General features: G+C 60.7%; 116 protein-coding genes (1 of these 116 running past the window's edge). 48 read left to right on the plus strand and 68 right to left on the minus strand.

Annotated elements, in window-relative coordinates:
• Positions 1-53: 53 nt before the first annotated feature.
• Complete coding sequence (gene ltrA, locus AS026_RS18840) at positions 54-1,094, minus strand: group II intron reverse transcriptase/maturase (RefSeq protein WP_100248181.1); 1,041 nt, start codon at positions 1,092-1,094, stop codon at positions 54-56.
• Between the two features lie 233 nt (positions 1,095-1,327).
• Here ltrA and AS026_RS18845 point away from each other — a divergent pair.
• A protein-coding gene (locus tag AS026_RS18845) for an IS1182 family transposase (RefSeq protein WP_100248183.1) occupies positions 1,328-2,699 on the plus strand; the annotation gives its coding sequence in 2 pieces (ribosomal slippage) (positions 1,328-1,906 and positions 1,908-2,699; 1,371 coding nt in all).
• 138 nt (positions 2,700-2,837) lie between these two features.
• On the opposite strand, the gene AS026_RS18850 is transcribed toward AS026_RS18845, so the two are convergent.
• The 4 genes from AS026_RS18850 to rpiA all read right to left on the minus strand — a co-directional run bounded on the left by AS026_RS18850 (position 2,838) and on the right by rpiA (position 7,336).
• Positions 2,838-4,211: a class II 3-deoxy-7-phosphoheptulonate synthase gene (locus tag AS026_RS18850; protein ID WP_018854824.1), complete on the minus strand. Its 1,374-nt coding sequence runs from the start codon at positions 4,209-4,211 to the stop codon at positions 2,838-2,840.
• A 322-nt stretch (positions 4,212-4,533) separates the two neighbouring features.
• Positions 4,534-5,919, minus strand: coding sequence for a glutathione-disulfide reductase (gor, locus tag AS026_RS18855; protein ID WP_062371037.1), 1,386 nt, complete (start codon positions 5,917-5,919; stop codon positions 4,534-4,536).
• Positions 5,920-6,029: 110 nt separating this feature from the next.
• Positions 6,030-6,620, minus strand: coding sequence for a DUF2059 domain-containing protein (locus AS026_RS18860; protein WP_018854822.1), 591 nt, complete (start codon positions 6,618-6,620; stop codon positions 6,030-6,032).
• Positions 6,621-6,637: 17 nt separating this feature from the next.
• Positions 6,638-7,336, minus strand: a complete 699-nt coding sequence (gene rpiA / locus AS026_RS18865; protein ID WP_062371039.1) for a ribose-5-phosphate isomerase RpiA — start codon at positions 7,334-7,336, stop codon at positions 6,638-6,640.
• Between the two features lie 191 nt (positions 7,337-7,527).
• Here rpiA and AS026_RS18870 point away from each other — a divergent pair, with 191 nt between their 5' ends.
• A complete protein-coding gene (locus tag AS026_RS18870; RefSeq protein ID WP_025662768.1) occupies positions 7,528-8,235 on the plus strand; it encodes an HAD family hydrolase in 708 nt (235 codons plus the stop codon).
• A gap of 300 nt (positions 8,236-8,535) precedes the next feature.
• Positions 8,536-9,699, plus strand: coding sequence for an ABC transporter substrate-binding protein (locus AS026_RS18875; protein WP_063805936.1), 1,164 nt, complete (start codon positions 8,536-8,538; stop codon positions 9,697-9,699).
• 178 nt (positions 9,700-9,877) lie between these two features.
• Here AS026_RS18875 and AS026_RS18885 read toward each other — a convergent pair whose 3' ends face one another.
• Positions 9,878-11,752 (minus strand): L,D-transpeptidase family protein, encoded by a 1,875-nt coding sequence (locus tag AS026_RS18885; protein ID WP_062371211.1) that lies wholly within the window; start codon positions 11,750-11,752, stop codon positions 9,878-9,880.
• Between the two features lie 399 nt (positions 11,753-12,151).
• On the opposite strand from AS026_RS18885, the gene fumC reads away from it, so the two are divergent.
• Positions 12,152-13,543, plus strand: coding sequence for a class II fumarate hydratase (gene fumC / locus AS026_RS18890; RefSeq protein ID WP_025662765.1), 1,392 nt, complete (start codon positions 12,152-12,154; stop codon positions 13,541-13,543).
• Between the two features lie 159 nt (positions 13,544-13,702).
• A complete protein-coding gene (locus AS026_RS18895; protein WP_025662764.1) occupies positions 13,703-15,310 on the plus strand; it encodes a fumarate hydratase in 1,608 nt (535 codons plus the stop codon).
• 6 nt (positions 15,311-15,316) lie between these two features.
• On the opposite strand, the gene AS026_RS18900 is transcribed toward AS026_RS18895, so the two are convergent.
• Positions 15,317-15,529 (minus strand): hypothetical protein, encoded by a 213-nt coding sequence (locus AS026_RS18900; protein WP_025662763.1) that lies wholly within the window; start codon positions 15,527-15,529, stop codon positions 15,317-15,319.
• 350 nt (positions 15,530-15,879) lie between these two features.
• On the opposite strand from AS026_RS18900, the gene AS026_RS18905 reads away from it, so the two are divergent.
• Complete coding sequence (locus tag AS026_RS18905; RefSeq protein WP_025662762.1) at positions 15,880-16,950, plus strand: GGDEF domain-containing protein; 1,071 nt, start codon at positions 15,880-15,882, stop codon at positions 16,948-16,950.
• A 134-nt stretch (positions 16,951-17,084) separates the two neighbouring features.
• Here AS026_RS18905 and AS026_RS18910 read toward each other — a convergent pair whose 3' ends face one another.
• Entirely contained in the window at positions 17,085-17,696 is a 612-nt protein-coding gene (locus AS026_RS18910) for a pyridoxamine 5'-phosphate oxidase family protein (protein WP_062371043.1), read from the minus strand.
• Positions 17,697-17,747: 51 nt separating this feature from the next.
• A complete protein-coding gene (locus AS026_RS18915) occupies positions 17,748-18,701 on the minus strand; it encodes an alpha/beta hydrolase (RefSeq protein WP_025662014.1) in 954 nt (317 codons plus the stop codon).
• A gap of 45 nt (positions 18,702-18,746) precedes the next feature.
• Here AS026_RS18915 and AS026_RS18920 point away from each other — a divergent pair, with 45 nt between their 5' ends.
• Positions 18,747-19,214: a MarR family winged helix-turn-helix transcriptional regulator gene (locus AS026_RS18920; protein WP_025662013.1), complete on the plus strand. Its 468-nt coding sequence runs from the start codon at positions 18,747-18,749 to the stop codon at positions 19,212-19,214.
• 2 nt (positions 19,215-19,216) lie between these two features.
• On the opposite strand, the gene AS026_RS18925 is transcribed toward AS026_RS18920, so the two are convergent.
• Entirely contained in the window at positions 19,217-20,404 is a 1,188-nt protein-coding gene (locus AS026_RS18925) for a low temperature requirement protein A (RefSeq protein ID WP_025662012.1), read from the minus strand.
• A gap of 27 nt (positions 20,405-20,431) precedes the next feature.
• Positions 20,432-20,806 carry a gamma-butyrobetaine hydroxylase family protein gene (locus AS026_RS18930; protein WP_025662011.1) on the minus strand — a complete coding sequence of 125 codons (375 nt, stop codon included), beginning with the start codon at positions 20,804-20,806 and terminating at the stop codon, positions 20,432-20,434.
• A 134-nt stretch (positions 20,807-20,940) separates the two neighbouring features.
• On the opposite strand from AS026_RS18930, the gene moaA reads away from it, so the two are divergent.
• The gene (gene moaA / locus AS026_RS18935; RefSeq protein ID WP_062371045.1) at positions 20,941-21,987 is read left to right on the plus strand and encodes a GTP 3',8-cyclase MoaA; all 1,047 of its coding nucleotides are present in this window, start codon (positions 20,941-20,943) and stop codon (positions 21,985-21,987) included.
• A 21-nt stretch (positions 21,988-22,008) separates the two neighbouring features.
• Here the strand turns inward: moaA and AS026_RS18940 are convergent, their stop codons facing one another.
• Positions 22,009-22,779 (minus strand): SDR family oxidoreductase, encoded by a 771-nt coding sequence (locus tag AS026_RS18940; protein ID WP_062371048.1) that lies wholly within the window; start codon positions 22,777-22,779, stop codon positions 22,009-22,011.
• 194 nt (positions 22,780-22,973) lie between these two features.
• On the opposite strand from AS026_RS18940, the gene AS026_RS18945 reads away from it, so the two are divergent.
• The 3 genes from AS026_RS18945 to mobB are packed head-to-tail and all read left to right on the plus strand — an operon-like array spanning position 22,974 to position 25,037.
• Positions 22,974-23,882 carry a DMT family transporter gene (locus AS026_RS18945; protein WP_062371049.1) on the plus strand — a complete coding sequence of 303 codons (909 nt, stop codon included), beginning with the start codon at positions 22,974-22,976 and terminating at the stop codon, positions 23,880-23,882.
• A gap of 7 nt (positions 23,883-23,889) precedes the next feature.
• A complete protein-coding gene (gene mobA, locus AS026_RS18950; protein WP_025662007.1) occupies positions 23,890-24,522 on the plus strand; it encodes a molybdenum cofactor guanylyltransferase MobA in 633 nt (210 codons plus the stop codon).
• On the plus strand, positions 24,522-25,037 hold the full coding sequence (gene mobB / locus AS026_RS18955) for a molybdopterin-guanine dinucleotide biosynthesis protein B (RefSeq protein WP_025662006.1): 516 nt from the start codon (positions 24,522-24,524) through the stop codon (positions 25,035-25,037). Before mobA ends, mobB begins: the two co-directional genes overlap by 1 nt.
• 94 nt (positions 25,038-25,131) lie before the next feature.
• On the opposite strand, the gene AS026_RS18960 is transcribed toward mobB, so the two are convergent.
• Positions 25,132-27,357, minus strand: coding sequence for an OmpA family protein (locus tag AS026_RS18960; protein ID WP_062371051.1), 2,226 nt, complete (start codon positions 27,355-27,357; stop codon positions 25,132-25,134).
• Between the two features lie 324 nt (positions 27,358-27,681).
• On the opposite strand from AS026_RS18960, the gene AS026_RS18965 reads away from it, so the two are divergent.
• The 4 genes from AS026_RS18965 (at position 27,682) to AS026_RS18980 (ending at position 30,628) form a co-directional block, all read left to right on the plus strand.
• Positions 27,682-28,458, plus strand: a complete 777-nt coding sequence (locus AS026_RS18965; protein WP_018854802.1) for an ABC transporter substrate-binding protein — start codon at positions 27,682-27,684, stop codon at positions 28,456-28,458.
• 113 nt (positions 28,459-28,571) lie between these two features.
• Positions 28,572-29,375 (plus strand): ABC transporter permease, encoded by an 804-nt coding sequence (locus AS026_RS18970; RefSeq protein ID WP_025662003.1) that lies wholly within the window; start codon positions 28,572-28,574, stop codon positions 29,373-29,375.
• Positions 29,372-30,202: an ABC transporter permease gene (locus AS026_RS18975; protein ID WP_025662002.1), complete on the plus strand. Its 831-nt coding sequence runs from the start codon at positions 29,372-29,374 to the stop codon at positions 30,200-30,202. The genes AS026_RS18970 and AS026_RS18975 overlap by 4 nt, the downstream gene beginning before the upstream one ends.
• A 159-nt stretch (positions 30,203-30,361) precedes the next feature.
• Positions 30,362-30,628, plus strand: coding sequence for an usg protein (locus AS026_RS18980; RefSeq protein WP_062371053.1), 267 nt, complete (start codon positions 30,362-30,364; stop codon positions 30,626-30,628).
• Between the two features lie 18 nt (positions 30,629-30,646).
• On the opposite strand, the gene AS026_RS18985 is transcribed toward AS026_RS18980, so the two are convergent.
• Positions 30,647-31,369: a DUF2270 domain-containing protein gene (locus AS026_RS18985; protein WP_025662000.1), complete on the minus strand. Its 723-nt coding sequence runs from the start codon at positions 31,367-31,369 to the stop codon at positions 30,647-30,649.
• A 125-nt stretch (positions 31,370-31,494) separates the two neighbouring features.
• Here AS026_RS18985 and AS026_RS18990 point away from each other — a divergent pair, with 125 nt between their 5' ends.
• The 4 genes from AS026_RS18990 (at position 31,495) to AS026_RS19005 (ending at position 33,906) form a co-directional block, all read left to right on the plus strand.
• Positions 31,495-32,310, plus strand: coding sequence for a class I SAM-dependent methyltransferase (locus AS026_RS18990; protein WP_062371055.1), 816 nt, complete (start codon positions 31,495-31,497; stop codon positions 32,308-32,310).
• Between the two features lie 98 nt (positions 32,311-32,408).
• Positions 32,409-33,092 carry a glutathione S-transferase family protein gene (locus tag AS026_RS18995; RefSeq protein WP_062371057.1) on the plus strand — a complete coding sequence of 228 codons (684 nt, stop codon included), beginning with the start codon at positions 32,409-32,411 and terminating at the stop codon, positions 33,090-33,092.
• Entirely contained in the window at positions 33,089-33,421 is a 333-nt protein-coding gene (locus tag AS026_RS19000; protein WP_062371059.1) for an ArsR/SmtB family transcription factor, read from the plus strand. Before AS026_RS18995 ends, AS026_RS19000 begins: the two co-directional genes overlap by 4 nt.
• A gap of 8 nt (positions 33,422-33,429) precedes the next feature.
• Positions 33,430-33,906, plus strand: a complete 477-nt coding sequence (locus AS026_RS19005; RefSeq protein WP_062371062.1) for an SRPBCC family protein — start codon at positions 33,430-33,432, stop codon at positions 33,904-33,906.
• A gap of 370 nt (positions 33,907-34,276) precedes the next feature.
• On the opposite strand, the gene ssuD is transcribed toward AS026_RS19005, so the two are convergent.
• Positions 34,277-35,452 (minus strand): FMNH2-dependent alkanesulfonate monooxygenase, encoded by a 1,176-nt coding sequence (gene ssuD, locus AS026_RS19010; protein WP_062371064.1) that lies wholly within the window; start codon positions 35,450-35,452, stop codon positions 34,277-34,279.
• A 317-nt stretch (positions 35,453-35,769) separates the two neighbouring features.
• Between ssuD and AS026_RS19020 the strand changes: the two genes are divergently transcribed.
• Together AS026_RS19020 and AS026_RS19025 are read left to right on the plus strand one after the other, a co-directional pair.
• Positions 35,770-36,687 (plus strand): NAD(P)-dependent oxidoreductase, encoded by a 918-nt coding sequence (locus tag AS026_RS19020; protein ID WP_280949582.1) that lies wholly within the window; start codon positions 35,770-35,772, stop codon positions 36,685-36,687.
• On the plus strand, positions 36,684-37,385 hold the full coding sequence (locus AS026_RS19025) for a DNA alkylation repair protein (RefSeq protein WP_062371069.1): 702 nt from the start codon (positions 36,684-36,686) through the stop codon (positions 37,383-37,385). Before AS026_RS19020 ends, AS026_RS19025 begins: the two co-directional genes overlap by 4 nt.
• Positions 37,386-37,441: 56 nt before the next feature.
• Here AS026_RS19025 and AS026_RS19030 read toward each other — a convergent pair whose 3' ends face one another.
• Both AS026_RS19030 and AS026_RS19035 read right to left on the minus strand, forming a co-directional pair.
• Positions 37,442-38,431 (minus strand): sugar-binding protein, encoded by a 990-nt coding sequence (locus AS026_RS19030; protein WP_018854790.1) that lies wholly within the window; start codon positions 38,429-38,431, stop codon positions 37,442-37,444.
• 48 nt (positions 38,432-38,479) lie between these two features.
• Positions 38,480-39,460, minus strand: coding sequence for an NAD-dependent epimerase/dehydratase family protein (locus tag AS026_RS19035; RefSeq protein WP_062371071.1), 981 nt, complete (start codon positions 39,458-39,460; stop codon positions 38,480-38,482).
• A gap of 213 nt (positions 39,461-39,673) precedes the next feature.
• On the opposite strand from AS026_RS19035, the gene AS026_RS19040 reads away from it, so the two are divergent.
• Together AS026_RS19040 and AS026_RS19045 are read left to right on the plus strand one after the other, a co-directional pair.
• The gene (locus tag AS026_RS19040; RefSeq protein ID WP_062371073.1) at positions 39,674-40,417 is read left to right on the plus strand and encodes an ATP-binding cassette domain-containing protein; all 744 of its coding nucleotides are present in this window, start codon (positions 39,674-39,676) and stop codon (positions 40,415-40,417) included.
• Between the two features lie 36 nt (positions 40,418-40,453).
• A complete protein-coding gene (locus AS026_RS19045) occupies positions 40,454-41,449 on the plus strand; it encodes an ABC transporter permease (protein WP_018854787.1) in 996 nt (331 codons plus the stop codon).
• Positions 41,450-41,469: 20 nt separating this feature from the next.
• On the opposite strand, the gene AS026_RS19050 is transcribed toward AS026_RS19045, so the two are convergent.
• The 3 genes from AS026_RS19050 to AS026_RS19060 form a co-directional block, all read right to left on the minus strand.
• Complete coding sequence (locus AS026_RS19050; RefSeq protein ID WP_007533095.1) at positions 41,470-41,958, minus strand: Lrp/AsnC family transcriptional regulator; 489 nt, start codon at positions 41,956-41,958, stop codon at positions 41,470-41,472.
• 68 nt (positions 41,959-42,026) lie between these two features.
• Positions 42,027-42,677, minus strand: coding sequence for a uracil-DNA glycosylase family protein (locus AS026_RS19055; RefSeq protein WP_025661990.1), 651 nt, complete (start codon positions 42,675-42,677; stop codon positions 42,027-42,029).
• Complete coding sequence (locus AS026_RS19060) at positions 42,671-43,207, minus strand: thermonuclease family protein (protein WP_025661989.1); 537 nt, start codon at positions 43,205-43,207, stop codon at positions 42,671-42,673. The genes AS026_RS19055 and AS026_RS19060 overlap by 7 nt, the downstream gene beginning before the upstream one ends.
• 106 nt (positions 43,208-43,313) lie before the next feature.
• Between AS026_RS19060 and AS026_RS19065 the strand changes: the two genes are divergently transcribed.
• Positions 43,314-44,849 (plus strand): sensor histidine kinase, encoded by a 1,536-nt coding sequence (locus tag AS026_RS19065; protein WP_025661988.1) that lies wholly within the window; start codon positions 43,314-43,316, stop codon positions 44,847-44,849.
• A gap of 24 nt (positions 44,850-44,873) precedes the next feature.
• Here AS026_RS19065 and AS026_RS19070 read toward each other — a convergent pair whose 3' ends face one another.
• Positions 44,874-45,254, minus strand: coding sequence for a diacylglycerol kinase (locus tag AS026_RS19070; protein ID WP_062371075.1), 381 nt, complete (start codon positions 45,252-45,254; stop codon positions 44,874-44,876).
• A 117-nt stretch (positions 45,255-45,371) separates the two neighbouring features.
• A complete protein-coding gene (cobT, locus tag AS026_RS19075) occupies positions 45,372-46,388 on the minus strand; it encodes a nicotinate-nucleotide--dimethylbenzimidazole phosphoribosyltransferase (protein ID WP_018854782.1) in 1,017 nt (338 codons plus the stop codon).
• Between the two features lie 138 nt (positions 46,389-46,526).
• Between cobT and AS026_RS19080 the strand changes: the two genes are divergently transcribed.
• Genes AS026_RS19080 through AS026_RS19090 form a run of 3 tightly spaced genes read left to right on the plus strand, consistent with a single transcriptional unit; the run spans position 46,527 to position 48,241 of the window.
• Complete coding sequence (locus tag AS026_RS19080) at positions 46,527-47,309, plus strand: adenosylcobinamide-GDP ribazoletransferase (protein WP_062371077.1); 783 nt, start codon at positions 46,527-46,529, stop codon at positions 47,307-47,309.
• A gap of 18 nt (positions 47,310-47,327) precedes the next feature.
• Positions 47,328-47,543, plus strand: a complete 216-nt coding sequence (locus AS026_RS19085; RefSeq protein ID WP_062371079.1) for a DUF1289 domain-containing protein — start codon at positions 47,328-47,330, stop codon at positions 47,541-47,543.
• Positions 47,540-48,241: a TIGR02281 family clan AA aspartic protease gene (locus AS026_RS19090; protein ID WP_025661983.1), complete on the plus strand. Its 702-nt coding sequence runs from the start codon at positions 47,540-47,542 to the stop codon at positions 48,239-48,241. The genes AS026_RS19085 and AS026_RS19090 overlap by 4 nt, the downstream gene beginning before the upstream one ends.
• A gap of 10 nt (positions 48,242-48,251) precedes the next feature.
• Here AS026_RS19090 and AS026_RS19095 read toward each other — a convergent pair whose 3' ends face one another.
• From AS026_RS19095 to AS026_RS19105, 3 genes are all read right to left on the minus strand, one after another.
• Positions 48,252-49,013, minus strand: a complete 762-nt coding sequence (locus AS026_RS19095) for an ABC transporter permease (RefSeq protein WP_025661982.1) — start codon at positions 49,011-49,013, stop codon at positions 48,252-48,254.
• Positions 49,010-49,936 carry an ABC transporter ATP-binding protein gene (locus AS026_RS19100; RefSeq protein ID WP_062371081.1) on the minus strand — a complete coding sequence of 309 codons (927 nt, stop codon included), beginning with the start codon at positions 49,934-49,936 and terminating at the stop codon, positions 49,010-49,012. Before AS026_RS19100 ends, AS026_RS19095 begins: the two co-directional genes overlap by 4 nt.
• Positions 49,937-50,333: 397 nt before the next feature.
• Positions 50,334-51,650, minus strand: coding sequence for an extensin-like domain-containing protein (locus tag AS026_RS19105; protein ID WP_062371089.1), 1,317 nt, complete (start codon positions 51,648-51,650; stop codon positions 50,334-50,336).
• 286 nt (positions 51,651-51,936) lie between these two features.
• Between AS026_RS19105 and AS026_RS19110 the strand changes: the two genes are divergently transcribed.
• Positions 51,937-52,983, plus strand: a complete 1,047-nt coding sequence (locus AS026_RS19110; protein WP_062371091.1) for a sensor domain-containing diguanylate cyclase — start codon at positions 51,937-51,939, stop codon at positions 52,981-52,983.
• A 117-nt stretch (positions 52,984-53,100) separates the two neighbouring features.
• On the plus strand, positions 53,101-53,520 hold the full coding sequence (locus AS026_RS19115; protein WP_025661978.1) for a DoxX family protein: 420 nt from the start codon (positions 53,101-53,103) through the stop codon (positions 53,518-53,520).
• A gap of 80 nt (positions 53,521-53,600) precedes the next feature.
• Here the strand turns inward: AS026_RS19115 and AS026_RS19120 are convergent, their stop codons facing one another.
• From AS026_RS19120 to AS026_RS19150, 7 genes are all read right to left on the minus strand, one after another.
• Positions 53,601-55,010, minus strand: coding sequence for a pyridoxal phosphate-dependent decarboxylase family protein (locus tag AS026_RS19120; RefSeq protein ID WP_062371093.1), 1,410 nt, complete (start codon positions 55,008-55,010; stop codon positions 53,601-53,603).
• 113 nt (positions 55,011-55,123) lie between these two features.
• A complete protein-coding gene (locus AS026_RS19125; RefSeq protein WP_018854771.1) occupies positions 55,124-55,339 on the minus strand; it encodes a hypothetical protein in 216 nt (71 codons plus the stop codon).
• Positions 55,340-55,601: 262 nt separating this feature from the next.
• A complete protein-coding gene (locus tag AS026_RS42360) occupies positions 55,602-55,760 on the minus strand; it encodes a hypothetical protein (protein ID WP_167354909.1) in 159 nt (52 codons plus the stop codon).
• A 127-nt stretch (positions 55,761-55,887) separates the two neighbouring features.
• Positions 55,888-57,549 carry an alpha/beta hydrolase gene (locus AS026_RS19135; protein ID WP_062371096.1) on the minus strand — a complete coding sequence of 554 codons (1,662 nt, stop codon included), beginning with the start codon at positions 57,547-57,549 and terminating at the stop codon, positions 55,888-55,890.
• Between the two features lie 55 nt (positions 57,550-57,604).
• Complete coding sequence (locus AS026_RS19140) at positions 57,605-58,627, minus strand: linear amide C-N hydrolase (protein ID WP_051420105.1); 1,023 nt, start codon at positions 58,625-58,627, stop codon at positions 57,605-57,607.
• 87 nt (positions 58,628-58,714) lie between these two features.
• Positions 58,715-59,542 (minus strand): hypothetical protein, encoded by an 828-nt coding sequence (locus AS026_RS19145; RefSeq protein ID WP_062371097.1) that lies wholly within the window; start codon positions 59,540-59,542, stop codon positions 58,715-58,717.
• 137 nt (positions 59,543-59,679) lie between these two features.
• On the minus strand, positions 59,680-61,500 hold the full coding sequence (locus tag AS026_RS19150) for a methyl-accepting chemotaxis protein (RefSeq protein WP_062371098.1): 1,821 nt from the start codon (positions 61,498-61,500) through the stop codon (positions 59,680-59,682).
• A gap of 320 nt (positions 61,501-61,820) precedes the next feature.
• Between AS026_RS19150 and AS026_RS19155 the strand changes: the two genes are divergently transcribed.
• From AS026_RS19155 to AS026_RS19170, 4 genes are all read left to right on the plus strand, one after another.
• Positions 61,821-62,204 carry an acyl-CoA thioesterase gene (locus AS026_RS19155; RefSeq protein WP_018854766.1) on the plus strand — a complete coding sequence of 128 codons (384 nt, stop codon included), beginning with the start codon at positions 61,821-61,823 and terminating at the stop codon, positions 62,202-62,204.
• Between the two features lie 2 nt (positions 62,205-62,206).
• Complete coding sequence (locus AS026_RS19160) at positions 62,207-62,797, plus strand: hypothetical protein (protein WP_062371100.1); 591 nt, start codon at positions 62,207-62,209, stop codon at positions 62,795-62,797.
• A gap of 68 nt (positions 62,798-62,865) precedes the next feature.
• Positions 62,866-63,312 (plus strand): SRPBCC family protein, encoded by a 447-nt coding sequence (locus AS026_RS19165; RefSeq protein ID WP_062371102.1) that lies wholly within the window; start codon positions 62,866-62,868, stop codon positions 63,310-63,312.
• A gap of 1 nt (position 63,313) precedes the next feature.
• Complete coding sequence (locus AS026_RS19170) at positions 63,314-63,637, plus strand: ArsR/SmtB family transcription factor (RefSeq protein WP_198021182.1); 324 nt, start codon at positions 63,314-63,316, stop codon at positions 63,635-63,637.
• Positions 63,638-63,670: 33 nt separating this feature from the next.
• On the opposite strand, the gene AS026_RS19175 is transcribed toward AS026_RS19170, so the two are convergent.
• Positions 63,671-64,024, minus strand: coding sequence for a DMT family protein (locus tag AS026_RS19175; RefSeq protein WP_018116323.1), 354 nt, complete (start codon positions 64,022-64,024; stop codon positions 63,671-63,673).
• A gap of 294 nt (positions 64,025-64,318) precedes the next feature.
• Here AS026_RS19175 and AS026_RS19180 point away from each other — a divergent pair, with 294 nt between their 5' ends.
• Positions 64,319-64,519, plus strand: coding sequence for a hypothetical protein (locus AS026_RS19180; protein WP_029867532.1), 201 nt, complete (start codon positions 64,319-64,321; stop codon positions 64,517-64,519).
• Entirely contained in the window at positions 64,512-65,426 is a 915-nt protein-coding gene (locus tag AS026_RS19185; protein ID WP_245307552.1) for a conjugal transfer protein, read from the plus strand. The genes AS026_RS19180 and AS026_RS19185 overlap by 8 nt, the downstream gene beginning before the upstream one ends.
• 197 nt (positions 65,427-65,623) lie before the next feature.
• Here the strand turns inward: AS026_RS19185 and gltS are convergent, their stop codons facing one another.
• From gltS to AS026_RS19200, 3 genes are all read right to left on the minus strand, one after another.
• Positions 65,624-66,829, minus strand: a complete 1,206-nt coding sequence (gene gltS / locus AS026_RS19190) for a sodium/glutamate symporter (RefSeq protein WP_025660673.1) — start codon at positions 66,827-66,829, stop codon at positions 65,624-65,626.
• Between the two features lie 276 nt (positions 66,830-67,105).
• Positions 67,106-67,765 (minus strand): dihydrofolate reductase family protein, encoded by a 660-nt coding sequence (locus AS026_RS19195; RefSeq protein ID WP_025660674.1) that lies wholly within the window; start codon positions 67,763-67,765, stop codon positions 67,106-67,108.
• A gap of 178 nt (positions 67,766-67,943) precedes the next feature.
• Positions 67,944-68,381, minus strand: coding sequence for a VOC family protein (locus AS026_RS19200; RefSeq protein WP_025660675.1), 438 nt, complete (start codon positions 68,379-68,381; stop codon positions 67,944-67,946).
• A 904-nt stretch (positions 68,382-69,285) separates the two neighbouring features.
• Here AS026_RS19200 and AS026_RS19205 point away from each other — a divergent pair.
• The 6 genes from AS026_RS19205 to AS026_RS19230 all read left to right on the plus strand — a co-directional run bounded on the left by AS026_RS19205 (position 69,286) and on the right by AS026_RS19230 (position 76,918).
• Positions 69,286-70,443, plus strand: coding sequence for a Dyp-type peroxidase (locus AS026_RS19205; RefSeq protein ID WP_245307553.1), 1,158 nt, complete (start codon positions 69,286-69,288; stop codon positions 70,441-70,443).
• 277 nt (positions 70,444-70,720) lie between these two features.
• Positions 70,721-71,104: a VOC family protein gene (locus tag AS026_RS19210; protein WP_018854757.1), complete on the plus strand. Its 384-nt coding sequence runs from the start codon at positions 70,721-70,723 to the stop codon at positions 71,102-71,104.
• A gap of 158 nt (positions 71,105-71,262) precedes the next feature.
• Entirely contained in the window at positions 71,263-74,169 is a 2,907-nt protein-coding gene (uvrB, locus tag AS026_RS19215; protein ID WP_062371105.1) for an excinuclease ABC subunit UvrB, read from the plus strand.
• A 1,359-nt stretch (positions 74,170-75,528) separates the two neighbouring features.
• Positions 75,529-75,924 carry a hypothetical protein gene (locus AS026_RS19220; RefSeq protein ID WP_062371108.1) on the plus strand — a complete coding sequence of 132 codons (396 nt, stop codon included), beginning with the start codon at positions 75,529-75,531 and terminating at the stop codon, positions 75,922-75,924.
• A 145-nt stretch (positions 75,925-76,069) separates the two neighbouring features.
• A complete protein-coding gene (locus AS026_RS19225) occupies positions 76,070-76,273 on the plus strand; it encodes a hypothetical protein (RefSeq protein WP_018116365.1) in 204 nt (67 codons plus the stop codon).
• A gap of 432 nt (positions 76,274-76,705) precedes the next feature.
• Entirely contained in the window at positions 76,706-76,918 is a 213-nt protein-coding gene (locus tag AS026_RS19230; RefSeq protein ID WP_007533154.1) for a cold-shock protein, read from the plus strand.
• Positions 76,919-76,998: 80 nt separating this feature from the next.
• On the opposite strand, the gene dusA is transcribed toward AS026_RS19230, so the two are convergent.
• Positions 76,999-77,997, minus strand: a complete 999-nt coding sequence (gene dusA, locus AS026_RS19235) for a tRNA dihydrouridine(20/20a) synthase DusA (RefSeq protein ID WP_205634479.1) — start codon at positions 77,995-77,997, stop codon at positions 76,999-77,001.
• Between the two features lie 193 nt (positions 77,998-78,190).
• Between dusA and AS026_RS19240 the strand changes: the two genes are divergently transcribed.
• Positions 78,191-78,886, plus strand: coding sequence for a fumarylacetoacetate hydrolase family protein (locus AS026_RS19240; protein ID WP_062371113.1), 696 nt, complete (start codon positions 78,191-78,193; stop codon positions 78,884-78,886).
• Positions 78,887-78,897: 11 nt separating this feature from the next.
• A complete protein-coding gene (locus AS026_RS19245) occupies positions 78,898-79,425 on the plus strand; it encodes a gamma carbonic anhydrase family protein (protein ID WP_018854751.1) in 528 nt (175 codons plus the stop codon).
• A 4-nt stretch (positions 79,426-79,429) separates the two neighbouring features.
• Here AS026_RS19245 and AS026_RS42070 read toward each other — a convergent pair whose 3' ends face one another.
• The 7 genes from AS026_RS42070 to AS026_RS19275 all read right to left on the minus strand — a co-directional run bounded on the left by AS026_RS42070 (position 79,430) and on the right by AS026_RS19275 (position 82,460).
• Positions 79,430-79,582 (minus strand): hypothetical protein, encoded by a 153-nt coding sequence (locus tag AS026_RS42070; protein WP_160330119.1) that lies wholly within the window; start codon positions 79,580-79,582, stop codon positions 79,430-79,432.
• Positions 79,579-79,782, minus strand: a complete 204-nt coding sequence (locus AS026_RS19250) for a hypothetical protein (protein ID WP_062371115.1) — start codon at positions 79,780-79,782, stop codon at positions 79,579-79,581. The genes AS026_RS42070 and AS026_RS19250 overlap by 4 nt, the downstream gene beginning before the upstream one ends.
• A 10-nt stretch (positions 79,783-79,792) precedes the next feature.
• Positions 79,793-80,026, minus strand: coding sequence for a hypothetical protein (locus AS026_RS19255; RefSeq protein WP_062371118.1), 234 nt, complete (start codon positions 80,024-80,026; stop codon positions 79,793-79,795).
• A complete protein-coding gene (locus tag AS026_RS19260; protein WP_062371120.1) occupies positions 80,020-80,232 on the minus strand; it encodes a hypothetical protein in 213 nt (70 codons plus the stop codon). Before AS026_RS19260 ends, AS026_RS19255 begins: the two co-directional genes overlap by 7 nt.
• A gap of 110 nt (positions 80,233-80,342) precedes the next feature.
• Positions 80,343-80,741 (minus strand): Fur family transcriptional regulator, encoded by a 399-nt coding sequence (locus AS026_RS19265; RefSeq protein ID WP_016554263.1) that lies wholly within the window; start codon positions 80,739-80,741, stop codon positions 80,343-80,345.
• Positions 80,738-81,547: a zinc ABC transporter permease subunit ZnuB gene (gene znuB, locus AS026_RS19270; protein ID WP_062371122.1), complete on the minus strand. Its 810-nt coding sequence runs from the start codon at positions 81,545-81,547 to the stop codon at positions 80,738-80,740. The genes AS026_RS19265 and znuB overlap by 4 nt, the downstream gene beginning before the upstream one ends.
• Positions 81,540-82,460 carry an ATP-binding cassette domain-containing protein gene (locus AS026_RS19275; protein ID WP_062371125.1) on the minus strand — a complete coding sequence of 307 codons (921 nt, stop codon included), beginning with the start codon at positions 82,458-82,460 and terminating at the stop codon, positions 81,540-81,542. The genes znuB and AS026_RS19275 overlap by 8 nt, the downstream gene beginning before the upstream one ends.
• 101 nt (positions 82,461-82,561) lie before the next feature.
• On the opposite strand from AS026_RS19275, the gene znuA reads away from it, so the two are divergent.
• Complete coding sequence (gene znuA / locus AS026_RS19280; protein WP_062371133.1) at positions 82,562-83,548, plus strand: zinc ABC transporter substrate-binding protein ZnuA; 987 nt, start codon at positions 82,562-82,564, stop codon at positions 83,546-83,548.
• A gap of 141 nt (positions 83,549-83,689) precedes the next feature.
• On the opposite strand, the gene AS026_RS19285 is transcribed toward znuA, so the two are convergent.
• From AS026_RS19285 to AS026_RS19330, 10 genes are all read right to left on the minus strand, one after another.
• Positions 83,690-84,001 (minus strand): RcnB family protein, encoded by a 312-nt coding sequence (locus AS026_RS19285; protein WP_062371135.1) that lies wholly within the window; start codon positions 83,999-84,001, stop codon positions 83,690-83,692.
• 164 nt (positions 84,002-84,165) lie between these two features.
• Positions 84,166-85,779 carry a glycoside hydrolase family 43 protein gene (locus AS026_RS19290; protein WP_025660686.1) on the minus strand — a complete coding sequence of 538 codons (1,614 nt, stop codon included), beginning with the start codon at positions 85,777-85,779 and terminating at the stop codon, positions 84,166-84,168.
• Positions 85,780-85,875: 96 nt separating this feature from the next.
• Entirely contained in the window at positions 85,876-86,907 is a 1,032-nt protein-coding gene (gene mgrA / locus AS026_RS19295) for an L-glyceraldehyde 3-phosphate reductase (protein WP_062371138.1), read from the minus strand.
• Between the two features lie 67 nt (positions 86,908-86,974).
• Positions 86,975-88,108 (minus strand): Gfo/Idh/MocA family protein, encoded by a 1,134-nt coding sequence (locus AS026_RS19300; RefSeq protein ID WP_018854740.1) that lies wholly within the window; start codon positions 88,106-88,108, stop codon positions 86,975-86,977.
• Positions 88,109-88,116: 8 nt separating this feature from the next.
• Positions 88,117-88,878 (minus strand): sugar phosphate isomerase/epimerase family protein, encoded by a 762-nt coding sequence (locus tag AS026_RS19305; protein ID WP_025660688.1) that lies wholly within the window; start codon positions 88,876-88,878, stop codon positions 88,117-88,119.
• Positions 88,879-88,920: 42 nt separating this feature from the next.
• Complete coding sequence (locus tag AS026_RS19310) at positions 88,921-91,386, minus strand: beta-mannosidase (RefSeq protein ID WP_025660689.1); 2,466 nt, start codon at positions 91,384-91,386, stop codon at positions 88,921-88,923.
• 121 nt (positions 91,387-91,507) lie between these two features.
• Positions 91,508-92,593 carry an ABC transporter ATP-binding protein gene (locus tag AS026_RS19315; RefSeq protein ID WP_025660690.1) on the minus strand — a complete coding sequence of 362 codons (1,086 nt, stop codon included), beginning with the start codon at positions 92,591-92,593 and terminating at the stop codon, positions 91,508-91,510.
• A gap of 3 nt (positions 92,594-92,596) precedes the next feature.
• Positions 92,597-93,517 carry a carbohydrate ABC transporter permease gene (locus tag AS026_RS19320; protein ID WP_018854736.1) on the minus strand — a complete coding sequence of 307 codons (921 nt, stop codon included), beginning with the start codon at positions 93,515-93,517 and terminating at the stop codon, positions 92,597-92,599.
• Entirely contained in the window at positions 93,510-94,412 is a 903-nt protein-coding gene (locus AS026_RS19325; protein ID WP_025660691.1) for a carbohydrate ABC transporter permease, read from the minus strand. Before AS026_RS19325 ends, AS026_RS19320 begins: the two co-directional genes overlap by 8 nt.
• A 213-nt stretch (positions 94,413-94,625) precedes the next feature.
• Entirely contained in the window at positions 94,626-95,861 is a 1,236-nt protein-coding gene (locus tag AS026_RS19330; RefSeq protein WP_025660692.1) for an ABC transporter substrate-binding protein, read from the minus strand.
• A gap of 454 nt (positions 95,862-96,315) precedes the next feature.
• Between AS026_RS19330 and AS026_RS19335 the strand changes: the two genes are divergently transcribed.
• Positions 96,316-97,359: a LacI family transcriptional regulator gene (locus AS026_RS19335; RefSeq protein ID WP_062371141.1), complete on the plus strand. Its 1,044-nt coding sequence runs from the start codon at positions 96,316-96,318 to the stop codon at positions 97,357-97,359.
• A gap of 80 nt (positions 97,360-97,439) precedes the next feature.
• Here the strand turns inward: AS026_RS19335 and gndA are convergent, their stop codons facing one another.
• Entirely contained in the window at positions 97,440-98,891 is a 1,452-nt protein-coding gene (gene gndA, locus AS026_RS19340) for an NADP-dependent phosphogluconate dehydrogenase (RefSeq protein WP_205634478.1), read from the minus strand.
• A gap of 126 nt (positions 98,892-99,017) precedes the next feature.
• Between gndA and AS026_RS19345 the strand changes: the two genes are divergently transcribed.
• The 3 genes from AS026_RS19345 (at position 99,018) to AS026_RS19355 (ending at position 100,634) form a co-directional block, all read left to right on the plus strand.
• Positions 99,018-99,803 (plus strand): helix-turn-helix domain-containing protein, encoded by a 786-nt coding sequence (locus AS026_RS19345; protein ID WP_062371146.1) that lies wholly within the window; start codon positions 99,018-99,020, stop codon positions 99,801-99,803.
• Between the two features lie 69 nt (positions 99,804-99,872).
• Positions 99,873-100,271, plus strand: coding sequence for a polyketide cyclase (locus tag AS026_RS19350; RefSeq protein ID WP_018854730.1), 399 nt, complete (start codon positions 99,873-99,875; stop codon positions 100,269-100,271).
• A gap of 9 nt (positions 100,272-100,280) precedes the next feature.
• Positions 100,281-100,634 (plus strand): VOC family protein, encoded by a 354-nt coding sequence (locus AS026_RS19355; protein WP_062371148.1) that lies wholly within the window; start codon positions 100,281-100,283, stop codon positions 100,632-100,634.
• On the opposite strand, the gene AS026_RS19360 is transcribed toward AS026_RS19355, so the two are convergent.
• The 13 genes from AS026_RS19360 to AS026_RS19420 all read right to left on the minus strand — a co-directional run.
• On the minus strand, positions 100,635-101,354 hold the full coding sequence (locus AS026_RS19360; protein ID WP_062371150.1) for a PAS domain-containing protein: 720 nt from the start codon (positions 101,352-101,354) through the stop codon (positions 100,635-100,637). It abuts the gene before it with no gap.
• A gap of 183 nt (positions 101,355-101,537) precedes the next feature.
• Positions 101,538-102,473, minus strand: a complete 936-nt coding sequence (locus tag AS026_RS19365) for a lipid A biosynthesis lauroyl acyltransferase (RefSeq protein ID WP_025660698.1) — start codon at positions 102,471-102,473, stop codon at positions 101,538-101,540.
• 4 nt (positions 102,474-102,477) lie between these two features.
• The gene (locus AS026_RS19370; RefSeq protein ID WP_018854726.1) at positions 102,478-103,506 is read right to left on the minus strand and encodes a zinc-binding dehydrogenase; all 1,029 of its coding nucleotides are present in this window, start codon (positions 103,504-103,506) and stop codon (positions 102,478-102,480) included.
• A 54-nt stretch (positions 103,507-103,560) separates the two neighbouring features.
• Positions 103,561-104,847 (minus strand): beta-ketoacyl-ACP synthase, encoded by a 1,287-nt coding sequence (locus tag AS026_RS19375; RefSeq protein ID WP_025660700.1) that lies wholly within the window; start codon positions 104,845-104,847, stop codon positions 103,561-103,563.
• Positions 104,848-104,858: 11 nt separating this feature from the next.
• Complete coding sequence (locus AS026_RS19380; protein ID WP_062371152.1) at positions 104,859-106,055, minus strand: beta-ketoacyl-ACP synthase; 1,197 nt, start codon at positions 106,053-106,055, stop codon at positions 104,859-104,861.
• Positions 106,052-106,534 (minus strand): 3-hydroxyacyl-ACP dehydratase FabZ family protein, encoded by a 483-nt coding sequence (locus AS026_RS19385; RefSeq protein ID WP_018854723.1) that lies wholly within the window; start codon positions 106,532-106,534, stop codon positions 106,052-106,054. The genes AS026_RS19380 and AS026_RS19385 overlap by 4 nt, the downstream gene beginning before the upstream one ends.
• A gap of 113 nt (positions 106,535-106,647) precedes the next feature.
• The gene (locus AS026_RS19390) at positions 106,648-106,926 is read right to left on the minus strand and encodes an acyl carrier protein (protein ID WP_007533215.1); all 279 of its coding nucleotides are present in this window, start codon (positions 106,924-106,926) and stop codon (positions 106,648-106,650) included.
• A gap of 171 nt (positions 106,927-107,097) precedes the next feature.
• Positions 107,098-108,078 carry an adenosylcobinamide-phosphate synthase CbiB gene (gene cbiB, locus AS026_RS19395; protein WP_062371155.1) on the minus strand — a complete coding sequence of 327 codons (981 nt, stop codon included), beginning with the start codon at positions 108,076-108,078 and terminating at the stop codon, positions 107,098-107,100.
• Positions 108,075-109,076: a threonine-phosphate decarboxylase CobD gene (gene cobD / locus AS026_RS19400; protein WP_025660702.1), complete on the minus strand. Its 1,002-nt coding sequence runs from the start codon at positions 109,074-109,076 to the stop codon at positions 108,075-108,077. The genes cbiB and cobD overlap by 4 nt, the downstream gene beginning before the upstream one ends.
• The gene (locus AS026_RS19405) at positions 109,073-110,380 is read right to left on the minus strand and encodes a cobyrinic acid a,c-diamide synthase CobB (protein WP_062371156.1); all 1,308 of its coding nucleotides are present in this window, start codon (positions 110,378-110,380) and stop codon (positions 109,073-109,075) included. Before AS026_RS19405 ends, cobD begins: the two co-directional genes overlap by 4 nt.
• Entirely contained in the window at positions 110,377-111,219 is an 843-nt protein-coding gene (cobA, locus tag AS026_RS19410) for a uroporphyrinogen-III C-methyltransferase (protein ID WP_025660704.1), read from the minus strand. Before cobA ends, AS026_RS19405 begins: the two co-directional genes overlap by 4 nt.
• Positions 111,220-111,368: 149 nt before the next feature.
• The gene (locus tag AS026_RS19415; RefSeq protein ID WP_062371214.1) at positions 111,369-112,319 is read right to left on the minus strand and encodes a nucleoside hydrolase; all 951 of its coding nucleotides are present in this window, start codon (positions 112,317-112,319) and stop codon (positions 111,369-111,371) included.
• A gap of 74 nt (positions 112,320-112,393) precedes the next feature.
• On the minus strand, positions 112,394-112,553 hold the end of the coding sequence (locus AS026_RS19420; RefSeq protein WP_018854717.1) for a cobalamin biosynthesis protein. 260 nt of this gene lie beyond the right edge of the window; the window shows 160 of its 420 coding nt (coding positions 261-420); the start codon falls outside the window, past its right edge; the stop codon is at positions 112,394-112,396.

The following is a 112,553-nucleotide window of genomic DNA, read 5'->3' on the forward strand; positions in this document are numbered from 1 at the left end:
CTGCCACACCACCCGGCATGCGGGTCCGCACCGGGCGGTTCGAGAGATTGAGGTTAGACGAGCCTGGGCATTCCAAGTTGGTCAGCCCATCTAATGGTGAGGGTGGCGTTAAGGAGCTTGCCGCTGTTGCGCCACCAGCGACCGGCATTTGCTGCCACTTGCTGGGCCACCCCAGGTTTCGCTCCCCTTGCCATCATTTCCCGAAAGATCGTCCTGCCGTGCTTCCATTGCTTGAGCTGGATTGCCCTCACACGATGGCGCATCCACTCGTCCAGCGCTTGCCAGACCCGAGGTGTTTGCGCCAGCCGGAAGTAGGCTTTCCATCCGCGCACGAAGAGGCGCAGCCGTTCTGCCACCGCTTTCAGGGATCGACCCGTCACGCGCGGTGTCAGTTCGCGAATGCGCTCCTTGAACGCCTTGATTGCCTTGTCGGCAACCCGTCTCTTGACCACCCGCCCTGGTGCTTTGAAGAAAGCATAGCCGAGGAATTTGCGGCCGAAGACGGTGGCAACGGCGCTCTTGGTCTCGTTCACCTTAAGGCGAAGTCGGCCATAGAGACGCCGCAGCAGAGCCATCACCCGCTCGCCCGCCCGCTGTGACCGCACGTAGACGTTACAGTCGTCGGCATAGCGGCAGAAGGCATGGCCCCGCTGTTCAAGTTCCTTGTCCACCTCATCCAGCAACACATTGGCCAGAAGCGGCGACAGCGGCCCACCCTGCGGCGTGCCTCGGGTCCGCTTGAGGACCACACCCCCATCAACAATGTCGGCGTTCAGATAGGCCCGTACCAAGCGGATCACGCCGAGATCGGGGATTTTCTTGCGCAGACGGTCGATCAGGATGTCATGGTCAACCCGGTCGAAGAATTTCTCCAGGTCAACGTCCACGACAACCCGCCGTCCGGACTGCACGAACGATTGCGCCGCCAGGACGGCATCGTGTGCACTCCTTCCAGGACGGAAGCCGTAGCTGTGCTGACTAAAAGTCGGATCAAGAATAGGCTGGAGGACTTGCAGGAGCGCCTGTTGGATCAGACGGTCCAGCACCCTGGGGATGCCAAGCTCGCGCTCGCCGCCCCCTGGCTTCGGGATCATCACATATCCGGTTCTTGTCCATCGGCCCGCAGGTTCGATCCACGCTTCCTCCCCACGGTTGGTCACCCTTCCGCAGTTGCGCTTCATTTCGCTCGCTGTGACCAGCTTACGGTGGGACTTCCACCCACAAGAATGCGCCCATGCTGCGCGCACAACAAAAAAGCCCGGCATCAGCCGGGCCAGACCGCTGACAAACTCCTGGCTTGGTCCAGGGGTTTGTGATTCATTGGGACATGTTGAAGAAACCTGCTCCCACCCAGACGGCTCTTGAGATGGTGACGCTCGACAGCCTGGTGCCGAAGGATCACCTGCTTCGCAAGATCGATGCGGTGATCGACTTTTCGTTCATCCATGATCGTGTTGCCGGGCTCTACTGCCCTGACAATGGCCGGCCGCCGCTGGACCCGACGCTGATGTTCAAGGCGCTGTTCATCGGTTACCTGTTCGGCGTGCGCTCGGAGCGTCAGTTGGTGCGCGAGATCGAGGTCAACGTCGCCTACCGCTGGTTTCTGCGGCTGAAGCTGACGGATCCCGTGTTCGACGCCTCGACGCTGTCGCAGAACCGCCGCCGGCGCTTCAACGACACCTCGGTCGCCCAGGACATCTTTGACCATATCGTTGAGCAGGCGATCCGTCATGGGCTGGTCGACGGCACGGTGCTTTATACGGATTCGACGCATCTGAAGGCCAACGCCAACAAGGGCAAGTACGATCTTGCGATGATCGAGAAGTCGCGCTCCGACTACTGGGCCGACCTGGATGCGGCGATCGAGGCTGAGCGTAAGCTGCACGGTCAGAAGCCGCTGAAGGACAAAAGAGCGTGAGCCGCAGGTGAAGGAAACCAAGGTGTCGCGTACCGATCCCGACAGCGGCTATATGGTGCGCGACGGCAAGCCGAAGGGCTTCTTCTATCTCGACCACCGCACGGTGGACGGCAAGCTTGCGATCATCACCGACACCCATGTGACGCCTGCCAATGTGCATGACAGTATCGTCTATCTCGAGCGGCTCGACCGGCAGCGTGAGCGGTTCGGCTTCGCGGTCGGCGCCGTCGGCCTGGATGCTGGTTATGCGACACCCGGCATCGCCAAGGGTCTGGAAGACCGTACCATCCTCGGTGTCACCGGCTATCGCAATCCGACCCCGCCCAGAGCCGGCATGATGCGCAAGTCGAAGTTCGACTATGAGCCCGAGACCGACGGTTATCGCTGCCCCGAAGGCCAACTGCTCGCCTATGCCACCACCGACCGCAATGGTTATCGCCACTATCGTTCGGATCCGGCCATCTGCCGCGATTGTCCGTTGCTGGCGTCGTGCACCAATAACGCCACGGCGACACGCACCATCACCCGCCATGTCTGGGCCGATGCCCGCCAGCGCACCGATGCCCACCGCCTGACCCCTTGGGGCAAGGCAATCTACAAGCGTCGCAAGGAGACGGTCGAGCGATCCTTTGCCGATGCCAAACAGCTTCATGGCCATCGCTATGCCCGCTTCCGAAGTCTCACCCGCGTCGCATGCCAGTGCCTGTTGGCTGCGGCCGCCCAAAACATCAAGAAGATCGCAATGGCGCTGACAAGAGCGCCAAAACCGGCCACCGCGTGAGCCAACGCCCCTGCCTCGCCTCCACCAAAACACCGCAGCAAAAATCAAATCGCCAAAAACAAAACCCGCCGAAAATATCGACGGGTTTGTCAGCGGTCTGAGCCCCGCACAAGGCGGGGCTTTTTCTTCTATTTTCGATCAACCGTTGACGGCCATGCGCTTTTCGTCGCGCCCGCCCTTCATGCGCTCGGCCAGCAGGAAGGCCAGTTCGAGCGCCTGGTCGGCATTGAGACGCGGGTCGCAATGCGTGTGGTAGCGATCGTGCAGATCCTCGGCCGTGACGGCGCGGGCGCCGCCGGTGCATTCCGTCACATCCTTGCCGGTCATCTCGATGTGGATGCCGCCCGGATGCGAACCTTCTGCGCGATGGATCTGGAAGAAGCTTTCGACTTCCGACAGGATCCGCTCGAACGGACGCGTCTTGTAGTTGTTCAGCGTGATCGTGTTGCCGTGCATCGGATCGCACGACCAGACGACCTTGCGCCCTTCGCGTTCGACCGCGCGGATAAGGCGCGGCAGATGCTCGGCCACCTTGTCGTGACCGAAGCGGCAGATCAGCGTCAGCCGGCCCGCTTCATTCTCAGGATTGAGAATGTCGATCAGGTTCAGAAGATCGTCCGCCTGCAGAGACGGACCGCACTTCAAGCCGATCGGATTCTTGATGCCACGGCAGTATTCGACGTGGGCATGGTCTGCCTGGCGCGTGCGGTCGCCGATCCAGATCATGTGGCCCGAAGTCGCGTACCAGTCGCCAGACGTCGAGTCGACGCGCGTCAGCGCCTCTTCATAGCCAAGCAGCAGCGCTTCGTGGCTGGTGAAGAAGTCCGTCTCGCGCAGGCTCGGATTGTTTTCCGCACTGATGCCGATCGCCTTCATGAAGTCCATGGTTTCGCTGATGCGGCCGGCAAGCTTGCGGTAGCGCTCACCCTGCGGACTATCCTTGACGAAGCCGAGCATCCATTGATGGACGTTCTCGAGGTTGGCGTAGCCACCCATCGCGAAGGCGCGCAGCAGGTTCAGCGTAGCGGCCGACTGGCGATAGGCCATCGCCTGGCGCTCCGGGTTCGGAATACGTGACTCTTCCGTGAACTCGATGCCGTTGATGATGTCGCCACGGTAGCTCGGCAGCGACACGCCATCCTGGGTCTCGATGCCGGAAGAGCGCGGCTTGGCGAACTGCCCGGCGATGCGGCCGACCTTGACCACCGGCAACTGCGCGCCGAAGGTCAGGACGACGGCCATCTGCAGGAACGCGCGGAAGAAGTCGCGGATGTTGTCGGCGCCATGCTCGGCAAAACTCTCGGCGCAATCGCCACCCTGCAGCAGGAAACCGTTGCCTTCTGCAACGTTGGCGAGATGCTTCTTCAGCCGGCGTGCTTCACCCGCAAAGACGAGAGGCGGATAGGATGCGAGCTGGGCTTCCGTTGCTGCCAATGCGGCCTGGTCCGGATAGTCCGGAACCTGCTGGATCGGTTTTTGCCGCCAACTACTCGGTGTCCAATTCTCTGCCATCTTACTCACCTGCTCCAGCATCCGGTCCGTCCGGATGTTCCGTCCTAAAAATGTTGGGCGGCTTATAACCCTTTAGTGCCATCTTGCATAGCGGCGTTCCGCTCTACGGCACTGACGATTAAGTCGACGACCAACGCGCGATATAAAGGAATTCGGTGACGTACTTTCAAACAAAAAACGTGCGATCAACGATCACTATACCAAGACGGTTTGTATCCAATTTAAGCTTGCCCCGGAAAAACGCCGGCAATTCTAATGAGGCGTCATGAAGGCGTTCTTCCTCAAGGTGATCCAAACGCCGCGCATTACCAGCTGACTGGCGTCAGACGCGAACACCATCCCGAATGCGATAGCTCGGGGCATACATTGTGACGAGCTCTTCCGCGGCCGTCGGATGCACCGCCATCGTCCGGTCGAAATCGTCCTTCGTGCAGCCCGCCTTCAGCGTGATGCCGAGGATCTGTGCCATTTCGCCGGCATCGTGGCCGAGGATATGCGCGCCGACGACCTTTCGGCTGGCAGCGTCCACAATCAGCTTCATGATCATCTTCTCGCCACGCCCCGACAGCGTCGCCTTCAGTGGCCGAAACTGCGCACGGTAGACCTCGAGCTCCTTGTAGCGCTTGCCCGCTTCCTCCTCGGTCAGTCCCACGGTACCGATCTCCGGCTGCGAGAAGACCGCCGTTGCGATCGTCTCGTGATCAGGCTTGGTCGGATTGTCCTTGTACGCCGTCTCGATGAAGCACATCGCCTCGTGGATCGCCACCGGCGTCAACTGTACCCTATCGGTGACATCGCCAAGCGCATAGATGTTCGGGACGTTGGTGCGAGAATATTCGTCGACCACCACCGCTCCGCGCTCGTCAGTCTTCACACCGGCGGCTTCCAGGCCTAGGCCTTCCGTATTCGGAATGCGACCGAGCGCCAGCATCACGACATCGGCCGCCAGCGTGCCGTTCTTCAGCGTCTCGACGGAAAGACGACCGTCCTCTTTCGATACCTTCTGCAGCATATCATGGCAGAGGATGCGGATGCCCTTGGCGGTCATCGCCTCGTGCAGTCCTTGGCGGAGGTCCTGATCGAAGCGCGACAGAATCTCGGCGCCGCGATAGATCAGCGTCGTCTCGACGCCGAGGCCGTGAAAGATATTGGCAAACTCCACCGCGATATAACCGCCACCCGCAATCACAATCGCCTTCGGCAGCTCCTCCAGATGGAAGGCCTCGTTGGAGGAAATGCAGAGCTCGTTCCCAGGCAAAGCCGCGTGCGGGTTCGGGCGGCCACCGGTCGCGATCACGACGGTCTTCGCGGTCACCGTCTTGCCGGTATTGACCAACCGGACCGTATGCGCGTCGACCATTTCGGCACGTGTTTCCAGGATTTCGGCGTTGGCGCCGGCAAGCCCCTTCTTGTAGAGCCCTTCTAGGCGCGCGATCTCGTTGTCCTTCGCGGCAATCAGCTTCTTCCAGTCGAACGAACTCTCGCCGACCGTCCACCCGAAGCCCACGGCATCCTCGAAATGCTCATGGAACTGAGCCGCATAGACGAAGAGCTTCTTGGGCACGCAGCCGCGGATCACGCAAGTGCCGCCGTAGCGGTACTCCTCTGCGATCGCGACCTTCTTACCGAGCGAGGCTGCAACGCGGGCGCTTCGCACACCGCCTGAGCCACCGCCGATGACAAAGAGATCGTAATCGTAGGACGTCATGAGAAACTCCGGATGGAATCGGCTGGTGAGGTGAAAGTGATATAGTATCGACGGCCGCAAAAACAAAAGCCCGGACGATGCCGGGCTTTTGGTCTGTTGTTCGCGTCTTCTTACGGCTTCGGCTTTGCAGCAGCCGGTGCAGCTGGCTTCGGCGCGGCCGTCGCAGCCGGGTTCGCCGGATCGGCGGCCGGTGGCGGGGCCTTGATGACCTTCACGAGTTCAGCGCTCGTCTGCTTCTGCAGATCGCGCGAGATGCCCTGCGCCCAGATATCGGCGGCCTTGACGGTTTCGCGCGAAGCGATCGGGCCATCCTTGAGCAGCTTCTTGCCAACCGGCGAGTTGTAGAACTCGGCGATCGCGTTGAGTTCCTCGACGGAGAATGCCTTGGCATAGGTCAGCGCGGCTTCCTTCTCGAGATCGGCGCGACGCGGTGCAAGGGCCAGTGCCTGCTTGTCGACCTCAGCGGTGATCGCATCCTGATAGTTCGGCGAGTCCTGGATGAGATCGGCCTTCAGGCGCTCAGCCAGGCCGGGCAGGATGTTGTCGAACTGTGCGGTGGCGCCGATCGCGTCGATCGCAGCGCGGGCCGCCTTCAGCTGCTCCGGAGAGGCTTCCTGCGCATGTGCGGCAAAGCCGAATGCGACGCCCGAGAAAATAACGGTCGCAGCAGCAAAACGGCCAAGACCTGCAAATTTAATCATGAGTTTCAATGCTCCTGTTACCTGTTCGCCCGCAGCGTGCGTGCGCCTGCTGGACCTGCAATGATCGCAAGCGCCGCCATTTTTAGAAAGAGCCCGTGTTCAACGACTCCGGGTATTGAATTCAGCTCGTTTGAAAGCGCCTCTGCATCAGGAATGCGGCCAAAAGATGCATCCAGGATGTAGTGGCCGCCGTCCGTCATGAAGTCTTCGCCACCGGATTGCCGCAGCGTCAGGCTGCCGCTCAACCCAAGCTTCGAGGCCTTCTTTTCGATCGCCATGCGTGTCGATACGAGTCCGAACGGATTGATCTCAATCGGTAGCGGAAATGCGCCAAGTGTCTCGACCAGTTTGCTCTCGTCGGCAATGACGATCATGCGCTGAGATGCCGCAGCGACGATCTTCTCGCGCAGCAGTGCACCGCCGCCACCCTTGATGAGCGTGAGGTCGGAATCGACCTCATCCGCGCCATCGATCGTCAGATCGAGTTCCGGCAGTTCATCCAGTGACTTCAGCGGTACGCCGAGCTCGACGCAAAGCCTTGCCGTGCGTTCGGAGGTTGGCACGCCTTCGACCTTGAAGCCGGTTGAAACCTTCTCTGCGAGCAGCCGAACAAACTCTTCGGCAGTACTCCCGGTTCCGATTCCAAGCCGCATGCCATATTCGACATGAGCGAGTGCGGCCTCGGCGGCCTTGATCTTCATTTCGCGGGCATCCATGCGCCGCTGACTCCGAATTATTGCGTTGGATGTGCTGTTTACACGGCTCGCTTGCCAAACGAAAGCCAAAATAGCGTAATGATTTTTGAAAAGCCGTGGGCATTTGCAACTCGTCCCCTTTGCCGGCAAATATTGCTTTTCCGGTCCTCATCACCTACTGCCGATGACATCATTTCTGAAAGGCGCAATCCTTGACCCCTGCCCTTGTTGTATTCGATCTTGACGGAACACTGCTCGATACTCACACCGATCTTGTTGAGAGCCTGAATTATACGATCGCGGCAATCGGTGTGGCGCCGGTCAGCTACGACGACCTCACGCATCTCGTCGGACATGGCGCCAAGGTCATGATCGAGCGGGCCTGCGGTCTTCGAGGACATCCGTTGGCACAGGAACAGCTTCCTGCCCTGCTCAACCGCTTCATTGCGCACTACACCGACAACATGCCGGGACATACCGCGCCTTACCCCAGCCTGGTCGAGGCAATGGATCAACTGAAGAGTGCCGGCTGCAAGCTTGCCGTTTGCACCAACAAGCTCGAAGGCCTGGCGCGCAACCTGATCGAGAAGCTTGAACTCACCCATTATTTCGATGCCATTACCGGCGGCGACACCTTCACCGTCAGGAAGCCCGACGCCCAGCATCTTCTCGGAACCATCGAGCGCGCCGGCGGCGATGTCCGCAGGACCGTCATGATCGGCGACAGCGTCAACGACATTCTTGTTGCCCGCAATGCCGGCGTCCCTTCGATCGCCGTGCCGTTCGGCTATTCCGACGTCCCCGTCGAGACCCTCGGGCCAACGAGCGTGATTACGCATTTCAAGGAGTTAACTCCTGCGCTGATCGACGAATTGATCGAGGACTTCACCTCGGCAACGCCGGCGGCGGCGGCAGGCTGACGCAAAAGAAAAGGCGGCCCGCGGCCCAGCCCCTAACCCGATCGCGCGAAAAAAACCTCGCGAAACCCTGACCTACGCAAGGAGGTTTTGCGACATGCCTAGCCTCGACTATGGACTCTTCTTTTGCAGAGGCGCAGATTCAGGATACGAGGCGCAAGTCGCAAATCGTCCGATGCCGCATGCGTGATATGCGCAACTGATACGTGTTCCAAGTGGGTTGCGCATAGCCCGCATGTCCCTGTTCAGGTGACCGACGAATGGACGGTGCGACTGCGTTCCAGAACCGTCAGGGTGGGAAATATGCCTGATTTCCAGCGCAGAAAATTTCTCGTTCAAGGTAGCACGGCGGCGCTCGCCGGGATGGCCGGTCTCAATTCTTCATCTCCTGCGTCCGCAGCTCCGACGGACGAGCTCGTGGCCGCTGCCAAGGCAGAGGGCCACCTCACCGTTGTCGGCCTGCCTCGCGACTGGTGGGGATACGGGGACATCATCGACGGCTTCAAGGCGAAATACGGCCTTGGTATCACCGAACTTATGCCCGATGCGGGATCGGCCAAGGTGATCAATACCATCAGAAATGCGAGGGACACAGCCGACCCGCAAGCGCCGGATGTCATCGACGTCGGTCTGCCTTTCGCCTTATCGGCGAAGAGGGACGGCCTGCTGCGGCCTTACAAGGTGGCGGCGTGGGAAGCCATTCCGGACGCAGCCAAGGAACCTGATGGATACTGGTACAGCGGCTACTACGGCACGCTTGCCTTCGAGGTCAACGCGGATATCGTGACGACGATGCCGACCGATTGGGCGGACCTCGCCTCGCCGAAATACAGAAATGCCGTGGGTCTCGCCGGTAATCTGACATCAAATCAAGCCATCCAAGGCATTTTCGCTGCGGGCCTGTCAGCTGCTCACGGCAACGTGGACGAGGCAGCCGATCAGGGGCTGAGCTTCTTTGCAGACCTCAGCCGCCGCGGCAACTTCGTTCCTATCGTCGGCGGCCTTGCTTCGCTTGAGGACGGGCGCACGCCTATCCTCGTTCGCTGGGACTACCTTGCAGCTACTGATCGCGAACGATCAGGAGGACGAACCAGGATTGAGATCGTGAGGCCGAAGACGGGCATCGTCGGTGGCGTCTATGCCCAGGCCATCAGCGCGTTCACTCCGCATCCGAACGCAGCCCGATTGTGGATGGAATACCTATACACGGAGACGCGGGCCTTCCTGAATAGCGGGTATGCGCCTGCCGACTTGGAAGGAAAGCTGGCACGGGTTCAGCATTCTGGTACCGAAGTCTACCCGCTCTTCCCAACACAGGAAGAACTCGATAGGGCAAGAGAGATCATCACCAACGGCTGGGGAGACGTCGTCGGAGTGCAAATCCAGTGTCTCCCGTGTGGAAGCCCTTCCGGTATCCCAATGGTTTTCAGTGAAGGCACCATCGGACAGCGCACGATGTCGCAGTAGCCGATATGGTTTTGATCGCCGTGCCATTCGACTATTCCGACATCCCGTCGAGATTCTCGGAGCCTGCACAGATCGACGAATTGATCGCGGAGCTTGCTTCCGCAACGCGCGCAGCGGCGGCAAGCCGATCGCAAAAAGAAAAGGCGGCTCCCCGGCCGCCGTCATATCATCGGCGCGATCAAATCTGCGCGCCTCGCGCCTTCGTCGTCGCATCGAAAGCCTTCTGCACATAGGCGTCGCGGCCGTATACGTCATCGAAATACTGGATGACACCATCCTTGTTCGGCCAGGCCGTGAAGTAAGCCACGTAGACCGGGATCTTCTGCGGGACCTGCAGGGCGTGGTTCTTGCCCGTGGCAATCTCCTTGCCGATCTGGTCCACCGACGTGTTTAGCACGGCCGCTGCCATCGCGCGTGGCTCGGCAAGGCGGACGCAACCATGGCTGAGGGCGCGCATATCGCGCTTGAAGAAGCTCTTCGAAGGCGTGTCATGCATGTAGATGGCGTGAGCATTCGGGAAAAGGATCTTGAGTTCGCCAAGCGCATTGTCGTCGCTCGGCGGCTGGCGCACGGAGACGTTGGTCGTCGAGCCGTACCAGTCGACGCTGGACGACGCCACAGCGCGACCGCCGACCGTTACCTCATAGCCCATCCGGTCCAGATAGCTCGGGTCGGAGCGCAGGCGCGGCAGCATCTCGTTGATGATGATCGACTGCGGCACACCCCAGAAAGGATTAAACTCGACCGTCTCGATCTGATCCTGGAAGAAGAAGGTCTGGTGCGACGGCTGACCGATCACCACGCGCATCGACAACTGTTCCTTGTTGTCGTTGTGGTAGTAGACCATATAGGCCGGCTGGTTGATGAAGACGTAGCGCGAGCCGAGGTCGGCCGGCAGCCAGCGGGCCTGCTCCAACGCAACAATCAGCTTCTCGACCTTCGATGCGTTGCTGTCGCCGCCAGCCATGATGCGGACCGTCGCCTGGCCGATAACGCCGTCCGGCTTCAGTCCATGTTCCTTCTGGAAACCTTCAACGAGCGAAACGATCTCAGGCGAATATTCGGTGCTGCCCGTATAGGCGGAGAGCGTTGTCGCATGTTCCGCCTTGAGCGCGGCCGAGCCATGCTTGCCGATCGCCTTCACGATGTTCGGGATTTCGGACGAGTTGTCGCCCGGACGAAGCAGGCCGCTCAGCGCGATATCGATGCGCTCTTCGCTGGCTCCCTCTGCGCGCAACTTCGCCAGTTCGCCTTCGAGTGCAACGAACTGCGGCGCATCAGGCGTACGGCTTCTGAGATAGGCTGCAATATTCGGGCTCATGCGGGCGAGCTTCAGCACCGGCGCAAGGTTCACGTCCTTACGCTTGAAATCGTGATAGCCGGAAAGCTTGTTCGGATCGACGCGACCACGAACTGTATCCTGGACATAGGCGAGCACCTTTGCGGAAAGCTCTAGTTCAAACTGCGTCAGGGCGCGATCACGGATTGCCGGATCCGGATTGGTTGGATCCTCCGCCGGCACCTGGACCGCATAGTCGGCCGGGTCGAGACCGACCGATGCCGCATCCGCCAGAACGTCCATCGCCGCCTTGGCGCGATTGTTGACATCCGTTCCAGCGAGCCAGACCAGCGGATTCTTCACATCGCCGTAATAGGCCTCAAGCGCCCTGGCGACTTCGACGGGGGCGCGCACCTTCGCCTCGATAAGGAAGCGGCGCTGTACCGACGGCGTTGCCTCGGTCGCAGCCGATGCATCGGCAACTGCCCCGGTGACCACAGGATCGGTAAACTTGCCGGTGTCGACGAAGCGCATCGCATCTGGCTGATAGGTATAGTAACGCGGGCTCGAAACCTTCGGCAGCGGCGCATCGGGAGCCGACTGAAGAAACGACGGAACCGACGGCCTCGGATTGACAATCGTGCTCTGGGTGCGAGCGCGATCCCCGCGGATCATATCCATCAACGTGTAAGCGTGCGCGGGCGTGGAACCCATCGCAGCCATGCCGCAGGAAAGCGCTAGTGCGGAAGCCGCACCTTTCAGAAAGAATGTCATGCTTTTATCCAGTCCCAGTGTCATGCTGTCTTCAAATCGCGGGCAAAAGCCCGCCTTAAAACTCGTTTCATCCGGCGCGAGCGTCACATGGCAGAAACTGGCCGCAGCCGCCAGCCTTGGGCCTCTCAACCCAAAGTAACGCGGAAAACGCTTATGCCGAGCCCCAGTTCACACAAAATAATGAAATTATTAGTTAATTTTTTACTTTATTTTCGCCTTCGGACACAGTGGCCAACGAGGCACTGAAATATAAAAATTTAGCCGTGTCTAAATGGCCACTGATCACCCGCCGATAACATGATTTATACATTCATATTTTGCATTTCCAGCAGTTTTCTTCGTCCCGTTTCGGACCTATAAGACGCATCTCCGAAGGCACCGCGACAGAAAGGCATGACCATGACCTCCACCCGCACCGAAACAGATACGTTCGGCCCGATCGAAGTACAGAACGACAGATATTGGGGTGCTCAGGCTCAGCGCTCGCTCGGCAATTTCAAGATTGGCTGGGAGAAGCAGCCGCTTTCGATCGTTCGCGCCCTCGGCATCGTCAAGCAGGCGGCGGCGCGTGCCAACATGGCGCTCGGTCAGCTCAATCCGGAGGTCGGCAACGCCATTGTCGACGCGGCGCAGGAAGTGATCGACGGCACGCTCAACGACCACTTCCCCCTCGTTGTCTGGCAGACGGGCTCCGGCACGCAGTCAAACATGAATGCCAACGAAGTGATCTCCAACCGTGCCATCGAATTGTTGGGCGGCGTCATGGGATCGAAGAAGCCGGTGCATCCCAACGATCACGTCAATATGAGCCAGTCGTCAAACGACACCTATCCGACGGCCATGCATATCGCCTGTGCGGAGCAGATCGTGCGCCACCTGCTTCCGAGCTTGAAGCACCTGCACGCCGCGCTCGACATGAAGGTCACCGAATTCAGCCACATCATTAAGATCGGCCGCACGCACACGCAGGATGCGACGCCGCTGACGCTTGGCCAGGAATTCTCCGGCTATGCAGCGCAGGTCGGCTCCGCCATCAAGCGCATCGAATTGACGCTTCCTGGCCTTTGCGAGCTTGCACAGGGCGGCACCGCGGTCGGCACCGGTCTCAACGCGCCTGTTGGATTTGCCGAGAAGGTCGCTGACGAGATCGCCGAAATCACCGGCCTGCCCTTCGTGACGGCCCCGAACAAGTTCGAAGCACTCGCCGCCCATGACTCCATGGTGTTCAGCCATGGCGCCATCAATGCGGCCGCCGCCGCGCTCTTCAAGATTGCCAACGACATCCGCCTGCTGGGCTCCGGTCCCCGCGCCGGTTTTGGCGAACTCGCCCTTCCCGAGAACGAGCCCGGCTCCTCGATCATGCCCGGCAAGGTCAACCCGACCCAGTGCGAAGCGCTGACGCAGGTCTGCATCCATATCTTCGGCAACAACGCGGCCCTCACCTTCGCCGATAGCCAGGGGCATTTCGAGCTCAACGTCTACAATCCGATGATGGCCTACAACTTCCTCCAGTCGGTGCAGCTGCTCGGCGACGCCGCCGTTTCTTTCACCGACAATTGCGTCGTCGGCATCGAAGCGCGCGAGGACAACATCAAGGCCGGTCTCGAACGGTCCCTGATGCTGGTCACGGCGCTTGCTCCGAAGATCGGCTATGACAACGCCGCCAAGATCGCCAAAACCGCGCACAAGAACGGCACGACCCTGAAGGAAGAAGCGTTGGCGAGTGGCCTCGTCACCGTCGAGGAATACGACGCAATCGTTCGCCCTGAAACGATGATCGGCCCGAAGTAAGCCTGCCTCCTCGCTTGCTTGAAACAGTTCACACCGCCGTACCCGCGGCGGTGTTTTCCAGATTTTCATGACTAAAACAGACAGGTTTTAGAATTATTGCAATTGCGAAGACGCCCGAATAGATCATCTGCGATTTCGGTCCGCATGAAAGGTCCCTCGATGGCTGACGATCTTTTCCCCCTCAGCAAAGACTCCACCCAATACCGCAAGATCAGCAGCGACTACGTCTCTGTCGACAGCTTCAAGGGGCAGGATATCCTGACCGTCGAGCCGGAAGGCATCCGCCTGCTTGCAGAAACGGCCTTTGCCGACATCAACCATCTCCTGCGACCCGGCCACCTGAAGCAGCTCGCCTCGATCCTCGAAGACCCGGAGGCGACCGACAACGACCGCTTCGTTGCTTATGACCTGCTAAAAAACGCCAACATCGCCGCAGGGGGCATCTTGCCGATGTGCCAGGACACCGGCACGGCGATCATAATGGGCAAGAAAGGACGCCGCGTCTGGACCGAAGGTGAGGACTACTCGGCTCTCGCCAAGGGCGTCATGGACGCCTACGAGAAGAAGAACCTGCGCTATTCGCAGCTGGCGCCCATCAAGATGTTCGAGGAAAAGAACACCAAGAACAATCTGCCGGCGCAGATCGACATCTACGAGGAAGGCACCGACACCTACGACTTCCTGTTTGTCGCCAAGGGCGGCGGTTCGGCCAACAAGACCTTCCTCTACCAAGGCACGCCGTCGCTCCTGACGCATGACCGGATGATCGACTTCCTTAAGGAGAAGATCCTTACGCTGGGTACGGCAGCCTGTCCCCCCTACCATCTGGCGATCGTAATCGGCGGCACCTCCGCCGAAATGAACCTGAAGACCGTCAAGCTCGCCTCGACGCGCTACCTCGACGATCTGCCGACCGAAGGCTCCGAGAGCGGCCATGCGTTCCGCGACCTCGAGATGGAGAAGGAAATCCACAAGCTGACGCAGCAGATGGGCGTCGGCGCACAATTCGGCGGCAAGTATTTCTGTCATGACGTGCGCGTCATCCGCCTGCCCCGCCACGGCGCATCCCTTCCGATCGGCCTCGGCGTTTCCTGTTCCGCCGACCGCCAGGCGAAGGGCATGATCACCCGCGACGGCATCTTCGTCGAGCAGTTGGAGACGGATCCCTCCAAGTACATGCCAGAGATCGACGAGTCGAAGCTGTCGGACTCCATGGTCCGCATCGATCTCAACCAGCCGATGCCGGCAATCCTGGCCGAACTCAGCAAGCACCCGGTCAAGACCCGCCTCTCCCTGACCGGCACGATCATCGTCGCGCGCGACCTTGCCCACGCCAAGATCCGCGAGCGGCTGGAAAAGGGCGTAGGCATGCCTGACTACATGAAGAACCATCCGGTTTACTACGCCGGCCCGGCCAAGACCCCGGCAGGCTACGCCTCCGGCTCTTTCGGCCCGACGACCGCCGGTCGCATGGACTCCTATGTCGACCAATTCCAGTCCTTCGGTGGTTCCATGGTGATGCTTGCCAAGGGCAACCGCTCCCGCGCCGTGCGCGAAGCCTGCAAGACACATGGCGGCTTCTACCTCGGCTCGATCGGCGGACCGGCTGCCCGCCTCGCGCAAGACTGCATCAAGAAGGTCGAGGTGCTGGAGTATCAGGAACTCGGCATGGAAGCCGTGTGGAAGATCGAGGTGGCAGACTTCCCTGCTTTCATCGTCACCGACGACAAGGGCAACGACTTCTTCCAGGAATTCAACCTCGGCTGATCGGCGTTAATGGATCGCCGCGATCGCGCGATGGTCGACCGCGGCGGTGTCAACCCGATTTGCGAGATCAGCAGCATTGAGGATCTCCTCCGCCTTCACGCTGGCGAGAATGTCGCTGCGAAATACACCGTCGAAGAAACCATCCTGCTGGATCAGCGCGACGGAGCCTGCAATGACTGCAGCAAGGACGATGGGCGAAATGTGACGAGAGGTTTCCATGATCTCTGCCTTCCGTTGGAGCCACGCGGCTCTTTCGGGGGAACATGCGCCTTCTCGCCGATCCGCAATAGAGCGACCGATCGACACCGACTGTCAACAAATTTGAAACAATGTCAAAGCAACTAAAACGACTGGTTGGATTTTTTATTTTGCGCCACTCGCCCATAAGGCGAAATTACCGCAACGCTTCTGCAGCTTCTCAGATAAAAATCAATACGATAAGCAAATAACGCAGAAGAATAGACAAATTTCACATGTAATCATTGGTATATCTTCTCTTAATCATTTCCCAATATTTCTCAGCTATCAAATTAAAGACTGCATTTGACATTCAATTGAGGAGTAGTCGCATGACGACGGCCGCAGCGCCAACGAGGGCGCAGGTTCCCGACGTGGCAGGTCAGATCACGTTTGCCATGCGCTCCATGGGCGTCGCGCCGATCCCTCGGAACTACGAACTCTTTTACGAAGCCTATATCGGCTCCAATCCGGCGCTGACACGAGATCTTGCTGCGCTCGGCAGCCAGGCGACGCAGGAGGAACTGGACGCGCTCGGGGCGCAGTATTTTACGCACAGCCCTGCCCGTGTGTTCGACGACGCGCACGGTCGCATTGCCGCCGAGCTTGAGACGCTGCTGCGCGTGCTGCGCCAGGAGCAAATCTCGCTGGAGAGCTACAACAAGCTGCTTGGCGAAACCTACAAGCGGATCAGCTCGAAGAACCATACGAGCGTAGAGCTTATCGAAAACGCCCTCAGCCTGCTCACGCAGGCAACCGGCGACACCATGGCGCACGGCGAACGCACTGTCGAGAACGTCGTCCAGCGATCGCAGGAAATGGATCAGGTCCGCAAGGAGCTTGACGAATACAAACGTATCGCCAACACAGACTCATTGACACGCCTGTCGAACCGCCGTGCATTCGATGACCGCCTCGCTGCCGTCTACAACAATCCGGCCATGCGGCCCGTCACTGCGCTGGTCCTCGCCGACATCGACAATTTCAAGAAGATCAACGACACCTACGGTCATCCGGTCGGCGACAAGATTCTCGCGACTGTAGCCTCGGTCATCCGCGCCAACGTCCGCCGCGACGTTTTCGTCGCCCGCACAGGCGGCGAGGAGTTCGCCCTGATCATTGAAGGCAACACGGCCGACGAAGTCATGGGGATGGCCGAGCGCATTCGTCGCACGCTGGAAACGACGCCCTTCACGAACTCGCGCACCAGAATAAACTACGGGCCGGTCACGGTATCGGTCGGCGTCTGCATGGCATCTTACGCGGAAGACGCCGGCGAGCTTTACCACAGAGCCGACGTTGCCCTCTACGGCGCAAAGAATTCCGGCCGCAACTGCAGCGTCCTGTTCGAAGACGGTATGCAGAAGGACTTCACGAAGAGCTGGCTGATCTACAAGGGATAGACCCTGGCAAGCAGCGTCGTCGCCTGTTTGTCGATGAGTTTTGATTGCCGCAATCGCCCGTGTCCACTGCAATGGACCGCGATTGGCACGGCCCTTCTTCCCAAGAGGTGGGGCTGCCAACCCTACGCTAAGCCCTACCACATCGTCTTGACGGCACGCTCCGGCCATTCGCGGTCATAGGTTTCGTAGTCGAAATCCCCTGTCGCCGCCTTCAGCATCAAACCGGGCGTTGGCAGGCTCTTCGGATCGATGAAGGTTGCCGGGTTCCACAGCTCGGATCTGATCAGCGCACGAGCGCACTGGAAATAGACCTCGTCGACCGTAATGACGATCACCGTCCGCGGATGCTTTCCGTCCATCACGAAGCTGGACAGGACTGCCTCGTCGTTCGTCACGACACCACGCCCGTTGATACGCATGGTCGTGTTCGAACCGGGAATGAGGAACATCAGCGCCAGGCGCGGATCCCGCACGATGTTGGAGAGCGAATCGACGCGGTTATTGCCGCGCCAGTCAGGCAGATGCAGCGTCCGCTCGTCGATGATGCGCACGACGCCGCCGATATCGCCGCGCGGCGAACAATCGAGCCCCTCGGGTCCCACCGTCGCGAGTGCCACGAAGGGCGACGCCTCGATCATCTCGCGATAGAGCGGCGTCAGATAGTCCGTTACCTTGGCCACGGATGCCTGCGTCAGCCCGCCAGCGTAGATCGCTGCGAGTTCCTCTTTCGTTTCAATGATTTTCATGATCGTCCTGCCGCTTTTCGTCGTGGCGGCCTTTAGCTGCCTAACGTGACGTTACAATGACACGCGCCGCGCAGGAAGATCGAAAAGCGGTATGATCTCAGCATGCTTTCCGGAATCGTCCTCGGCGAGAAAACCCCTGATCGCATCGAGAACCGGCAGCGCCGCCACGATGCGACGGTGCCCGAAGCCATTTGCCCAGTGGAGCCGCACCGCATCGCTTGCGGCCGCGTAACGCCGAGCATGATTGGCGCTCACTTCCTTGTCGTCCTCCGCGTGCACGATCATCACTGGCCGCTGGATCGCGCCGGCCGCCCCGCTCGCATCGAACGCCTCCAGTCGCCGGCCGGTGACACGGTGCACCTCGTTCTCCAGCGCCTGCTGTGCCGGCCGCCTAAGCCCGATCAGCTTGCCGAAATCCTTGAAGAGCCAGTGCATTTCGCTTGGTGAACCGATCAGCACCAGTTTTTCCGGAAGCACCGCAGGCGCGCCGGGCAACATGCCTGCCGCCGCCACCATCAGTGCGGCGCCGCCAAAGGAGTGGCCGATCGCGGCATCGAACGCGCCGAATCGACGCTCGGCCGCGGCGATCGCCTTCACCGCCATGCCCATGTGGAGCATCCGCCCCGCCGCGCGGCCATGTCCGGGAAAGTCGACCGCGATCACCTCCGCGCCGGTTGCCGCCAAAGTCGTCACGATGTCGGCCATGTAGGCACCGCTCGATCCCCAGCCATGCGTCACAAGGTACCGCGGGCGCCGCCCCAAGGCGCCACCGTTCAATCGATAGGCATGCGCCCGTCCGCCGCCGGCAAGGCGAAGCGTGAACCGCTCCGCTCCGGCAACCTTTGCCGCGCCGGCCGCATGTGCTGCTTTCGCCTTCTCGCCCTTCGGCTTTGTCGAGGGTGTTACGCAGAACAGGCGGAACGCCGCCTTCCCGGCGATGCGCGGCGAAACCGACTGCAGCAGGGAAAAACCGAGGCGGGTGACCTTCAGCGCAAAATTTGTCATAGTGAGAATCCAATAATGTTCAACACTGAACAATAAAGTACAACGATGAACAAAAATCAATCCCTGCCCTGGGATCATCCGCGTTTTCGCAGCTGGATCGCTGTTGCCCGCGCCTGCCAACTCATGCAGCAGTCGCTCGGTCGCTCGCTATCCGAACTCGATATCAAGACCCCGCACCTTGATATTCTGATCAATCTCTATCGCTTCGAGGGCATCTCGCAACAGGAACTCGCCCGCAAGCTGCTGGTCGGTCGCTCGAACATGAGCATGCTCTTGCCGCAGATGGAGAAGCGCGGGCTGATCGAACGGCGCGGCGATGAGAAGGACAAGCGCGTGCTGCGCCTCTTCCTGACGCCGGAAGGCCGGAATGTCACCGAAAAGGCCATGGTCATCCAGACCGACCTCATCGATCGCGTGCTTTCGCCCGAACCGATCGAGCAATGCATGGTGATGGCCGGATCAATGGAACGGATCATCCGGGTCCTGCAGCAAGACCTTGTCGACGAAGACTGATCTCAGTGAACCGTGTGGCCGACCGTTTGCCCCGCAAGGGATTTGTATTCCCACGCGGCCACGATGATCAGCACCAGCATGGCGAGGATACCGGCAAGGTAGACCTCGATGAACGGCGCAATGAAGGCAAGCAGGATCAAGAGCACGAGGCCCGCCAAATGCGACAGCGGCATACGTCCGCTGGTCGCCCCTTTGAACCAGAGATTGCCGGCAAGAAACAATCCGGAGCCACCGAGTACGGAGGCCATCACGCCTAGATTGCCAGTCTCATGCGGATGAGAGAACATGAACTCGACCGCGACGGCGTGAACGATGATGCCCGCCAGGATCGGGATATGGGCATAGGTGAACGCCAGCCGTGCCAGGCTTCCGGGCGTTTCGTCGTGTTCGATCCGATGCGCCGCCCGCTCGTGGCCGAAGCGGAAATAGAGCCACCACATCGCCACCGTTCCCGCGAACCCAGTCCCGAAGACGACCGCCGTCAACGGCGAGAACGGCATTTCCGAGAATGTCCGCCCCGACACCAGCACCGCCTCGCCAAGGCAGATGATGACGAAAAGCGCGCAACGCTCGGCCATATGCGCGCCCGACACATCCCAGTCCGCGGCGGTCGATTTGCCAAGTCCCGGCACGGCAAAGCCGCTCGCCGGAGCGGCATATTCGATGGCAAGGCCGATGAGCCATGCGATCAGCCGCGCCTCGTGTTCCAGAACACCGCCGGCGATCCAGAAAACGCCGGAAAAGATTAGCCAGCTACTGATGCGCACGAAATTCCGGTACTTCAAGGCGTCCGACTTGACCGCATAGCATGCAAACAGAGATCGACCGACTTGCATGAGCACGTAGGACCCAGCAAAGAGCAGCCCCTTGTCGCCAAAAGCCTCGGGAATAGACGCGGAAAGAACCAGGCCAAGCAGCATCAAGACGACGAGCATGCCGCGAACCGCCATCTTGTCGGGGTCGAGCCAGTTTGTAACCCAGGTCGTGAATATCCACACCCACCAGACGGCAAAGGTCATCAGACCGGCTTCAAGAGCGCCGAGCGGCGTATAGTGCGCCGCGAGGGCATGCGATAGCTGCGAGATCGAGAAGACGAAGACGAGGTCGAAAAACAGTTCGAGAAAGCTGACCCTGCTTTCACTCGGACTGCCTTTGGCGCGCAGCCAGTTTCGCTTGCTCGTTCCCGCCATGCATTTCCCCCTTGCGGCAATTGTCGCTTAACGCGGCTTCTCTGAGGTGTCGCGGCTCATACCCTTTTCGCGCAGCTCTTCTTCATAGGCGGAGAACAGCTCGTCGCCGCGCTCGCCGAGCTCGCGCAGATAGGTCCAGGTATAGATGCCGGTATCGTGCATGTCGTCAAAGCCGATGCGCACCGCATAATTGCCGGTCGGCGTCATGGAAATGATCGCGACATTGCGCTTGCCGGGAACGGTGACTTTCTGCCCGGGCCCGTGCCCCTGCACTTCCGCCGATGGCGAAAGCACCCGCAGCATCTCCGCGGAAAGATCGAAACTCTGCTCGTCGTTGAACGTCACGACGAGGTGCTGCCGGTCTTTTGAAACTCTGAGTTCAGTCGGCCAGATATCGCTCATGATCCCATTCCCCTTTAAATCACGAGTAGGCAATGAGGCTTGCCGAGGCAAGCCTCAATTTACCGTGCGTAAGGGGCGTTTCCCTTGACGCGGCAATGGCATATACGCACATTAGTAGCATTGCGGAGGTATTCGTGAACAGCAACGTCGGAACGACAGGCAACGCATCGCCACTGGTTGCAGAGACGAAACCTATGATCGACCCGTTCAAGCGGGCCGTGACCTATCTGCGTGTCTCCGTCACCGACCGCTGCGACTTCCGCTGCACCTACTGCATGGCCGAGCACATGACCTTCCTGCCGAAGCAGGAGCTGTTGACGCTCGAGGAATTGCACCGGCTCTGTTCCGCCTTTATCGCCAAGGGCGTGCGCAAACTGAGGCTCACCGGCGGCGAGCCGCTGGTGCGCAAGAACATCATGTATCTCGTGCGCGAACTCGGTAAGCAGATTGGCTCCGGCCTCGACGAGCTGACGCTGACCACCAACGGCTCGCAGCTTTCCCGCTTCGCCGGCGAGCTCTATGATAGCGGCGTGCGTCGCATCAACGTCTCGCTCGACACGCTTGACCCCGACAAATTCCGCCAGATCACCCGCTGGGGCGATTTCCACAAGGTGATGGAAGGCATCGATGCGGCCCAGAAGGCCGGCCTCAAGGTCAAGCTCAATGCGGTGGCGCTGAAAGACTTCAACGACACCGAAATGCCGGAGATGATCCGCTTCGCACACGGCCGCGGCATGGATCTGACCGTTATCGAAACCATGCCGATGGGCGAGATCGAGGAAGACCGGACGGACCGCTACCTGCCGCTGTCGAAGCTCAGGGCCGATCTCGAAGAACAATTCACCTTCTCGGACATCGGCTACCGCACCGGCGGTCCGGCACGCTATGTCGAGGTGAAGGAAACTGGTGGTCGGCTCGGCTTCATCACTCCGATGACGCATAATTTCTGCGAGAGCTGCAACCGCGTCCGGCTGACCTGTACCGGCACGCTCTACATGTGCCTTGGCCAGAACGACGCCGCGGATCTACGCGCCGCCCTGCGCGCCACCGAGGACGACGGGCTGCTCTGTGCGGCGATCGACGAGGCGATCTCGCGCAAGCCCAAGGGCCACGACTTCATCATCGACCGCACCCACAATCGCCCTGCCGTTGCCCGCCACATGAGCGTCACCGGTGGGTGACACTCGCGGAGCTGGAGCAGCTTACGTCCGGTTGATCGAAACCCCGCCATCCGCCAGCATTGACGTCCCGGTCACAAAGCTCGCCATATCCGATCCCAGGAACAGTGCGGCCTTGGCGATCTCCTCCGGCCGCGCCAGCCGCTTCAGCGCATGTAGGCCATGGATGAAGGCGACAAGCTGCATGTCGGGATTCTCGAAATTCGCCGGGTTCAGCGCGGTATCGGTGCCGCCTGGCAGCAGCGCGTTGACGCGGATGTTTTTCGGGCCGAGCTCGGCGGCAAGAACCTGCACCAGGCCGGTCAGCCCCGCTTTGCTTGCCGCATAGGCACCCATCCCAGGCATTCCGGCCGTATGGCCGACGAAGGTCGAGGTGAAGACGATCGATCCGCCGCCGCGGGCGATCATCGCCGGCACCTGATATTTCGCGGCCAGAAATGCGCTGGTGAGATTAACCGCCAGCATTTCGTTCCAGCCATCCAGCGACAGGTCAGCCACCAGCGCCGATTCGCCGGTGCTGCCCGCATTGTTGAAGGCAACATCCAGACCGCCGAAGCGTTCGACCGCCACCTCGACCAGCCGCCGGTTCAAAGCCTCCTCGCGCACATCGCCGGCAACCGCAACCACCTCGCCGCCCGCATCTCCGATCTCTTCAACCAGCATACCTAGCTCGGCCTCGCGTCGCGCCGCGACGACCAGCCGCGCGCCTTCGGCTGCAAAGATCTTGGCGGCCGCCCGGCCGATGCCGGAGCTCGCGCCGGTTATGATCGCAACCTTCCCATCCAGATGTCTCATGTCGGAACCTCCGCTTGTTGTTCGCGGTAACCCAATCCCAGACATCTTGCCGCTCAGCCACCCGTTTCCTGCCCGTGTCGGCGCGCGCCCTATTGTGCACTGCGCAATCGAATTATTTCGGGTGTGTCTTTCGTTCGATACCCATGGCGCCTGGCACGCTCTAAAAGCACGTGTACGAGAATCGGAATATCGACATGCCGCGGTCCCGCAATACCCAGGGCGCCATCTACATGAGTTCGGCCATGGCCGGATTTTCCTGCAGCGACGCACTTTCCAAGTCAGTTATCGCTTACATGAATGCCGGCCAGATCATGTGTCTGCGCGGCCTCTTCACCAGCATCTTCGTCTACTTTATCGCGCGCCACATGGGTGCCTTGCGATCGTGGCGCATCATCCTCAAGCCCATGATCATCATCCGCGTCATTTGCGAGATATTGGCAGCGGTGACTTATATTACGGCGCTCGGAATGATGCCGATCGCGAACGCATCAGCCATCCTGCAGTCGCTGCCGCTGGTCGTGACCTTCGGCGCGGCACTATTCTTCCGCGAACCCGTCGGCTGGCGTCGCTGGTCGGCCATTCTCGTCGGCCTGATTGGCGTGCTGATCATCATTCGGCCGGGACCGGACGGCTTCACGGCCGCAGCTCTCCTTTGCGTTGGCAGCGTCCTCACGACCGCCGGCCGCGACCTCGCCACCCGCGGCATCGCCCCAGAGATCCCATCGCTTATGATCACAGTGGTGACGGCCGTCTCCGTGACGGTCGTCGGCGCATTGCTGACGCCGCTGCTGGGAGGATGGGAGCCGGTCAGCCTGGCTTCGCTTTCGCACCTGCTGCTCGCCGCCATTCTCGTCCTGGTAGGCTATCAGTCGGTCATCATGGCAATGCGCACCGGTGAAATCTCCTTCGTGGCACCGTTCCGCTACACCAGCCTGATCTTCTCGACATTACTGGGCTTCGTCTTCTTTGCGGAGTTTCCCGATGTCTGGACGCTCGCCGGTGCAGCTATCGTCATAGCGTCTGGCCTCTACACGTTCTATCGTGAGGCCAAGCGCCATGTACCGCCGGTCGCCCAGGAGTCCGAGCCGAGAACCCCCGTCTGAGGCAACCATGAACGATTTTGTGCTGGATAGATCCAATATTCCGGGTGTGGTCCTGGCGGGAGGACGCTCTTCGCGCATGGGCCGCGACAAAGCCTCCGTGCGGCTCGATGGCCGCACCCTGCTGGAGCGCGTCATCGAACAGCTCGAGCCCCAGGTGAGCACCCTTGCCGTCAACGCCGACGCGACGCCGGAAAATTGCCGGCATCTGTTCATTCCTGATATAGTTCCCGGCAAAGCGGGACCGATGGCCGGCATCCATGCAGCGATGACCTACGGTGCATCGCTTGGGGGTGTCACACACGTGGTCACGGTTTCTGTCGACAGTCCATTCTTTCCGAGCGACCTCGTCGATTGGTTCGCCGGCGTCATCGATGCACCTGGCAAGATTGCCATTGCCGCCTCGGAGGGCCGCAGCCATCCGGTGTTCGGCCTGTGGCCCGTCAACCTTGCCGATGACCTGGAATCCTGGATCGCAACCGACGAAAAACGCCGTGCGCGCGACTTCCTTCTACGGCATGACGTTACGGAAGTTGCCTTCCCGCTGCGCCCGACGCGGGCAAGCCTCCTCGATCCGTTTTTCAACGTCAACACGCCGGACGATCTCGCTGAGGCGGAACGCTGGCTCAAGGTCATGGTCTGATGGACAAACCGAAAGTCTTTGGCATCGCGGGCTGGAAGAACTCGGGCAAGACCGGTTTGGCGGTCCGCCTCGTCGAGGAATTCACCCGCCGCGGCTACCGCATTTCCACTATCAAGCATGCCCATCATGACTTTGACATCGACAAGGTCGGTGCCGATAGCTACCGCCACCGACAGGCCGGCGCTCACGAAGTGACCATCGTCTCCGGAACGCGTTATGCCATCATGCACGAATTGCGCGGCGCCCCAGAGCCGACATTCGACGAAATTCTTGCCCGCATCGAGCCCTGCGAACTTGTCTTGATCGAGGGCTACAAGCGCGAACCGATCCCGAAGATCGAGGCGCGGCGGCTCGAATCCGCCAACCAGGAACCCCTCGCCCCGACGGATCCCCACATCGTTGCCATCGCGGCCGATCACCCGATCGCCGAAGGCTTTCTGCCGGTATTCAACCTCGATGACACCCAGGCAATCGCAGACTTCATTTCCGGAATAGTGGAGCTGCCTGCAAAGTAGGAAACGTTGCGACCTAGCTGGTGCGCTCGCGCCAGAACCGCAGAGCGCGCAAACGAAAGCCGCCGGTCTCCCGGCGGCTTTCGATCAGTTTCGATTATCGGCTCGCGGAGGCGACCGGGCGTACCAGCGCCGTCACGCGACGGATGGTGACGCGGCGGTTCTCCTGGTTCGGCCCCTGCGTGTTGACCTTGAGGTAACGTTCGCCGTAGCCCTGCGTCGCCAGGTTCTCCGGCGGGATGCCGTAAACGTCGGTCATGACGTTCGCCACCGATTCCGCGCGTTGGTCCGAGAGGACGAGGTTGCTCTGGTCGGAGCCGACCGCGTCCGTATGACCTTCGATCAGGAAGGTTTCCGACGGATCCTTCCGCAACACCTCGTTGATCGCATCGGCGACCTTGCGCAGGCTGCGCGCCTGGCTCATCGGGATCTCGGCACTCCCCGTTGCAAAGGTGATCGTATCTAGGTCGATACGGCGAACCTTGTCGCGGATGCGCGCCGAGTACTTCACCTCATCCAGCGAATAGACCCGTTCCACGGGCTCTACCGGCGGCTCGCGCAGGAAGTCGTAATAGTCGCGATCGTCGTCGCTGCTTGTGTCCATGATGTAGTCGTCGAGCGGAATGCGCAGGCGCATCGGCGGCAGGTCGCGACCTGGATCTTCGAAGTAGCCGCGGTCCGGATCTTCGTAGAGACCGGGCGAATAATAGAGCACGGACTCGCGGCCGCCGTTGTCGATGCGCGACCGTTGAATGATGTCGCCGTAGCGGTTGCGGATCGTCACGATCTGATAGCCGTCGCGGTCGATCGTCTCACGGTAACGGTCCCGCGGCAGCTGTTCGTAGGTCGGCCGTTCGCCGTCACGCAGGAAGCGCCGGTCGTCATCGCCGCGAACGATCGTCTGGTTGTTGATCTGGATAATCACACGATTGTCGTCACCACGCTCGCCGAAGCGCGCGCCTTCAGGCCGTTCGAACCGCGGACGCGTGTCGAGACGCCGGCCCTGTTCGCTGGTCACGGCTTCGATCTTGATCGGAGCAGCCTTGGCGCCCTCGCTTATGATCTGGGCCTCGGCGTCGGTTTTCGGAACCCGGAAATTCTGCTCCTGGCCGCGTTGCCTGTCGCGGTCACGACGAGACTGGATGCCACCCGAGCGGTCGGCGTCCTTATCGCTGTCGAGAACGGCAGCACCGTTTTCAACCGGCAGAACGACGGTCTCCGTGCTCTTGCTCGGGTCCGCGGCAATCTCCTTGCGGCGCTCGAGTTCCTTGGGCGTGATTTTCTCCGGAGCCGGGATAACCTGCTCGGCCTGGCCCACTGCCGGCTGATCGGTCGGCTGCGCCGGAACCTGTTCACCCTGCTGCTGAGCCGGTGCTTGATCACCCTGCTGAGGTGATGGAACCTGTTCGCCCTGTTTCAGGATCGGCCGCGTGTCCGTCGCCGGCTCTTGCGCAGGAACGGGCGGCTTCTCGGCCGTCGGCGACTCTTCTGGAGCAGGCGCCTGTTCCGCGGCTGGCGCCTGCGATTCAGCGGCAGGCTTCTTGCGCGGCTTCACCGGCTGCTCAGAGCTTTCGGTCGCCTGCTGCTTGCCTGCCTTGCTCGTGGGCTGCGGCGCTTCGCCCTGCGGCTGAGCCTGCTCCTGCTGCGGGGCGACCTGCTCGGTCTGCGGCTGCGGCGCGGCCTCCTGCTGAGGTTGCTGCTTATCGCGCTTGTTGCGACGCGGCTTTTCCTGGCCTTCCACAGGCTGCTGTTCCTGGGCCGCCGGGGCTATCTGCTCCTGTGGCGCCGCAGGCTCAGCCTGTTCAGCAGCCGGCTGCCGCTTCTTGCGCGGCTTTTCGACAGGGGCTGCTTCCTGCAACTGCTGTTCCTGGGCCGGGGCTATCTGCTCCTGCGGAGCCGCAGGCTCTGCCTGCTCGCCGGCCGGCTGCCGCTTCTTGCGCGGTTTTTCGACGGGGGCTGCCTCCTGCAACTGCTGTTCGACGACAGGCTCTTGCTGTGGCGCGGGCTGTGCCTCTGCTGCCGGCTCACGCTGCTTGCGTGGCTTTTCGGCAGGCGCTTCCTGCGATTGCTGTGGCTGCTCCTGCTGGGCGACCGGCGCCTGTTCTTCACCGCCGCCGCCATGCTGCTTGTGGTGCTTCTTCAGAAGCTCTTCATCGGAGGGCGCATCCTGCGCAACCTCGAAGCTGCCCGCGACCGCTTGCGGTGCTGTCTGAACCTGTTCAACGCTGGCAACTGCGGCAAAGGATTGCACTGGAGGCATCACAAGCGACAGCGACAACAGCGGAAAGGCGGCACTTGCAAACAATCTGGATTTCATTCCCATAAAGGGGCTCCTCGCTGACTTCATTTTCTTGGGACGTGGTCGTGGCCACGTCCGATTTTGGGGCACTCATCCGCGGCGAAAACCGCGCGGGGACTGCATTTGTTCCACGAGTCTTAGGAACTGCAGCATTAACCCGGTATGAATGTGGCAGTGCGGCATTGTTCATCTTCGACATAGTTGATCGTTCGCGGCACCCCTGCGATTCCAGTTGCAATTCCGCTAAAAAAGGTTTGAGTATCGCGCCAAGGCCGTGTCTTGCACCGCCCTGCTCAGCCGCCGTCCAAAAGAAGAACACGAGCGGCAGCACCAACAGAGAGGACTAACATGCGTATCTCCACCCGTATTCTTGCCGCCGCTTCCGTCGCCGCGATGTCTCTTTTCGCAGGCGCCGCCATGGCTGATGGCGAGAAGTATGTCATCGGAACAGACTCGACCTACCCGCCCTTCGAATATGTTGACGCCAGCGGCCAGTTCCTGGGCTTCGACATGGACATCGCCCGCGCGCTCTGCGCCGAGATGAAGGCCGACTGCACCATCGTCAGCAGCGACTGGGACGGCATCATTCCGGCCCTGCAGGCCAAGAAGTTCGACATGATCATCTCGTCCATGTCGATCACGCCGGAGCGCTCGAAGCTCGTCGACTTCACCAACAAATACTACAACACCCCGCCGGCAATCGCCGTGCCGAAGGATTCGACCGTCACCGACGTTGCCGGCCTGAAGGGCAAGACGATCGGCGCGCAGACCTCGACCACCCACTCGAACTACGCTGAAAAGCACCTGCCGGATACCGAGCTGAAGCTCTACCCGACGGCAGACGAGTACAAGCTCGACATCACGAATGGGCGCGTCGACGCCGTCATCGACGACATCGTCGTGCTGTCGCAGTGGGTCAAGTCGGATGCCGGCGCATGCTGCAAGATCCTGACGCCACTGCCGGTCGACAAGGAAATCAACGGCGTTGGTGCAGGCATTGCCGTCCGCAAGGGCGACGACGCGCTGCGCGAAAAGCTGAACACCGCGATCGCCGCGATCCGCACCAGCGGTGAATACAAGAAGATCCAGGACAAGTACTTCGACTTCAACGTTTACGGCGAATAAGAAAAGCTGTAGGTCGCTGATAAAGCTGGTGGCGGAAGGCTTGCTCTTCCGCCATTTTTGTTTGACAACGATAGAAAGATCAAAGCGGTAGAAACCGCGAGGGGAAAACTGGCATGAGCGGATTATTTTCCGCGCTAGGTCCATTCTGGGCCTGGATTGGGCATATCTTCGATCCGCTTTGCGGACCCGCAGGACTCTTCACGTGGTTCGGTTCCTCGACGATCCTTGCCTGTGGCGACACCGGTTGGGGCGATGAGATCGCCGCCGGCCTCAAGGTCACAGTTGCGGTCGCTCTGGTTACCCTTCCAATCGGACTTGTCATCGGCTTCCTCGTCGCACTCGGCCAACAATCGGAAGAGAAATCGGTCCGCCTCGCGGCCGGCATCTACACCACGATCTTCCGTGGTCTGCCGGAACTGCTGACGCTGTTCATCATCTATTACGGCATGCAGATCCTGATCCAGTCAGTCCTCGCCTCCATGGGCTATGACGGCCGGATAGAAATCAACGCTTTCTTGGCGGGCGTGATCGCGCTTTCGATCGTATTTTCGGCCTATTGCTCGGAGGTGCTGCTCTCGGCTTTCCGCGCCATTCCGAAAGGCCAGTACGAAGCCGGGGACGCACTGGGCTTTCATCGTGGGCGCACGTTGCGCCTGATCGTGTTGCCGCAACTGGTGCGCATCGCCCTTCCCGGCCTGGTGAACCTCTGGATGATCCTGCTCAAGGATACGTCTTACGTCTCGATCATTGGCCTTGCCGATATCCTGCGGCAGACCGGTGTCGCCGTTAAGGTCACCAAACAGGCATTCCTGTTCTATACCGTCGCCTGCGCTCTCTATCTCGGCCTCGCCATCATTTCCTCCTTCGGCCTTCGTTACATCGAACGGTGGGCCAAGCGTTCGGAGATCAGCCGATGAGCCACGCCCAGACCCTCATTCCGGCGCAGCCGGCCCCGAAGCAAGCGCACAAGCCGATCACCGCGACGCGCATTACGGGATACGTTGTCGTCGCTCTCTGGATCGTCCTGGCTGCCGCACTTGTCACGATGGTCGTGACCGGATGGGATCCGGAGAAGTTCACCCGCTACGGTCCCCGCTACCTGCATGGTCTGTATACGACGATTGCCTTGGTGGTGATCTCGGTATTCTTCGGCGCCATCTTGTCGCTGCCGTTGGCCTTTGCCCGCATGTCGAAGAACAGGTTTATCAACGGCATCGCCTACTGCTACGTCTATGTGTTCCGCGGCACGCCGCTGCTGGCACAGCTCTTCCTCATTTACTACGGCCTGGGCAGTTTCCGTCCCCAGCTGGAAACGGTCGGCCTGTGGTGGTTCTTCCGCGATGCCTGGTATTGCGGTCTGTTTGCGATGACCATCAACACGGCTGCCTATCAGGCTGAAATCCTGCGTGGCGCCATCCAGAGCGTTCCGCGCGGCCAGCACGAAGCCGCGGCGTCGCTCGGCATCCACCAGGTCATCGCCTTCCGCAAGATCGTCTTGCCGCAGGCGCTGATTGTCGCCTTGCGGCCCTACGGCAACGAGATCATCCTGTTGATCAAGGGCTCTGCGGTTGTCGCCATCATCACCGTTCTCGACCTGATGGGTGAAACGCGCTACGCCTTCTCGCGCACCTTCGATTACCAGACCTACCTTTGGGCAGCGATTTTCTACCTCACCATGGTCGAAGCCCTGCGCCATCTCTGGGCCTGGATCGAGCGCCGCCTCACCCGCCACCTGAAGCGCTGAAAAACCTGGCAGCACTCGCCGATGAGAGCTGCCAACAATTTGAAATTGCAAAAGAAATTCCTGAGGTACTAGCAATTCGTCAAGCTTCGGTTAAGCATGTAGTGGTTCCATTTCATTGATCGCTAATGAGCGACCATTGGAAGCAGAAGCGAGACGACGATGCACAAGGACATGGAAAGGCAGCTTCAGGGCTACGGCCTCACGACGGCCCAAATCATCTACCGGATGCCGGATCACCAAACGATCCTACAGACCTACATCTGGCAGGACTACGACCTTGCACCGGATTTTCCGGAAATGCGCAGCTTCCTGAAGTTCTGGCAGGAAAGGCTCGACGGACCGCTGCATTCGGTCCGCTACATGCACCGCAAGCTCATCTCGGCCACCGAATGGCGGGCGCTGAGAGGCGAGTTCATCATCAACTGATCGCGCTGCGAACGCCGATCAGACATGAGCCTCCCCTTTGACGAACTCGTCTTCGTCCATCTCCCGATGCAGTGTGCCATAGAGGATACCGGCATAGCCCAAGGCAACCAGGCAGAGCACGGCCCAGCCCGGGATTGGCCCAAGTGCCGCGTTCTCGACTACGTAAGTCCATGAATGCGTCTGCGTCAGCGGATTGCCCTCTGTCTGGAGCTTCGGCGTGGTGATCTTCAGACACCATGCGAGCAACAGGATAAAATACATCCAGCAATAGTTGCGGCGCAGTCGCCGCTTGACCGCCCCGGGGTAGCTCAAGAGAAATTGCGGCTTGCGCAAGCTCCTGGCGATCGCGCCGGCCCAATCGGGCCTGGATTCGCCGTTCGGCGCAAGAATTTGTGCGAAATAGCCCCGCTCCAGCTTCCGCACTCGGGCGCGGTAGATATCGAAGAAGCGGTATCGGCGCGCTTCGATGAGCAACAACAGGGTGATCAGCATCATCCCGAAAAGCAGCACGCCATGGTGCGAGGTCGGCGTCGATAGTGAAACGGAAAGCAGCGCCGCCGAGACCGTGATCGCCCAATTTGATGTTCGGTCGATGCGATCGCGCCAGCTTATCATCCGGCCGAGCTCTCCCCGATAATAGTGGCTGAGCGTATTCGTGATCTCGCTTGGCGTTGCCGGGAGCGCTGGTCGCGGGCTATCCAGCTCTATCTCGAAGTTTGCCTTACTGATTTCGGCCACCATGGTATTTCCTCCATTTTGTTCTTATCCATTAGAGGATCCTTATTCTGCGCCTCGAACGTCGCCATTGCAAAAGACAATCAGTCGCCGTAGACGCAGCTCTGGAATTAAAACGATGGTGAATTGCTATGGCCAAGAAGATCGACGAAGACGCACTCGCGGAAGCCTATAACCGGGCTCTTGCCCTCGAGAAGGCGGGAGATGTCGATGCCGCCGTAAAGGCCTATGAAGAGGTCCTGGCCATCGACCCCGAGGATCATGGCGGCGCCGCCGTCCGGATCGCCTCCATGGGACGCGGCGAGACGCCGCCCAAGGCGCCGGACGCCTATGTCGAGACCCTGTTCGATCAGCACGCCGAAGTCTTCGAGGACGTTCTCGTCGAACAGCTCGGCTACCACGTGCCGATGATGGTGCGCCAGCGCCTGCAGGAGCTGAACCTTGGCCCCTTCAAGCGCATGCTCGACCTCGGCTGCGGCACTGGCCTCACCGGCAGCGCGCTCAGCAACCTCTGCGAGGACATGACCGGCATCGACATTTCCGAAAACATGGTCGAGATCGCCCACGAGAAGGAGGTCTACGACACGCTCTTTGTCGCTGAGGTCGAAGACTTCCTTGAAGACAATGACGAGGATCCGTTCGATCTCATCACCGCGACGGATGTCCTGCCCTATCTCGGCGCGCTCGAACCGCTGTTCTTCGGCGTCGCGGAAAACCTGAACCCCGGCGGTTTCTTCATCTTTTCATCCGAGGAACTGCCCGAAGCCTCCGCAGATGGCCAACCCTACATGGTCGGCCCGCATCAGCGCTTTTTGCATTCGGCAGCTTATATTCGCGAACGCCTCGCAGCGACGGGATTCGAGCTCGTCGAGATGCGAGGGATCAACGTTCGCATGCAGGAAGGCAATCCGAGCCCGGGCCACCTGGTGATTGCGCGGCTGGCTTAATACTTATCCATCCACGCAACTTTCCTGTTGCCAGCGAAGCGGCACCCTGATACTTAGCCATTCATGCAAGTTTTAAAACAACGTGAAAGGCCGGCCGCATGTCGCTCTTCCTCCACAGTCATCCGCTTGCATCCTTCTGCCAAAAGGTCCTGATCGCCCTTTACGAGAATGGCGCGCCGTTCGAGGCGGTCCATGTCGATCTCGGAAACGAGGCGTCGAGAGCCGCGTTCCTCAGCGTCTGGCCACTCGGAAAGATGCCGGTGCTGCGCGACGAGGCACGCAACCGCACTGTCCCTGAAACGACGATCATCATCGAGTATCTCGATCGCTACTATCCGGGTGCGACGGCCCTCATCCCAGGCGATTTCGACAAAGCGCTTGAGGTCCGCCTGTGGGATCGCTTCTTTGACCTGCACGTGCAGGAACCGATGCAACAGATCGTCGCCGAACGTCTGCGCGGCGGCGGCGATCCGAGCCGCGTGGCCGGTGCTGAGGCGGCGCTGCGCAAGGCCTACGGCATGATTGAGCAGAAACTCGGCGAACACCCTTGGATCGCAGGGGATAGCTTCACCATGGCCGACTGCGCCGCGGCACCCGCCCTCTTCTATGCCGAGACCCTTGTCCCTTTCGCCGGCCAGCCAAGCCTGCGGGCTTACTACGACAGGCTACTGGCGCGCCCGTCCTTTGCACGGGTCCTTGAAGAAGCGCGGCCGTATTTCAGATTCTATCCCTACCGGGAACGGCTACCCGCGCGCTTCCGGCCGGACGAAGCCTCTATATGATGGACGAACCGGCCACACTCGATGAGATGTTCCACGCGCTTTCGGACCGCAGCCGGCGCGGGATGGTTGATCGTCTCGGCCGCGGCCCAGCCTCGGTGTCAGAGCTTGCCGAGCCTCTGTCGATGGCTCTGCCGACCGTTATGAAACATCTCGCCGTGCTGGAAAGGAGCGGCCTTGTCCATTCCGAAAAGAGCGGCCGCGTGCGGACTTATCGCCTGGAAGCAGGCGCATTGGGCCAGGTGGAACGCTGGCTTGCCGAACACAAGGCAAGCTGGAACGCCAGCTTTGACCGACTTGAACGATTTCTCTCGGACGACCAACCGGAGTGACGAACGACATGACAAGACATTCCGCCATGCACGAGACATTCGCAATCGAGCGAAAGATGCGGGCGCCGGTCTCACGGGTGTTTGCCGCCTGGGCCGATGCGGAGGCCAAGCGCAAGTGGTTTGCATGCCACGACGAGTGGGTGCCCATCGAATACAGCCTCGAGTTCCGCATCGGCGGCCAGGAGCGCAATCGCGTCGCAGACAGCGACGGCGTGCTGCATGCCTACGAGGCGCGCTATCTCGATATCGTGCCGCAGGCCCGCATCATCTATGCCTATGACATGAAGCTCGGCCAAACCCGCATTTCGGCATCGCTTGCGACGATCACCTTCGAAGCTACGCCATCAGGAACAACCATGCTCTTTACGGAACAGGTCGTCTTCCTCGATGACTATACCGACGGTGGCTCGCGACGGCAGGGAACGGAAATTCTGGTCGATCGCATACAGGCGTTTGTCGAGCGCGACGGCAGCACAGCGCACTAAATCTTGAACCGGTTTCATGCTAGGTTGGCGCCTCGGCATCTCACGGCGGCAGGCGAGGCAGCATGACTGCAGATAAACGACACACACAAACCGGATCCACGCTCAAGCGGCGGCCGAGATTCAATCCCAAGCGCGGCCCCAGGCCAAGCGTCCTGGCCCGGGCCAATCGCACGGTTGCCTGGGGAGCGTCCCTGGTTATCGCTGCCTTTCTCCTGATTGTCACAGTCAACGCGTTGGTGCACTAGCCGGAAGAGGCCGGGCTGTAGCTAAGCCAGCACCACCGGTCGACGCAGGATCCGGCGAGCATGGTCGGCAGGTGCGTCGTCGATGAAAGCGCGCCGTCCGACAACAGACGGCGCCGGTTGGCACATCAGGAGCCGGACACCACTTTGAGGTTTCCACCATGGCTGCCGCCACCGAAGACCTGATGCTTGCCGAAATCGCTCTGGAAGCCGTGACGCTGCTCTTCGCGCGTGATCCCGAGTTCCGGGAACAGTAGCTCGGCAACGCGATAGGCCTCCTCGAGATGAGGATAACCGGATCCGATGACCGTATCGATACCGACGTCCTGATATTCCCGCAGGCGAGCGGCCACGGTCTTCGGCGACCCGACAAGTGCTGTCCCTGCCCCGGCGCGCACCAAGCCGACACCGGCCCAAAGGTTCGACGACACTTCCAGCTTGTCGCGCCGGCCACCGTGCAGGGCCGCCATACGCTGCTGGCCGACGGAGTCGGATTCCTTGACAAAGCGCTCCTGCGCCTCGCGGATCGTCTCATCGTCGAGTTTCGAGATCAGACGATCGGCCGCTGCCCATGCTTCCTCATCGGTTTCGCGGACGATGAAATGCAGGCGAATGCCGAAGCTGACCTCGCGCCCCTTGTTCGCCGCGGCACCCCGTACCTTTTGAACCTTTTCGGCAACCTGAGCCGGCGGCTCGCCCCAAGTCAGGTACTTGTCGACGCGGCCGACCGAGAAGTCGATACCAGCATCCGACGAACCGCCGAAGTACAGGGGCGGCCGCGGGTTCTGCACCGATGGAAAGCCAAGCTTCGCATTCGTCGCCTTGATGTATTTGCCGTCGTAACTCGCGGCACCCTTTTCGAGCAGCTCTTCGAAGACCGTGAAGAACTCATCGGCATGGGCATAGCGCTCGTCGTGGGCCAAACGAATGCCGTCGCCGGCAAGCTCCGCCGGACTGCCGCCGACGACGATGTTGAGCAGCAGGCGCCCATTCGAAATACGATCCAGCGTCGTCGTTAGACGCGCGTAGTATGCCGGTGATGCCGTACCCGGACGGATTGCCACCAGAAACTGCAGCTTCTCGGTCTTGGCAGCGAGCGCTGCCGCTGTCACGAACGATTCTTCACAGGCAACGCCCGTCGGCAGCAGCACGCCGGAGTACCCAAGGCGATCAGCCGCCTGGGCAATCTGGGTGAGATAACCGATTTCCGGCGCGCGCGTCTGCTCGTTCGAGCCGAGATAGGCACCATCCCCCGAGGTCGGGATGAACCAGAGGAAATTGATGGGATCGTGTTTGCCGGTCATGGAAATGATGCCTTCTAGTCGGAATTGAATTAGCTTTGCTTTGCGTGCGAGGCGCCCGTCGTCGGTGTTCAGGACGGTGCCATGCCGAAAAGCCCCAGTGTTTGACGTCGTAAAATCATTGTCTTCCCTCTCTGGAAGTCAGCCGCTCTCCGCGCTCCAGTGTCTCGTTGCAATCTTGACAAAAACCATCAAATCGATCGACATTTGGAATTATTATCTTTCGAGGCTCGCCGGATTATCCGAACCGGCAATTGCCGCTTTCGGAGAAAATTTTTCCGCCACGATGCGACCCGCACTTCGACGGCTTTCCGAGCGCCGTGCTTTCCGCTAATCCTCATGCCCGGCATTCAGGAGAGGATTGGCACATGGCAAAAGTCGCATTCATCGGTCTTGGCGTAATGGGGTTTCCCATGGCTGGCCATCTCAAGGTGAAGGGCGGCCATGACGTTACCGTCTACAACCGGACCGCATCGAAGGCGGCGGCCTGGGCGGAGAAGTTCGGCGGCAGAGCGGCCCCAACACCCGCCGAAGCGGCCAAGGATGCGGATTTCGTCTTTACCTGCGTCGGCAACGACGATGATCTCCGTTCGGTGACAACAGGTGAAAACGGCGTTCTCCAGACGATGAAGCCCGGCGCGATCCTGATCGACAACACGACCGCGAGCGCGGAAGTTGCCCGCGAGCTCGATGCCGCCGCAAAAGGCAAGGGCTGCGCCTTTATCGATGCCCCGGTATCGGGTGGACAGGCCGGCGCCGAGAACGGCGTCTTGACCGTCATGTGCGGTGGTGACGAGGCCATCTTTGACAAGGCAAAGCCGGTGATCGATGCCTACGCCCGGATGGTCGGCCTCATGGGACCGGCGGGTGCCGGTCAGCTGACCAAGATGATCAACCAGATCTGCATCGCCGGCCTCGTCCAAGGGCTGGCGGAGGGCATTCACTTCGGCAAGCGCGCTGGCCTCGACATCGAGAAGGTCGTCGAGGTTATCTCCAAGGGTGCTGCCGGCTCCTGGCAGATGGAGAACCGGCACAAAACGATGAATGCAGGCAAGTACGACTTCGGCTTTGCCATCGACTGGATGCGCAAGGATCTCGGGATCGTGCTCAACGAGGCACGCCGCAACGGCGCGAAGCTGCCGGTGACGGCCTTGGTCGACCAATTCTATGGTGACGTCCAGGCCATGGGCGGCAATCGCTGGGATACGTCCTCGCTCCTGGCTCGTCTCGAAAAATGATCGGTCCCTCCTCCAGCAGCGCGGAGCTGATTGCGCATCTGCAAACGCTGCGCTCGGAGGAAAACATATCAGGCATGGCCCGTTTCGGCATCGTCACCGAAACGGCGCTCGGCATCTCCAATTCGGATCTCCGAAAGATCGCCCGAACGGTGAAGCAAAGTAACGGCCGTGCGCTGGAGCTGTGGCAAGGCAACATCCGCGAAGCGCGCCTGCTAGCGCTCTATACGGCCGAACCGCAGAAGCTCACGGCAGACCTCGCCAGAACATGGTCCGATAACTTTCACTCGTGGGAAATCGTCGATACGGCGGCAGACCTCTACGTCGAGGCTGGTCTCAAGGCGCTCATACCTGAATTCGCAGCCGACGATCGCGAGTTCGTTCGGCGAACTGCCTTTGCGATGATTGCCAGCGCAGCCGTGCATCTGAAGAATGAGCCGGACGACACGATCCTTGCCTGGCTTCCACTTATAGACGCGCACGCTCGCGACCCGCGCAATTTCGTACGCAAGGCGGTGAACTGGGCGCTGCGAAACATCGGCAAACGCAACCTGCATTGCCATGCTCGCGCATGCACAGTCGCAGAACGACTTGCCGCATCTGACGACCGGACCGCGCGCTGGATCGGCAAGGACACCGTCCGGGAACTCAAAAGCGAGAAGGTCATCGCGAGGCTCGAGCGAAAGTCGGCAACGCGATAATCGCTGTAAAAGACAGCGAGCGGATGATGGTATCCGCCCGCCGTCCTTCCCCCCCACTATTTCTGGATGCAGGTATCGACCGTATCCTTGGTGCACTCATCGAGGCCGGTGAAGACTGGATCCGGGACCGTCTTGCCGGCGATCAGGTCCATCATCACTGACGGTGCCTTGTAGCCCATTTCGAACGGCCGCTGGCCGACAAGAGCGGTGACGAGACCTTCCTTGGCGATCGCGACTTCATCACCGATCGTGTCGGCCGCACCGATCACGAACTCGTTCTTGCCGATCTTTTCGGCCATCGGCTTGAACAGGTCGCGATAGGGCTGCGGCGCGCCGAACAGCGGCCAGCCGCCCATAATCCCGAAAGCATCGAGATCCGGGTTTGCCTGGAGAATGTCGGTCATGGCCTGAACGCCTTTGGCGCCATCGTCGTTCGTGAAGACCGGGCAACCGGCAACTTCGGTCCACCCGCCCTCGCCTTTCAGCGCGGTCAGGCCTTTCTGGCCGGTCAGGGTGTCACGCATCCCCTGCGCGCGACGCAGAATGTTGTCGGCACCCGGGTTGCCTTCGATCGTGCAGATCTTGCCGCCCTGCGGCTTGGCCTTCTTGATGTACTCGCCGATGCGCGCGCCCATCAGATAGTTATCGGTGCCGAGATAGGTCTTGCGCAGTGCTGAATCTTCCGCCGCAAGGTCGGCGTCGAGCGTCATCACGGGAACCTTGGGATTTGCTGTCTTCAGCGTTTGAGCGATCAGTTTGGCGTTCGACGGAGAAATGGCGATGGCCACCGTTTCCGCCTTGCCCAACACGTCCTGAACGATTTGCGCTTCGCCGGCTTCATCCGAAGTCGATGCAGGGCCAGTGTAGAAGCACTCGTATTCGGAACTGGCGTTTTCCTTGTTCCACTTCTGGCAGCCTTGGTTGATTGCCTCGAAGAACGGGTTGTCGAGGCCTTTCACAACGATGACCAACTGTTTTTTGGCCGCCAGCGCCTGTCCCGCGGTCAGCGCCAACACCGCGGCTGTAAGCAATAATGCCTTCCTCATAGCTTCCTCCCATTGAAAAAATGGCGGGCGCCATCGTCCGCCACATGATCAACCCGGATACCAGACGATGCGAGGATCCTCCTCCAAACGCACATACCCCCAGGCCGAGTCGATTAGCATTTCCAGATCGTAGACGGGCCGCCATTCGAGCAGGTATTTCGCCTTGCTGTTGTCCATCCAGTTGGAATGGAACTGGCTCGGTATATCGACCGCACCGAGGCCGCGCGTCCGCGAAAGGTGGGCGGCAACCTCGCCGTAGTCGACAGGTCGGTCCATGCAGATGTTGAACAGCTGACCTCGCGCGCGCGGATTGTCGAGCGACGCGAGGATCGCCGAAACCAGATCGTCAACGTGAACGAAATTGCGCTTCAGCGGCCTGCCGTCGGCATCGCGCAACAACGGCACCGTCTGCTCCCGCTGATAGCGCTCCGAATCAGCCCGCGGCACGAGTGTCTTCCAGTCCGGCCCGCCGAAAACATCGTCGCCGAACGACAAGGTGAACTTGAAGTCGTCCTTCTCCATGATCCAGGGCGCGCGCAAGCAGCAGCCGTTTATGCCATACTGTATCTGGAACTGCTCCAGCATCACCTCTTCCAGCACCTTCGACAGCGCATAGCAGCCGGGATAGGCTTGGTGAGGCGTAGCCTCTGTGATTGGCGCTTCATGGCGATAGAAAAAGTGCCCTATCCCTGCATCGCCGCCGATAAGAATGAATTGGCGCGCAGTAGCGCTCGTCCTGAAGCCCTCGAGCAGCCAAAAAAGTCCCTTGACGGTGACGTCCATGACATCTTCAGGCGTTTCCTTGCATGTCGCGAGATGCACGACATGCGTGACGCCGGCAAGCGCATTCGACACGGCCCCTCGATCGCTGATTGAGCCTCGCACAGCTTCGACACGCTCGTTTTCCGGGCACAAGCGATTATGACAAAGCGCGCGAATGCGCGCCTTGGAAAATCGCGGATCGTCGAGCAGCCCCCCGATGAAGCGCTGCCCGACCTTGCCCGTTGCACCGGTGACAAGGATCAGCATGCTCTCCTCCGTCAACAGCTAATATACAGAGACCTCCGCGCGTCAATCGAATTGTAGTATGAAACGAGTAATTGTAACAAAGACGGTAAATTAGCAGCATCCGATTGACGGTTTCGCACGGTTCTGGGTAAATGTTGTAAGCGCTCGCAGGGAGGAAACTGGCGAGCGAATCAGCGGCCCCAAGAAAGGGTCGCGCTTTGGGAGGCTAGACGGCTGGTGGCAGTTCTTGAGCTCGCCAACATCTCCAAACATTTCGGCGCCATACAGGCGGTCAACGACGTTTCGTTTTTGCTGGAAGCGGGAGAAGTCGTCGGATTGATGGGCGATAACGGCGCCGGCAAATCGACGCTCGTGAAAATGATCGCGGGCAATTTCCGTCCGAGCCATGGAACGATGCGGCTCGACGGCAACGACCTCATTCTGCATCGACCAGTCGAGGCCCGGCAGCGGGGCATCGAGATCGTCCACCAGGACCTGGCGCTCTGCAACAATCTGACGGCCGCAGCGAACGTGTTCCTCGGCCGCGAGATGCGCCGTGGTTACGGCCCCATGCGCATTCTCGATTACAAGACGATGTACAAGCGCGCCGGCGAAATCTTCAAGGAACTGAAATCGGAGACGCGGCCGCGAGATCTGGTGAAGCAGATGTCGGGTGGTCAGCGCCAGGCCGTCGCAATCGCTCGCACCATGCTGGCGGAAGCGAAGCTCGTGCTCATGGACGAGCCTACCGCCGCCATCTCGGTTCGCCAGGTTGCCGAGGTTCTTGCTCACATCCGTCAACTGCGCGATCGCGGCATCGCGGTCATTCTCATCAGCCACCGCATGCCTGACGTTTTCTCGGTCGCCGATCGGGTGATCGTCATGCGGCGCGGGCGCAAGGTTGCCGACAAGCCGATAACGGCGAGTTCGCCGGAGGAAGTCACCGGGCTCATAACAGGCGCAATCGAACAGGTGTGACTGGCAGCCGCTCCCTAACGTAAGTGAAGGTCGACCATGGCAATAACCCTCGATCAGACGATAGCGCAAAGGCAGCGCAACTGGTTCTCGTCCGTATTCGCGAGCCAGACCTTCTGGGTCCTCGTCGCCGTCATCATCGCCTGCATCTTCCTGTCCTTCGCCACGAGCTCCTTCGCCACCCCCACCAATCTCTACAACATCACCCGCAACGTCACCTTTGTCGCCATCATTGCTCTCGGCATGACGCTGGTCATCATCACCGGAGGCATCGATCTGTCCGTTGGGTCGGTTCTTTGCCTCTGCAGTATGGTGTTGGCGGTTACGATGCATGCCGGCTATGGGATCGGGACCGGCATTGCGGCCTCGATCGGCACGGCGCTGGTGGTCGGCGCCTTCAACGGCCTGTTGATTGCCTATCTCGGATTCCCGCCGTTCGTCGTCACCCTTGGCATGCTGTCAATTGCCCGCAGCCTCGCAATGGTGGCCTCCAACAATACCGTCGTCTTCCAGTTCGGCCCGGATCACGACAAGCTGCTGGCGCTTGGCGGCGGCGCATGGCTCGGCATCGCCAATCCGGTCCTTTACATGGCCGTGCTGGCGCTGCTGACCGGCTTCGTGCTGCGCTGGACGCGCTTCGGCCGTTATGTCTTCGCGATTGGTGGAAACGAGCATGCAGCCACGCTGACGGGCGTGCCTGTCAGGAAGATCAAAGTCGCGGTCTATATGATCTCGGCTCTCTCAGCCGGTGTCGCCGGCATCATCCAGACCGGATGGCTGGGTGCCGTAACCACGAACATCGGTGCAGGGATGGAACTGCAGGTCATCGCCGCAGCCGTCATCGGCGGCGCCAATCTTGCAGGCGGCGTCGGCACCGCCTTCGGCGCCATTGTCGGCGCCGCGTTGATCGAGGTCATCCGCAACAGCCTCGGCCTGCTCGGCATCAACGCCTTCTGGCAGGGCACCTTCATCGGCGGCGCGATCGTTCTCGCGGTTCTGTTTGACCGGCTCAGGAACCTGCGGCAGAGCGACTAGCAACTGCCGCGGCTCTGGTATCAGTCCTCGTTCGACTTCGCGTTGTCGAGGATCATGTAATCGAGCGGCAACTGCGTCGAATACTTGATCTGCTCCATCGCGAAGGCGGAAGACACGTCGCGAATCTCGATCTTTGCGATCATCCGCTTGTAGAAGGCGTCATAGGCGGCAATGTCAGGCACGACCACCCGCAGAAGGTAGTCCACGTCGCCGCTCATGCGATAGAACTCGACCACCTCGGGAAAATCGGCAACGACTTCCGAAAAACGCCGCAGCCACTCGATCGAGTGTGTTGCGGTGCGGATCGAGACAAAAACCGTGACCTTTGTGTTGACCTTTTCCGGGTCAAGGATGGCGACGCGGCGCTTGATCACGCCATCCTCTTCCATCTTCTGGATGCGCCGCCAGCAGGGTGTCGTGGACAGCCCGACCTTCTTGGCGAGATCGGCAACAGCCAAAGTCGAATCCTCCTGCAACAGGCGCAGGATTTTGCGGTCGAGACGGTCCATACGGAAAAGCCCTTTCGAATTTATTTTCTTTGTATAGCGTGATTCCGGCAGTTTAAAAGAATTTTGTTTCAGCGCAGCAATGAGGCGACCCGCTCGCGCAGCACAGGCAACAACTCCGTCTCGAACCACGGGTTGCGCTTGATCCATCCGGTATTGCGCCAGCTCGGATGAGGCAGCGGCAAGATGCCAGGCATGCGGACCTTCGACAGCGTCGTTCGCCAGGCTCGCACCGTCTCCGTCATATTCTCGCTGCGCTCAGCGCCCATGTGCCACGCCTGCGCATATTGGCCGACTGCAAGGACAAGCTCGATCTGCGGCATGGCCGATATGACCCTGCTCCGCCAATGCGGCGCACATTCACGCCGCGGCGGCAGGTCGCTTCCCTTCGAGTCATAGCCGGGAAAACAGAAGCCCATCGGCACGATGGCGAAACAGTCGGGGTCGTAGAACGTCTCCCGATCCACCCTCAGCCAGTCGCGCAACCGGTCGCCGGATGCATCATTGAAGGGAATGCCGCTCTCATGAACCTTGAGGCCGGGCGCCTGCCCCGCGATCAGGATCCTCGCCTTCGACGATATCACTGCGACCGGCCGCGGCTCGTGCGGCAAACGACCATTCGCGCCGCCAAGCGGCGTGTCACGACAGATGCGGCAGGCCGCAATCTCCTGCCGAAGACTATCGAGCGCTGCCTCGTCCGGCGCACCTCTTGAGATCACCATCCGAGCAACCCCAGGACACCACGTGCAACTGGGCGCGGCGCATGGTCGCGTACGCTCCGCGGCATCTCGAACGTGCCCTCCCAGAGCCCGACCTTCTGCGCCCTCGCCCGCGCCTCCTCGTCACCATACGCTCCGTAGGATACCGCCATGCCCTTTCGCACCATCGTGGCGTTGAGATCCGCCCCCCCAGCATGGCAGACCACCAGCAGGCGATCGAAACGGTCCCGTTCGGTTCCCCTGCATTGCGTATCGTTGGCCCTGACAAGGGCTTGCAACGCCTGCTTCGCCTCTCGCCCGCACGCCCATTCGCTGCCTGCACGCTCGCATGTCTGGCTGAGCTCGGGCGCGTCGATACCGTATAGCCGCATCCGATCGCCGCCTATGTTCAGGCTGTCGCCGTCAGCCGCGTGAAACTGGCCGGAATAGACCGTTGCCGCGTCATCATTCAGCTTGGCTGCAATCAGCCACAGGAATGCCAGCAGAGCCAGCGCCGTCACGCCGTCGCGCATCACCCGCAAACCGCGCGTCACGCTTTCGCCTCCTTAAAAAACAAATCCTTGGCAAAGATGGCTAACACCATCTTAAGGATTGCGCTTTACGGTTTAGACAACCGCGGATCAAGTTTCAACGTGCACAATGGGTACTGGCGTTAGCACATCGACCGACAAGAACATCGTCGACAAGTCACGCAGCCACCGCAACAAGCCAGTGTCGAAGGCTGTGCGGTTGACGCGGGAGCGCCTCCAGTCGAGCCACGCCGCAAGCGGTACGTTCGATCGCGACGTGCTGGTAATGTATATCAATACGGTCCTGCAGGGCGCATCGATCGTCCCGCTCTTCGTCATGATCATCGCCGCCCTCGGCGTCTACTTCACCGAAAACACGCAAATCTTTCTGTGGGCGCTTCTGACCCTGACGGCCCATGCCACCAACGTATTTCTGGCGCGCCGCGCCCGAGGCCAGGAGATCAACGCGACGACGGCCCGCAAATGGCGCCGCCTTCTCCTGTTTGGACAATTCATGGTCGGCTGCTGCTGGGCGGTGTTCGCCCTGCAGGACTGCATGGCATGCGAACCCTCGAGCTTCCTGCTCTACAAGGGGGCCACGCTGCTGATCGCGCTCTCGATCACTGCGATGTCGAACTTCATGCTGACGCCGTCGGTGCTCATCACGTTCGCACCGGTCGTCCTCGGACTGATCGCCCAGGCTGGCCTTTCCCGTGGAATCCTCGAGATCAGCTTGACGGCCGTCTTCACCACGACGGTTATCCTCTTCAACTACATCAGCGACCGGCTGTTCCAGTCCAACCTCAGGATCCTCGCCTATCAGGCCGAGAAGGACGACCTGATCGCCGAGTTGGAAGTCGCAAAGTCGATGTCCGATGAGGCCCGCCGCCGGGCGGAAGAAGCAAACCTCGCAAAGTCCCGCTTCCTCGCATCCATGTCGCACGAATTGCGCACGCCTCTCAATGCGATCCTCGGCTTCTCGGAAGTCATGTCCGCCGAAGTGATGGGGCCGCTCAACAACGCCACCTACAAGGAATATACCAGCGACATTCACCGCTCGGGTGAGCATCTGTTGAACCTCATCAACGAGATCCTAGACCTCTCGCGCATCGAGGCCGGAAAATACGAGCTGAGCGAGGAAGCCGTCTCGCTGCTGAACATCTCGGAAGATTGCATCGGCATGGTGCAGCTACGCGCACGCGGCAAGAACATCACCATCTCGCCGCAGTTCGAGGCCGAATTGCCGGCCGTTTGGGCGGATGAGAAATCACTGCGTCAGGTCGTCCTCAATCTGCTGTCCAATGCCGTGAAGTTCACCCCGCAAGGCGGCGAAATCCGCGTCAAGGTCGGCTGGACCGCCGGCGGGGGCCAATACATCTCCATCAAGGACAATGGCCCCGGGATTCCTGAAGAAGAGATCCCCGTGGTTCTCTCGGCCTTCGGCCAGGGGTCGATCGCGATCAAGAGCGCCGAACAAGGAACCGGCCTCGGCCTGCCAATCGTTCAGGCGATCCTCGCCAAGCACGACGGCCAGTTCATCCTCAAATCGAAGCTGCGCGAAGGCACCGAAGTCATCGCCATCCTGCCCGCCAAACGCGTGCTCCAGACTGTCCCGGCGGTCGAAGATGCGCCGGCGGTCTCCCGCAAGCGCCGGAGTTTTGCTTGACCGTCTGGTCGACCACAGGCGCCTCTATCCAAACAGCAGATGCTTGCCGATCGTGAACAGCAGGAACACGCCGCACGCAACGATCATGCAGACGACGGCGAAGGAGCCGAGATCCTTGGCGTGCTTTCCGACCATGGAAATCTCCGGCGAAATCCTATCGATGACTTCCTCGATCGCCGTGTTCAGGGCCTCGATGGCAAAGAGGGCAAGAAATAGCACGCCGGCAATCATCAGCTCGGCAAGCGTTGCCCCGACGACGATCAGGAGGATGAGTGAAAACGCGAAGAACAGCAGTTCTTGCCGGAATGCAGCCTCCCTGATCAACCGCCTGAAGCCGCCCAGCGAGTAGCCGGCGGCTGCAAAAAAGTGGCTAATGCCGGTGAGTTTTGTCACGGCAGGTTTCATCAAGTGCCCTCGTTGTCCGTCAATGGCGGCCTTGTCGCCGCCAGTCAGAAATTGCGAATACCGGTTCGCGGTCGCCGCGGCAAGGGCTCCGTCATCAACCTGTCACAAACCTGAAGGTCAGTGCTTGTTGGTGACGCCTGCCTGTGAAAACGTCGCCATGCCGGAATGGCAGGCCGCCGCCGCCTTGACGATCCCGGCCGCAAGGGCCGCCCCCGTCCCCTCGCCGAGCCGCATGCCGAGCGCCAGAAGCGGCGTCTTGCCAAGCATTTCGATTGCCCGCAAATGGCCCGGCTCGCCGGAGACGTGGCCGATCAGGCAGTGATCGAGCGCCGAAGGATTGGCAGCCTTGAGGATGGCGCCGGCTGCCGTTGCGACGTAGCCGTCGATCAATACCGGAATCTTCTCGACGCGCGCGGCAAGGATCGCTCCCGCCATCGCCGCGATCTCACGACCGCCGAGGCGGCGCATGATCTCGAGCGGATCGTCCAGATGATCGCTGTGGAGCGCAACGGCCCGCTCAACGGCTGCGATCTTGCGCTCCAGCATCTCGCCTTCGGAACCCGTGCCCGGACCAACCCAATCACGCGCAGTGCCGCCGTAAAGGGCGTAGTTGATCGCCGCTGCGATCGTGGTGTTGCCGATTCCCATCTCACCGATGCAGAGAAGATCGGTACCGCCAGCGATCGCTTCCATGCCGAAGGCCATGGTCGCCGCACAGTCACGCTCGGACAAAGCAGGCTCTTCGGTAATGTCGCCGGTCGGATAGTCGAGCGCCAGATCGAAGACTTTCAGCCCGAGGTCATAGGCGACGCAAATCTGATTGATCGCAGCGCCACCGGCCGCAAAATTCTCGACCATCTGCTGCGTGACGGCAGGCGGAAACGGCGTGATGCCCTGCCTAGTCACGCCATGGTTGCCGGCGAAGATCGCCACCAGCGGCCGATTCACTGCAGGCGCCCTGCCCGTCCAGGCGGCGAGCCAGAATGCAATTTCCTCAAGCCGTCCGAGCGCACCGGGCGGCTTCGTCAACTGCGCATCGCGCTCGCGCGCGGCAGCAAGTGCCCTGGCATCCGGTCCCGGCAGATCGCGCAAAAGTGCCCGAAAATCGTCGAACGGCAGGCCTGAAACGCTCATGAATGCGGCTTCCTTGTCTTGGTCGGTAACTTGTCTTTTCGCTGCAAATCAGCTTCCTTCGTCGCAACTCTCTTAAAGGCAGGCGCCGAGGCGAACAACACCTAAAGCGCTGCATATGGTCGCGGGGTCGGGGTCAGAATGAATATCGGAAACTATGCGGCCGACCTTGCTCGTGCGGTTGCCTTCCTCAGCCGTATTCCGATGCCGTCTTTTGCCTTCGCCGACTTTAACGGCAAGCTTGACCGCGCCTCCCGCGCCTTCCCCGCGGCGGGCATTGTCATCGCACTGCTGCCTGCGCTTGTCTTGCTGGTCATGCTTGGCCTGCGCGCCGACCGGCTGATGTCGGCCTTCGCCGCGCTTGCCGTCCAGGCGGCATTGACCGGCGCGCTGCACGAGGATGGCCTCGCCGACTGCGCCGATGGCCTCGGCGGCGGGCGCGACCGCGATCACGCGCTTTCGATCATGAAGGACAGCCGCATCGGGACCTACGGCGCGATCGCCTTGATTCTGTCGTTTGCGCTTCGCGCGGCGGGACTCGCCGCTGTCGCACGAGAAGCCCCGCCCATGGCTGCAGCCCTTGCCATTCCGGCGATCGCCTGTATCAGCCGCGCCGCGCTCGTTTGGCACTGGCATCGGCTGCCGGCAGCAAAACCCGATGGTGTGGCGGCCGCCGCGGGACAGCCGGGCGAAGGTGCGATGCACATGGCGCTCGCCACAGCCTGCCTTTTCGCGGCCCTGCTGCTCTGGCCGAGCCTTGGCCTCCTGCCCCTCGTCTGCGCCCTTCTCGCCTGCGGCTTATCCGCCATGGTCTTCACGCGCATCGTCCGTCGCAAACTCACGGGACACACCGGTGACACGCTTGGGGCTACCCAACAGATTTCGGAGATCGCCGCCTTCTGCGCCCTTGCCATGGCTTTCTGAAATCTCGATATAGATTGCATGCAAACACCTTGCATCCACGTCTGCTCAATTGATTCGGAAACCGCCCTGTGCACGGGTTGCGGTCGCACGCTTCCGGAGATCGGCGGTTGGATGTCCTTTTCCGACGAAGAGCGCCGGCGTCTGATGACATTGTTGCCCGCGCGGCTTGCCGCATGCGGACTGACGACCCCATCGAAGCCGACTCAGCAGGCCACAGCGGAGCAGCGTGCATGAACCGTCTGACGATCGTCCTTGCGGTCCTTGGCCTCGGTCTCGCAGTCCTCTTGTTCAGCGGCGACACGACCCGCGTCTTCGGCATGCGAACCGATGATTTCGGCCGCTTTGTCTATCTGCTTCCGATTGCACTAATGCTGGCCGCCGGCATCTGGGCGAGGCGCACGAGCGCGAGCGAGACACTGCGCAACCTCATGATCTGGCTCGTGCTGATCCTCGCTCTTGCGACCGTGTATCTGTATCGCCAGGAAGCGCTTGGCGTCGGTAACCGCCTGCTGGCCGGCCTCGTGCCGGGGCGTGCCGTTGTCGTGACAACCAGCGAGGGCGGTCAGGAGGTGATCCTTCACAAAGTCCTGAACGGCCACTACGAAGCCTATGTCACGGTCAACGGCCAGAGCATTTCCATGCTGGTCGATACCGGCGCCAGCATGATTGCGCTGTCCCGCGAGGATGCGAAGCGAGTTGGCATCATCCCGGAAAATCTCGATTATTCGATGAGCGTAATGACCGCCAACGGCCGCGCCCGCGCAGCTCGCGTGACGCTTGCCGAGGTCGCGATCGGCCCGATCGTTCGTCACAACGTCCCGGCCAGCGTCGCTGAGGACGGCAAGCTCGACCAGAGCCTGCTCGGCATGAGCTTCCTCTCCACCCTCGGCTCCCTCCAGATCCAGACGGACGAACTGCGGATGCGAGACTAATGGCCTCGGTCTAGCTCCGCAGCCTGTATCCCGTCTTGAAGATCCAGCCCAGGCTACCGAGGCAAATCAGCAGGAAGAGCGAGATCATCCCGAGGCTGACCAGCGGATTGACGTCGGCAATGCCGAAGAAGCTCCAGCGGAAACCACTGACAAGGTAGAGCACCGGATTGAAGTGGCTTACCGCCTGCCAGAACGGCGGCAGCATGTTGATCGAATAGAAACTGCCGCCAAGAAACGTCAGGGGCGGCACGACCAGCATCGGGATCAGGTTCAACTGTTCGAAGTTGGCGGCCCAGATGCCGATCATGAATCCGAAAAGGCTAAAGGTGATCGCCGTCAGCAGGAAGAATAGAACCATCATCCCCGGATGCTGGATCCTGATATCCACGAATAGATTCGCCGTAAGCAGGATGATCACCCCGATCATCAGTCCCTTCGTCGCCGCCGCACCGACGTAGCCAAGCAGGATCTCGCTCATGGCCACCGGGGCCGACAAGACCTCGTAGATCGTGCCGGTAAACTTCGGAAAGTAGATGCCGAACGACCCGTTGCTGATGCATTGGCCAAGCAGCGTCAGCATGATCAGGCCGGGCGTGATGAACGCGCCGTAGGATACCCCCTCCACTTCCTGGATCCGCGAGCCGATCGCCGCGCCGAAAACGATGAAATAGAGCGACGTCGAGATCACCGGCGACACGACGCTTTGCAGAAGCGTCCGGCGCGTGCGCGCCATTTCGAAGAAATAGATGGACTTGATGGCTTCGACGTTCATTTCGCACCTCCCACGAGCGCCACGAAGATGTCTTCCAGCGAGCTCTGCTGCGTCGAAAGATCCTTGAAGTGAATGTTGTGCTCGCTGAGCCGGGTCAGCAACGTGGCAACGCTTTCCTGTTCTTTCTCTGCATCGAAATCGTAGATCAGGCGGGTGCCGTCTGCGACGAGCGAGAGGCCGTTGCCGGCAAACCGATCCGGCAACGCCTGCAATGGCTCGGTCAATTCGAGAATGAGCTGCTTGCGGCCAAGCTTGGCCATCAGTGCCGTCTTGTCTTCCACCAAAAGCAGCTCCCCGCCGTTGATGACGCCGACACGATCGGCAATCTCTTCCGCCTCTTCGATGTAGTGTGTCGTCAGGATGATCGTGACGCCTGAGCGTCGCAGCTTCTCCACGACATGCCACATGTCCTTGCGCAGCGTCACATCCACGCCCGCGGTCGGCTCGTCGAGGAAAAGGATTTGCGGTTCATGCGACAGTGCCTTGGCAATGAGCACGCGCCGCTTCATGCCACCGGACAGCTGCCGCAACATATTGTCTTTCTTGTCCCACAGCGACAGATCGCGAAGCACCTTGTCGATATGCCCGGGATTGGGCCGCTTGCCGTGCAGCCCGCGGGAGAAGCTGACGGTATTCCACACGGTCTCGAACTGGTCCGTGGTAAGTTCCTGGGGAACGAGGCCAATCATCGAGCGCGTCGACCGGAACTCCTTCACCACGTCATGGCCATCGACCGTGACCGTGCCACCGGTCGGATTCGTGATACCGCAGACGATTGAGATCATAGTTGTCTTGCCCGCCCCGTTCGGCCCGAGCAAGGCTAAAATCTCACCCCTCTCGACATCGAGATCGATGCCCTTGAGCGCTTGAAATCCGTTGGCGTAGGTCTTGGTGAGATTTCGAATGGAAATGATGGGGGCCATGAACTCTTCTGACATCTGCGGCGGGAGTTGCTGGGGCGCTATATATCCGCTTTGAGTAGTTTTGACATCCCAACACAGGTGAACAGAGTATTCACTTGCGTGAAAAGGCGCGCGGGAAGAAAAGATCCTTCGCGCCTTCAGCGAACCCCAGAGCAGCAGATGTCATCAGACGGTGATATTTCTGATCCATAAAGACGGCGAGGCAAGCAAGCGCTCTCCGTCCCGCCGCACCCCTTGCGGAGCCGCCGTCCGAGCGATCTCGTTACGCTCCTTTGCTTCCTCGACATACAGTAGAGTGTATTACCTATGATGACATGAGATGACAGGATCCGGCTGGGCGGCCGTCGCCCGCGCCGCGTTCGCATTGGGGGCCGGCTCTCAGGCCGGCCTTTCCTTTTCAATCGCAGTAGACCCTACCGCTCTGGCGTGCGCGCAGATCGAAGTGAAAATGGTTCCAATGCTCTGGATTGCTGCCCGGTCCGAGCACCGTGTTGAAGTACTTGCAGCTGTCGCTGCGCACGGCCTGCAGCAGCCTGCCCTCCCGGAAAGAGAACAACCCTTTCTTGCGCACGTCGATCGCGTGACCGCTCTTCAGGACAAACTTGCCGACATCGATTGCGTTGCCGTGAGCGTGCTCGGACATCGGATTGTAGCGCTGCCGGCTGTTGTTCATGCGGCGGCAGCTATATCCGCCGAGGGGCTGGATGGTCTTGATACCGGACCAGTAGCGAAAGCGGGCGGAAGGCGCGAGCTCGTTCTTGACCCATTTGGCGAAGGCGAGCGTCACCTGGCAATTCAGCGTCACCGCCGGCCGGACGCCGATATTGCCTGACAGGCCCTGCAATGAGATCGGGTACGGCACCTGGCAGGCCGGCCCGTTTGAGATCGGCGGCTTCTCGGTATAGAGGACACCCATCCGCTTCAACTCACGGCGACAGGCAAGCTCCGAGGCTGGCATTACGCTCGGATCAGCGGGCGCGACCGGTTCGCTCATCATCGGCGCGGTCGGGTTGTTCGGTCGCAACATGGCGACCTCGTTCTCTTCGGGCACGCGCGCCGGCGCAACCACCCGCCTTCCGTCATTCCAGACAGGTGCGTTACCCATCTGCGCCTGCGCCGCGGGCGCAGGGATCCGCGCGCTGTTAAGCTGGGTCGGATTTTCGGTGCCGATGCCATCGACAACGGGCTGGTCGGACTGGCCCTCGGCGATCTGCTGCTGTTGCTCCTCTGCCAGACCGACGACAGGCTCCGCCCCCAGTTCAGCATCCATATTGACGCCACCGGTAGGCACGGAAAGTGGCTGCGTTCCGCCCCAGGTCGAAGGCTGGTTTCGAAGTGAGCCGGCAGCGCCCTGCGCGCCCGCCATCGCCTCGTCGCTGTCGATCATTGGCAGTCGCCCGGGCTGCGCAGATGCCCGTAGCGTCTGGCTGCCACTGCGGCTCTCACCTGTTCCAGCAAGATTGGGGGTGTTGAGATAATCCACCGATCCTGCGGCATCGCTGACAGGCGCGTTTGCGGCCGGATAGGCCTGCTCGCTCGGCGCTGTCTGCATTTGCGGCACAGGTGCACGGCGGCTTGCCGGAGAGATCGATCCCACCCGTGTTCCATTGTCCACCTCGCCGGGCGGAATAAGGCCATCGGTGGAACACGTCACCAGGGCTGTCGATAGCAGCACGGGCAATACGTATTGCCGAAGAATGGGAACAAACGCCATACTCTCATCGCTTCCGAGGAACGGCAGGGATCTAAAACTTGAGCCGAAATTTAACGATGAACGGTGAACGAAAGCTTACCCGGATCGCGACTGCCGCCCCCAACTCCCGAAACCGAGCCCGGACAGCACCTATCCAGGCCAAGGACAAGACGCTGACCCGACGCGCAGCTGTCACAATTTGGACATAGCCGCCCTCGACAACACAAGTTGCCGCATGCTGTACAAAAACGAAATCTTAAGTCATTCCAACGATTGTAAGATTGAGCCATCCAACGTCGGACCGGGTATGAGTTTCTTCGCTGCTTTCGTCAAAATCGCAGACCCGATGGCGTCATCCCGAGGTAGCAGCGAGGCTGCCGTGGCGGCGCTGGAACGCCAACTCGCGGACAAGGAGCGGCAGCTCGAACAGCAGGCGGTCGCCCTCGCGCACAGCCGGAAGATATTCGATCGCTCGTCCGAGGCCGCACGGATTGGCGTATGGGAATGCAGCCTACCCGACAATCAGCTTGTCTGGACCAAGATGGTCTACGATCTCTTCGACCTGCCACATGAGGCGAATCTCGACCGCGCCGAGATCCTGAAATGCTACTCTAGAGAATCGCTTTCCGAGCTTATTCGTCTCCGCGGCCGAGCGATCGAGGATCGGACCGGATTTACGCTCGATGCCGAGATCCTCACGCCCAAGGGCCATACGCGTTGGATTCGCATCACCGCGACCGTTGAGTGTGAAGACGATGTCCCCGTCCGGATCTTCGGCATGAAACTCGACATCACGGCTGAAAAGATGATGTACGATCAGATCCGCTATCTGGCGGAATTCGACATCCTGACCGGCCTGCCGAACCGCGCGCAGTTTCAGACCGCGCTGCAGCGCCTGCCTCTGTGCTCCGTTGGCGGCAATGCCGCTGCCCTGCTTCTGATCGACCTCGACGGCTTCAAGGGCATTAACGACACCTTCGGCCACCAGGCGGGCGACGATTGCCTCAAGGAAACGGCAGAACGGTTGCTCGCAGCGTGCGCGGGGGCAGACCTCGTGGCACGGATTGGCGGCGATGAGTTCGCAGTTCTCGTCAGCGGCTACGACAGTGTCGAAAGCGTCGCCGCGCTCGCCGGGACAGTCGTTCGGCGCCTCAACCGCTCTATCGAACGGAACGGCGCCAAAATGGATGTCGGCGCATCCGTCGGGGTTGCCTTCCACGACGCATCGCTGCGTTCTGACATCTTCGTTTGCGCCGACGCCGCGCTCTACAAGGCGAAGAGCGACGGCAAGAACCGCTTCCAGGTCCACCAGGCTCCCGCCTGCATCGACAATCCAAAGATGGACGCCGCCTAACCTCTCCCACGCATTGACCGAGCAACGTGCCTTCTGAAACGCTGGCGACGGATGCACGCGTCTGGACTATACTGCAGGCTGACTGCGGTCATCGGCAACGTGCGTCGGGAGTGGCATATGGCAGACAGCAGATCCCCGGTCGCCCCAGGCGCCCGCGATATTGCAATATTGATCGGCCGGCTGCTTCTCGCCTGGATCTTCCTGCATGAAGGCGTCTCGCTGGCGTTGAATTTTTCGGGCGCCGTCGAGATGGCCGCGCAATTCGGCTTGAGCGTTCCCCTGCTTGTGGCAACGATCGCACTCCAGATCGGCGCCGGCCTATCTATTGCGGGCGGGCTCTTGACCCGCTTCGGCGCAGCCGCCCTGGGCCTGTTTTGCGTCGCAACCGCCACGCTCTACCACACGAACTTCAGCGACCAGAACGAACTCCTTCATTTCGAGAAGGACCTGGCCATTGCTGGTGGGATGTTCGTGCTCGCCGCGGTGGGAGCCGGCGCTCTCTCGATCGATCACTGGCTGAGGAGCCGCGGGCAGTAGCGCCGGTCGAACTGAAAAATCTGAACACCTACCCTCGTCGCCGACCGTCGCGAAGATTATTGCGCGAAGTCACCATGCGGTCACGCAGCGGCGCACCGCTCTCCCCGATAGGCTCTCACGATCGCCTCGACCGCCTCCACCGCCTGGGCAGTGTTCGTCTGGTAGTTCGTGACTGACAGCCGCAAGACCTGCCTGCCGCGCCATATCGCGCCACCGGCAAACAGGGCGCCTTCCCGCTGCAAGGCACCGATCGTTCGCTTGGTCAGGTCGTCGGCCTGCTCGGCCGGCCAGTCCGCTCCGAAGCGCACTATCACTTGGTTGAGCAGCACATCGTTGGCGATCGCAATTCCCGGCTCTTTGGCAAGCGCCTGCGCTATGGATGCCGCGACGTCACTGGCGCCATCAACCAAGGCCTCGATGCCCTGGCGTCCGAGATGTCTGATCATCGCCCACGTGGCAAAGCCACGCGCGCGCCGCGACAGCTCCGGCACATAGTGCGAGGGATCGCGCTCGCCTTCGCTGGCAAGCGGCAGATAGCTCGCCGATATGGTCATGGCCCGCCGATGCGCGACTTCGTCGCGGACGATTGCATAGCCGCAATCGTATGGCGTCTGCAGCCACTTGTGCCCGTCCGTCGCCCAGCTGTCCGCCTGCTCCACGCCTGAAGTGAGATGACGGCGCCGTGCCGATACCTGCGCCCAGAGGCCGAACGCCCCGTCGACATGCACCCATGCGCCCTTCGATTTGGCGATCGGGATCAACCTGCCGAAATCATCGCAGGCACCCGTATTGATCTGCCCGGCCTGGAGGATCGCTATGCGCGGGCCAGAGACATCAGCAACGGCCTGTTCGAACCCTGCCGGCACGATACGCCCCTGATCATCGGTCGGGACCCGTATCACGCGGTCGTGGCCGAGACCGAGAAACTGCAAGGCAGAAAATACCGTCGTATGCGCATCATCGCCGATCAGCACTGAAATGGGCGGCGCTCCGAACAGCCCGTTGGCGTCGGCATCCCAGCCGGCGCGCAACAGTACCTCGCCTCGGGCCGCCGCCAGGCAAGTGAAATTCGCGACGGTTGCGCCGGTAACGAAACCTACTGAGGCCTCTAAGGGGAGTCCGAGCAGCTGAAGCAGCCAGCGCCCGCCCACTGTTTCAACGGCCGCGGCCGAAGGCGATACCGTATGGTTGCCGGCATTCTGTCCCCACGCACTGGTTAGGAAGTCAGCCGCTACCCCCATTGGGTGAGAGCCACCGATGACCCAGCCGAAGAAGCGAGGGCCGGTCATCAAATGCAGTCCGGGCTCGGCCGTTGTTACTAGCTGGTCAAGCACGTCGACAAGTGGCGATGGCTGTTCCGGCAGCGGAGCGGCGAAAGCCTCCAGCGAGCCGGCGTAATCCCGCAACGGATGATGAGGCCGACTATCGATCGTGTCGCGAAAGCGCGCGGCATGGTCGGCAGCGATTGAGAACAGTTCCTTCGTGCCCATGCGTCCGCCCCCCCCAACATCAGGCAGTTGAGCCTGCGATGGCGGAGAATAGCCTGAACTCAGTGCCGGAGCCAGCCAAACGGCTCACCCCCCGACGGAACGCTTTCAGATAATCAGGCGCCTGCACTGCGAAGTGCCACGGGCGCCTCGTGTTTCTCGCTGCCGTAGAGCTCGTTCATGATCTTGGCGACTTCGACGGCATAGCCTTCCGTCAAGCCGTGCAATATCTGCCCGCCGAAGGATGCGGGCTCCTCGGTGTCGTTGTCCCACACCATCCAGAGATCGAGCGGGTCGCAAATGACGTCGTAGCGTAGGTCGGAACTGTACATGGGTAGATTGCCTCGATAACCCCACCCACTTAACCCACTGACTCTTAACGTCCTCTTGCTTTGGACTAGCAATTAGGGTGAACGATTTTTTGTGCTGGTGGCCGGAAGCCCAGAAACGACCAGGACAAAAACGGTTCCTGATCCTGCCGGAGCTCTCGCAGCGATGTCGTCGCCACGCGGCAGGTAGGCCCTGAATACAAGTTGCGACGCCCTTCAGAGGCGCTCGCGGCCGTCGGCACAGAGCAAATCCAAGGTCCCCGTTTTATTGCGCAGGGACGCTCCCCGTAACGATACGATCCGTTTTCATCACGTCCATCTGCGGCCAGTTGGACGCGGCTTCGGTCGCCGGACGGCTGCCGACTGCCAGAATTGTGATCAGACCGGCCACGATGGCAGTCACAATCAAGCCGCTATAGGTCATGTTTCGAGCCTCAATGCTGTGGTTTCCCAGCCACTGCGGCGCAAACTGATACGAGAGCCTAAATGAAAGCATAATGAACGTGGTTAACGCACAGCCTTTCCGTTCTTGACCGGCGTGTTGTGGATAACTAATCGGCAGCACTGGCCTGCGCGGACCGCTCTTGGAACAACCGCTTCAACGCATCGAGCTTCTCAGCGTCAATCTTCGGGTCGGTCACAGAGACCCAGCCATCGATATAGTGCTGGGGCGCATAGACGTGACCGTACCCCATGGGAGAGCTCGTGGCGATTGCCACGTCGACCAGCAATTGCAGCATCGTCAGCGCGGGAAACCAACGCAGGCTCGGCGAAACATCCGGGCCGCGCGGACGCCTCATCCATGCCGGCTCCCGATAGAAGGAATAGGCATCGAAGAAGGTTATTGGGTCGCTGGCATACTGCAGGTAGACGATGCGAATGGGTCCCCAGGTCGCCCCGGGAATATCGAGGTGGTTCGTCTGGTTGGTAAATCGGATGAGGGATCCGTCGCGGAACTGCGGCAGCCACGCGGGCGACTGGGGATTGCGCGCCGCCGTCACGTCTCGCCACATCCTGCTTTCAAAAGGGGGCCCGCTCCACAAAGCCCCCTGAAACGGATCCGCGACAATGTCGAATATATCGGCAGATACCTGCGAATTCAGCGCGCCAAGGCTTAGGCCATGCAGGTAGAGCTTCGGTCTCTTGTCTCGTGGCAAGGTCGTCCAGTAGCCATAGACTTCCCGAAACAACGCCTTGCCTGAGGCCGAGCCATATTCCGGCTCAACCAGCAGCGATAGCCAACTCGCCAGATAGGAATATTGAAGAGCGACGCTCGCCACGTCACCGTGATGCAGATATTCGAGCGGGTCCATCGCCTGCGGGTCGATCCAGCCGGTGCCGGTCGGAACGATGATGACAAGAAGCGAGCGTTCGAACGCGCCCTGCCGCTTCATCTCCTCGAGTGCGAGCTTTGCGCGCCCCTCGATCGTTTCAGCGTTGTTCAGGCCCACATAGGTTCGTATCGGCTCGCGCGCAGGCGCCTTCCAGAAATCGCTGATCTCGGCCGCGGTCGGTCCCGAAGCGATAAACTGGCGTCCGCGACGCCCAAGTCCCTCCCAAGTGACAAGCGAGGCAGTGCTCCCGGTCTTTGCCGGGTCATCTGGCATTGGCACGCCCGTTTCCACAAGCGCGTCGACGCTACGGAACGAACTATCAGCGAGATGCAATCCCGCCCGCAGCAATACGCCATCCACGACCGACCAGAAGAGTGCGATCGCAAGAACACCTGCGATGACCTGCGAGACGCGGCGCGGAACGTATCGTGATAGCCATCCCGACAGGAACAGACAGGTGAACCGAAACAGCCGGCCGATCAGAACAGCAACGAAGAAGGTGACGATTGCGACGAACGCGACGCTGAAGGGTTCAGCGGTATCGACGCGCTCCATGTGCCACAAGTCGCGAATGGAATTCTGCCAGTCGACAACTCGCCGAAGGAAGATTACGGCCAGCACGACGCCGAGTACGCAAACGATCAGGTTGCCGCGCAGCCTGCCAACACCGGGGACCCGCAGTTCCAGGTACTTCCAGAGCCAGCTGAAGGCCACCCCGAAGAAATATCCCACCGCGGCGGCAATGCCAGACAACACGCCTTGAATCAAATAGGAGCGTGGCATCAGGCTCGGCGTCAGCGACGCGGCGAAGAAGATGAAGCCAAGCGCCAACCCAGGCGTCGAAAGCGATACGAACAGGCGCAACAGCAAACGTTTCATGCGTTCCCTCTCATGCGTCTTGCGCCGGTAAAGGCAGCACGACCGACCAGCCTGCCTACATCTGAAGTCCGAGGAACTTGAACGGCTGAGAGTCCTTGAACTCCTTTGTCGCGTCCCCGGAATAGGTGTGGTCCTGGTTCTCGCCCAGGTCGAGTTTCTTCACCTTACCGCTCCCCTTGGAGAAGTCGATTGCCTTGAGATCGACCCAGAACGTATTGGGTGTCAGGGCCGACTCGAAGAAATACAGCATGCGCTTGTGGTCGACGACGGTCCGCCAGCGCGTCGACGAAATGTTCGGCTCTTCGGGCGTGTTCAGGCCATAAGGGACCGAGGTGTTTCGAATGACGCTGAATACACTCGCCAATGCCCTGTTGGGGTCCTCATCCTTGGGAATGGCATTCACATAGAACGACGCGCGCGCGAAACGGTCGGACGCCCGATTTGTGCCCGGCAGCATGACTGTCCCGCCGATCTGCTTCCAATAGGTGTTCAGCGCCAGTTGCTCATCGAAGGTCGGCGAATTCGTCATCACCTGGTATTTGCGGTCGTGGTGAATGACCTGCTTGCCCTTGATATATTCGACGATCGCGCTGTCGCCGGTCTTGTCGGACATGGATAGATGAAGCGTCGTGAGCCGGTTCTCACCTGGCACGTTGTCGCTGACAATCGTGAAGGGTTCCTTTTCTAACGCCGCTACAGCCTCGTCGACGGTCGCGAAGTTATCGAGCACATACTGCCCCCACGCGGCGATCGTCAGGCCGGGCTTGCTGTCCTTGTCAAACTTCGGATACTCGGATTCGACGAGCCAGAGCAGATTGACATTAAGGCCCGCCTCGTTGAGCCCATCGGTCGTCGATACGTCGTATCCCGTCGCAACGACGCTGCCGTATTTCGCGGTCCACTTGATCGAGTTTGGCCCCGCCTCACCATTGCGTTCAATGCCGCGCGGAAGCACCCACAGGTTCGTGGCAACGTCGCTCTTCCAATCCATCGACCGCGCGGTGATGATGTTGCCGTCAGGGCCGAGATAGACCAATCGCGTGCATGCCTGAGCCGCCGATTGCCCGAAGACCATCATCGATCCGACGGCGAACGCAACAAGCGAACGAGCCAGAGGGTTATTGCCGAAGATCATCCGCTACTCCATTCGTTGTTTTGAACTGAACTAGAAGCGCATCGAGAAGCCGACGACCGGCCCATGTTGGCTGACATCCCAGCGAAACTTGTTCGCGCCGGTGAAATCGTCGTTCTCATAGTCCTGATACAACAGACGATAGCCTGCACGCAGGATCGTCGGCTTGCCCAACATCTCCATCCGGTACCCGAGATACGCCTGCGCATTGACGCTGACCTTTGAGCCGACATCGAAACCGCCGACGTCAGCCTCGGCAAACAGGTTCCAACGGTCGGTGAGGTCGGCGTTCATTCGAAGGCCGATGAATGGATCGGCCCAGTCAGAACTCTTCGTCGAACTGACGCCAAAGGCAGAAACGTCTGCCTCCAGTTCTGTCCAGCGAACGCCGACTGTCGGCTCGAAGGATATTGTGCGCGGCTTTCCAAAGACGGTCTGCCCGCCAAGTTCTACTTCATACGCTTTGAAAAACGCCCCCGCAGCAAGTGTCGTGGTTTTTATGTCGATCCCGATCTCATGCGCGAAGACCCGCTCATCCTGGCTTGTCTGAACATGCTGCCCGTCGAAGTAGACACCCCATTTGCCGTTCGTGACTTCGACGTTGCCCATCAGCGCGAGATCGAGATGGTCGAAGATTTCAGAGAACGGCACGTCCACGTCGGTATCGAAGCCGGCAAGCGACGCGTTGCCTTTCAGGGAGGCTGCCCACACATAGGGGCTGACAATCACTGCCCATTCGCGTTCCGGCTCCATGCGTTCGGCATCAAAATCGGCAGCCCTGGCTGCCGAAAACACAATCGACGATAGGCAGAAAACGAGACTGAAAAGGCTCCTCGGCAGGCAAGGCGAGAATCGAAGCATTCTTAGCCTCCGTTGGGGACGCCATGCACCTTACTATCTGAAAGCGCAAATTCAAGGGACGCACGAGGGAGTAGACGCAGACAAGAGGGCTCCCGAACACCGTCCGGGAGCCCTCTTCCTCCTTAGGGATTTACCGTTCAGGCCGCGTACGACATGCGTCCGGCGCTGGTCCCGCCGGCAGCCCGTAGTCTGAAATTGGCAAGCAACGTGCTCAACTGCCGGCTTTCGTCGACCAGCGTCTGGCTTGCAGCCGTGGTTTCCTCGACCATCGCGGCATTCTGCTGCGTCATCTGGTCCATGTGATTGACCGAAGTGTTGATCTCGTTGAGCCCCGTGGCCTGCTCGCGAGCCGCAGTCGCGATTGAAATGACGTGATTGTTCACGCGGTTGACCAGTTCCTCGATTTCGAGCAACGCATCCCCAGTCGAACGCACGAGCGTCACGCCGTTGTTTACCTCGCTTGCCGAGGTGCTGATCAGCACTTTGATCTCCTTCGCTGCATTGGCGGAGCGCTGTGCCAATTCGCGCACTTCCTGTGCGACCACGGCGAACCCGCGTCCCGCCTCGCCCGCGCGCGCTGCCTCCACTCCGGCATTGAGTGCGAGGAGGTTTGTCTGGAAGGCAATCTCATCGATGACGCCGATAATCTGGCCGATGCGGTTCGACGAATCCTCGATCCGGTTCATCGCGGTGACTGCATTGCGGACGATATCGCCAGACTTGCCGGCGCTGGTCTTGGTTTCCGCCACCATCTCGCGGGCTTCTGCTGCACGTTCGGAAGCGGTCCGCACCGTCGCAGTGATCTCGTCGAGAGCTGCCGCCGTTTCTTCCAGCGCAGCCGCCTGCTGCTCGGTACGCTTCGACAGATTGTTGGTCGCCTCGCTGATGTCGCCGGCGCTGTCGTTGACGACGCTGGTCGACTCCGCGATCGCCCGGATCACGCCGTTCAGTGCGTCCACAGCGGAATTGAAGTCGGAGCGCAGCTTGGCATAATCCTGGCCGAGATCGCCGATCGACACGGTCAGGTCGCCCGCAGCCAGTTTCTCAAGTCCCGCGCCGAGCGACTGGATCGCGAAGGTCTGGCGATCCGCTGCCGAGCGCCAGTTGGCCTCGTTGCCGCGACGCTCCTCCTCGATCTGCAACTGGTGCTGGCTCTCGCGATCCCGCATCAGGGCCCGCTCGCGGACGGAATCCCGCAGCACAAGGAGAGACTTCGCCATGGCGCCGATCTCGTCGCGCCTGTTGTGGTCGACAATATCGACGGCGCCGGCTTCATCGGCAATGGCGTTCATCGCACCCTTCAGCCGGGCGATCGGCGCCGTGACGCTGCGCACAATCCCGAAGGCCACGGCGATAATCACGATCGCGCCGACGAGGCAGGCGCCGGCGGCCCAGATCGCATTCTGGCGATAGAGCGCCGCAAGATCGTCAGCATAGACGCCGGTACCGACCACCCAGCCCCAGGGCTCGAAACCGACCACGTGAGAATATTTCAGCACAGGATCCGCTGCACCCGGCTTCGGCCAGTAGTAGTCGACGAAGCCCTCACCGCTCCTCTTCACGGTGTTGGCGAACTCGACGAAGATGAACTTGCCAGTCGGATCCTTGTTCTGCGACAGGTCCGTTCCGTTCAGCTCCGGCTTGATCGGATGCATGATCATCGTCGGATGCATGTCGTTGATCCAGAAGTAGCCGTTGTCGCCGTAGCGCATGGCCGAAATCACTTCCTTCGCTGCACCCTGCGCCTGCTCCCGCGTCTTCGCGCCGGATTGTTCCAGCTTGTAGTATTTCTGGAAGATGGCGATGGCCGTGGCATCCATTTGCGCAAGACCGTGCTTGCGCTCGCTCTCCAGCTTTGCGTGCGAATAGTTGAGGAAGAAGGTGATCGCGAGCACCAGAATAGCCAGTGCCAGTGCCACGAGAGAATAAAGGCGGGTAGAAATCTTGGCGTTACGCATTGAGCCCCGGCAGTTCAGAATTTAATAATGGTCGAATACTGCTATGCGGGTCTTACCGGATGGTGAATTTGAATTGGATTTTATTGAACTGCCGTAAGGCGAGAGATTTCGCCAAGGACTCACTTCTCGCGACAAAGCATTGATTTATTTCAACAAGCTTCCACCCATACAAACACGCTAGGTAAGATCTTATAGAACTATGGTAGCAGTCTGCGGCGTTGTACGCATCGCCACCGGACCAGGCCGCGTTTCGCTTTAAAGGCATCTGCGCTAGGGTCCCTCGGAATCGTTGTCCCCGTATCACTGAACAGGAGCCTTCCATGACCGACGCCAAGCCGAATGGCGCGCTGACCCTTCGCACAGTGGCCATGCCGGCCGACGCCAATCCAGCCGGCGACATTTTTGGTGGCTGGGTCATGGCACAGATGGACCTTGCCTCGGGCATCACCGCATCCGAACGCGCCAAGGGCCGCGTCGTCACCGCTGCCGTCAAGGAAATGGCCTTCGCCCTACCGGTGAAGATCGGCGATACGCTGTCAGTCTTCACGACAATCGAACGCGTCGGCCGCACGTCGATCACACTGTCGGTCGAGGCCTGGGCGACCCGCGCACGATACAACAACATGGAAAAGGTGACGGCCGCGACCTTCATCATGGTCGCCCTCGACGAAAGCGGCCAGCCGACGCCGGTTCCCGCGGAGTAGGCATGGAAACGGTCGCCTCGCCGGAGGTCTTTCTCCACATCAAGGTCGTGATGGGGATGGTGATCTCGCTCAGCCTTGCGCGGCTGCTGACCGGGATCGCCGGCATTATCCAACGCCCCGGAAAGGCGAAGCCCTATGCAGTGCATCTCGGCTGGGCGGCCTCCATGTTCCTCTTCATCATCCACATCTGGTGGTGGGAGTACCGGCTGCAGGCCGTACCGGTGCTCCATTTCGGCGTCTATTTGTTTCTCATCTGTTTCTGCGGGCTGTTCTTCATGTTGTGCGCCCTGCTCTTCCCCGCTTCGCTGGATGAGTACGGCGGCTACGAGGAATATTTCTACTCCCGCCGCAAGTGGTTTTTCGGCACGCTCGCCATCACCTATGCTGTCGACATCGTCGATACGGCGATCAAGGGAGCCGATCACATCCAGTCGCTCGGCTGGGAGTTTCCGGCGCGCAACGTCGTCTACATAGTACTCTGCTGTATTGCCGCCTGGACCGGAAGCCGCCGCTTCCACACTACTTTTGTCTGGCTCAATCTCATCTATCAGATCAGCTTCATTTTCCGCATCTACGATGTCCTCGGATTATGATGCGCAACTTTTTGGTTGCCAATTTGTCGCGGATATGCGATTAAAAAGGCAACCAGGAGGTTGCTGATATGTCTGATCGCATCGAGAAGATCATCGAACTGAACGCGCCCGTCGAACGCGTCTGGAAGGCCATCACCGATCACCGCGAGTTCGGCGAATGGTTCCGCGTCCAGCTGGACGGACCCTTCGTGCCGGGAGAGAATTCGACCGGCCACATCACCTATCCCGGCTACGAGCACATCCGCTGGCAGGCGACCGTCAAGCGCATGGAGGAGCCCGAGCTCTTCTCCTTCACCTGGCATCCCTACGCCATCGATCCTGATGTCGACTATTCCGGCGAACCGCCGACCCTCGTCGAATTCCGCCTGGAGCCGACGCCGTCAGGGTCGCGCCTGACGGTGACGGAGTCAGGTTTCGACAAGGTCCCGCCGCATCGCCGCGAGGAAGCCTTCCGGATGAACGACGGCGGCTGGGCCGAGCAAATGAAAAACATCAAGGAATACCTCGATCGCTAACATTGAATTCCGCCGCGACAATGCGGCACCCCTGTTTGCCGCCTTGGGAGACCCGACGCGCCTGTCGCTGCTGACAACCCTCAGCGACGGGTGCGAGCGCTCGATCGCCGGCCTCTCCGCCGGCACCGAGCTTACCCGCCAGGCGATAACGAAACACCTGCATGTGCTGGAACAGGTCGGCCTCGTCCGCTCCACTAAGGTCGGGCGGGAAAGCCATTACGCCTTCCAACCCGATCGGATCGGCGAGATGCGCGCCTATCTCGACAGCGTCTCCCGGCAATGGGACGACGCGCTCGAGCGCCTGCGCGCCTTGGTGGAGCGTTAGGCCCCTGGCGTGCAGCAAGCCACTAGTCATACCTCAGGCGCGGAAGATGAACGATGCGCCGATCGCGATCAGGGCGAAGCCAATGGCGTGGTTCCACGTCAGGTTCTCGCCGAGCCAGAAGACGGAGAAGCCGGAAAAGACGATAAGCGTGATCACCTCCTGCATCGTCTTCAGCTGTGCCGTCGTATAGACGGCCGAACCGATGCGGTTGGCAGGCACGGCAAGGCAGTATTCGAAGAAGGCGATCGCCCAGCTGACGACGATGGCGATATAGAGCGCCGCGCCTTTGTGCTTGAGATGCCCGTACCAGGCGAAGGTCATGAAGATATTTGAGGCGAAAAGCATGACAACCGGCCAGATGGCGGTTGGGCTAAGGGCAAAAGGCATGGTCGATTCCTGGAGTTAAAGGTGTCGGCAGCATGTATCGCCAATTTTCTGCTCCGCAAGGGGTTACCCCATCTTGTCGCCTCATGCACGTCCGGTAACTGAAATCGATGCCCGTCAGCCAGCCTCAAAAGCACAATCCATGATTGATGTTGATTCGTGTCAATTCCTCCAAAGCTGTGCGCCTAATAGGGAAGGCATCCGCAGATTGACAGTCCGATACGCTGCAACGCAAGGCACTGCCGCGCATCGCCGGTCCGGATGGCCTCACCAGACGTCTGCCGGAGGGGACGCGCCATGGACACGATCACAGATATCAACAAATCCAGTCTGGCTGGCCTGCTTGCCGCACTCGCGCAGGCGAAAATGAAGGTCGGTTCGATCGCCAATGCCGATGGCAGCTATACCGTTACCTACGAGCCCTTGCCTTTCCGCATCGGACGGAGCCCAGCTCAGCGAGACTATGCCGAGCACACCGCCCGTTGCCAACATGGATAGCCCTGCCCCGGCGCCAGCAGGCGCGCATGGACCCTTCTTCCACGCCCGCGCGATCGCGCCGAAAACGATCCTTTATACCGACGCGGACGGGCGTGACGAAATCCGCGAAGTCGGCTCGCGCTCCTGGCGCAATTGCAACGCCGGCAATATCCGCAAGGGCGACTTCTCGATCAATTGCGGCGCCATCGGCGATGACGGCAGCTTCGCGATCTTTTCCGACGAGGAGAGCGGGAAGGCGGCGATCATCGCCCTGCTGAGAACGACCGCCTACATCAAGCTCACCCTCAAGCAGGCAATCTTCCGCTATGCGCCGCCGAACGAGAACCAATCCGAAGACTACGCCAAGTTCATCCGTGGCAAGACCGGCATTGCGCTGACGGCGGTTCTCGCCGACCTCAAGATGGACGACTTCCGCAAGATCGCGAAATTCATCCAGGTCGTCGAGGGCTGGAAACCTGGCACAATCAGGCCGAACGGACCGCCTGCGCCGCTGATCGGCGCAGGCGCGGCCATCGGCGTGGCGTCGGCGGCGGCGTCGGCCACGCAGAACTGGATGGCCATTGCTCGCCGGGAAGCTGCCCTTCCCGCACATGAACGCAACCAATGGCCTGATCCCGGAGAGAACCCGCGCATCCTGAACTATTTCAAGGTCTGCGCCCCATGGTTCGAGGTTGATGGTTGCGACGAAGTCGATTGGTGCGCCGCCTTCGTCAACTACTGCCTTGTCACGAGTGGGCACATGGGCACCGACCATCCGGGCGCCCGCTCCCTCTTCTGGAACAAGAAGAAGCAGTTTCATGTCCTTCAAGCCCGCAACCAGGCGCGATCGCGGTTCCCCGCTACGCCCCCTTCTCCGACGCGAGCTGGGCAACGGGAAACGGCCATGTCGGCTTCGTGGTCTCCTTGACCAGCACGACGGTAACGCTCCTCGGCGGCAACCAGGGCAACACGAGAGAGGACATTCCCCCGTCTGGAGGAGAAGAACGCAGCAGGCGCAAAGCAATCCGAATTCGTCGCCTTCCTGATGCCGGTCATCGTGTAGCAGCGGGCCCCGATCCGCGGAATGCCTGACGACGCCGAGGACCAGCGCTGCGTCGTCAGTCCCTATTGGACAAGATAGCCAAGGACTGCCGCGTTTATCAGGTCGATGAAGAAGGCGGAAACGAGCGGCAGAATGATGAACGCCATGCTGGAGGCACCGTGAATCTTGGTGACCGCTGTCATATTGGCGATAGCCGTCGGTGTGGCGCCTAGCGCGATACCGCCAAAGCCGGCGGAAATCACTGCAGCGTCGTAGTTCCGCCCCATCGCCGGGAACACGACGAAAAGGATGTAGATGACGGTCACGCACGTCTGCGCCCCGAGCACCAGGATGAGCGAGAGCCCAAGGCCGCTCAAGGCCCAGAGCTGCATGCTCATCAGCGACATCGAGAGAAACACGTTCAACGAAAGATCGGATATCAGCGACAGCGCACGGCTCCGCGTCGGCCATGGCAGGCGTGGAGCCGCCAACGGGACGACATTGGTCATCACGATGGCCACCAGAAGGCAAACGACGAAAAGCGGGAGCTTGAAGCCGGTCTCCTCGATCACCTCCTCCAAAGCATATCCCGTCAGGATCGCGATGTTGGTGACGAACAATGTCCTCAACAGGCTGACCGCGCTGACCTCATCGTCATGTTCACGCGCTGACTTATGCGACACCCCGATCGTCAACTCTTCGTTCGCCGGTCCGCTCAGGTGGTATCGGGCGATCAGTCGCTGTGCGATCGGCCCGCCGATAAGGCTGGCGATGACAAGGCCAAGCGTTGCGCTGGCAATGCCGACTTCCATGGCGTTGGTGACCCCGAAGCGGCTCGAAACGATTGGAGCCCAAGCGATCGTTGTGCCGTGTCCGCCAATGAGCGAAATCGAGCCGAGCAGAATGTCGATGCCCCTGGGCAGGCCGAGCGCCGCGCTTGTTCCAATGGCCGTCAGATTCTGGATGATCAGGAAGGCGACCGTTATGACCAGAAGGATCAGAAAAGGCCTGCCGCCGGCGGCAAGATCGGTGAGCCGGGCGTTGAGACCGATACCTGTGAAGAAATAGAGAAGCAGCAGATCGCGTGCCTGAAGCGCGAAGCTGATCTCGATGTCGAACAGCGTGTATGCGAGGAGCGTCACCGCCGCCGCAAGCATCCCGCCTGTCACCGCCTCCGGAATGCTCCACCGCGTCAGAACGGGGAAAAGACGGTTCAGAGTTGCCCCAGCAAAGAACACCAGAATTGCAATCGTGAAAGACAGTAGCCCCGGAACCTGAATTGCCGCCACGCGCCACCCTTCCCCAAGATTCGCCACGTCTGCCGCGGCGACGGTTTGCTGCCGGAAATCTGGCACACGACGCGGGATTGAGCCAGAAAAATACGCGCGATACTGGCAGGGAAAACAGCCGCGGCATCCCAACCTCAGGGACTTCTGCCGCTACGCCGCATTTTGGAATCCTTGAACCTTCATGCTCACCTTTGGAAAGGGCGTGCATGGAAGACGAAGAGCGATGCATTGCCGCCGCTCCTCGCCCAGCCTATGCCGCACCACCCGGCTATTGCCTCAGGTCAGGTTCTTGCGTCGCTCGAGCTCGGCCGCAGTCGGCTGCTCGAATTCGAACGAGCCGGTGACGATGTCGCCGTCACGAACATACTTGTTCGCAGTAACGCCGGAGCCCGAAACCCGCGAGCTGACGAGCTTCAGTTTGCCCGGAAAGGCGCCGTCACCGAACAGCTTCTTGCCCTTGCCGAGCACGACGGGAAAGAATGAAATATTCAGCTCGTCGACCAGGTCGTTCTTGAAAAGCGTCTGCAGGAAGTCGGTTGACCCCTGTGTCAATAGGTGCGGTCCATCGCCGCCTTTCAACGCCTTGAGCGCGCCGACCACATCGGCACCGAGCACCTGGCTGTTCTGCCAGCTGGGCACAAAGTCCGGCTTGCGGGTCGCGACATATTTGGTGATCCGATCGAAAAGTGGACCGATCGGGTCGTCGGCCGCGACATAGGGCCAGTGCGCGGCGAAGATGTCGTAGGTCTTGCGGCCGAGCAAAAGATCGAAAGGATTGGCGAACATCTCACCCACGGTCTCGCCCATCGCCTCGTCGAAATAGGGAGCGGCCCAGCCGCCATACCTGAAGTCGCCGATCGGGTCCTCGTCCGGACCGCCCGGCGCCTGCATGATGCCGTCGAGACTGACGAATGCACCAGTGATGATCTTCCTCATGCCTGTTCTCCTTTGTGGCCGATTAGGTTGCTGACGGCGGCTTTCTCGAGCGAGCCGGCCGGTGTTGACGACTTAATCGCTCTTGGCGAGAACGCGGCCGGCCATGGCGGGATGGATCTCGAACACTGGGCCTGCCTCGGACTCGCTCGCTGACATTAGTCTTGTCTTCGTATTGCGCTCAGCTGAGTTCTTGGGCGAGCCCTATGAGAACCCCTTCAGGCCCCCTGATATAGCAGAGCCGATATATATCTTTGTACCGGACGACTTCGCCCACGAGTTGCGCGCCGCGCCTGCGGAGCCTTTCAAGCGTCTCATCGATGTCGTCCACGGCGAACATGACGCGGAGGTAGCCTAGGGCGTTGACCGGGGCGTTCCGGTGATCTGCGACGACATCAGGTGCAAGGAAGCGGGAGAGCTCAAGCCGGCTGTGTCCATCGGGTGTGCGCATCATGGCAATCTCGACACGCTGATCGGCCAGTCCAGTGACACGTCCGGCCCATTCTCCCTCGATCGTGGCCCGCCCTTCGAGCTCGAGGCCGAGCTCGTGAAAGAATTCAATCGTCTCTCCAAGGTCTTCGACGACGATTCCTACATTATCCATCCGCTTGAGCGCCATGCTTCCAATCTCCAAGGTGCCGTTCCAATCTACAAGGTGTCGCCTAGTACTGTCCGCGTCAGACGCTTGAATCCGGACGGCCTCAAAACGCCACCCGGCTTTCAAACGGCTCTTACACTCCAAGGACGATCGCCCATGCGACGTGCCGACAACCGTCTGAGATAAAATCGAACCTGTAAGGCGCTATCCTGTCGGGCGTCGTCGACTGGGCGAAGTGACCGGAAGCCGATGACGAGGCGTCCTGCAATCACTCTCGTTCCATCCGCACCTCAACAGCAAACGCCGCCAGTTGATGCACGCGGCTACAACCGGAGCGATTACTACAAAGCGAACGCCCCAATTTCGGTACGGAAGTTTCCGCCAAGGCTCTAGTTATAAACAGTTATTGCGACAAAAGGTATTTTGTGAGATACATATACAGGTTGCAATCGCGCAACCAAGATAAGCAAGCATAAATAGATCGATACCGGCAAAGCGCCCGTCAGCTGTCTGGCGGCGATGATGCCGCTTGCGAAAGAACGATAGCCTGAGACCTCAGACATATTGAAGACAACAGTAGATCAATCGTCGGTCTGAACAGTTACCGCCATGCGCATTGACATCCTAGGCCGACAAGCCCTGTGGAGAGAAGCCATGCCTTTTGATCTTACCCAGCCGCTCTCGTGGGAGAGCGCGGCAGGAGACGCAGCGGTGATGCTCGACGAGCTCCAACCGAACATCGTCAAGGCGCACACCCGCGAATTCCTGACCGTCCTGTTCCTGAAATTCACCGACCCGGCCGGAGGTCGGGCCCTGCTGAAATCGCTGTCGCAGCCACCGGCCGGCGCGCCGCTCCTGAAATCCGCGCGGACTCACTTGATGGAGGTCAAGGCGTTCAAGGCCAACGGCACCAAGGGGACCCCCTATGTCGGAGTCGGCATCACGCGCCACGGCTACACGGCCCCTGCAAGTCCCAGACCCGACGATCCCGCAGGACGGCTCGTTCCTGGCGGGCATGAAGAACGCCGCGCTGAACGACCCGGCTCCGGCGAACTGGGATCCACATTTCCGCGACGTCATCGACGCCGTCATCCTGGTCGGCGACCAGATGTCCGGGCCGCGCACCCGGGCTCTTGCCGCAGTCCATCAACTGATCCAGGCCGCGCACGGTGTTCAGATCCTCGGCGAGGAAAAGGGCCACGGTCTGCACAACAAGAACGGCGACGGCATCGAGCACTTCGGCTACGTCGACGGGGCAAGCCAGCCGCTGTTTCTCACCGAGGAAATAAACGACGAGCGGCTAACCGCCAACGGCACCAGTAACTGGGATCCGGCCTTCGGGCTGAACCGCGTCATCATCCCGGACACCTCGGCGCCCGATCCGACGAGGCATTTCGGCAGCTACTTCGTATTCCGCAAGCTCGAGCAGAACGTCAAGCTGTTCAAGAAGCAGGAGAAGGCGCTGGCAAAGCGGCTGCATCTGAGGGGCGACGACGCCGAGCGAGCCGGCGCCATGCTGGTCGGCCGCTTCGAGGACGGCACGCCGTTGACGACCCAGTTCACCGACGGCAACCACCATCCCGTTCCCAACGACTTCAACTACGACAGCGATCCGGACGGCGCCAAGTGTCCGTTCTTCGGCCATATCCGCAAGGTCAACCCGCGCGGTTCCGGGGGCTTCGAGCCGGTCGAGGGCGAGCGCCTGCACATCATGGCGCGGTGCGGCCAGACTTACGGCGTGCGCACCGACCAGCCCAATGACGGCCGGATCGACAACAAGCCGAGCAAGGATGTCGGCCTGCTGTTCATGGCCTTCAATGCAAACATCGCGCAGCAGTTCGAATTTGCGCAAGGGACATGGGCAAACAATCCGGGCTTTCCCCGGGTGCCCGCAGGCGCCGGCAGCCCCGGTCTCGACCTGGTGATCGGCCAGAGCCCCAACCCGCGCCCCGATATCCATTGTCCGGCGCAATGGGGCGGCTCGACGATGACCACCACGACCGCACCGCCGCAGGCAGTGACCATGAAGGGCGGCGAATACTTCTTCATGCCGTCGCTGGCCTTCTTTCGCAGCCTCCCCTAGCCGGTCGGTTCCCGTTTACGCATCGAACACTCCTCACCCTGTGCCCGTGGCAGGGGTGAGCCGCAAGAGCGAGACCGAGTGCGTGTTCGCACCCGACGTCCCAGACGCCCAAGCTTATCAGCCACTATACAGCCCGCATGCAAATGAGGCGCACATCATCTGCCGCGACGGGCTTCCCTTTTCTCAGGGCCGCGACAGTTTTCCTGGTGAGACAATTGGCGGTTACGTGTGACGGCGACCGACGCCGCCGTTGGCCGCCCAACATCGGGAGGAGGACATGGCGGAAACCACAGTCAATGTCCGCTACATGGTCGATGATGTCGAGGCAGCCATCGCCTGGTACACGACGCATCTCGGCTTTTCCGTTCTGACGAATTACGCTCCCGCCTTCGCGGATGTGCGGCGTGGAGCGCTGCGGCTGCTGCTCAGCGGACCGACCAGTTCCGCGGGACGGCCGATGCCGGACGGCGAACTGCCCCGCCCTGGCGGTTGGAACCGCATCCATCTGATCGTCGACGATCTGTCGGCGGAAGTGGCGCGCCTGCGCGGTGCCGGCGTCCAGTTCCGCAACGAGATCGTCACCGGACCGGGCGGGTCGCAGATCCTGCTGATTGATCCCTCCGGAAATTCCGTTGAGCTCTTTCAGCCGGCACGCGGATGACGCCGACCTGATATCCGCAAGCAGCCGTAACGCCGATGATCAGGACCGGGTGGCTTCGACGCCGCCTGGACGCGGCACCCCCGCCACGTCACGCGTCGCTCCCCCATCAGTACTCTTTGCCCCTTCACTTTCGCGGTGACTCTCGCCATATTCCGCCCATGGCCAAAACTCCGAAGAAATCCGCCGCCCCTGTTGGCTTCGAGGAAGTCCCGCAGTCGTCCGAGGCTCCCCTGTCCGGTTCCGTTGCCGACTGGGTGAAGCAGCTGGAGGCCGATGCTGAGGCGTCAAGTGTCGAGACGCAACGCCAGATCGCCTCGAAGGCCGGCAAGCACCGCAAGAAGGTCGAAATCGCCGCCTCGAAGTCGGCGCGCGGCACGTCGATGGGCGGCTCGACCGATCCGAAGACCCGTGCGGCCGCCGGCCTCAATCCGGTGGCGGGCATGGACACGACGCTGGAGGAAGCCGCCTCATTGCAGGCCGGCACCGCCGTCACCGCCACTGTCGAGGCTTTGTCGGCGCTGATCGAGAGCGGCAACCCGCTGCACAAGAACGGCAAGATCTGGACGCCGCACCGCCCCGCCCGGCCGGACAAGTCCGAAGGCGGCATCTCGATCCGCATGAACAGCGAATATCAGCCCGCCGGCGACCAGCCGACTGCCATCAAGGACCTCGTCGAGGGCCTCGGCAATGGCGACCGCAGCCAGGTCCTGCTCGGCGTCACCGGCTCCGGCAAGACCTTCACCATGGCCAAGGTGATCGAGGAAACCCAGCGCCCGGCCCTGATCCTCGCGCCGAACAAGACGCTCGCCGCGCAGCTCTATTCCGAGTTCAAGAACTTCTTCCCCGACAACGCGGTCGAGTACTTCGTCTCCTACTACGACTACTACCAGCCGGAAGCCTACGTCCCGCGCTCCGACACCTATATCGAGAAGGAATCCTCGATCAACGAGCAGATCGACCGCATGCGCCACTCGGCGACGCGCTCGCTGCTCGAGCGCGACGACTGCATCATCGTCGCCTCGGTCTCCTGCATCTACGGTATCGGCTCGGTCGAAACCTATACCGCCATGACCTTCCAGATGAACGTCGGCGACCGCCTCGACCAGCGCCAGCTGCTCGCCGACCTCGTCGCCCAGCAATACAAGCGCCGCGACATGGATTTCCAGCGCGGCTCCTTCCGCGTCCGCGGCGACACCATCGAAATCTTCCCGGCCCACCTGGAAGATGCGGCCTGGCGCATCTCCATGTTCGGCGACGAGATCGACGCCATCACCGAGTTCGACCCGCTGACCGGCGCCAAGACCGGCGACCTGAAATCGGTGAAGATCTACGCCAATTCGCACTACGTCACCCCGCGCCCTACGCTGAACGCCGCCATCAAGTCGATCAAGGAGGAACTGAAGCTCCGTCTCGTTGAACTCGAGAAGGCCGGCCGTCTCTTGGAAGCCCAGCGCCTGGAACAGCGCACCCGCTACGACATCGAAATGCTGGAAGCGACAGGCTCCTGCCAGGGTATCGAGAATTATTCGCGCTACCTCACTGGCCGCGACCCCGGCGACCCGCCGCCGACGCTGTTCGAATACGTCCCCGACAACGCCATCGTCTTCATCGACGAAAGCCACGTCACCATCCCGCAGATCGGCGGAATGTACCGGGGCGACTTCCGCCGCAAGGCGACGCTCGCCGAATACGGCTTCCGCCTGCCTTCCTGCATGGACAACCGTCCCTTGCGCTTCGAGGAATGGGACGCCATGCGCCCCGACACGATCGCCGTCTCGGCCACCCCCGGCGGCTGGGAGATGGACCAGTCAGGCGGCGTCTTCGCCGAGCAGGTCATCCGCCCGACCGGCCTGATCGACCCTCCCGTCGAGGTCCGCTCCGCCCGCAGCCAGGTCGACGACGTGCTCGGCGAAATCCGCGAGACCGCGGCCAAGGGCTACCGTACCCTCTGCACCGTGCTGACCAAGCGCATGGCCGAGGACCTAACCGAATACCTGCACGAACAGGGCGTCCGCGTCCGCTACATGCACAGTGACATCGACACGCTGGAGCGCATCGAGATCATCCGCGACCTCCGCCTCGGCGCCTTCGACGTGCTCGTCGGCATCAACCTTCTGCGCGAAGGCCTCGACATTCCCGAATGCGGCTTCGTCGCCATCCTCGATGCCGACAAGGAAGGCTTCCTGCGCTCCGAGACCTCGCTGATCCAGACGATCGGCCGCGCCGCGCGTAACGTCGACGGCAAGGTCATCCTCTATGCCGACAACATCACCGGCTCGATGCAGCGCGCCATGGACGAGACCGCGCGGCGCCGCGAAAAGCAGGTGGCCTACAACGAGGAACACGGCATCACGCCGGAGAGCGTCAAGGCGAAGATCTCGGACATCCTCGACTCGGTTTACGAACGCGACCACGTCCGCGCCGACATATCGGGCGCCTCGGGCAAGGGCTTTGCCGATGGCGGCAACCTCGTCGGCGGCAACCTGCAGACCCATCTCAACGCGCTGGAAAAGCAGATGCGCGACGCCGCCGCCGACCTCGACTTCGAGAAGGCCGCCCGCCTGCGCGACGAGATCAAGCGCCTCAAGGCCGCCGAACTCGCGGTCATGGACGACCCGATGGCACGCGAGGAAGCCCGCTCGCAGGAAGGCAGCGGCAAGAAGAGCGGCAAGCCGGCCGCAGGCGGCGGCTCGCTCTTCGCCAAGCCCGGCCTCGACGACATGGGCCCCGGCACCGACACCGAAACCCCGCTCTTCCGCAAACCCGATCTCGACGATATGGGCCGCGACGTCGCCGACCCCGCTGGCAAGAGCCTCTTCCGCCGCAACAGCCTCGACGAAATGACCGTCGGCCGCACGGAAAAGCCGGTCGCCGGCCACCTGCCGGACAAGCCCGACGCCGCCAAGGGCACGAAGCGCTTCTCACCGCTGCTGGAAGGCCAGCCGGAGCGCGACGACGTCAGGCCGCTTGTGCGCGGCAAGGCGGGCGTGGGGAGTTATGAAGATCCGGTGGACCAGAAGCGCAAGGGGCGCACGAAGGGCAAGACGGGGCGGCCTGGGCAGTGATCGCCTCGGCCAGACCATTCCGTCTGTCGCGCCACCACCCACACTCCCGTCATCCCGGACTTGATCGGGTGATCGGGGATCCAGCAACCGCGCGTCCGCGCGGTGAATGAATCAGCAAACAACAACAATCTCCGCGCGATGGACATCGCGCCGCTGGGTGCCGGATCAAGTCCGGCATGACGGCCACCGCTGATTGCATTCTATCTCAGGAACACGCATCATCCGCTCATGAAGGGCTACGTCTACATCCTGACTTCGCAGCGCAACGGCACGCTCTACACCGTCACCCCGGACCTGATCCGGGGTCCACCGCGCTCAAATCCTTGAGCGTGGAGACACTTTGCACCGCAGACGCGGCGCCACTAGATGCCGGGTCAAGCCCGGCATGACGAAAGCGAGAACCCGCAAAGCCATTTAAGCGAACAAACTCGTCGACCTCACGTGGTAATATTTCTCCAAAGCAGTTCTAATGCAGGCTGTGCAAAACCTGGTTTTATCTCTGGTGGTGTGTTTGACTTTTTCAACCACAAGGATCATGCATGACGAGAACACGGCGACCTGGAAGTGATGGTTCGGCCACATGGTGCGATCGGCAACAAGGTCCCGATCGCACTGATGAATCCGGGAGGCGCAACCAGCCCGCCCCCCTGACACAAGCCGGAAAACTCCAGCCTCCGCGGGTCCAACGTTTGGGAGCGGATCATATTGATGTAATATCTCCAGAATTACTATTTAGTAAACTGAGCGAGATCAACGTGGATGATATTATAGCCGAGTTCAGCAAGGTCCGTTAGCCGGTCCTATCGGCACACGAGCGGGCCTCCGCAATAGAGGCCCGCATTGAGAAGTGCGGAGATCAGCGCATGTGAGCAAATTTACGCGCATGATTTGATGGGCCTACTTTCTTTCCTTTTACACGTTAGGTGAAATTCTACTCGAAATTCATCCCCACCCCTCCCAACCCATGCCATCATCCCTCTCGTCCCGTCACGGATACACCGCAAGGCGTTGCGGCGAGACGGGACCGGCGCGGGTGTGAGGGAAGGACGCAAAACCTCATGCACCGGGTCCGCAGAAAATGGTCTCCCTCCGGGGACGGCGGCGATCGCGCGAATGCGGCGTCGAGTTGAGCCCCGGACGTGCCATTTGTGGCACACATGGCCCCCAGGAGAAGTGAAGCTTCCTCGGGCAAGGCGGCAGAGGGACCGGAGTTGAGGGCATAAACCGCCGAATGAGGTGCTCGACAGCGCCATCTTACACTTTTCAGATGAGGCTCTTTCGAGCGCCCCGTCCGAACCCTGTCGCCCGCACGGGCCGGCAAACCGATGCCAGGATCAAACCACGGGCGAAACCAGCCGCGTGAAGGCAAAGCCGCGCGCCGCCGAGATGCTCAGCCTGCCGGCGAGGGTCTGCGGCGTGCGCAATTGCCGCCGCACGCGATCCTGCCTGCTCGTCTTCACCCACAACAGGCTGCCGCTCTGCTACACCATGCTGACCGAGGACGAGCGGAAGGCGCATGACGAGTTCTTCGATTTCGCCGCCAGCGTCTACGAGGCGGCGCAGTCCGGCCATTTCGGCAATCTCTACCGGCTGCTGATCGACAAGCCGTCCGAGTATCACCAGGCGGTGACCGAGATCGTCCGCCACGCCCTGCCGCCCGGCCATCGCGCCCATCGCGGCCTCGACGCGATCGACAGGATCAGGGCCGGCCAAGCGCCCGCCGCGTGGAGCTGGAAAACACGTTTCCGGCGATGACCGCCGGAGCGGTACGGCGGCGCGTGCTCGTGTCGGACGATCTCGCACCGGACTGCAAGGCATCCTCTTCGGCAGCGCCGCCCGTTAAACTTGCTTCAACCCCTGGGTGGCATACCTGCCCCGGCAGCGCATAAGGAGACATTGCATGGCCTTCGTCGGCTTCAGGAACACCCACAACAACACGATCTATATCAACCCCGAGCAGGTCATCTACGTTTCCTCCTTCGAGGAAGACGTCACCATTGTCGCCTATGCCGTCACCGATGCCAGCGGCAAGCCCGTCGTGTCGCATGTGCGCGGCAGCGCCGACATCGTGCAGCACAAGCTCGCCAGCGCCGCTGCCCGCTAGGATTGCGCGCTCGAGGCGGTCACGGCCGAGGGGCCAAAGGAGCGCGGCGGTGCCGTTCCGGCACAGTTTCCGGAAACGGCACAGCAGTGGCTGTGAATGCTTACAATTCGTCAAGCGTCTGAATCTTTGGCGATTCCCGCTCCGGCGATTCTGGTGCCACAATATTGCCGCTTGCCTTTTGCTTCGAATGCTGTCACCAAATGCGGCTCTCGGGCATTTGCATGCCGGTGACTGGACTGATGTGGTAAAGCTTTCCGGCAGGAAGGCAGCGTGGGGGACACCCGCGTACGTAGACGTTCTTTCCCCGTTCGTGAACTACTCGACTGACCCTTCGCGCGCTGAATTTTGATGAGGGAGCGCGAAAGCTAAAGCCGTCCGTTTCCTCTCGCGGGGGATGGATACCAAACAGACTAAGGGAAAAGGACTATCCCAATGGCCACCAAGGGCACCGTAAAATTCTTCAACCAGGACAAGGGTTTTGGTTTCATCACGCCGGAAGGCGGCGCGAAGGACGTTTTCGTCCACATCTCCGCGCTCCAGGCTTCTGGCATCCAGTCGCTGCGCGAAGGCCAGCAGGTCACCTTCGACACCGAGCCGGACCGCATGGGCAAGGGCCCGAAGGCCGTCAACATCTCGGCTAACTAATTCATTCTCTGCTTCGGCAGGGAAGAGAACGGCGCTCCGCAAGGGGCGCCGTTTTTCGTTTGGCCGGTCATAGCGTCGCCCTAGGCACTGACCGTTTCCCGCGCGCCCTCGAAATCCACCGCCGCAAAGGCGGCTGCGATCACCTCGGGGCCCGCTCCCGCCTTGACCGCGTCGGTCGAGAGAATCTGTCGGTAGCGCCGCGCGCCAGGCAGCCCCGTAAACAGCCCGACCATGTGCCGCGCCACCTGCTGCAGCCGCCCGCCGTTGGCGATATGGCGCTCGGCATAAGCCATCATCCGGCCGCGGATATCGCCCCAGTCAGCTTCGTCGGCAACCGCGCCATAGAAGCGATGGTCGACATCGGCAAGAATCGCGGCGTTCTGGTAGGCCGCACGCCCGAGCATGATGCCGTCGACGTGGTTCAAATGATCAGCCGCCTCGTCCAGCGTCTGGATGCCGCCGTTGATGCCGATAAAGACATCGGGCCGCGCCTCTTTCATGCGGTAGACGATCTCGTAGTCGAGCGGCGGGATTTCCCGATTCTCCTTCGGCGACAGGCCCTTCAGCCAGGCCTTTCGGGCGTGGATCCAGACGGCGTCGGCACCGGCATCGAGCACACGGTCGAGAAGATCGGGCAGAGCCGCTTGCGGATCCTGGTCGTCGACACCAATCCGGCACTTCACCGTGACAGGCACGTCGGCCACCGCCTTCATCGCCGCCACGCAGACCGCCACCGTCTCCGGTGTCAGCATCAGGCAAGCGCCGAAGGTGCCTGACTGCACCCGGTCCGAGGGACAGCCGACATTGAGATTGATCTCGTCGTAGCCGTAAGAGCCAGCGATCCGAACCGCCTCGGCAAGTTTCGCCGGATCCGACCCACCGAGCTGCAGCGCCACCGGATGCTCCGCTCCGTCGAAGGACAGCAGCCGTTCGCGCGGCCCATGGATGATCGCGTCGGCCACCACCATTTCCGTGTAGAGCAGCGCATTGCGGCTGATCTGCCGGTGAAAATAGCGGCAATGGCGATCGGTCCAGTCGATCATCGGCGCAATCGCGAAGATCGGCTGGCCCGACGTCAGGACCTCGGCGTAGAAATTGGATGTCGTCATGCCGCGCTCATAGCGTAAAGGCAGGCAAAACGCCAGTTTTCCTCACGCAAGGCAGCCATGTCAGGATGCAAGGCGATGATGATGCTGCGTTGTCGAACCACGCGTTCCCCCGCCGTTGCTTTCCGTCTAAGATGTCAGGACTCACGAACAGCAAGAGCGTGCAATGTCCCTTCCCGCCACCGTCATCCCGCTTCCGCATCCCGTCCTGCTTCCCGTCGAAGACACAGCCGAGGCGTTCCCGGTACGCCGCGTTTACTGCGTCGGGCGTAACTACGCCGACCATGCGATCGAGATGGGCCATGACCCGAGCCGCGAGCCGCCGTTCTTTTTCCAGAAGAACGCCGACAATCTGCTGCCCGCAGGCAAGGACTTCCCCTACCCGCCGCTGTCCAGCGATGTGCATTTCGAGGTCGAGTGTGTGCTGGCGCTAAAAGCCGGCGGCCAAGATATCGCCGCCGACAAGGCGCTCGACTGTATTTATGGCTACGCCGTCGGCATCGATTTCACACGTCGCGATCTACAGGCCGAGGCGAAGAAGCTCGGCCGCCCCTGGGAAGTCGCCAAGGCCTTCGAATATTCAGCACCGGTGTCGCCTATCGTCCCGGCAAGCCAACTTGGGCATCCCTCGGCGGGCCGGATCTGGTTGGAATTGAACGGCAAGCGCGTCCAGGATGGCGACCTCAACCAGATGATCTGGAAGGTGCCTGAGATCATTGCCGAACTCTCGAGACTCTTCATCCTGGCGCCGGGCGATGTCATCATGACCGGTACGCCGGCAGGCGTCGGCGCCGTAAAGAAGGGCGACCGCATCGATTGCGGCATCGACGGCATTTCCACGCTGTCGATCAACGTGGCCTGAGGGGAGACGTCATGCCTGTCTACGCGCTTGGCGAATTGATGCCGGACCTGCCGCCATCAGGCAACTATTGGATCGCCCCGGATGCCCATGTCATTGGTCAGGTGTTACTTGGCGTCGACGTCGGCGTCTGGTTCGGTGCAGTGCTGCGCGGCGATAACGAGCCGATCACCGTCGGCGCGGCGACGAACATCCAGGAAGGCGCGATGCTGCATACCGATCCGGGATTTCCCGTAACGATCGGCGAAGGCTGCACCATCGGTCATCACGCCATCGTCCACGGCTGCACGATCGGCGACAATTCCCTGATCGGCATGGGTGCCACGGTGCTGAATGGCGCCAAGATCGGCAACAACTGCCTCGTCGGCGCAAATGCGTTGATCACCGAGGGCAAGGAGTTTCCGGATAACTCCTTGATCGTCGGCTCGCCGGCGCGCGTGGTCCGCACCCTGGACGAGGCGGCGATCGCCGGGTTACGCCGCTCAGCCGAAAAATATGTCGGAAACTGGCAACGTTTCGCGCGGGACTTGCGCCCACTCTGAACTGTTAGAACAGCAGACCGACGCCGGTCACGTTCTTGACGGCCGTCTTCACGAGATCGAAAACGGCGTTCAGGATCTTCTGCGCGGCGACATAAAGGAGGAATTCAAACTCGGCCAACGCGCTGTTGAGATTGAGTTCGAGAAGATGCAGCGTCAAGTCAGCAGACTTGACGGTGATCGTCTCGCCGCAAGCTGCGCCATGACCTTGGCGGTCTTCTGCGCGATGAAACCCAGCTGGTAGGTCATCTCGTCGCGAATGGCGGTCCATTGGCCCTTTGCCGTCGCGGCAGCGACGGACAGCAGGCCTTCAAGCAGTTCTTCGGCAGATTCCGGTGCGAAATTCGCGTCAACAGACATGGCTGCCCCCCTATTTCAATGACCCTTCCATCGTTCTGGCGATGCCGCAGGTGTTCTGAACGATCGTAATATTGTCCGTTTCGTTGGCCCGCTGACCCTTGGCCTCGAAGTTCGCCCGGGAAGCTTCGATCGCCTGCCGGCAGCGCTCGATGTTGTCGGCCACGAGCTGGGCGGCGCGCGCAGATGGTTTGCCCTGGAGATAAGCCGTGCGCCGCCCTGCGATATCGCCCGCGTCCTTCACCATGGCGAGAGCTTCGATGTAATATGGCTCACGTCACGATAGCGGGCACGTTGCGGCGCTTTCGTCTCCACCGTGGTTTCCATTTTCGTCAGGCTCGAATGTGCGCCGTCAAGCTTCGTATAGACGGCCTCGTTGTAAACAGGCGCAAAGATGGAGCATCCGCTGAGCGGAATTGCCAATATCAGCAAAGATAGATGACGTTTCGGCATGTGTGGGTCCCCAGCCCCGCCGAACATCATAAACCAGCTACAAATACAATCAATCCTTACATAAAAAATAATCAGCAACCATAGAGAGAATTAGGTTGCAGCGGTCAGGCCTAAGCGGCACACGCCTCACACAGACCACGAATCTCGATCGTGGTCTTCTCTGCCTTGAACTTCTTGCCGCGCGTCCAGTCCATGAGGCGGTGATCGACCTCGTGGTCGTGGAACTCCATGACATGCCCACAGCTCTCGCAGATCGCGAAGGCGACGATGCCGTGACTGTGGCAGTTCTGGTCCGGATGGGCGCAGGCGACGAAGGCGTTGATGCTTTCCAGCCGGTGCACCACGCCATACTCGAGCAGCTTCTCGAGGGCGCGGTAGACCTGCAGTGGCGCGCGAAAACCATGATCGCGCAGCTTGTCGAGGATCGTATAGGCGCTCAGCGGTCCGTCCGCCTTTTCGAGTACCTCGAAAACGAGAGCCTGGTTCTTGGTCAAAGCAGGTGCGTTCATGAACGTTGTCCTTCCAAGGCCCGCCCGCGCCTCGGCAGCAGGCTCAGAATGAAAAGGATCAGGGCCGCGACGACGATCGAGGGGCCGGAGGGCGTGTCGTAGGTCAGCGAACCGAACAACCCGCCGACCACGGCGACGGCGCCGATCAGCGAGGCGAAGACCGCCATCACCTCAGGCGTCGAGGCGAAACGGCGCGCCGCGGCCGCCGGGATGATCAGCAGCGAGGTGATCAGCATGATGCCGACGATCTTCATGGCGATTGCGATGACAACAGCCATCAGCAGCATGAAAAACAGCCGCGCCCGCTCCGGCTGCAGTCCCTCGGCCTCGGCAAGCTCGGGGTTGACCGTGGAGGCCAGAAGCGGTCGCCAGAGCCAGGCGATCGCCGCCAAAACGAGACTGCCGCCGCCCCAGATCATGACAATATCCGTCTTCGAGACCGCAAGGATGTCGCCGAACAGGAAAGAGATGAGGTCGATGCGCACCCAGCTCATGAAGGCGACCATGACGAGACCGATCGCCAGCGTCGCGTGCGACAGAATACCGAGCAGCGCATCCGCAGACAGCGCCTGGCGTTTTTGCAGGAACAGCAGGAGGATCGACACGGTAGCCGCGACGAGGAACACGGCAAGCGTCAGGTTGAACTGCAGGAGCAGCGAGAGCGCGACGCCGAGCAGGGCCGAGTGGGCGATCGTATCGCCGAAATAAGCCATACGCCGCCAGATGATGAAACAGCCGAGCGGGCCGGTCGTCAGCGCAAGCCCGACGCCTGCAAGGATCGCGCGGACGAAGAAATCGTCAAACATGGCGCTCTCCTGCGGGCTGTTTGTGATCATGGCTATGATCGTCAGCATGATGATCGTGGCTGTGACCGGCGTGGTTGTGGTGGGCGTGGTCGTGCCCTTCGTGGCCATGATGGTGGCCGTCATCAGGATGGCAGTTATCGGTGACGGAGCCATCGAAATGCAGCACACGGCCATCCGGCAGATGCGTGTGGTCGTGGTGATGGCTGTAGACGGCAAGCGCCTGCGCAGCGCGGCTACCAAAGAGGCGGACATATTCGGCGCTCTGCGTCACCGCCTGCGGTGTGCCGCGGCAGCAGACATGGCCGTTGAGGCAGATGACCGTATCCGTCGCCGCCATGACGACATGCAGGTCGTGCGAAATCAGCAGGATGCCGCAGCCGGTCGAGTTGCGGATCGACTGGATCAGGTCGTAGATCGCGATCTCGCCTGAGAAATCGACGCCCTGAACGGGTTCGTCGAGGACGAGGAGATCAGGCTTGCGCGCAATCGCCCGCGCCATCAAGGCCCGCTGAAACTCGCCGCCCGAGAGATGCTGCACTTCGGCGCCGAGCATATGTGAAAGCCCGACGGCTTCGAGCGCGGCGGTCATGTCGTCTTCGGAGAGCGGTCCGGTCAGCGTCATCAGTCGGCGTACGGTGAGCGGCAGCGTCCAATCGACCGCAAGCTTCTGTGGCACATAACCGACCTTGAGGCCGTCGGCGCGTTCAACCGTACCCTCATCGGGCTTCAGCACGCCGATCGCCGTCTTGACGGTGGTCGATTTGCCCGAGCCATTGGGGCCGATCAGCGTCACGATCTCGCCGCGCGAGACCGAGAAATCCACGCCCCGGACGAGCCAGCGGCCGCTTCTTTGGACGCCGACGTTGGAAAGCGAGACCAATGGCTTCGCTTCGGAATTTGCGGGAGGGAACATCATTTTTCCGAATGTGCTGTTGCGACTTGCTATCGCACACGTTATAGCATAACGCAATTGATGTAATAACATTACAACTGCAATTCAAGCGGAGTACACCGATGAATTTCGCGACGGCCCTTACCCTCGCAATTCCCGCCATCTTCTTTGCCGAGGCGGGCAGAACGGCGGATGCGCCTGTCGTGGTGACCTCGATCAAGCCGGTTCACTCGCTCGTATCGGCGATCATGCAGGGCGTCGGCACACCCGAACTGATCGTCGATGGCGCCGCCTCGCCCCACACCTACAATATGAAGCCGTCAAACGCGCGCGCGCTGCAAAACGCCAAGGTGGTGTTCTGGGTCGGTCCCGGGCTTGAAACGTTTCTGGAGAAGCCGCTGGAGGCGATCGGGTCTGATGCCGTCGTCGCCGAGCTCGACAAGGCGCCCGGCCTGACCAAGCTCAAGTTCCGTGAGGGCGGCGCCTTCGAACCGCACGACCACAGCAACCATGACAGTGAAGATCATCATGACGGCGATGGACACGATCACGCCCGTGCCGACACCGATCAGGGCCACGATCACGGGACTTTCGACACCCATCTCTGGCTCGATCCGCAGAATGCCAAGGCGATGGCCTCCGAGATCACCACCACCCTCGTCGCAGCCGACCCCGCCAATGCCCTCACCTACCAGGCCAACGCCAAGACGCTGGACGACAGCCTCGACGCGCTGGACAAGGAAATCGCCGGCATCGTGTCACCGGTGAAGGACAAGCCGTTCATCGTCTTCCACGATGCCTACCAGTATTTCGAGAACCGCTATCATGTACGGGTCGCGGGCTCGATCACCGTCAGCCCCGAAACGATCCCCGGCGCGGAACGCATTGCGGAGATCCACAAGAAGGTCGGCGAACTTGGCGCCACCTGCGTCTTCGCCGAACCGCAGTTCCAGCCGCGATTGGTCGATGTGGTCATCGAGGGGACCAAGGCGAAGGCCGGTGTCCTCGATCCGGAGGCCGCCACGCTCGAGGCCGGCGCGGACCTCTATCCCAACCTCATGCTCGGCATTGCCAACAGCATGAAGGACTGCCTCGCGCGAGAAAGCTGAGATTGCAGGGGCGGGTGCGGAACCCCCGCCCTTCACTAGTTCTGGCCACGCGCACAGCGTCCTACGGAAGCCTGCAATTGGCGTCTGATTGAATCAGAAGGGCGGCATTAAAGCCCCCTTTTCACATGGTGACGTCAGCGTTTAGCGAATGACGATGTTCGCGATCACACCGTTGACCGAGCCGATGAGCAGGAAGTCGTTGTCGACCTGCACCCAGCGATAGCCGCGTGGCGGAGCCGACAGGCGGTAGCGATGATAGTCGCGCACGTCACGCATATGGCGGCGCTCGGTAGGCGTCATGCGATGGCCGCGGCTCCAGTTGTACTTCGTGACGTGAACGTCGCGCTCCACGACGACCGGCCGGCGGTGATCCTGGGCGCTCGCTTCGGTCGTTGCCAGCAGCGGAGCAGCGAGCACAGCAGTAGCGAGAAGGACGGTGGTGAGCTTTTTCATTGGGAGGTTCCTCGTGTTGAATACGCCCAGAACCTAGGTCCAAAATGATGAACCGAAACTGAAAGTTTGATTAAACTTACGTAATGAAAACAAGTGTTTAAAAGCATCTATTAAATTAGCAAATGCGACATCGCCCGCAATTTCAGGCGATGTCGCTGGTTCGATCATAGTTCCTCGTAATTGAACCAATCGAAATCCGCGGTCTTTGCGCGACCCGACGTATCGAAGGCGAAAACGCCGGCGAATGCACCGGTGAACGAGCCGTGCTCGCCACGTCCGCCCTCGTCGGAGACCACACCGGCATCCAGCACAGGCCCGATCGGCTGCCAGGCCCCCTTGCCTTCCGTCTGCCAGAAGAACTGCAGGTCATTGTCGCGGATTTCCATGGAAAGCTGAACGCGCCCTTCGGCAGGCACCGCAACGCCGCTGCCGACCGGGAAGTCGAGACGGCTGTGGGGATAGTCGCCATTGCAGGAGAAAATGGTGACGCACCGTCCCAGCTTCTCGTGGAGGGTCACGGCGACCGCGTGGAACTTGTGCCTGTTATAGTAATGCGTCAGGCCGGCAACCTGCTGGTAGGTGTCGGGATCAAACTCCACGACCGTCTCCGCCCTGAAGCTGTGGTGCTCCTGACGACGGGCGACAAGAGACTGTTCGAACCACGAACCGATGCTTTCGCGCCCGATCAGCCTCAGGTGTCCTGCCCGATCGGTAAGGTTGAAAATGCGCTCCGGCTGTGGCGTGCGAAGCCACTGGAAATCATCAGGCAGCTTTCCACCGTCGAAGCTGTATTCGCTGCGCACAGGCTTCTCGACCGGCACAGCGCCGGCCAGTCCCGGCACGGTGACATCGGGAACAACCCTGCCGTTCTCGAGGTAAAGCCACCCGTCCTCCTTCCAGACACACTTCTGCAGGCTGGTCTCGCGACCGAGCGTGCAGCGGCGCTTCGGCGGCATCGGGCGACCGCAGAGGTGCGTGTGATAGACCTGGCCATCGGGCGTTTCGACATACTGGCCGTGCCCTGCTCGCTGGAGAATGGCTTCGGGATGATCCTTTGACGTGATGAGGTGCTTGTTCGGATGCATCTCATAGGGACCGTCGATCGTGCGCGAACGGGCCATGGTGACAGCATGGTCGTAGCCGGTGCCGCCCTCGGCGGTCGTCAGGTAATAGTAGCCGTTCCGTTTGAAAAGATGCGGTCCCTCAACGAGGCCGAGCGAACTGCCGGCGAATATGTTCTTGATCGGCCCCTTCAGCGACCTGGTCGCCGCATCCCATTCCTGCAGCAGAATGCCATCGAAGGCCGGCGACTTCGGCGCACCGCCGAAGCTCTCGGTGCGATGATTCCACTGCATGTTCATGAACCACTTGCGGCCGTCCTCATCGTGGAACAGGGACGGGTCAAAGCCCGAAGAGTTCACGTAGACGGGCTCCGACCATTCGCCCTCAATGGTTGGCGAAGTCACGATGTAGTTATGTGCATCCTTGAAGTTGCCGTCGAAGCGCTTGACGTCGGTATAGACCAACCAGAACAGCCCATCGGCATAAGAAAGACAGGGAGCCCAGACGCCGCAGCTATCGGGATTACCGCGCATGTCGAGTTGCGACTTGCGCTCGAGCGGACGCCGGACCATCGTCCAATTCACAAGATCGCGCGAATGATGGATCTGGACGCCGGGATACCATTCGAACGTCGAGGTGGCGATATAGTAGTCGTCCCCAACGCGGCAAATGGATGGATCGGGGTTGAAGCCCGGCAGGATCGGGTTGCGGATCATGGTGAAGTCTCCTCCCTGAAATATGCGCGGCTTGCCGCACGTACATCAAAAAATGATAGGAGAAACGCCCGGAGCACCGAGTCCGGGCGCTTCGGCTTATTCGCGTTCCGCAGATTTTGCCCAGAGATTGATGTCGGCCTCGCGGGCATAGACATCGATCTCCTTGAGCTCAGCGGCGGTAAATTCGAGATTGTCGAGCGCCTTGACGCAATCGACGATCTGCGACGAACGGCTCGCGCCGATCAGCGCCGACGTCACCCGGTCGCCACGCAGAACCCAGGCAATCGCCATCTGCGCCAGCGTCTGGCCACGACGCTCCGCGATCTCATTGAGCTTGCGGATGTTGTCGATGATCTGAGGACGAATGAAGTCCTTCTTGAGGAAGTGGTTCTGGGCAGCACGGCTATCCTGCGGGATGCCGCCGAGATACTTGGTCGTCAGCATACCCTGCGCCAGCGGCGAGAACACGATCGACCCCATGCCGGCCTCGTCAAGCGTATCCAGCAACTTGTCGTCCTCGACCCAGCGGTTGAGCATCGAATAACTCGGCTGATGGATCAGGCACGGCGTCCCGAGATCTTTCAGGATAGCGGCAGCCTCCCGGGTGCGCTGCGAATTGTAGGACGAGATGCCGACATAGAGCGCCCGGCCGGAGCGGACGATATGATCGAGCGCGCCGCAGGTTTCCTCGAGCGGGGTATCCGGATCGAAACGATGCGAATAGAAGATATCGACGTAGTCGAGACCCATGCGCTTCAAGCTCTGGTCACACGACGCGATCAGATACTTGCGGCTGCCCCATTCGCCGTAGGGACCCGGCCACATGTCGTAGCCGGCCTTGGACGAGATGATTAACTCGTCGCGCAGGCCTGAAAATTCAGTGCGCAGGATTTCACCGAAGGCGGTTTCGGCGCTGCCAGGAGGCGGGCCGTAGTTGTTGGCGAGGTCGAAATGGGTGATACCGAGATCGAAGGCCGTGCGGCACATGTCGATCTTGCGGTCATGCGGCGTGTCGCCGCCGAAATTGTGCCAGAGGCCGAGCGATACCGCAGGCAGCTTCAGGCCGGAACGGCCTGTGCGGTTATACTTCATCTTTGAATAGCGGTCGGAAGCCGGTTGCCAGCTCATAATTCTGATCCTTTAAGCGAAAAAGCGCGGGCTTGTCGCCCGCGCCGGACCATAGTCCTTTGGTCGCTTACTTCAAGAGCGCCTGCGCTTCTTCGATGCCGAGTGCGGCCGGCTGCGTGCAGGTCGTCGTCAGCTCGATGAAACGGCCTTCCTCGCCCGACTTCAGGATTGAAGTCATGACGTCGACGCCGTGCAGCGTGCGATCGAGCGAGCAACGCGCATCGCGCCCCTCGATGATCGCCATCGCCATGTCGGCGAGACCCGCCGTGCGGTAGTTGGCGCGCGGTCCCTGCGGGCTCTCCTGGTTGAAGATACCGAAGGGATGTTCCCAGCCTTCGACCGGCTTGATGTCCTTGTCCTTGCCGCTGGCCTCGACGACGCCGCCGAAGAAGTTCGGATCCGGCACGTAAAGCGAGCCCTCGGTGCCATAGAGCTCCATGTTGGCGTGGCGATGAGACCAGACATCCCAGCTCGCCGTCAGCGTGACAGTCGCGCCGCTGACAAATTCGAGGATCGCCTGGATCGTCGTCGGCGTCTTGACCGGGATGGTCTCGCCATGACGCGGCTGGCTGGTGATGGTGCGGGTCTCGGACGCCATGGAGGTCATCGCGCCGACGCGCTTCACCGGACCGATTAGGTTGATCAGGTTGGCGATGTAGTATGGACCGAGATCGAGGATCGGGCCGCCGCCGGGCAGGAAGAAGAAGTCCGGGTTCGGATGCCACATCTCCATGCCCGGGCTCATGACGTAGCACGCGCCCGAGGTGACGCGGCCGATGCCACCGTCGTCGATAAACTTGCGGGCAAGCTGGTGCGCGCCGCCGAGGAAGGTATCCGGCGCGCAGCCGACGGAGAGGTTCTTCTCCTTGGCAATGCGGCGCAACTCTTCACCCTGCTCGAGGGTGAGAACCAGCGGCTTTTCCGAATAGACGTGCTTGCCGGATTCAAGGATCGCCTTGGAAACCGGGAAGTGAGCATCCGGGATCGTCAGGTTGACGACGACGTCGATCTCGTCATTGGCGAGAAGCTCATCGATCGTCTGCGCCTTTACGCCGTATTCCTCGGCGCGGGCCTGGGCAGCCTGCACGTTGATATCGGCGCAGGCCAGGACCTTCAGACCCTTGAAAAGCGGAGAGAGTGAGAAGTAGGTGGTGGAGATGTTGCCGCATCCGATGATGCCGACGCCAAGTTCCTTGGTCATGATATGCCTCAATAAGTCTTGAAGGATGCGATCGAGCGCGTGATCAGGCGGTCGACATCGGCCGGGTTGTCATGCTCGACGACGTAGTGCTTGGTCTTGGTGCTCTTGAGTGCAGCGATGAGCTTGGCCCACTGCAGAGTGCCGTGGCCAACATCTGCCCAACCATCCTCGTTCCTGTTCTCGCCAGCCGGCGCAATGTCCTTGACGTGAGCCGAGGTGATGCGCGATCCGAGCTTTTCGATCCATGCGAACGGGTCAGCACCACCGCGAACGACCCAGGCGATATCCGCTTCCCAGGAAATGTCAGGAGCGCCTTCAAAGATGCGTTCGATCGGCAGTGAGCCATCGGCGAGCTTCACGAATTCGAAGTCGTGGTTGTGCCAGCCGAACTCATAGCCGGCATCCTTGTAGGGCTTTGCCATCTCATGTAGCCGCTTGCCGAAGGCCAGCCAGCCGGCACCATCGGTCGGGCGCTGCTCGGCGGCGAGATGCGGCGCATAGATCGAGTCCATGCCGAGGACCTTTGCAATGTTCAGCGACTTCTGGACTTCGCCGTCGAGGAAATCGGGGCTGAAATGGCCACTGGCCATGACAAGACCGTTCTTGTCGAGTTCGGCACGCAGGCTGTTCAGGCCGGCATCATCGAGGTCGGCATAGATGCCGCCGAAACCTTCGACTTCCTGATAGCCGGCCTTGCCGAGCTTTTCAAAGATCGCCGAATAGGGCTGGAAGTTACGGGCGCTGTAAAGCTGGAAACTCAGTTTCGTCATCATTCCTCCTCGGGCCTCGTGCCCATTGCATTTCAGTCAGGATCAATCCACGGACTGACAGGATTGCAGGTCGTAGAAACGGAATTCAGGCAAGGTGCCGCCCTCGAGCGGCTTTGCCGGGGTGAAGGTAATGCGGCGCGTCTCGCCCGCCGCCAGATCGAAGGCATTGTCTGAATACTTGCCGTCGGTCTCGGTCTCGATCATCACGAAGAGCGCAAGTCCCTTCGCAGTGACGTTAAGGCACACGGAGCCGTCTTCCTCGACATACTCGTGTGTGACCATGAGGCCCGCAGCCTCGAGCTCCAGTGCCTTGTAGGTGCCGTGCACATAGTGCCCCTCGCCACCCATGCCATTCGACGCCGTGAAGCGCCAGGCAAGCAGTGTCCCGGCAGGAATTTCGGAAACGTCGATGCTCGTCGCCGTTACGGCTGCGTCAGGGGTGCAGACCGCCTGCACGTCCTTCAGGTGCTTGCGTTCGCCCTTCATGTCGAGGACCGAGACCGACAGGTCGATGCTGACCTCGGCAAGCGTGTCGTTGACCAGCGAGAAGCGGATCTGCTTGCCGTCCTCATCAGGGATCGCCGCAACGGCGACCGGCTGGAAGAAGCGCTTGACCAGATAATGCATCGCCTTCCAGCGACCGCCGTGGTCGAGGCTCGACCACGAGGCGACCGGCCATGTGTCATTGAGCTGCCAGTAGATGGTGCCCATGCAATGCGGCTTCAGCGACCGCCAGTATTCCACTGCGGTCTTGATTGCGAGACCCTGCTGGATCTGGCTGAGATAGACGAAATTCGGGAAGTCCTTCGGGAAGCGGAAATAGCGGAACATCGTCCCGGCAATGCGCTCGTTGCCACCTGCATTCTTCTGGTGCAGTTCCATGACAGGCGACGCTACGTTCATGTCCTTCGGATCGGCGTAGGTCTTGATGACAGGCAGCGACGTATAGGATTGGAAGCCGAATTCCGAGCAGAAGCGCGGGCGCACCGATCGATAATTGTCGAACGACTTGTTCTCGTGCCAGACCGACCAGTAGTGCATGTCGCCGGAACCGTCGGCATGCCAGGCATCGCCGAAATCGAGATAACCGGATGCCGGGCTCGACGGCCACCAGATGGCGTCGGGCGCCGCCTTCTTCATCGCCTGCTCGATCGTACGGTTGAGGCGATCGTAGGAGACGAGATAGCGGTCGCGATCCTTCTTCGACTCGTCGAACCAGGTGAGCGCACCGACCAGTTCGTTGTCGCCGCACCACAGCGCGATCGACGGATGCGAGGACAGACGGCGCACCTGATAGTCGACCTCAAGCGCGACGTTGTCGAGGAAATCCTCCGTCGAAGGATAGAGGTTGCAGGCGAACATGAAATCCTGCCAGACCATCAGGCCCATCCGATCGCAAAGATCGTAGAAATAGTCATGTTCGTAAAAGCCGCCGCCCCAGACGCGGATCATGTTCATGTTTGCGGCATGAGCCGACTGCAGCAGGTCTTCAGTCTTCTCGGGCGATGACAGCGAAAACAGCGCATCAGCCGGGATCCAGTTGGCGCCGCGGCAGAAGATCTCGCGGCCGTTGACCTTCAGCGCGAAACGGCTGCCGGCGGCATCGGGCGTCGTGATCAGCTCGACCGTGCGAAGACCGATTTGCTTGCTGACCGCATCCGACGGAAGTTCGACAGTCAATGTGTAGAGCGCCTGCTCACCACTGCCCGCCGGCCACCACAAGCGCGGCTTATCGATCTGGAAGACGTGGTTGACGACGGTTTCGCCGGCGCCGACGCCCACGTCGAGCCGAATGCGTTCCCCGTCGAGCGTAAAATGAACAGGCACAATCCCCGGATTCTTGGCGAACAATGTCGCCGTCACCTGCAGATCGACGGAGCCGTCGAGATTATGGACCTGACGTGTCGTGACGTGGTCGATGCGCGCAGTCTCGAGCCTGCGCAAAGCGATCGTGCCATAGAGGCCGAGCGGCGCAATCGCGATGTTCCAGTCCCAACCGAAATGGCACTGCGGCTTGCGCAGCATATTGCCATTCGCAATAGGCGAATTGCCGGGGTGATATGGGATGTAGAACGGCTGCTTGGCCTGCCGGTCGGCACCGGCCGAAATGCTCGAGTGCAGCACGATCCGAATGTGGTTCTCGCCAGTCTTCAGCTGGCCACCTACATCGGGCCGGTAGCGACGGAAGCTGTTGTCGGCGAGCAGCACCGGAGAACCGTTGACGAACACCGCGGCAACGGTATCGAGATAGTCGATATCGAGATACCAGTCGCCGTCCGGCTCGGACAGCGTGAAACTACGTTCCAGCACCCAGTCGCGTTGCGCCACCCACTGAACGATCTCCTCGTTACGGCCGAAATAGGGATCGGGGATCAGTTCAGCGGCATGCAGCGCCGTGTGCACATCGCCCGGCAGCGTGATCGATGTCGTGACCTCGCCGTCGGCTGAGGTGAGCTTCCACGATCCGGATAGGTCGAGGTTAAACCCGTTTGTCGGCAAGGAAGTCATAGCATTATCCCGATCGGGCCGCGCTTAGGACCGCCCGCAATCGCGGGCCGCAGCCGAACTTGGTGGCCAGATGGCCGATTGGAGAACGGGCGGAACTATACGCTCCGCCCTATTGCGATTTCTAGATGCGAAGTTCAGTCTCCGCATCAAAGAGCGACGCCAGCGACATATCGAAGCCGAGCTTGACGGCGGAACCGGGGCTGAAGCGGCGTGCACCATTGATACGCACGGACATCGTGTGGCCGGCATGCTTCAGCCAAAGCAGGTTGTCGGCGCCCATTGGTTCCTCGATGTCGACGGTCGCTTCGTGGACCTCGGCGCCGAGATTCTCGTTGACCTTCACATGTTCAGGACGAACGCCGAGAATGACCTTGCGGCCCGCTTGCAGCGATTCGGGCGCCTCATAGGCTGCAACAGAGAAGTTCACGCCGTTGGCGGTGAAGAAAGGCTCGTCACCCTGCTTGGTGATCTCCCCACGCAAGAAATTCATCGACGGCGAGCCGATAAAGCCTGCAACAAAGAGATTGCGTGGCTTGTTGTAGATCGTCGTCGGGTCGGCAAGCTGCTGGATGATGCCGTTTTTCATGATCGCGATACGGTCGGCCAAGGTCAGCGCTTCGATCTGGTCGTGCGTGACGTAGATCATGGTGTTATTCAGCGACTGGTGTAGGCGCTTGATTTCGACGCGCAGTTCGGAGCGCAGCTTGGCGTCCAAGTTGGAAAGCGGCTCATCGAACAAGAATACATCCACATCGCGAACCAGTGCGCGGCCGATCGCAACACGCTGACGCTGGCCGCCCGAAAGCTCGGCCGGCTTGCGCTTCAGCAGCGGCTGGATCTGCAGGATCTCTGCCGCACGCGCCACGCGCTTGTCGATCTCTTGCTGCGGCACCTTGGCGACCTGAAGGCCGAATGACAGGTTCTTCTCGACGCTCATCTGCGGATAAAGCGCGTAGGACTGGAAGACCATGCCGATGCCGCGGTCCTTCGGCTCTTCCCAGGTGACGTTCTTGCCCTTGATAAAGATCTGGCCGTCGGATGCGTCAAGCAGTCCAGCGATGCAGTTCAACAGCGTGGACTTGCCGCAGCCGGAAGAGCCCAGGAGAACCAGGAACTCGCCGTCGTTGATTTCGAGGTTGAGGTCCTTGAGAACGCTGACCGAACCGAAGTTCAACGAGAGATCTCGGATGGAAACACTTGAATTCATGGATCAGCCTTTCACTGCGCCAGCGGCAATACCACGGACGAAAAGTCGTCCCGATACGAAATAGACAACGAGCGGCACCAGACCCGTCAGGATCGTTGCGGCCATATTGACGTTGTATTCCTTCACGCCCTGGACAGAGTTGACGATGTTGTTGAGCTGCACGGTCATCGGGTAGTATTCCGGCCTAGTGAAGACGACGCCGAACAGGAAGTCGTTCCAGATGCCGGTGACCTGCAGGATCATAGCGACGACGAAGATCGGCAGCGACATGGGCAGCATGATCTTCAGGAAGATCTGCCAGAAGCCGGCCCCATCGATGCGGGCAGCCTTGAAGAGCTCCTGCGGCAGCGATGCGAAGTAGTTGCGGAACAGCAGCGTCAGGATCGGCATCCCGAAGATGCTGTGCACGATGATCAGGCCCGTCAGAGTTCCATAGACGCCGATCTCACGCAGCACGATAACGATAGGATAGATCATCACCTGATAGGGAATGAACGCGCCGACGACGAGGATCGCGAAGAAGACTTCCGAACCCTTGAAGCGCCAGTTGGCGAGCGCATAGCCGTTCACCGAGGCAATGGCGATCGACAGGACCACCGAGGGAACGGTGATACGCACCGAATTCCAGAAGCCGCGCGAGAGGCCGTCGCAGTTCAGGCCTGTGCAGGCCGTCGCCCAAGCCTTCACCCAGGGCTCGAAGGTGATTTCGACCGGCGGTGAGAAGATATTGCCGAGGCGGATTTCGGGCATGCCCTTCAGCGACGTGACCATCATCACGTAAAGGGGAAGAAGGTAATATGCAGCGGCAACAAAAAGCGTGCCATAGAGAATGATGTTGCGCGGAGAGATCACCCGCTTCGGCTTCGGGCCGCTGGGGCCGGACGCGCGGCCACCGGAGGTCTTGAGAGTAACAGAATCAGGCACGTTTACGCCCTCCGAATTCCAGATAGGCCCACGGGATGATGATGATCGCGACGGTGACCAGCATCATGGTCGAGGCGGCGAAACCCTGCCCCAGATTCTGAGCCTGGAACATGTAGTCGTAAACGTATTTCGCAGGCACTTCAGAGGCGATGCCTGGACCACCTGATGTCTGCGCCACCACCAGGTCGTAGACCTTGACGATGCCACTGGCGATGATGACAAGCGTCGTGATGAAGACAGGCCGCATCATCGGAATGACGATGAAGAGATAGGTCTTCCACATCGGGATGCCGTCGACGCGCGCGGCCTTCCAGATGTCTTCATCGATACCGCGTAGGCCGGCGAGCATAAGGCACATGACGAGACCCGTGCCCTGCCACAGCGCGGCGATCAAAATGCCGTAGATGACGATTTCAGGTGTGTAGAGCGGGTCGAAATTGAAGCTTGTCCAGCCAAGCGACCGGACAACTGATTGGATGCCAAACTCAGGGTTCAGGATCCACTGCCAGACGAGGCCGGTAACGATGAAAGACAGGGCGAATGGGTAGAGGAAGATCGTACGGAACGTATTTTCGAATCGGATCTTTTGGTCCATCAACGCCGCGAGCACAAAGCCGATCACCAGGCTGAAGATAATCGATAGCACGCCGTAGATCGCAAGATTCTCGATGGACACGATCCAGCGCGGGGCAGCCCACAGGCGCCTGTATTGTTCGAGACCTACGAAGCTCAACCGCGGAAGGAGCTTCGAGTTCGTGAATGAATAAACGACCGTCCAGGCCGAGCCACCGACGAAGATGACCAAGGCGGTCAGGATCATCGGAATGGATGCAATCTTCGAATTCAGATTGCGCAGTAACTGATTTGGCCGGCCGGCTTTCGCTTGACCCGTCATTGTAATTCCTCCTGAATCGCAATTCTGCTGTGATCCAGAGCAGCGAACCGTCTACCGGTCGCCTCCTCTTCTCACTCCCATACCAAGGCCGGATGCCCTGCATCAGCTGCTACCAGCCTCGAGCGCTGCCGCCACCCGGACACGATGGGAGTTCCGGGCAAATCCGGCTCCGTCACACGGAGCCGGATCGCAACAGCGTCGGAAAAGCGACGATCAGTCGGCAGAAGCGATGATTTCAGCGAAGCGCTTCTGAGCGGCTTCCGGCGTCATCGACGGATTTGCGAAGAACTCCGAGAAGAGGTCTTCCTTCTGCTTCTGGCTATCCGCCGACAGAAGCTGGTCGGTACCTTGGATCACATTGCCCTTTGCGAGGATGTCGAGACCCTTCTTCATGCAGTCGTTGGCTGCACCAAGGTCAACGTCACCGCGAACTGGCAGCGAGCCCTTCTTCAGGTTGAAGGCAACCTGCGTCTTGGGATCGAGAAGCGTCTTGGCAAGCACAGCCTGTGCCTTAGACTTCTCTTCGTCCTTGAGCAGGGGGAAGTAGAAGGCATCACCACCGGTGGAGATGATTTCGTTCACGCCGAGGCCCGGAAGGCAGGTGTAGTCGGTACCGGCCTTCTGACCAGCCAGCTGGAACTCGCCTTGCGCCCAGTCACCCATGATCTGGCCACCGGCCTTGCCCGTGATGACGAGGTTGGTTGCTTGATTCCAGTCCTGAACATTGCTGCCCTTGGACATACGGCGAGCGTCATCGGCGGCCTTGAAAACCTTTGCGATCTCCGGACCGGCAGCCGCTTCAGCGTCCTTGTCCTTGAACACCTTGAGGAAGGTATCCTTGCCGGCAATGGCAACCATCAGCACGTCGAACGCGCCGGCAGCTTGCCAGGGCTGACCGCCAACGGCGAGCGGAACGATGCCGGCCTTTTCGAGTGCCGGAGAGGCGGCGACAAATTCGTCCCAGTTCTTCGGCACTTCAACGCCAGCCTTCTTGAAGGCTGCATTGGAGAGCCACAGCCACTGCCAGGAGTGGATGTTGACCGGGGCACAATAGATCTTGCCGTCGATCGTGCAGGAATCGAGCAGGCTCGACGGACGAACGATGTCCTTCCAGTGCTCGGCGGTGGCGACGTCGGTCAGGTCCCGCATCAGGCCAGCCTGAACCAGCTCTTCGGCCTGACGGCCATGGTTGAACTGCGTGGCACCCATTGGATCACCGCCGGTGATGCGGCTGATCATGATCGGACGAGCGGTACCGCCGGAGCCGGCGATCGCACCGTCGACCCACTTGTTGCCGGTCGCGTCGAATGCCTTTGCGAGTTCTGCCACGGCAGCGGCTTCGCCACCAGAAGTCCACCAATGGGTGACTTCAAGATCGGTCGCGTTCGCCGCACCGAGCGGCAGCACGACGGAAGCGGCAAGTGCAGCCGCGATCAAACGAAAATTCATGAGTTCTCCTCCCTCACTGAAACGTTGCCGGAAAAACTTAGTGCAATCGATATTTTCGCGCAACAGCCAGCCGATGAAAAATTTCTAAACTTTTTTCTTTGCAATCTCAGACTGCATATTGGCGTTGATTTTTGCACGGGAGAGCGTGGCAAGCACAACGAGCGAGCAAGTGCACAATCGGGATTATCAAATTGTTTTTACACATAAAATATCGTAGTTATCGCATTTTCGGCGGCACGTTTCATTCGCAGGTGCAAAAAATGTGAGCAAAACACCACGACTAAACCTATGGGCGCACCCATGCTGTTCAAACGCGAAAAAGGTCTCGACAATTCTACTGTATCGTTACAGATTTCGCTGTCTGAGGGAGGAGCATCTTTGGTCGCACTTGCGCTTACGACGCTTCTAAAAAGACTCTATAAGCGGACCAAATCGCATAGGATGGTCTAGAGGGATGAAAAATAACGAAAAATTCGGAGACGCCACCGGCGTGCTCCAGCGGGAGAGGCCGACGCTCAAGACGATTGCCTTCATGACGGGCCTCGGTGTGACCACCGTTTCGCGTGCCCTGAAGGATGCGCCCGATATCGGTGCCGAAACCAAGGAGCGCGTGCGCATGGTCGCCCGCCAGCTCGGCTATCAGCCGAACAGAGCGGGCGTGCGCCTCAGAACCGGCAAAACCAACGTCATCGCGCTCGTGCTCAGCATCGACGAAGAGATCATGGGCTTCACCAGCCAGATTGTCTTCGGCATTTCGGACGTTTTGTCGGGCACGCCCTATCACCTCGTCGTGACGCCCTATTCCATCGCCAAGGATCCGCTGTTACCGGTCCGCTACATTCTCGACACCGGCTCCGCCGACGGCGTTATTATCTCGCGAATCGAGCCCGACGACCCTCGCGTCAGCCTGATGATCGAACGCAACATGCCCTTCTCCACGCACGGGCGCACCGAGAGCGATCTCGTACATCCCTATCATGATTTCGACAGCGAGGCTTACGCTTATCAGGCCGTCCGCGCCCTCGTCGCCAAAGGCCGTCGGAAGATAGCACTGCTGCCGCCGCCAGGCCGGCTCACCTATTTCGCCCATACGCGGATCGGCTTCCAGACGGCGCTGCATGTCTATGGCGCCGAAGAGATCCCGCTGCGCGTCAACATCGACGCGCCGTTGCAGCAGATACGCGACGAGGTGGAGGCGCTGATGCGTTCCTCGCATGCGCCAGATGGCATCGTTTCGTCCTCGGCCGCCGGCGCGATCGCCGTCAATGCCGGTGTAGAGGCTGCCGGTTGCGTCGTCGGTCGCGACGTCGACCTCGTCTCGAAGCAATCGACGGAGATCCTCAACTGGATACGACCGAATATGATCACCTGTTTCGAGGACGTTCGCGAGGCCGGCCGCGAACTCGCCCGCGCGGTGATCGGCCGCATCGAAGGCGTTCCGCCCGAAAAGCTGCAGAGCGTCAGCCAGCCGACCTGGCCGGACGGCGTCTTCGACTGACCCAACAGGAAACCAAAGCGGCGAGAATCAAAAAAGCCCAGCTCCGGCCGGGCTTTTTCATTTTGGGAACGCGCGCCGGCTCAGAAGGTCGCCGCACCGCTACCCCACGGGCCGTGGTGGAAGTCCTTGCTGTCGAGGCGATCAAAGCCGTGCGCGCCGAAGAAGTCACGCTGCGCCTGGATCAGGTTCGCGGTGCCGCGGCCTTGGCGATAGGCGTCGAAATAGGTCAGCGCCGAGGTCAGCGCCGGAACCGGCAGGCCGGCTTGCAGGGCCGCCGCAACGACGCGGCGCAGCGCCGGGATCGATTCCTTGACCATCTCGGAGAAGGCAGGCGTCACGACCAGGTTGGCAGCATCCGGAGCCTTGGTGAAGGCCGAGGTGATCTCGTCGAGGAACTGCGAGCGGATGATGCAGCCGGCTCGCCAGATCTTGGCGATGACAGGCATCGGCAGCGACCAGTTGAACTCGCGCGATGCTTCCGCCATGACGGCGAAGCCCTGCGCATAGGCGCCGATCTTGGCGGCGAACAGCGCCAGCTCCAGATCCTTGTTGAGTTCGGGGCCGTAGGCGATCGGGAACTTGTATTCCGGCTTGCCGAAGATCTTCTCGGCGGCTTCGCGCTCGGTCTTCATCGACGACAGGCTGCGGGCGGCAACGGCGGCTTCGATCGCGGTTGCCGGAATGCCCATGTTCTGCGCTTCGATCGCCGACCACTTGCCGGTGCCCTTCTGGCCGGCCTTGTCGAGGATCATGTCGACCATTGGGCCACCGGAGACCGGATCGCTCGCGGCCAGCACCTTCTCGGAGATCTCGATCAGGTAGGAGTTCAAGCGACCCTTGTTCCATTCGCCGAAGATGCCGGAAATGTCCTTGGCGCTCTTGCCGAGACCATCGCGCAGGATGCCGTAGATTTCGGCGATCATCTGCATGTCGGCATATTCGATGCCGTTGTGGATCGTCTTGACGAAATGGCCGGCACCGTCATTGCCGAGCCAGGCAACGCAAGGATCACCGTTGTATTTGGCGGCGATCGAGGTCAGCACCTTCTCGACGCGCTTCCAGGAGTCCTCGGTGCCGCCGACCATGATCGAAGGCCCATGGCGTGCACCCTCTTCACCACCCGAGACACCCATGCCGATGAAGGTCAGGTCGGTGTTCTTCAGGCGGTCGAAACGGGCGATCGTGTCGCGGAAGTTGGCGTTGCCGGCATCGATCATGATGTCGCCCTTGGAAAGATGCGGGCGCAGTGCTTCCATCTGCTGATCGACGGCCTCACCGGCCTTGATCATGATGATAATCGGACGCGGCGGGCGGATCGCTTCGACGAACTCCTCGATCGTCTTGCAGGGAATGATCTGCTTCTTCAGATCGCCGGCGCTTTCGTAGAATTCATCCGTTTTCTCAGGTGTACGGTTAAAGACAGCAATCTTGTTGCCTTTTTCCGCAATGTTGAGCGCCAGGTTGGAACCCATGACGGCAAGGCCGATCAGCCCGATTTCTGCCTTTTCCACAATACACCTCCGATGAGTCATTTTTGGACCGGTGTTGTGGCACTCTCTGGCTCAAACGGCAAGTTCGATTCGGCTTCGAATCGGCCTCGTATTGCCGGCATCGCAAACTAAGCCATATTCCCACTTGATCTTACAGGAAGAGGACCAATGAGCCGCGCAGCAACACAGGAGGAGGCCGTTCTGGCCGCTCGCGCAGGCCGATACACGGAGTATGCGCCCTCGCCTGTGCTTGGCGCTCATTTTCATTGTCTTTGGTCACACGAGATCCGCAGCGGAGCCGATCGGATAGCGATCGTGCCGGACGGTTATTGCGACATCGTCTGGATGGGTGGCACGCTGGTGGTGGCCGGACCGGACCGCAGCAGTGCCTTTCCGTCGCTTGCCGGTGGCGAGAGGATAGTGGGTGCGCGCTTCGCTCCGGGCGCCGCAGCCGGGTGGCTCAAGGTGCAGCTCTGCGACATCGTCGGACAGTCCATTCCTCTGGAGGATTTCTGGGGCGCGGCGGCCTTGAGATTGAATGAATTGCCGGGCGTCGGTGTCGGATCGAACGAACGGTTGCTGCAGTTAAAAGCCGCACTTGAGCAGGAGGCCGCCAGACGCATCGCGCCGGCCGGTGACATGGCCTCGGTGTTTGCGCGCGCAAGCGGTATTTCGCAGTCCGGCGACGTGGCCGACGCGATGCTCGAGGACCTGTCCATCGGGGCGCGCCAGCTTCGCCGGCGTTGCCACACCCATTTCGGCTACGGACCGAAGACCCTTGCGCGAATTCGCCGGTTTCAGCGCATGCTCGGCCTCTGCCGGAGCAGCAAGAGCCTTCCGCTCGCGGAGTTGGCGGTGGCAGCCGGTTATGCCGACCAGGCGCATATGACCCGAGATGCGCGCGAAATTTCCACGCTGACGCCCATGCAGCTTCAGCAGCAGATAGCCGGTTGAACGTCCGTTTTCTTCAATATGAAACTGGCCGTTCTGCTATCTCCATTGAGAGCAACACAGGAAAATGCCATGTCTACGATGCCCGCAAGGATCGTCCACAGCTCCATCGACAGGAACTGGCGCGACGTCTATGCCTTTGCCGCCGCCCCGGAGAACATGCCGCTTTGGGCCTCTGGACTGGCCTCCGGGCTGGAACGCAACGGCGACGACTGGATTGCCACTGGTCCGCTCGGCACGGTCAAGGTCAGTTTCGTCCCGAACAACGAGTTCGGCGTCATCGACCACACAGTGACGATCGAGAGCGGGTTACGGGTCTACAACGCACTGCGGATCGTGCCGAACGGCGATGGCTGCGAGGTCATGTTCACGTTGTTGCGCATCCCGGGCATGACGGACGAGCAGTTCGAGGCCGATGCCGCCCACGTCGCGAAAGATCTCACGGCACTCAAGGCGTTGATGGAAGCATAGGAGGCGATCATGGCTGCAACAGGGGACAACCGACGCATCGACTACGTCGAATTTAACGTCAGCAATATAGAGGCCTGCAAGGCGTTCTACGGCAGGGCTTTCGGCTGGACCTTTACCGACTATGGTCCCGAATACTGCGAATTTGATGACGGACGGCTGAAAGGCGGGTTTACGACGCTAGGCAATCCCCGGCCCGGCGGGCCTCTCGTCATTCTCTACGCGGATGATCTTGAGGCCGCCCTTTCAAGCGTGGAAGCTGCCGGCGGAACCATCGTAAAACCCATCACCGGCTTCCCCGGTGGACGCAGGTTTCACTTCAGTGATCCGGACGGATATGAACTTGCCGTGTGGACGAAGGCCTGATTACGCGACGACGGTCGGCGCCTTCGCTCCCGCGTGCTGCAAGATGATCAAGGCCCCGATCACACTTCCAGACGAATCTCGCAATGGCGACATGCGGCAGTGGACGATCTTCACCGCGTCGCTGTCGTGGCGCTCGTAGGCGTAGTCGCTGCCACGCCCCGAAAAACAAGCGTCGAGCTTTGCCTTCGCGCCTTCGTGAAAGCGCTTCTCGCCAATAAACTCCATCACGTGACGACCAATCATATCGATTGGCTTCCGGCCAAGATATGCCGAGTTGACGGTGTTCGAATAAAGATAGCGATAGTCCCTCGTCAGCACCGCGACACGGTCGGGCATCGCATCGAGGATTGCAGCATTCAGAAAGTGGCCATTGTCGACGCTCGGCGCGAACGCAAAAGGATCGGTAACAGGCTGCCGCTCAACCGGCGGCATCCGCCAACGGGGTGCAGATCCCCCGAAGTACCTTTCCATAAGCGCCGAAAGCAGCGCGACATAACCGCGAACGGTCTCACCGTCGTCCGCATATTGGTCGATAAGGCAACTGATGAATTCCAGCTGCATATGAACTTCAAGAATGCTCGTAGCGGCATGCCCGAGAATTGCGTCGACGAGCGGTTCGACCGAGCGATCCAGCATGTTCACGCGCGCGTCGTCACCGACGGCGATCGCCGCATCAATCTGCGCACAACACAATGAGAACGCTCGAAAAAGACCCAGCAAGACGCCTCCAATGCATTCCGTGAAGGAATGCGACCGAGATCGACCGAGCTATGCGTCACGCAAGTTGAAGCCAACAGCGCTTAGCCACTCGCCTTGATGGCAATCGCTAACATGACGCAGGTTCATATTCAATGAACGCGGCCGCAGGTTTTTCAATGATGAGATATAGGGATCGACGCAGGCTTACTTGAACACGTCGTGTTTTATCTTCCACCGGTCGTGATACCAGAGCCACTGCTCGGGATACTCCCGCACCCAGCTCTCCACCTTGTCGTTCAAGAGCTGCGCCGTCGCGACCATATCGAGATTGCCGTTGCTATCCCGGGGCATCGCGAGCTTCGGCTCGATTTCCAGCCGATAGCGATTTCCCGGAAGCCGGATGCAGCGTGCAGGATAGACCTCGCAGTTGAATTGACGGACGAGCTTTCCGAGCAGCGGATTGGTCTGGGCGTCGAGCCCGAAGAACTTTGTCTTCAGTCCCCTGCGGAATTTCTGGTCCACAAGGACACCAACGCCCTGCCCCGCCTCCAGCTGCCGCGCCAACGCGAAAGACGAGCCAGCATGAGACGGCACGAGCTTGCCCATTCGTGCGCTGCGAAAATCGAAAACTCTCTTCGCGACATAGGGGTTGTTCGGGGGGCGAAACAGCACCGACACATGAAGGCCAAATGCCGCACCGGCTACCGGCAGCAGCTCGAAATTGCCCGTGTGCGCAGTGAAAACGATGAATGGGCGCGGATTTTCCAGCAGATCAATGAAGATCGGTATCCCCGACACCTCGACCCGGCCCGGCTCCTTGCTCAAATAGTCGAAATCGAACAGCCGGTCGAGAAACACATACTCGGCGGCAAGACGCCCCATATTCCCCCAGCTCGCCAGCGCGATTTCCTGGATCTCCGCTTCGCTCTTCTCAGGAAACGCGTTGCGCAGATTGGTCAGCATCAGCCGGTGGCGCTTCACGCGCGGGCCGAGTTTTCGCGTCAGCCAGTCGGCAAAGTTAATCGCACCGTCAGCCGGAAACAGCTTCAGGAAGTTCAGAAAACCGAACATCGCCTGGGCGATCAACCACTGGCGAAAGTGGATGAGGGCCAGCACGACCTTAGTGATGAAGAGCTTCAAGTGCTCAATCCATCTTGAGGATGATCTTGCCGAAGATCTGGCGCGACTCCATGCGCTCCAGTGCGCGGTCGATGTCGTCGAAGCCGACTTCGGTGTCGATGACAGGATGGACCAGTCCGCGCCCCATCTTCTGCATGGCATTCGCCATGTTCTCCATGCGGCAGCCGAACGAGCCGAGCAGCTTCAGCTGTTGCTGGAAGAGCATCATAAGGTTCATGTCGGTGGAGACACCCGAGGTAGAACCGCAGGTGACAAGACGCCCGCCGCGCTTCATCGAGAGCATGGAGCCCGCCCACGTATCCTTGCCGACGTGCTCGAAGACGACGTCGACGCCCTTCTTCTTGGTGAGCTTGCGCACGACGCCTTCAAAGCGGTCGGTGCGGTAGTTGATGACATGATCAGCGCCGAGTGCCTTGGCCTTCTCGATCTTGTCGTCGGAGCCCACAGTCGTGATGACGGTGCAGCCGATCTTTTTCGCCAGCTGGATCGCCGCCGTGCCGATGCCGGAGCCGCCGGCGTGCACGAGGATGGTTTCGCCCGGTTCCAGCTTGGCGTTGTCGAACAGCATGTGCTCGACCGTTCCAAAGGTCACTGGAGCAAGCGCCGCGCCGATGGCATCAACCCCGGGAGGGGCCGGAACGAGGAGGCGCGTAGGCAGGTTCACCTTTTCCTGCGCAAAACCGTCCAGATGGAAACCATGAACGCCGGAAACATGCTCACAGAGATTGTCGCGGCCCTCACTGCACGGACGGCAGAGGCCGCAGGTACGTGCACCATAGATCGACACCAGTTGGCCCGGCAGGACATTGGCAACGCCCGGCCCGATCGCTTCGACAACGCCCGCAGCTTCCGCGCCGATCACCAGCGGCATCTTGCGCTTCGCAAACGCCATGCCGCGCCAGCCCCAGACGTCGATGTGATTGAGAGCCACTGCCTTGACGCGCAGCGTAACCTCACCCGGGCCGGGAGCGGCCGGTTCTGGAAGGTCGGTGATCTCAAGCTTGCGATCGTCAATCAGTTGCAAGGCGCGCATGGCAAAGTCCTTCGCCGCGAGGGCGTTCTATCTCGATGTTTTGTCGGGAACCGATTAAGCCGGTTCGAGCGCCATGACAAGGCTGGCATTCTGCCCGCCGAAGCCGAAGGAGTTGGAAAGCACGGCGTTGACCTGGCTTTCCCGCTTCTTGTTTGGCACCACGTCGATAACGATCGATGGATCGGGGTTGGTGTAGTTGATCGTCGGCGGCAGCGTGCCCGTCAGCATCGTCTGCAGCGAGAACACCGCCTCCACCGCGCCCGCAGCCGTCAGCGTGTGACCGATCATCGACTTATTCGACGACAACGGGATGGACGCCATCCGCTCGCCGAACACGGCCAGCATGGAAGCATATTCCATCTTGTCGTTCTCTGGCGTCGAGGTGCCGTGGGCATTGATGTAGCCGATATCGCCCTCGCCCATGCCAGCATCCGCCAGCGCTGCGCGGATCGTCGCAATCGCCGGGCCGCCGTCGGGAGACGAACGGGTACGATGGAAGGAGTCGGCCTTTTCGCCAGCGCCCTTCATGATGCCGAGGATCTTCGCGCCGCGCGCGACAGCTGCCTCGAGCGACTCCAACACCAGTGTGGCGGCACCTTCGGCAATGACGAAACCGTCGCGATCCTTGCTGAACGGCTTGGAGGCCTTGGTCGGCGGATCGTTTTGCGTCGAGAGAGCCGAAAGCAGCGAGAAGCGGATGAGTGCCTCCGCGCTGACAGAGCCGTCGGTCGCTACCGCAAGCGCTCGCGAGCTACGACCCTGGCGGATCGCCTCGATGCCGAGCTGGATTGCAGTCGCGCCTGATGCACAGGCGGTCGACAATGTCACCGGCAGACCGCGTGTGCCGAAACGATCGGCAAGGCGCTCGGAAATTGCGCCGAACAGCGACGCCTCATGGAAAGCGCCGTCCGGGCGCTGGCGCATAGCAGCCAGGAACCGGTCATAGGCATCCCCGGCATGATCGGCCGGCGGCGAACGGTCGGCGAGATCGAAACGCGCGCTCCACTCCGGCTCGATCGGCGGCGCAGCAAGGAACAACGGACCATCAAAATCGCCGCTGATACCAGCATCGGCGAGCGCTTCGATCGTGGTTTCACGGGCAAACGCGTAAGAGCGTTCGACTGCGTTCGCGACCGGAATGTCGATGAAATCGACGGTTCCGGCGATGCGGGTCGAAAGTCCCTCGGTCGGAAAACGATTGATCGCATGAATGCCAGAGTTACCGGCGGTCAGTGCTGACCAGTTATCTTTCAGGCCCTGCCCCAGCGAGGTGATGATACCGACACCCGTCACTGCGACGATCGGGCGGCCGAGGTGATCCTTGTAAGCCGAATCTTTCATTTGCACACTCCTCACGCTTCCGCGGAAAGAACCGCGACGCCTTCGCCGCGCTGATGACCGACTGTAGTAACGACGGCCGCCTTGGTCGCGGCCGCCATCGGCTTTTCATGGGCCTGATCGAAGACCGGAATCTTCGCCTTACTGTCGACGGCCAACGCCCCCAGCGCCAGACCGAGCGTAAAATGCGCCTCAAGTCCATGGCCGGTGACACCGCCGAAGCCGCGAACAGCGGCGCCAGGCAGATGACGCTCGAGCACGGCCTTCTCACGGCCGGCGAGGTCAGGAATGCCCGTAGAGCCGGAGAAGATTGCGGTGCTCTCCGGCGGAAGGTCGGACGCGGTTCCCAGCAATCGCTCAAGGCGCTTCTCGAGGTTGCCCGAGTTGCGATTGCCGCGATCGCCTTCAATGGACGAGATCGACGCATAGATGTGCGCGCCACGTGCGTCCGCATGCGCGCGCGACTCCAGGACGAGGAACGCGCCGAGCGATCCGGAAATGACGCCGCCGTGATCTCGGGACCAAAGCGGCTGCCATTCGTTGCGGCAGTAGACATTGATCGCCTCGAACAGGAGGACCATGTCCAGACGTTCCGCCGAATAAGCCCCGCCGACCAGTGCGTGCGTCGATTCGCCCGACTTGATGCGATGGAAGGCCGTCTCGACAGCGGAGATGCCGGCGGACTCCTCGCCCATGAAGGTCCGCGAAGAACCGGTAACCTTGTGGACGATGGAAATGTTGCCGGCGAGCAGGTTGGACAGCTGCGCCAGGAATAGCGTCGGGCGCAGTTCCGTCGTCAGCTTTTCGTTCAGGAGAACCTCACGGTCGTTGCGCTTCAGGCCTTCGTCGACGATCAGCGTATCGACATTGATGTCGCGCTCGCCGCCGCCAGCAGCGACGATCATGTCCATGGTGCCGCAGGCTTCCGCGTCTTCCTTGAAGCCGGCGTCATCGAGAGCGAGACCAGCGGCGAAAACACCGATACGCTGCCAGTTTTCCATCTGCCGCTGGTCGCCGCGCTTGGCGATCTGCTGCGACCAGTCGATCTCCGGAAGCGGGTGGACCGGATAGGGCTTGAATTTCTCAAGCTCGACGATTGTCTGCGGCGCGCCTTCAGCAGTGAGCAGCGCGATATGCGGCTCCTTGCCGACGCCCTGGCACGTTACAATGCCGACGCCCGTGATCACGACATCATTCTGAGCCTTGCTCATTCATTTACTCCCTGCGAAGCAATCGCATCCATGAGGCCAACTTCAGCGGCACGCTTCTTGACGATATCTCCAAGCGGAACCTCGCTGAAAGGCATGGTCCGCAGCTTGAGCTGCGCGTCGCAGACCTTCTTACCGCCGCTCGTGATCTTTGCCTTGGTTACCGCAAATCCGGAGCCGTCGTGTTCCAGAAACGCCTCGATGTCCAACACCGCCTCGGGTTCCACGAAGGTACGCATCTTGGCCCCGTCGACGGACATCAGGAACGGCATTGCGGCAAAATCGGTGGCCGCCAGCACGAGCATGCCGGATGCCTGCGCCATCGTTTCGATCAGCAGCACACCGGGAACCAGGGGCATACCGGGAAAATGACCTTCAAAGACCGGGCTTTTCGCAGGCACGACAGAGCGCGCCTTGAGCGTCCCTTTCTGAAGGTTGACCGCCTCGATGCGGTCAATCATCTGGAAGTACTCCAGTAGCATCGAATCCTCCGGCCACAAGGATACCTGCCCTGCGGCTAGGCCTACTTAGGAACGAAACCGCCCGGCCGCCATGGTTAACAGCGGCAGGGCGGAGAAAAAGATGACGGCGCCAATCAGGCCTTGGCGGCGCGCAGCTCGTCGATCTTGGCACAGAGGTTCTTCAGCACGAAATATTCTTCCGTGGAAACCTTGCCCTCGTTGACTTCCTGCGTCCACTTCTCGAGCGGGATCTTGATTCCGAATTCCTTGTCGATCGCGAAGACGATATCGAGGAAGTCGAGGCTGTCGATACCGAGGTCGTCGATCGTATGGCTTTCCGGCTTGATCGTATCGCGATCGATCTCGCTGGTTTCTGCAATGATGTCGGCAACTTTATCGAATGTGGCGGTCACGCACTTACCTCTTGAAATGACGAGTTAACCCTCCTCATAGGCAAATCCATTTCAAAAAGCCAATGCTTTCCTCCCTCCCGGCACGCAATTTGCACGACCAGTGTTGCTTAAACAGCAAAGCACACGGGCGGCTTGCCGCACAGCGTGCTGGGTGAACTCACCCCTTCGCGATCAGAGCAGTACCAGGAAAAGAACCAGGGCGGTCCCCGCAAGGATCGAACAGCTGGCATAAAAGACCGAGACGCCATCCTCGATGTCGGCGACCGTTGCCGTTTCACGTCCGCTGCCGTTGATCATCGGCTCCATGACGACAACCCCGGAATAAACGCGTGGGCCAGCAAGTTGCACATTCAGCGCCCCCGCCATCGCCGCCTCCGGCCGGCCGGAATTGGGAGAGCGATGCAGGCCGCCGTCGCGGGCGGCAATACGCAGCGCTTCCCGGCAGGCGGCGCTCCCTCGCCGCAGCCAGGCCCCGGCCGCAATCAGGAAAATCGAAAGGCGCGCAGCCGGCCAGTTGGCAAAATCGTCCAACCGAGCAGCCGCCCAGCCGAAATCGGTATACCTGTCGGACTTGTGTCCGATCATCGAGTCCGCCGTGTTCAGCATCTTGTAGGCGAATAGGCCGGGTAAGCCAAAAACGGCGTACCACAGCGCTGGAGCAACCACGCCATCCGAGAAATTCTCGGCCAGGCTTTCGATTGCCGCACGGCAGACGGCGGGCTCGTCCAGTGTTTCCGGATCACGCCCGACAATCCGCGAAACAGCCAGCCGGCCGCCACTGATGCCTTCGGTTTTCAATCCGGCGGCAACGGCCTCCACATGATCGGCAAGGCTCTTCTGCGCCATGAAGACGGCAACGCAAACAACTTCAAGGAGGATCCCGATCAGGCCGAACAACGAGAAGAAGCGATGCAAGACGAAACCCGCAGCGGCACTGAGGATCAAAAGGCCGGCGATAGACCAGACGCCGTTGCGGCGCCGCACGCGCTTGTGAAGTTCCGTGCGATTGAACATCCGGTCGACTCGAGAGATCGCGTTCCCGAAGAGCGCAACGGGGTGCGGCATGCGCATCCACAGCGCATCTGGGTCCCCGACAATCCTGTCGAGCAGAAGCGCGAGAACCAGCACAAGAAGATTATGGTCAAATGTCATGATCTATAACTCTGCAGTGCATCAGATAGCCGTTGGTCGCCGGCCGCATCGGCGGCGAGACCGAAACGCAGCCAACGCGGCTGATAATCGAATTTGCGAACCAGAATGCGATGCTGGCATAGATGCCGGTGCAGCTCGGCGGCTTGCTCGTGATCGACGAGTGCAAAGAGGTGCGTTCCTCCGACAATGCTTAGACTGCCTTGCTCGAGAATCGTGCGTAGCGCATCGGCCCTCTCGGAGATCCGCAGCTGTATCGGGGCCAGATCCGATGCAAGGAGATCGGTTGCGATCGAAAGCGCGGGACCGGACACCGACCACGGCCCAAGCAGGTCTTCGAGTTGCGCCAGGATTTGCGGAGCGGCGACGGCAAATCCCAGGCGCAACCCTGCCAGCCCGAAGAACTTGCCAAAGGAACGAGAGACGAGAACATTCGGCAGCCGCGAGGCAAACGGCGCCAGGCTCATCTCGGGGCATGTATCGCCGAAGGCTTCATCCACAACGACGAAACCTCCTCTGGTCCTCATCTCTTCACTGAATACTACGACCTTCTCCGGAGCGTAGACGCGACCATCGGGGTTGTTCGGATTGACGATGACGACAATTGCGTGACCGGCTTTGACGTCATCCAGACCGGAGACCAGATCCACGGAATGGCCTGCCATCCGGAAGGCGCGCTCATATTCGCCGTAGGTCGGAGCCAGAATGGCAACCCGTCCGGCAACATCAAAGAGCCGCGGCAATAGCTGGATAACCGATTGCGTACCGGGAACAGGCAGCGGGAGGATGTCGCAGCTGCGATAATAGTCTCGCGCCGCCGCACGCGCGCGATCGATGAGATGCTTGTCGGGCAGGCGATGCCAGGCGCGCATTGGGATAGCCGGCAGTGATACCGGGCACGGGTTGATACCCGTCGAAAGGTCAAGCCACTGCTCTGCCTCGCCGCCGTACATTGCGGCGGCAGCCGTGATGCCACCTCCATGAACAATCGGGGCGTTCATCTTGCCCCCTCGGCAAGGTCGATCAGATGCATGTAGGACCCTGCGATCTGCCCGCGCTGGAGCCCGGCTTGTCCAAGGTCATTGCCCAACGCGTCCGTCACCTGGAAGAGACGATCGGCTTCACCCTCGGAAACCACGGCCGAATAATGAAACTCATGCGCGGTCATAGGCAGCTCAAAATAGGCGCCGTTCAATGGCTTCACGCGGCGATAACCCAGGTGGCGTTTGCGCTCCTCGTAGCTGGTCACCACAGGCAAGAGGCCGAGCATCTCATGACGGACGCTGGCCCCGTCGATCAGCCCTTCGCCGAGAACCATGTATCCGCCGCACTCCCCGTAGATGCGCACGCCCCTGTTGGCGGCGTCGAGCACTTTGGCCCGGAAATTGGCGGCCGCCGCAATACGTCCGGGGTGGAGCTCCGGATAGCCGCCCGGAAGATAGATCGCATCTGCCGCCGGATCCGGCGCCTCGTCCGCAAGCGGCGAGAAGAACGAGATTTCTGCACCGCGCCGACGCCAACCAAGCAGCATGTGCTCGTAGGAGAAGGCAAAGGCGATGTCGCGCGCCACTGCTATCCTGCTGCCGAGCGGCGGCAACCGAGGAATGTTGGCAGTGGACGGGCGATTGAGCCCCTGGCGCGCAATGCGCAGCAGGAACTCGAAATTGCATTCGTCGGACACCGCATCGGCAGCATGCTCGATGAAGCTTTCAAGCATATCATGCTCTCCCGCCAGGACGAGGCCGAGATGCCTCTCGGGAAGAGCGATGTCATTGTCACGGCGGACGACGGCAACAATCGGCATGCGGATCTCATCGAGCGCCTTGCGCAGCATCATCTCGTGGCGTTCGCCGCCAACCTTATTGAGAATGACGCCGGCGACGCGAACATCCGCGCGAAAACCCGCAAATCCCGTTACCAGTGCAGCCACCGACTGCGACATGTGCGACGCATCGACGACAAGCACGACGGAAAGACCAAGCATGGCAGCAAGGTCGGCCGCAGTACCCTTCCCGTCGGTCGCGCCGTCGAAAAGCCCCATCATCGCCTCGATAACGAGGACGCGGTCGCCAGAGCGATGCAGGGTCGCATTGGCGGCGATCAATTCCGCGCGCATCGCCCATGGATCGAAGTTGAGGCAGGCAACGCCGCTGGCCGCCGCATGAAAGGCCGGATCGATATAGTCAGGCCCCGCCTTGCCGGGCGCTACCGCAATGCCGCGCTTACGAAGCGCACGCAGCAGGCCCAGAGTCACCGTAGTCTTCCCCGATCCGGAGGACGGGGCCGCAATCAGCAAACCGCTCATGCCGTCTCCCTGCTGTTCGAGTCCTGGAATGGATCGGGGCGCAGCCTGCGTCCTGCAAGCGCCCCCAGCCAATCGAGCGACGGCCTCAGCCGGACAACCTCCCCGACCACCACGATCGCCGGCGGTTCGAGGCCGGAGGCTGCAACAGCGGCCGGCGCCTCATCGAGCGTGGTTTCTAGCACCTGTTGGAGGCCGGTCGATGCGTTGCAGACGAAGGCAACCGGTTCCGATGGCGATCGCCCAGCGGCGACGAGCTTCTTGCTGATCTGATCGATATGCTTCATCGCCATATACATGACGATAACAGGCGAGCCCTTGCCGATGGCTTCCCAATTGATCGCATCCGGTACGATGCCCGAGGAATCGTGTCCCGTCAGGAACGTCACCGCATGGTTGACATCCCTGTGCGTGACGGGAATGCCAGCATAGGCCAGCCCGCCGATACCCGCGGTAATGCCCGGTACGATACGGAACGGGACATTGTGCTCGACTAGCGTCAACGCCTCCTCGCCACCGCGCCCGAAGACGAAGGGATCGCCGCCCTTGAGGCGCAGGACGCGCTTGCCTGCGTGGGCGAGTTCGACCAGCCGCAGGGAAATGTCGCGCTGCTTGGCGGACGGCTTGCCGCCACGCTTTCCAGCATATTCCAACAAGGCGTCGGGTCGTGCAAGCTTCAGGCAATCGACGTTCACGAGCGCATCGTGAACCACGACATCCGCCTCCGCCAATCCCTTGACGGCAAGAAGCGTCAGCAATCCGGGCTCGCCTGGGCCCGCACCAACAAGCCAAACGCTGCCCGGCTCAAGAGCCGGCAGATGTGAAAACGCAGCTTCGATCATTGGCATGATCTATGCCCCGTCGCAGGCAAGGTCAACGCCGCTGATCGCGCTCGAGACAGATGTGAAAGGCACACGTCCTCCAACCATTCCGTCTCCTCTTGCGGCAAGAAAGGTTTCACGCCCAGCCGACGTGCGACCGGGCGAAGTTCTCACCCACGCAGAAGCGTGTCGCGTATGAGACTGATCACCTTTTCGGACTCGATGCCGGTGCAGACGACCTGGCTCGGCAGGCCGTCCCAATCGCCCGGCGGGAAGCGGCGGCCGTCCGGTTTCACGATTGTCTGCCCATCGGCAATGCCGCCGCAGACGACGCGCACCGGGCCGCTGATTGTCGAGAACCGCTCGGGTGCGATTAAGTAGACGCAGGCACAGCTGTCGTGAACCATCATGCCGTCTTCGACTGCGTGCTTGTAGAAGTCGATGTAGTCCTGTGAAAGATCGTTCAACAGCTTTACGGCGCTGTCGCCCTTGGCCGCGACGTCGGCAAGATAGCCGCGGCTCATCGTCGTGATCGCGGTCACGTCGAGGCCAATGACGGCAACCTTCCAGGGCGCGGTCAGGACGATGTTGGCCGCTTCCGGATCCCCATGGATGTTGGCTTCCGCGACCGGCGACACGTTGCCCGGAACGTAGAAGTTGCCGCCCATGATGACGACGTCCTTCACGAGGCCCGCAATCTCCGGATCTTCCTTGAGCGCCATCGCCAGGTTGGTCATGCGACCGACGGCAACCAGTCTGACCTCGCCCGGGTGGGCGCGGACGGTATCGATGATGAAGCGGTGAGCGGGACGCGAATCGAGCGGCAGATCGATCGTTTCGGGCACTTCGATGTTGCCGAGGCCGTTCTCGCCGTGCACGAAGGTCGGCCATGCCCCCTCTGTGCGCGCTGGATCGATCGTCACGCTGGCGCCCTTGGCGACCGGAGCGGGAATGTTCCACTCACGCTTCAGGAACAGCGCGTTGCGCGTCGTCGTCTCCACCGACGCGTTGCCGAATACGGTGGTGATTCCAAGCAGATCGATCTCGGGATGGCGGTGCAGAAAAAGCAGAGCCATTGCATCATCGACGCCCGGATCCGTGTCATAAATGACCTTGTGCATGAGTGTGCCTCTTTTCGTTATTGTCGCAGGGCAGCCGGACGGCGCCGCGAAGTCGGCGGCCACCATAGCGTCCACTATTCTTTCTGCAACAGGGCGCACGCGATCGCAGCGGTGGCGCGTCGTGACTTGGTCTTCGGAACGACGAGTTCCGCATGCGGCCCAATCGCCGCCAACGCAGCCGATTCGGCAACCCCGTGACACCCCACTCGGGCGAAGACGACTGCCGAAGGATTT

The organism is Rhizobium altiplani (assembly GCF_001542405.1).
GTDB lineage: Bacteria > Pseudomonadota > Alphaproteobacteria > Rhizobiales > Rhizobiaceae > Rhizobium > Rhizobium altiplani.

Bases quoted from the DNA above. Each gene is read 5' to 3' on its own strand.
- ltrA (WP_100248181.1), bottom strand. From the start codon at position 1,094: ATGATCCCGAAGCCAGGGGGCGGCGAGCGCGAGCTTGGCATCCCCAGG.
- AS026_RS18850 (WP_018854824.1), bottom strand. From the start codon at position 4,211: ATGGCAGAGAATTGGACACCGAGTAGTTGGCGGCAAAAACCGATCCAG.
- gor (WP_062371037.1), bottom strand. From the start codon at position 5,919: ATGACGTCCTACGATTACGATCTCTTTGTCATCGGCGGTGGCTCAGGC.
- AS026_RS18860 (WP_018854822.1), bottom strand. From the start codon at position 6,620: ATGATTAAATTTGCAGGTCTTGGCCGTTTTGCTGCTGCGACCGTTATT.
- rpiA (WP_062371039.1), bottom strand. From the start codon at position 7,336: ATGGATGCCCGCGAAATGAAGATCAAGGCCGCCGAGGCCGCACTCGCT.
- AS026_RS18875 (WP_063805936.1), top strand. From the start codon at position 8,536: ATGCCTGATTTCCAGCGCAGAAAATTTCTCGTTCAAGGTAGCACGGCG.
- AS026_RS18885 (WP_062371211.1), bottom strand. From the start codon at position 11,752: ATGACATTCTTTCTGAAAGGTGCGGCTTCCGCACTAGCGCTTTCCTGC.
- fumC (WP_025662765.1), top strand. From the start codon at position 12,152: ATGACCTCCACCCGCACCGAAACAGATACGTTCGGCCCGATCGAAGTA.
- AS026_RS18895 (WP_025662764.1), top strand. From the start codon at position 13,703: ATGGCTGACGATCTTTTCCCCCTCAGCAAAGACTCCACCCAATACCGC.
- AS026_RS18900 (WP_025662763.1), bottom strand. From the start codon at position 15,529: ATGGAAACCTCTCGTCACATTTCGCCCATCGTCCTTGCTGCAGTCATT.
- AS026_RS18905 (WP_025662762.1), top strand. From the start codon at position 15,880: ATGACGACGGCCGCAGCGCCAACGAGGGCGCAGGTTCCCGACGTGGCA.
- AS026_RS18910 (WP_062371043.1), bottom strand. From the start codon at position 17,696: ATGAAAATCATTGAAACGAAAGAGGAACTCGCAGCGATCTACGCTGGC.
- AS026_RS18915 (WP_025662014.1), bottom strand. From the start codon at position 18,701: ATGACAAATTTTGCGCTGAAGGTCACCCGCCTCGGTTTTTCCCTGCTG.
- AS026_RS18920 (WP_025662013.1), top strand. From the start codon at position 18,747: ATGAACAAAAATCAATCCCTGCCCTGGGATCATCCGCGTTTTCGCAGC.
- AS026_RS18925 (WP_025662012.1), bottom strand. From the start codon at position 20,404: ATGGCGGGAACGAGCAAGCGAAACTGGCTGCGCGCCAAAGGCAGTCCG.
- AS026_RS18930 (WP_025662011.1), bottom strand. From the start codon at position 20,806: ATGAGCGATATCTGGCCGACTGAACTCAGAGTTTCAAAAGACCGGCAG.
- AS026_RS18940 (WP_062371048.1), bottom strand. From the start codon at position 22,779: ATGAGACATCTGGATGGGAAGGTTGCGATCATAACCGGCGCGAGCTCC.
- AS026_RS18945 (WP_062371049.1), top strand. From the start codon at position 22,974: ATGCCGCGGTCCCGCAATACCCAGGGCGCCATCTACATGAGTTCGGCC.
- mobA (WP_025662007.1), top strand. From the start codon at position 23,890: ATGAACGATTTTGTGCTGGATAGATCCAATATTCCGGGTGTGGTCCTG.
- mobB (WP_025662006.1), top strand. From the start codon at position 24,522: ATGGACAAACCGAAAGTCTTTGGCATCGCGGGCTGGAAGAACTCGGGC.
- AS026_RS18960 (WP_062371051.1), bottom strand. From the start codon at position 27,357: ATGGGAATGAAATCCAGATTGTTTGCAAGTGCCGCCTTTCCGCTGTTG.
- AS026_RS18965 (WP_018854802.1), top strand. From the start codon at position 27,682: ATGCGTATCTCCACCCGTATTCTTGCCGCCGCTTCCGTCGCCGCGATG.
- AS026_RS18970 (WP_025662003.1), top strand. From the start codon at position 28,572: ATGAGCGGATTATTTTCCGCGCTAGGTCCATTCTGGGCCTGGATTGGG.
- AS026_RS18975 (WP_025662002.1), top strand. From the start codon at position 29,372: ATGAGCCACGCCCAGACCCTCATTCCGGCGCAGCCGGCCCCGAAGCAA.
- AS026_RS18980 (WP_062371053.1), top strand. From the start codon at position 30,362: ATGCACAAGGACATGGAAAGGCAGCTTCAGGGCTACGGCCTCACGACG.
- AS026_RS18985 (WP_025662000.1), bottom strand. From the start codon at position 31,369: ATGGTGGCCGAAATCAGTAAGGCAAACTTCGAGATAGAGCTGGATAGC.
- AS026_RS18990 (WP_062371055.1), top strand. From the start codon at position 31,495: ATGGCCAAGAAGATCGACGAAGACGCACTCGCGGAAGCCTATAACCGG.
- AS026_RS18995 (WP_062371057.1), top strand. From the start codon at position 32,409: ATGTCGCTCTTCCTCCACAGTCATCCGCTTGCATCCTTCTGCCAAAAG.
- AS026_RS19000 (WP_062371059.1), top strand. From the start codon at position 33,089: ATGATGGACGAACCGGCCACACTCGATGAGATGTTCCACGCGCTTTCG.
- AS026_RS19005 (WP_062371062.1), top strand. From the start codon at position 33,430: ATGACAAGACATTCCGCCATGCACGAGACATTCGCAATCGAGCGAAAG.
- ssuD (WP_062371064.1), bottom strand. From the start codon at position 35,452: ATGACCGGCAAACACGATCCCATCAATTTCCTCTGGTTCATCCCGACC.
- AS026_RS19025 (WP_062371069.1), top strand. From the start codon at position 36,684: ATGATCGGTCCCTCCTCCAGCAGCGCGGAGCTGATTGCGCATCTGCAA.
- AS026_RS19030 (WP_018854790.1), bottom strand. From the start codon at position 38,431: ATGAGGAAGGCATTATTGCTTACAGCCGCGGTGTTGGCGCTGACCGCG.
- AS026_RS19035 (WP_062371071.1), bottom strand. From the start codon at position 39,460: ATGCTGATCCTTGTCACCGGTGCAACGGGCAAGGTCGGGCAGCGCTTC.
- AS026_RS19045 (WP_018854787.1), top strand. From the start codon at position 40,454: ATGGCAATAACCCTCGATCAGACGATAGCGCAAAGGCAGCGCAACTGG.
- AS026_RS19050 (WP_007533095.1), bottom strand. From the start codon at position 41,958: ATGGACCGTCTCGACCGCAAAATCCTGCGCCTGTTGCAGGAGGATTCG.
- AS026_RS19055 (WP_025661990.1), bottom strand. From the start codon at position 42,677: ATGGTGATCTCAAGAGGTGCGCCGGACGAGGCAGCGCTCGATAGTCTT.
- AS026_RS19065 (WP_025661988.1), top strand. From the start codon at position 43,314: ATGGGTACTGGCGTTAGCACATCGACCGACAAGAACATCGTCGACAAG.
- AS026_RS19070 (WP_062371075.1), bottom strand. From the start codon at position 45,254: ATGAAACCTGCCGTGACAAAACTCACCGGCATTAGCCACTTTTTTGCA.
- cobT (WP_018854782.1), bottom strand. From the start codon at position 46,388: ATGAGCGTTTCAGGCCTGCCGTTCGACGATTTTCGGGCACTTTTGCGC.
- AS026_RS19080 (WP_062371077.1), top strand. From the start codon at position 46,527: ATGAATATCGGAAACTATGCGGCCGACCTTGCTCGTGCGGTTGCCTTC.
- AS026_RS19085 (WP_062371079.1), top strand. From the start codon at position 47,328: ATGCAAACACCTTGCATCCACGTCTGCTCAATTGATTCGGAAACCGCC.
- AS026_RS19090 (WP_025661983.1), top strand. From the start codon at position 47,540: ATGAACCGTCTGACGATCGTCCTTGCGGTCCTTGGCCTCGGTCTCGCA.
- AS026_RS19095 (WP_025661982.1), bottom strand. From the start codon at position 49,013: ATGAACGTCGAAGCCATCAAGTCCATCTATTTCTTCGAAATGGCGCGC.
- AS026_RS19100 (WP_062371081.1), bottom strand. From the start codon at position 49,936: ATGGCCCCCATCATTTCCATTCGAAATCTCACCAAGACCTACGCCAAC.
- AS026_RS19105 (WP_062371089.1), bottom strand. From the start codon at position 51,650: ATGGCGTTTGTTCCCATTCTTCGGCAATACGTATTGCCCGTGCTGCTA.
- AS026_RS19110 (WP_062371091.1), top strand. From the start codon at position 51,937: ATGAGTTTCTTCGCTGCTTTCGTCAAAATCGCAGACCCGATGGCGTCA.
- AS026_RS19115 (WP_025661978.1), top strand. From the start codon at position 53,101: ATGGCAGACAGCAGATCCCCGGTCGCCCCAGGCGCCCGCGATATTGCA.
- AS026_RS19120 (WP_062371093.1), bottom strand. From the start codon at position 55,010: ATGGGCACGAAGGAACTGTTCTCAATCGCTGCCGACCATGCCGCGCGC.
- AS026_RS19125 (WP_018854771.1), bottom strand. From the start codon at position 55,339: ATGTACAGTTCCGACCTACGCTACGACGTCATTTGCGACCCGCTCGAT.
- AS026_RS42360 (WP_167354909.1), bottom strand. From the start codon at position 55,760: ATGACCTATAGCGGCTTGATTGTGACTGCCATCGTGGCCGGTCTGATC.
- AS026_RS19135 (WP_062371096.1), bottom strand. From the start codon at position 57,549: ATGAAACGTTTGCTGTTGCGCCTGTTCGTATCGCTTTCGACGCCTGGG.
- AS026_RS19140 (WP_051420105.1), bottom strand. From the start codon at position 58,627: ATGATGGTCTTCGGGCAATCGGCGGCTCAGGCATGCACGCGATTGGTC.
- AS026_RS19145 (WP_062371097.1), bottom strand. From the start codon at position 59,542: ATGCTTCGATTCTCGCCTTGCCTGCCGAGGAGCCTTTTCAGTCTCGTT.
- AS026_RS19150 (WP_062371098.1), bottom strand. From the start codon at position 61,500: ATGCGTAACGCCAAGATTTCTACCCGCCTTTATTCTCTCGTGGCACTG.
- AS026_RS19155 (WP_018854766.1), top strand. From the start codon at position 61,821: ATGACCGACGCCAAGCCGAATGGCGCGCTGACCCTTCGCACAGTGGCC.
- AS026_RS19160 (WP_062371100.1), top strand. From the start codon at position 62,207: ATGGAAACGGTCGCCTCGCCGGAGGTCTTTCTCCACATCAAGGTCGTG.
- AS026_RS19165 (WP_062371102.1), top strand. From the start codon at position 62,866: ATGTCTGATCGCATCGAGAAGATCATCGAACTGAACGCGCCCGTCGAA.
- AS026_RS19175 (WP_018116323.1), bottom strand. From the start codon at position 64,024: ATGCCTTTTGCCCTTAGCCCAACCGCCATCTGGCCGGTTGTCATGCTT.
- AS026_RS19180 (WP_029867532.1), top strand. From the start codon at position 64,319: ATGGACACGATCACAGATATCAACAAATCCAGTCTGGCTGGCCTGCTT.
- AS026_RS19185 (WP_245307552.1), top strand. From the start codon at position 64,512: ATGGATAGCCCTGCCCCGGCGCCAGCAGGCGCGCATGGACCCTTCTTC.
- AS026_RS19195 (WP_025660674.1), bottom strand. From the start codon at position 67,765: ATGAGGAAGATCATCACTGGTGCATTCGTCAGTCTCGACGGCATCATG.
- AS026_RS19200 (WP_025660675.1), bottom strand. From the start codon at position 68,381: ATGGCGCTCAAGCGGATGGATAATGTAGGAATCGTCGTCGAAGACCTT.
- AS026_RS19205 (WP_245307553.1), top strand. From the start codon at position 69,286: ATGTCGGAGTCGGCATCACGCGCCACGGCTACACGGCCCCTGCAAGTC.
- AS026_RS19210 (WP_018854757.1), top strand. From the start codon at position 70,721: ATGGCGGAAACCACAGTCAATGTCCGCTACATGGTCGATGATGTCGAG.
- uvrB (WP_062371105.1), top strand. From the start codon at position 71,263: ATGGCCAAAACTCCGAAGAAATCCGCCGCCCCTGTTGGCTTCGAGGAA.
- AS026_RS19225 (WP_018116365.1), top strand. From the start codon at position 76,070: ATGGCCTTCGTCGGCTTCAGGAACACCCACAACAACACGATCTATATC.
- AS026_RS19230 (WP_007533154.1), top strand. From the start codon at position 76,706: ATGGCCACCAAGGGCACCGTAAAATTCTTCAACCAGGACAAGGGTTTT.
- AS026_RS19240 (WP_062371113.1), top strand. From the start codon at position 78,191: ATGTCCCTTCCCGCCACCGTCATCCCGCTTCCGCATCCCGTCCTGCTT.
- AS026_RS19245 (WP_018854751.1), top strand. From the start codon at position 78,898: ATGCCTGTCTACGCGCTTGGCGAATTGATGCCGGACCTGCCGCCATCA.
- AS026_RS19250 (WP_062371115.1), bottom strand. From the start codon at position 79,782: ATGTCTGTTGACGCGAATTTCGCACCGGAATCTGCCGAAGAACTGCTT.
- AS026_RS19255 (WP_062371118.1), bottom strand. From the start codon at position 80,026: ATGGTGAAGGACGCGGGCGATATCGCAGGGCGGCGCACGGCTTATCTC.
- AS026_RS19260 (WP_062371120.1), bottom strand. From the start codon at position 80,232: ATGCCGAAACGTCATCTATCTTTGCTGATATTGGCAATTCCGCTCAGC.
- AS026_RS19265 (WP_016554263.1), bottom strand. From the start codon at position 80,741: ATGAACGCACCTGCTTTGACCAAGAACCAGGCTCTCGTTTTCGAGGTA.
- znuB (WP_062371122.1), bottom strand. From the start codon at position 81,547: ATGTTTGACGATTTCTTCGTCCGCGCGATCCTTGCAGGCGTCGGGCTT.
- AS026_RS19275 (WP_062371125.1), bottom strand. From the start codon at position 82,460: ATGTTCCCTCCCGCAAATTCCGAAGCGAAGCCATTGGTCTCGCTTTCC.
- znuA (WP_062371133.1), top strand. From the start codon at position 82,562: ATGAATTTCGCGACGGCCCTTACCCTCGCAATTCCCGCCATCTTCTTT.
- AS026_RS19285 (WP_062371135.1), bottom strand. From the start codon at position 84,001: ATGAAAAAGCTCACCACCGTCCTTCTCGCTACTGCTGTGCTCGCTGCT.
- AS026_RS19290 (WP_025660686.1), bottom strand. From the start codon at position 85,779: ATGATCCGCAACCCGATCCTGCCGGGCTTCAACCCCGATCCATCCATT.
- mgrA (WP_062371138.1), bottom strand. From the start codon at position 86,907: ATGAGCTGGCAACCGGCTTCCGACCGCTATTCAAAGATGAAGTATAAC.
- AS026_RS19300 (WP_018854740.1), bottom strand. From the start codon at position 88,108: ATGACCAAGGAACTTGGCGTCGGCATCATCGGATGCGGCAACATCTCC.
- AS026_RS19305 (WP_025660688.1), bottom strand. From the start codon at position 88,878: ATGACGAAACTGAGTTTCCAGCTTTACAGCGCCCGTAACTTCCAGCCC.
- AS026_RS19310 (WP_025660689.1), bottom strand. From the start codon at position 91,386: ATGACTTCCTTGCCGACAAACGGGTTTAACCTCGACCTATCCGGATCG.
- AS026_RS19315 (WP_025660690.1), bottom strand. From the start codon at position 92,593: ATGAATTCAAGTGTTTCCATCCGAGATCTCTCGTTGAACTTCGGTTCG.
- AS026_RS19325 (WP_025660691.1), bottom strand. From the start codon at position 94,412: ATGACGGGTCAAGCGAAAGCCGGCCGGCCAAATCAGTTACTGCGCAAT.
- AS026_RS19330 (WP_025660692.1), bottom strand. From the start codon at position 95,861: ATGAATTTTCGTTTGATCGCGGCTGCACTTGCCGCTTCCGTCGTGCTG.
- AS026_RS19335 (WP_062371141.1), top strand. From the start codon at position 96,316: ATGAAAAATAACGAAAAATTCGGAGACGCCACCGGCGTGCTCCAGCGG.
- gndA (WP_205634478.1), bottom strand. From the start codon at position 98,891: ATGACTCATCGGAGGTGTATTGTGGAAAAGGCAGAAATCGGGCTGATC.
- AS026_RS19345 (WP_062371146.1), top strand. From the start codon at position 99,018: ATGAGCCGCGCAGCAACACAGGAGGAGGCCGTTCTGGCCGCTCGCGCA.
- AS026_RS19350 (WP_018854730.1), top strand. From the start codon at position 99,873: ATGTCTACGATGCCCGCAAGGATCGTCCACAGCTCCATCGACAGGAAC.
- AS026_RS19355 (WP_062371148.1), top strand. From the start codon at position 100,281: ATGGCTGCAACAGGGGACAACCGACGCATCGACTACGTCGAATTTAAC.
- AS026_RS19370 (WP_018854726.1), bottom strand. From the start codon at position 103,506: ATGCGCGCCTTGCAACTGATTGACGATCGCAAGCTTGAGATCACCGAC.
- AS026_RS19375 (WP_025660700.1), bottom strand. From the start codon at position 104,847: ATGAAAGATTCGGCTTACAAGGATCACCTCGGCCGCCCGATCGTCGCA.
- AS026_RS19380 (WP_062371152.1), bottom strand. From the start codon at position 106,055: ATGAGCAAGGCTCAGAATGATGTCGTGATCACGGGCGTCGGCATTGTA.
- AS026_RS19385 (WP_018854723.1), bottom strand. From the start codon at position 106,534: ATGCTACTGGAGTACTTCCAGATGATTGACCGCATCGAGGCGGTCAAC.
- cbiB (WP_062371155.1), bottom strand. From the start codon at position 108,078: ATGACATTTGACCATAATCTTCTTGTGCTGGTTCTCGCGCTTCTGCTC.
- cobD (WP_025660702.1), bottom strand. From the start codon at position 109,076: ATGAACGCCCCGATTGTTCATGGAGGTGGCATCACGGCTGCCGCCGCA.
- AS026_RS19405 (WP_062371156.1), bottom strand. From the start codon at position 110,380: ATGAGCGGTTTGCTGATTGCGGCCCCGTCCTCCGGATCGGGGAAGACT.
- cobA (WP_025660704.1), bottom strand. From the start codon at position 111,219: ATGATCGAAGCTGCGTTTTCACATCTGCCGGCTCTTGAGCCGGGCAGC.
- AS026_RS19415 (WP_062371214.1), bottom strand. From the start codon at position 112,319: ATGCACAAGGTCATTTATGACACGGATCCGGGCGTCGATGATGCAATG.